Origin of the sequence: Streptomyces sp. NBC_01497 (assembly GCF_036250695.1) — a bacterium.
Lineage (GTDB): Bacteria > Actinomycetota > Actinomycetes > Streptomycetales > Streptomycetaceae > Streptomyces.
Genome location: NZ_CP109427.1, coordinates 8,459,056 through 8,552,978 on the forward strand (window position 1 = coordinate 8,459,056; position 93,923 = coordinate 8,552,978).

80 protein-coding genes and 7 pseudogenes (1 of these 87 running past the window's edge) are annotated in these 93,923 nt (G+C 68.9%); 54 read left to right on the top strand and 33 right to left on the bottom strand.

Annotated features, from left to right (window positions below; genetic code table 11):
- From OG310_RS35675 to OG310_RS35690, 4 genes are all read left to right on the top strand, one after another.
- Positions 1–101: the final stretch of an alpha/beta fold hydrolase gene (locus tag OG310_RS35675; RefSeq protein ID WP_329453853.1), read on the top strand. Its footprint begins 703 nt before the window's first position; the window shows 101 of its 804 coding nt (coding positions 704–804); its start codon lies off the left edge, out of view; it ends in the stop codon at positions 99–101.
- Positions 98–1,390, top strand: a complete 1,293-nt coding sequence (locus OG310_RS35680; RefSeq protein ID WP_443078510.1) for a PP2C family protein-serine/threonine phosphatase — start codon at positions 98–100, stop codon at positions 1,388–1,390. The genes OG310_RS35675 and OG310_RS35680 overlap by 4 nt, the downstream gene beginning before the upstream one ends.
- A gap of 1 nt (position 1,391) precedes the next feature.
- Complete coding sequence (locus tag OG310_RS35685; RefSeq protein ID WP_329453851.1) at positions 1,392–1,745, top strand: STAS domain-containing protein; 354 nt, start codon at positions 1,392–1,394, stop codon at positions 1,743–1,745.
- A gap of 536 nt (positions 1,746–2,281) precedes the next feature.
- A complete protein-coding gene (locus OG310_RS35690) occupies positions 2,282–2,455 on the top strand; it encodes a CsbD family protein (protein ID WP_329453850.1) in 174 nt (57 codons plus the stop codon).
- Positions 2,456–3,566: 1,111 nt separating this feature from the next.
- On the opposite strand, the gene OG310_RS35695 is transcribed toward OG310_RS35690, so the two are convergent.
- Positions 3,567–4,268 carry a TetR/AcrR family transcriptional regulator gene (locus tag OG310_RS35695; protein WP_329453849.1) on the bottom strand — a complete coding sequence of 234 codons (702 nt, stop codon included), beginning with the start codon at positions 4,266–4,268 and terminating at the stop codon, positions 3,567–3,569.
- Between the two features lie 201 nt (positions 4,269–4,469).
- On the opposite strand from OG310_RS35695, the gene OG310_RS35700 reads away from it, so the two are divergent.
- From OG310_RS35700 to OG310_RS35710, 3 genes are all read left to right on the top strand, one after another.
- Positions 4,470–5,537, top strand: a complete 1,068-nt coding sequence (locus OG310_RS35700) for a medium chain dehydrogenase/reductase family protein (protein ID WP_329453848.1) — start codon at positions 4,470–4,472, stop codon at positions 5,535–5,537.
- A 288-nt stretch (positions 5,538–5,825) separates the two neighbouring features.
- A complete protein-coding gene (locus tag OG310_RS35705; protein WP_329453847.1) occupies positions 5,826–6,590 on the top strand; it encodes a DUF998 domain-containing protein in 765 nt (254 codons plus the stop codon).
- A gap of 350 nt (positions 6,591–6,940) precedes the next feature.
- A complete protein-coding gene (locus OG310_RS35710) occupies positions 6,941–7,177 on the top strand; it encodes a hypothetical protein (protein WP_329453846.1) in 237 nt (78 codons plus the stop codon).
- A 451-nt stretch (positions 7,178–7,628) separates the two neighbouring features.
- Here OG310_RS35710 and OG310_RS35715 read toward each other — a convergent pair whose 3' ends face one another.
- Positions 7,629–7,874 carry a hypothetical protein gene (locus OG310_RS35715; RefSeq protein WP_329453845.1) on the bottom strand — a complete coding sequence of 82 codons (246 nt, stop codon included), beginning with the start codon at positions 7,872–7,874 and terminating at the stop codon, positions 7,629–7,631.
- Positions 7,875–7,958: 84 nt separating this feature from the next.
- On the opposite strand from OG310_RS35715, the gene OG310_RS35720 reads away from it, so the two are divergent.
- The 4 genes from OG310_RS35720 (at position 7,959) to OG310_RS35735 (ending at position 11,224) form a co-directional block, all read left to right on the top strand.
- Entirely contained in the window at positions 7,959–8,234 is a 276-nt protein-coding gene (locus tag OG310_RS35720; RefSeq protein WP_329453844.1) for a hypothetical protein, read from the top strand.
- Positions 8,235–8,761: 527 nt separating this feature from the next.
- Entirely contained in the window at positions 8,762–8,971 is a 210-nt protein-coding gene (locus tag OG310_RS35725) for a hypothetical protein (protein ID WP_329453843.1), read from the top strand.
- Entirely contained in the window at positions 8,958–10,364 is a 1,407-nt protein-coding gene (locus tag OG310_RS35730; RefSeq protein WP_329453842.1) for an amidase, read from the top strand. Before OG310_RS35725 ends, OG310_RS35730 begins: the two co-directional genes overlap by 14 nt.
- A gap of 593 nt (positions 10,365–10,957) precedes the next feature.
- On the top strand, positions 10,958–11,224 hold the full coding sequence (locus tag OG310_RS35735) for a DUF6000 family protein (protein WP_329453841.1): 267 nt from the start codon (positions 10,958–10,960) through the stop codon (positions 11,222–11,224).
- Positions 11,225–11,290: 66 nt separating this feature from the next.
- Here OG310_RS35735 and OG310_RS35740 read toward each other — a convergent pair.
- Both OG310_RS35740 and OG310_RS35745 read right to left on the bottom strand, forming a co-directional pair.
- A pseudogene (locus tag OG310_RS35740) lies at positions 11,291–11,581 on the bottom strand (transposase); the annotation flags it as partial.
- 824 nt (positions 11,582–12,405) lie between these two features.
- Positions 12,406–13,218 carry an alpha/beta fold hydrolase gene (locus OG310_RS35745; protein ID WP_329453840.1) on the bottom strand — a complete coding sequence of 271 codons (813 nt, stop codon included), beginning with the start codon at positions 13,216–13,218 and terminating at the stop codon, positions 12,406–12,408.
- 431 nt (positions 13,219–13,649) lie between these two features.
- Here OG310_RS35745 and OG310_RS35750 point away from each other — a divergent pair, with 431 nt between their 5' ends.
- From OG310_RS35750 to OG310_RS35765, 4 genes and pseudogenes are all read left to right on the top strand, one after another.
- A complete protein-coding gene (locus tag OG310_RS35750; RefSeq protein ID WP_443078509.1) occupies positions 13,650–14,354 on the top strand; it encodes a zinc-binding dehydrogenase in 705 nt (234 codons plus the stop codon).
- 917 nt (positions 14,355–15,271) lie between these two features.
- Positions 15,272–16,042: an IS5 family transposase gene (locus OG310_RS35755; protein ID WP_329453838.1), complete on the top strand. Its 771-nt coding sequence runs from the start codon at positions 15,272–15,274 to the stop codon at positions 16,040–16,042.
- Between the two features lie 127 nt (positions 16,043–16,169).
- Positions 16,170–16,865, top strand: a pseudogene (locus OG310_RS35760) (reverse transcriptase domain-containing protein); the annotation flags it as partial.
- A 160-nt stretch (positions 16,866–17,025) separates the two neighbouring features.
- Positions 17,026–17,262, top strand: a complete 237-nt coding sequence (locus OG310_RS35765; protein ID WP_329460528.1) for a group II intron maturase-specific domain-containing protein — start codon at positions 17,026–17,028, stop codon at positions 17,260–17,262.
- A 19-nt stretch (positions 17,263–17,281) separates the two neighbouring features.
- On the opposite strand, the gene OG310_RS35770 is transcribed toward OG310_RS35765, so the two are convergent.
- Positions 17,282–17,653 (bottom strand): hypothetical protein, encoded by a 372-nt coding sequence (locus OG310_RS35770; protein WP_329453837.1) that lies wholly within the window; start codon positions 17,651–17,653, stop codon positions 17,282–17,284.
- Between the two features lie 753 nt (positions 17,654–18,406).
- On the opposite strand from OG310_RS35770, the gene OG310_RS35775 reads away from it, so the two are divergent.
- Complete coding sequence (locus tag OG310_RS35775) at positions 18,407–18,754, top strand: VOC family protein (protein WP_329453836.1); 348 nt, start codon at positions 18,407–18,409, stop codon at positions 18,752–18,754.
- 336 nt (positions 18,755–19,090) lie between these two features.
- On the opposite strand, the gene OG310_RS35780 is transcribed toward OG310_RS35775, so the two are convergent.
- Positions 19,091–19,243 (bottom strand): hypothetical protein, encoded by a 153-nt coding sequence (locus tag OG310_RS35780; RefSeq protein WP_329453835.1) that lies wholly within the window; start codon positions 19,241–19,243, stop codon positions 19,091–19,093.
- A 369-nt stretch (positions 19,244–19,612) separates the two neighbouring features.
- On the opposite strand from OG310_RS35780, the pseudogene OG310_RS35785 reads away from it, so the two are divergent.
- The 6 genes and pseudogenes from OG310_RS35785 (at position 19,613) to OG310_RS35810 (ending at position 26,231) form a co-directional block, all read left to right on the top strand.
- A pseudogene (locus OG310_RS35785) lies at positions 19,613–20,693 on the top strand (hypothetical protein).
- 285 nt (positions 20,694–20,978) lie between these two features.
- On the top strand, positions 20,979–22,154 hold the full coding sequence (locus OG310_RS35790; RefSeq protein WP_329453834.1) for a glutathione-independent formaldehyde dehydrogenase: 1,176 nt from the start codon (positions 20,979–20,981) through the stop codon (positions 22,152–22,154).
- Between the two features lie 229 nt (positions 22,155–22,383).
- Positions 22,384–22,953, top strand: a complete 570-nt coding sequence (locus OG310_RS35795) for a type 1 glutamine amidotransferase domain-containing protein (protein ID WP_329453833.1) — start codon at positions 22,384–22,386, stop codon at positions 22,951–22,953.
- A gap of 603 nt (positions 22,954–23,556) precedes the next feature.
- Positions 23,557–24,084, top strand: coding sequence for a transposase (locus OG310_RS35800; RefSeq protein ID WP_329453832.1), 528 nt, complete (start codon positions 23,557–23,559; stop codon positions 24,082–24,084).
- Positions 24,085–24,257: 173 nt separating this feature from the next.
- Positions 24,258–24,749 (top strand): hypothetical protein, encoded by a 492-nt coding sequence (locus tag OG310_RS35805; RefSeq protein WP_329453831.1) that lies wholly within the window; start codon positions 24,258–24,260, stop codon positions 24,747–24,749.
- A gap of 459 nt (positions 24,750–25,208) precedes the next feature.
- Positions 25,209–26,231, top strand: a complete 1,023-nt coding sequence (locus OG310_RS35810; protein ID WP_329453830.1) for an IS630 family transposase — start codon at positions 25,209–25,211, stop codon at positions 26,229–26,231.
- 379 nt (positions 26,232–26,610) lie between these two features.
- Here the strand turns inward: OG310_RS35810 and OG310_RS35815 are convergent, their stop codons facing one another.
- The 3 genes from OG310_RS35815 to OG310_RS35825 form a co-directional block, all read right to left on the bottom strand.
- Positions 26,611–27,477, bottom strand: a complete 867-nt coding sequence (locus tag OG310_RS35815; protein ID WP_329453829.1) for an ISAs1 family transposase — start codon at positions 27,475–27,477, stop codon at positions 26,611–26,613.
- Positions 27,414–27,836, bottom strand: a complete 423-nt coding sequence (locus OG310_RS35820) for a transposase family protein (protein WP_329453828.1) — start codon at positions 27,834–27,836, stop codon at positions 27,414–27,416. The genes OG310_RS35815 and OG310_RS35820 overlap by 64 nt, the downstream gene beginning before the upstream one ends.
- Positions 27,837–28,195: 359 nt before the next feature.
- Positions 28,196–28,588: a VOC family protein gene (locus tag OG310_RS35825; protein ID WP_329453827.1), complete on the bottom strand. Its 393-nt coding sequence runs from the start codon at positions 28,586–28,588 to the stop codon at positions 28,196–28,198.
- Between the two features lie 193 nt (positions 28,589–28,781).
- On the opposite strand from OG310_RS35825, the gene OG310_RS35830 reads away from it, so the two are divergent.
- A complete protein-coding gene (locus OG310_RS35830) occupies positions 28,782–28,967 on the top strand; it encodes a hypothetical protein (RefSeq protein WP_329453826.1) in 186 nt (61 codons plus the stop codon).
- A gap of 81 nt (positions 28,968–29,048) precedes the next feature.
- Here OG310_RS35830 and OG310_RS35835 read toward each other — a convergent pair whose 3' ends face one another.
- On the bottom strand, positions 29,049–29,204 hold the full coding sequence (locus OG310_RS35835; protein WP_329453825.1) for a hypothetical protein: 156 nt from the start codon (positions 29,202–29,204) through the stop codon (positions 29,049–29,051).
- Positions 29,205–29,542: 338 nt separating this feature from the next.
- On the opposite strand from OG310_RS35835, the gene OG310_RS35840 reads away from it, so the two are divergent.
- Positions 29,543–29,776, top strand: coding sequence for a hypothetical protein (locus OG310_RS35840; RefSeq protein WP_329453824.1), 234 nt, complete (start codon positions 29,543–29,545; stop codon positions 29,774–29,776).
- Between the two features lie 307 nt (positions 29,777–30,083).
- Here OG310_RS35840 and OG310_RS35845 read toward each other — a convergent pair whose 3' ends face one another.
- The 3 genes from OG310_RS35845 to OG310_RS35855 all read right to left on the bottom strand — a co-directional run bounded on the left by OG310_RS35845 (position 30,084) and on the right by OG310_RS35855 (position 32,338).
- Positions 30,084–31,025, bottom strand: a complete 942-nt coding sequence (locus OG310_RS35845; protein ID WP_329453823.1) for an NADP-dependent oxidoreductase — start codon at positions 31,023–31,025, stop codon at positions 30,084–30,086.
- 373 nt (positions 31,026–31,398) lie between these two features.
- Positions 31,399–31,668 (bottom strand): pyridoxal-phosphate dependent enzyme, encoded by a 270-nt coding sequence (locus OG310_RS35850; protein ID WP_329453822.1) that lies wholly within the window; start codon positions 31,666–31,668, stop codon positions 31,399–31,401.
- A gap of 220 nt (positions 31,669–31,888) precedes the next feature.
- The gene (locus OG310_RS35855; RefSeq protein WP_329453821.1) at positions 31,889–32,338 is read right to left on the bottom strand and encodes an ATP-binding protein; all 450 of its coding nucleotides are present in this window, start codon (positions 32,336–32,338) and stop codon (positions 31,889–31,891) included.
- A 777-nt stretch (positions 32,339–33,115) separates the two neighbouring features.
- Between OG310_RS35855 and OG310_RS35860 the strand changes: the two genes are divergently transcribed.
- The 5 genes and pseudogenes from OG310_RS35860 (at position 33,116) to OG310_RS35880 (ending at position 35,564) form a co-directional block, all read left to right on the top strand.
- Positions 33,116–33,250 (top strand): hypothetical protein, encoded by a 135-nt coding sequence (locus OG310_RS35860; protein ID WP_329460530.1) that lies wholly within the window; start codon positions 33,116–33,118, stop codon positions 33,248–33,250.
- A 10-nt stretch (positions 33,251–33,260) separates the two neighbouring features.
- On the top strand, positions 33,261–33,365 hold the full coding sequence (locus OG310_RS35865; RefSeq protein WP_443078810.1) for a DUF5133 domain-containing protein: 105 nt from the start codon (positions 33,261–33,263) through the stop codon (positions 33,363–33,365).
- A 279-nt stretch (positions 33,366–33,644) separates the two neighbouring features.
- Positions 33,645–34,516: pseudogene (locus OG310_RS35870) on the top strand (RNA polymerase sigma factor SigF).
- A 653-nt stretch (positions 34,517–35,169) separates the two neighbouring features.
- Positions 35,170–35,415, top strand: coding sequence for a hypothetical protein (locus tag OG310_RS35875; protein WP_329453820.1), 246 nt, complete (start codon positions 35,170–35,172; stop codon positions 35,413–35,415).
- Between the two features lie 17 nt (positions 35,416–35,432).
- The gene (locus tag OG310_RS35880; protein ID WP_329453819.1) at positions 35,433–35,564 is read left to right on the top strand and encodes a hypothetical protein; all 132 of its coding nucleotides are present in this window, start codon (positions 35,433–35,435) and stop codon (positions 35,562–35,564) included.
- Between the two features lie 179 nt (positions 35,565–35,743).
- On the opposite strand, the gene OG310_RS38670 is transcribed toward OG310_RS35880, so the two are convergent.
- The 3 genes from OG310_RS38670 to OG310_RS35890 form a co-directional block, all read right to left on the bottom strand.
- The gene (locus OG310_RS38670) at positions 35,744–35,950 is read right to left on the bottom strand and encodes a DUF6233 domain-containing protein (RefSeq protein WP_443078508.1); all 207 of its coding nucleotides are present in this window, start codon (positions 35,948–35,950) and stop codon (positions 35,744–35,746) included.
- A gap of 425 nt (positions 35,951–36,375) precedes the next feature.
- Positions 36,376–36,600 carry a DUF5133 domain-containing protein gene (locus OG310_RS35885; protein ID WP_329453818.1) on the bottom strand — a complete coding sequence of 75 codons (225 nt, stop codon included), beginning with the start codon at positions 36,598–36,600 and terminating at the stop codon, positions 36,376–36,378.
- Between the two features lie 50 nt (positions 36,601–36,650).
- Positions 36,651–37,052 carry an STAS domain-containing protein gene (locus OG310_RS35890; protein WP_329453817.1) on the bottom strand — a complete coding sequence of 134 codons (402 nt, stop codon included), beginning with the start codon at positions 37,050–37,052 and terminating at the stop codon, positions 36,651–36,653.
- 100 nt (positions 37,053–37,152) lie between these two features.
- Here OG310_RS35890 and OG310_RS35895 point away from each other — a divergent pair, with 100 nt between their 5' ends.
- Positions 37,153–37,488, top strand: a complete 336-nt coding sequence (locus OG310_RS35895; protein WP_329453816.1) for a helix-turn-helix transcriptional regulator — start codon at positions 37,153–37,155, stop codon at positions 37,486–37,488.
- Between the two features lie 472 nt (positions 37,489–37,960).
- Here OG310_RS35895 and OG310_RS35900 read toward each other — a convergent pair whose 3' ends face one another.
- The gene (locus tag OG310_RS35900; protein ID WP_329453815.1) at positions 37,961–38,269 is read right to left on the bottom strand and encodes a WhiB family transcriptional regulator; all 309 of its coding nucleotides are present in this window, start codon (positions 38,267–38,269) and stop codon (positions 37,961–37,963) included.
- Positions 38,270–39,323: 1,054 nt separating this feature from the next.
- Between OG310_RS35900 and OG310_RS35905 the strand changes: the two are divergent.
- The 3 genes and pseudogenes from OG310_RS35905 to OG310_RS35915 form a co-directional block, all read left to right on the top strand.
- Positions 39,324–39,517 (top strand): annotated as a pseudogene (locus tag OG310_RS35905) (alpha/beta fold hydrolase); the annotation flags it as partial.
- A gap of 238 nt (positions 39,518–39,755) precedes the next feature.
- Positions 39,756–40,187: a hypothetical protein gene (locus OG310_RS35910; protein ID WP_329453814.1), complete on the top strand. Its 432-nt coding sequence runs from the start codon at positions 39,756–39,758 to the stop codon at positions 40,185–40,187.
- Positions 40,188–40,789: 602 nt separating this feature from the next.
- Positions 40,790–41,071 carry a hypothetical protein gene (locus OG310_RS35915; RefSeq protein ID WP_329459969.1) on the top strand — a complete coding sequence of 94 codons (282 nt, stop codon included), beginning with the start codon at positions 40,790–40,792 and terminating at the stop codon, positions 41,069–41,071.
- Between the two features lie 86 nt (positions 41,072–41,157).
- Here the strand turns inward: OG310_RS35915 and OG310_RS35920 are convergent.
- Together OG310_RS35920 and OG310_RS35925 are read right to left on the bottom strand one after the other, a co-directional pair.
- Positions 41,158–41,964: pseudogene (locus OG310_RS35920) on the bottom strand (DnaJ C-terminal domain-containing protein); the annotation flags it as partial.
- Positions 41,858–42,739, bottom strand: a complete 882-nt coding sequence (locus tag OG310_RS35925) for a hypothetical protein (RefSeq protein WP_329460529.1) — start codon at positions 42,737–42,739, stop codon at positions 41,858–41,860. The pseudogene OG310_RS35920 and the gene OG310_RS35925, both read right to left, overlap by 107 nt.
- Positions 42,740–43,672: 933 nt before the next feature.
- Here OG310_RS35925 and OG310_RS35930 point away from each other — a divergent pair.
- Both OG310_RS35930 and OG310_RS35935 read left to right on the top strand, forming a co-directional pair.
- Positions 43,673–44,068 (top strand): hypothetical protein, encoded by a 396-nt coding sequence (locus tag OG310_RS35930; RefSeq protein WP_329453813.1) that lies wholly within the window; start codon positions 43,673–43,675, stop codon positions 44,066–44,068.
- Positions 44,069–46,101: 2,033 nt separating this feature from the next.
- On the top strand, positions 46,102–50,247 hold the full coding sequence (locus OG310_RS35935; RefSeq protein ID WP_329453812.1) for an NACHT domain-containing protein: 4,146 nt from the start codon (positions 46,102–46,104) through the stop codon (positions 50,245–50,247).
- A gap of 153 nt (positions 50,248–50,400) precedes the next feature.
- Here OG310_RS35935 and OG310_RS35940 read toward each other — a convergent pair whose 3' ends face one another.
- Positions 50,401–51,588, bottom strand: coding sequence for a pentapeptide repeat-containing protein (locus OG310_RS35940; protein ID WP_329453811.1), 1,188 nt, complete (start codon positions 51,586–51,588; stop codon positions 50,401–50,403).
- 576 nt (positions 51,589–52,164) lie between these two features.
- Here OG310_RS35940 and OG310_RS35945 point away from each other — a divergent pair.
- From OG310_RS35945 to OG310_RS36030, 18 genes and pseudogenes are all read left to right on the top strand, one after another.
- Positions 52,165–52,530 (top strand): hypothetical protein, encoded by a 366-nt coding sequence (locus tag OG310_RS35945; RefSeq protein ID WP_329453810.1) that lies wholly within the window; start codon positions 52,165–52,167, stop codon positions 52,528–52,530.
- Positions 52,509–52,790 carry a sigma factor-like helix-turn-helix DNA-binding protein gene (locus OG310_RS35950; protein ID WP_329453809.1) on the top strand — a complete coding sequence of 94 codons (282 nt, stop codon included), beginning with the start codon at positions 52,509–52,511 and terminating at the stop codon, positions 52,788–52,790. The genes OG310_RS35945 and OG310_RS35950 overlap by 22 nt, the downstream gene beginning before the upstream one ends.
- Complete coding sequence (locus tag OG310_RS35955; RefSeq protein ID WP_329453808.1) at positions 52,787–53,461, top strand: hypothetical protein; 675 nt, start codon at positions 52,787–52,789, stop codon at positions 53,459–53,461. The genes OG310_RS35950 and OG310_RS35955 overlap by 4 nt, the downstream gene beginning before the upstream one ends.
- 444 nt (positions 53,462–53,905) lie before the next feature.
- Positions 53,906–54,220 (top strand): annotated as a pseudogene (locus tag OG310_RS35960) (Pycsar system effector family protein); the annotation flags it as partial.
- 454 nt (positions 54,221–54,674) lie between these two features.
- Positions 54,675–55,412, top strand: a complete 738-nt coding sequence (locus tag OG310_RS35965) for a hypothetical protein (protein ID WP_329453807.1) — start codon at positions 54,675–54,677, stop codon at positions 55,410–55,412.
- Positions 55,413–55,513: 101 nt separating this feature from the next.
- Positions 55,514–55,804, top strand: coding sequence for a hypothetical protein (locus tag OG310_RS35970; protein WP_329453806.1), 291 nt, complete (start codon positions 55,514–55,516; stop codon positions 55,802–55,804).
- A gap of 45 nt (positions 55,805–55,849) precedes the next feature.
- Positions 55,850–56,302 (top strand): hypothetical protein, encoded by a 453-nt coding sequence (locus OG310_RS35975; protein WP_329453805.1) that lies wholly within the window; start codon positions 55,850–55,852, stop codon positions 56,300–56,302.
- A 287-nt stretch (positions 56,303–56,589) separates the two neighbouring features.
- Entirely contained in the window at positions 56,590–57,558 is a 969-nt protein-coding gene (locus tag OG310_RS35980; protein WP_329453804.1) for a hypothetical protein, read from the top strand.
- A 225-nt stretch (positions 57,559–57,783) separates the two neighbouring features.
- Positions 57,784–60,000 carry a DUF262 domain-containing protein gene (locus tag OG310_RS35985; protein WP_329453803.1) on the top strand — a complete coding sequence of 739 codons (2,217 nt, stop codon included), beginning with the start codon at positions 57,784–57,786 and terminating at the stop codon, positions 59,998–60,000.
- A 574-nt stretch (positions 60,001–60,574) separates the two neighbouring features.
- Positions 60,575–61,627 (top strand): hypothetical protein, encoded by a 1,053-nt coding sequence (locus OG310_RS35990; RefSeq protein WP_329453802.1) that lies wholly within the window; start codon positions 60,575–60,577, stop codon positions 61,625–61,627.
- Positions 61,628–61,956: 329 nt separating this feature from the next.
- Entirely contained in the window at positions 61,957–62,139 is a 183-nt protein-coding gene (locus OG310_RS35995; RefSeq protein ID WP_329453801.1) for a hypothetical protein, read from the top strand.
- 109 nt (positions 62,140–62,248) lie between these two features.
- The gene (locus tag OG310_RS36000) at positions 62,249–63,718 is read left to right on the top strand and encodes an SAVED domain-containing protein (protein WP_329453800.1); all 1,470 of its coding nucleotides are present in this window, start codon (positions 62,249–62,251) and stop codon (positions 63,716–63,718) included.
- A 237-nt stretch (positions 63,719–63,955) separates the two neighbouring features.
- A complete protein-coding gene (locus tag OG310_RS36005) occupies positions 63,956–64,921 on the top strand; it encodes an SMODS domain-containing nucleotidyltransferase (RefSeq protein ID WP_329453799.1) in 966 nt (321 codons plus the stop codon).
- Entirely contained in the window at positions 64,918–65,514 is a 597-nt protein-coding gene (locus OG310_RS36010) for a hypothetical protein (RefSeq protein WP_329453798.1), read from the top strand. The genes OG310_RS36005 and OG310_RS36010 overlap by 4 nt, the downstream gene beginning before the upstream one ends.
- Positions 65,508–66,782 (top strand): HesA/MoeB/ThiF family protein, encoded by a 1,275-nt coding sequence (locus OG310_RS36015; protein ID WP_329453797.1) that lies wholly within the window; start codon positions 65,508–65,510, stop codon positions 66,780–66,782. The genes OG310_RS36010 and OG310_RS36015 overlap by 7 nt, the downstream gene beginning before the upstream one ends.
- Entirely contained in the window at positions 66,767–67,297 is a 531-nt protein-coding gene (locus OG310_RS36020; protein WP_329453796.1) for a Mov34/MPN/PAD-1 family protein, read from the top strand. The genes OG310_RS36015 and OG310_RS36020 overlap by 16 nt, the downstream gene beginning before the upstream one ends.
- A 34-nt stretch (positions 67,298–67,331) precedes the next feature.
- Positions 67,332–68,192 carry a nucleotidyltransferase domain-containing protein gene (locus OG310_RS36025; protein ID WP_329453795.1) on the top strand — a complete coding sequence of 287 codons (861 nt, stop codon included), beginning with the start codon at positions 67,332–67,334 and terminating at the stop codon, positions 68,190–68,192.
- Positions 68,193–68,496: 304 nt separating this feature from the next.
- Positions 68,497–70,035, top strand: a complete 1,539-nt coding sequence (locus OG310_RS36030) for an ISL3 family transposase (protein WP_443078506.1) — start codon at positions 68,497–68,499, stop codon at positions 70,033–70,035.
- Positions 70,036–70,204: 169 nt separating this feature from the next.
- On the opposite strand, the gene OG310_RS36035 is transcribed toward OG310_RS36030, so the two are convergent.
- From OG310_RS36035 to OG310_RS36095, 13 genes are all read right to left on the bottom strand, one after another.
- A complete protein-coding gene (locus OG310_RS36035; RefSeq protein WP_329453794.1) occupies positions 70,205–71,446 on the bottom strand; it encodes a Wadjet anti-phage system protein JetD domain-containing protein in 1,242 nt (413 codons plus the stop codon).
- A 1-nt stretch (position 71,447) separates the two neighbouring features.
- Entirely contained in the window at positions 71,448–74,867 is a 3,420-nt protein-coding gene (locus OG310_RS36040; protein WP_329453793.1) for an ATP-binding protein, read from the bottom strand.
- Positions 74,864–75,481 (bottom strand): DUF4194 domain-containing protein, encoded by a 618-nt coding sequence (locus OG310_RS36045; protein ID WP_329453792.1) that lies wholly within the window; start codon positions 75,479–75,481, stop codon positions 74,864–74,866. The genes OG310_RS36040 and OG310_RS36045 overlap by 4 nt, the downstream gene beginning before the upstream one ends.
- Positions 75,478–76,962, bottom strand: a complete 1,485-nt coding sequence (locus OG310_RS36050) for a DUF3375 domain-containing protein (RefSeq protein WP_329453791.1) — start codon at positions 76,960–76,962, stop codon at positions 75,478–75,480. Before OG310_RS36050 ends, OG310_RS36045 begins: the two co-directional genes overlap by 4 nt.
- 303 nt (positions 76,963–77,265) lie before the next feature.
- Complete coding sequence (locus OG310_RS36055; protein WP_329459967.1) at positions 77,266–78,390, bottom strand: ATP-binding protein; 1,125 nt, start codon at positions 78,388–78,390, stop codon at positions 77,266–77,268.
- A gap of 122 nt (positions 78,391–78,512) precedes the next feature.
- Positions 78,513–79,979: a hypothetical protein gene (locus OG310_RS36060; protein ID WP_329453790.1), complete on the bottom strand. Its 1,467-nt coding sequence runs from the start codon at positions 79,977–79,979 to the stop codon at positions 78,513–78,515.
- Positions 79,980–80,282: 303 nt separating this feature from the next.
- Positions 80,283–80,915, bottom strand: coding sequence for a hypothetical protein (locus tag OG310_RS36065; RefSeq protein ID WP_329453789.1), 633 nt, complete (start codon positions 80,913–80,915; stop codon positions 80,283–80,285).
- Positions 80,916–80,922: 7 nt separating this feature from the next.
- Positions 80,923–81,906, bottom strand: a complete 984-nt coding sequence (locus OG310_RS36070; protein WP_329459966.1) for an ATP-binding protein — start codon at positions 81,904–81,906, stop codon at positions 80,923–80,925.
- Positions 81,907–81,989: 83 nt separating this feature from the next.
- A complete protein-coding gene (locus OG310_RS36075) occupies positions 81,990–84,152 on the bottom strand; it encodes a Mu transposase C-terminal domain-containing protein (protein WP_329453788.1) in 2,163 nt (720 codons plus the stop codon).
- The gene (locus tag OG310_RS36080; protein WP_329453787.1) at positions 84,149–84,925 is read right to left on the bottom strand and encodes a TnsA-like heteromeric transposase endonuclease subunit; all 777 of its coding nucleotides are present in this window, start codon (positions 84,923–84,925) and stop codon (positions 84,149–84,151) included. Before OG310_RS36080 ends, OG310_RS36075 begins: the two co-directional genes overlap by 4 nt.
- A 178-nt stretch (positions 84,926–85,103) precedes the next feature.
- Positions 85,104–86,510, bottom strand: coding sequence for a DNA-binding protein (locus OG310_RS36085; RefSeq protein WP_329453786.1), 1,407 nt, complete (start codon positions 86,508–86,510; stop codon positions 85,104–85,106).
- Positions 86,511–86,750: 240 nt separating this feature from the next.
- Positions 86,751–90,026, bottom strand: a complete 3,276-nt coding sequence (locus tag OG310_RS36090; protein WP_329453785.1) for a Helicase associated domain protein — start codon at positions 90,024–90,026, stop codon at positions 86,751–86,753.
- Positions 90,027–90,119: 93 nt separating this feature from the next.
- Positions 90,120–92,771, bottom strand: a complete 2,652-nt coding sequence (locus tag OG310_RS36095) for a DEAD/DEAH box helicase (protein ID WP_329453784.1) — start codon at positions 92,769–92,771, stop codon at positions 90,120–90,122.
- Between the two features lie 120 nt (positions 92,772–92,891).
- On the opposite strand from OG310_RS36095, the gene OG310_RS36100 reads away from it, so the two are divergent.
- A complete protein-coding gene (locus OG310_RS36100; RefSeq protein WP_329453783.1) occupies positions 92,892–93,494 on the top strand; it encodes an ankyrin repeat domain-containing protein in 603 nt (200 codons plus the stop codon).
- The last annotated feature ends 429 nt before the right edge of the window (positions 93,495–93,923 follow it).

Genomic DNA, 93,923 nt, shown 5'->3' on the forward strand with positions numbered 1-93,923 from the left:
GCCGCCTGGTCACCCTGGAGGCGACAGGCCACTGCCCGCAACTGAGCGCACCGCAGGCCACCGCGGGGGCGATCACCGACTTCATCGGAGGTGTCCGATGATGTGCGGTACCGACCAGGCTCCGGAGCCGGGCGGGGAGCAGGACACCGACGCCACGGACGCGATGTTCACCTCGCTGCTGGAGGACAGTGCCGAGGAGCTGTACGAGCAGGCCCCCTGCGGCTACCTATCGACCCTGATGGACGGCACCATCGCCAAGATCAACACCACGTTGCTGGAATGGCTGGGCCTGGATCGGTCCCGGGTGGTGGGGCGGATGCGGTTCACCGATCTGCTCACCGTGGGCGGGAAGCTCTACCACGAGACGCACTTCGCGCCACTGTTGCAGATGAAGGGCGAGGTCAGCGGTATTGCCCTGGACATCAAGGGCGCCACCGGCGAGCGGATGCCGGTACTGGTCACCTCGAAGGTGAAGGTGAGTGAGGACAGCGAGCCGCTGCTGATCCGTACCACCGTCTTCGACGCCCGGGACCGCCGTGCCTACGAGGCCGAGTTGCTGCGCGCCCGTCGGGCGGCTGAGGAAGCGCGCCGGCAGGCGGAGACCGACCGTGAACGGCTCCAGGAGGCTCTCGCCGTCCTGCAGCAGAGCCTGCTGCCCGCCCAACTGCCCACCGTTCCGGGCCTGGAAGCCGCCTCGTACTACCACACAGCCTCCCCGGATCTGCTCGGCGGAGACTTCTACGATCTGTTCCCCCTGGACACCGGCCGGTGGGCGTTCTTCCTCGGCGACGTGTGCGGCAAGGGCCCCCAGGCCGCGGCCGTCACCTCGCTGACCCGGTACACGCTGCGCGCCGCGGCCCTGCACGACGCCGACCCCGTCACCGTGCTCAGTACGTTGAATACGGTCCTTCACGAGCGATACACCCGCGGCGATACCCGCTACTGCACCGCCATATTCGGTGTCTTGGAACCCGGCGGCGACCACGTCGGCGTGCACCTGGCCTCTGGCGGACACCCCTCGGCGCTGATCCAACGCGCGGACGGCACCGCCGACTATCTGCCGACCCCGGGCGGGATGCTCATCGGTGTCCTGCCCCAGGTCCAGTTCACCGCCGCCCGCACCCGGCTGTCGCCCGGCGACACCCTGCTCCTGTATACCGACGGCCTGACCGAGGCCCGCACGGGACCCGGGCGCGAGCTGTATGGCGACGATGCCCTGCGTGCCTTCACCGCCGGTCAGCCGCCGTCAGGTCCGCAGGCCCTGATCACCGCCCTGACCGGGCTGCTCGCTCGTTTCGGCGACGGCCTCGACGACGACACCGCGCTGCTCGCCTTCGGCGTACCGGCTCCGCTTGCGGTCGCTGTTCACACCCCCGTGAGTGAAACCTGAGATGACCCCCCTGACGATCACATCCCGCAACGCTGTCACCGGTCCCGTATTGGAGATCACCGGTGACCTCGACCACACGACGGCGCCGGAGCTCCGCAGGGCCGTGGACGGCCTCACCCTCGCCGCGGGGCAGCTGCTGGTCCTGGATCTGGCAGCCCTGGATTTCTGCGACTCCAGTGGCATCAGCGCCCTGCTGGCGGCCCGGAACCTGGCGAGGGAACAAGGCAGCGGCGTCGCTCTGGCCGCGGTCCCCGCCAACACCGCCCGCATCCTGCGCCTCGTCGGTCTGGACCGGGTTTTCACCATCCACCCGGACGCCTCAGCGGCCGGCGCACGCAACTACGCCGCGTCCTGATCCCGGCGCGTCGAGCGGTGACGCCCTGCCGGGCCCCGCGAAGCGGGGCGTGAGCCCGTGGCCCGCGGGCTCGTTCCCGGCCATCCTGCTGGGCTCCGCGCTCGCCGGACCACGGGTCGGCCGCCGGGTCGTCGACCAGCGCCCGCTCACCCTGTGACCATCGGCTCGGTTTCGCCGTGCTCAGCATCCCACTCGGCCGCCCGCCGCCTCCACCTTCCTTGTATGCGGACCGGTTGAGTCGGTGGCCGAGGGAGGGTCAGTGCCGCTTGGCCGACCGACGGCCCGAGGCGACGATATGGGGCGCGCGTGCGCCCGGCCGTCGCTGCTCCGCTCTGTGCTCCGGGTGGCCGCGTCCATCCCACGCGCCCCTGCAGTGGCGCAGCCCCCTGTAGCCGACGGATACGGGAAGGGGGCGGCGGCTCCTGCTGCTGTCGCGGTCGGCGAGCCGGCATGGGCAGGGGAATCAGGGGCACGAGGGGTTCAGGTTCCCTGCCAGTGGATGCGCAGGGTCAACGTGAGGCGGAAGAGGTAGCGGCATGAGCGCGGAAAACAAGGTCGAGAACACCGGGGACAAGGTCAAGGGCAAGGCCAAGGAAGCGGTCGGCCACGTCACTGGCAACGAGCGCCTCAAGGCCGAAGGCAAGGCCGACCAGGTCAAGGGCGACGCCAAGCAGGCCGTCGAGCATGCCAAGGACGCCCTCGACCACTGAAGACCCGAGTGCTGCCGTGGTCCCGCCCGCCTCTGTAGGCCGGCGGGACCACGCATGTTCGGGACGGTCGTTGCCGTAGACGGGCTTTCGCGGTTTGCAGATGCGCCGGGCGGGCGGTGGCTGTTCTGGCTCGCGGCATCTGGGGCGGGTCGGGAGGTTCATCAGCCTTGTGGCTACGGCGGGCCGGCGAGAGCGCTCGGTAGCGGCCACCCATCGGGTCCCTGCCGGCAGCGGTCTTCAGTGACAAGGGCGAGCTGCGCGGCACCGTGCTCGCTGTGGCGATACTGCTTCTCGTGGCGGTCGTCACGGCCCCGCCCGGTGGCCTCGACAGCACCCTGGACGGCAGCGCGGCGGGGGCTGTGGGAGTGGCTGGGGATGTCTCACCGGGCTGCCGCTGCGGCTACGGCTACGGGCCGCAGGTTCGTGCTGCCCACCGGCTCGCTGGTCGGGCGGTTCGGATCTCATCCGCGAACGGCAGGCCTGCTGGGCGTGAGCGCCCTGGGGCGGTCACGATCGGTCCCACTCGGGCGTGGTTCCGGCCCTTGGATGCACGCTCGGCTCGGCTGCGCGGCCTGAACAGTGAGGGTGAGGCGCTGACCTGGCTGACACAGGCGTCCCACGGCGGGCCTGCGGCCGTGGTTGCGGCAGTGCTCACCGCCTCCCCAAACCGCCGCCTACACGATACGGGCCCGCGTCATCGGACCTCGGAAAACGTCTGACTGATCCACGTCAGAGCGGGGTTCGTCGTCAGCGGGCGATGCCGCGGGTGAGTCGGAGTGGGCTTGGGCAGAGGCCGGCGCAGCCTCCTGGTGGTGGGTTCGAGTGGTGCGGGTGGCGAGGTTTTTGATGAAGGCCCAGCCGCTGAGGGGCTACGTCTGCGTTCCGGGGGTTTGCGCGGTGAGGATTTGTGCGGCGTGGGGTGCCCGCCTGGTCCTGCTCCTGCCGGGGGCTGCGAACCGTGCACGAGGGGTCTTCTTCCCCTGGGGGCTCGGGACTGGGGGAAGGGGTGCGGAGGACGGGGCGATGTGGACGAGGTGAGCTCCCGTCCTCCGCAGCGGGCGCGGCGAGCCCGGGCATGCGTAGTGAACCCAGGAGCACCTGAAACTGCCGTTCATGGGTTGGCCGGCCCCACCGATTGGATGGCGCCGTCGACCTCCAGATCGATCAGCCGCTGCGCTTCGAGCGGATGGCCGTCGAACATACCGGCCAGTTCAAGACTCACGATCCCGTGGACCCGCGACCAGATCAGTAGGGCCGCCCGGGCGACGCGCGGTGTGGTGCCCGGTCGTTCCTGCGAGCGAGCCCACAGCCGCAACTGCCCGTCGAGCGTTCGGTCGCCGCTGCTGCTGCGTTCCCGCGTGGTGTCTTCGACGATCACCAACAGGTCGATCAGCAGCGCCATCGCCTGGTCGAGCGGGGTCTGCGCGCCGACGTCGCCCGGCAGGTCCCCGGCCCGCTCGCCGAACAGCATCCCGTAGCGCCGCCGGTTCTGCAGCGCCCAGTCGCGGTACGCGGTGACCAGCAGCCGTACCCGCGCGTGCGGCCCTCGCCTGCTCCCTCCCGCGGCGTGGCCCATCGCCGACGCGAGTTGCTGGTAGGACAGCGTGACCAGGTGCGCCACCAGCGCGTCGCGCGACCGGAAGTAGCGGTAGAGGGCCGGTGCGGACATCGCCAGGCTCCGGGCCAGCGCTGCCATGGACAGGGCGTCCACGCCGTCAGCGTCAATGATCGCGAACGACGCCTCCTCGATCTCCCGGAGCGTCTGGACCCGCAGCCGCTCGCGCCTGCTCATGGTCGGCGGTGTGTTGGTCATCGTCGCATCGTAACGTGCCATAGGACTTCTACGGACGCGACGTTGCGCAACGGTACGTAACTGATTTGAGGTCACGTTCGACCGCAGCGCCGGGCCGCTGCAGGTTACGGATTGACGCAGGATGACAGGACGGTGCAGAGTTACGATCATTAACTGAGTGACGAACAGTCCCGGTCCTATGAAAGGTCGATCATGTCCGAAATGAAGGCAACTGCCGAGGCCACTGTGACCGCGACCGAGGTGGTGCTCCCGGGCAAGGTCGCGCCGTCCGGCCTGCGGTTGGTCCGGCGTGCGCTTCCCGCGCCCGCCGCGGGCCAGGCCCTTGTGCGCGTCGAGTCGACCGCCGTGTCCTTCGCCGAGAGTGCGATGCGCCGAGGCCGCTACTACGGCCAGCCCGCGTTCCCGTTCGTGCCTGGCTACGACCTCGTCGGCGTCGTCGAGGCCGTCGGCCCCCGAGTGGACCGCGCGATGGTCGGCCGGCGGGTCGCCGCGCTGACCAAGACCGGCGGCTGGACCACGGCCGCCCTGCTGACCGCCGCCGACCTGGTGGAAGTACCCGACGGGATTGGTCCCGACGAGGCGGAGACGCTGATCGTCAACGGACTGACCGCCTATCAGATGGTGCATCGCAGCGCGAAGGTACGGGCTGGGCAGACCGTGCTCATAACGGGCGCCGCCGGCGGCGTGGGCTCAGTCCTGGTACAACTCGCTCGGGACGCCGGAGCCCGCGTGATCGGCACGGCCGGCGCGCGCCATCACGAGGCGCTGCGTGCCCTGGGAGCGGAGCCGATCGACTACCGGGACCCCAAGCTGGCGGCCCGCGTCCGGGAACTGGCCCCCGACGGTGTGGACGCCGTGTTCGACCACCTCGGCGGCAAGAGCGTCACCCTCTCCTACCGACTGCTCAACCGCACCGGCACTCTGGTCTCGTACAGCATCGCGGCCGCGCTCGACGACACCCGCCCCGTGCTGCTCGACTTCCTGCCGCTGCTGGCCAAGCTGACCTTCTGGAACCACCTGCCCACAACACACAGGCACGCGAGCTTCTACGACGTCTGGGCCGGCGCCGGCAAGCCGGACTCGGCCAAGCGCGAGGCATTCCGGACCCGGATGCGCACCGACCTCACACACGTCTTCGACCTGCTTCGCGACGGCCGACTCACCGCGACGATTGCCGCCCGATTCCCGCTGAGCGAGGCGGCCGCGGCCATGGAACTGTCGGAGTCCTCCGGCCGCACCAACCTCGGCAAAATCATCCTCGCGCCGTGATCTTCGCACCACGGCGCCGCGATAGAGGGCGCTCCATTCGGCTGCTCTGCCGAGGTGGTCCCCAGGCCCCTTCGGGTCGAAGAAATCGTCGGTAATGCCGTCAGCGAGGCGTTCAAAAACAGTGTCTGACATACCTGGCCCTGGTGTCCTCTTCACAACCGCGGCGAAGCCCGGACCAGGACCACCGCGCGGCTCCGCCAAAGTTGTTCACGGGGACGAAGCGTGTCAGACCGCATCGTCCTTGATTGGCGAAAGGCCTCCGCAGGGCACTGTGCATCCTGCAACCGGATGGCCGACGTCGTGTTCACCGTAAAGATAGACAGGGAGATCAGCACAACCATGTCCGCCACCACGGCTACCCCGACGACCTCGTCCCGAGCCATTGCCCGTTGGACCGGCCCCGCCCTCATCGCCGCAGCCCTTGTCAGCCTGATCGCAGAAGCGATCGTCGCCGCCGCATGGGACCGGCGTCCCTACAGCTACATCGATGACTACGTCAATTTCCTCGGCAGCCCCTTCGCCGGAAAATTCCGCGGCGTCCTTATATCCTCTCCGCTGTGGTGGCTGATGAGCCTCGCGTGGGTCGTCGCCGGAACGCTCGTCGCCGCCGCGAGTATAGCCGTCAGCCACCGGCTCACCGGCTGGAAACAACGGACGGTCCGATCCCTCGGCGTGGCCCAGTGGACCGCCCTGATCCTGTTCGCGGTGTTCCCTCTCGACCCAGCGCGCTTCGACGACGGGACCCTCCCGCTCTATCTGATCGGAGCGTTCGTCTCGATCATCGCTGGGAACGCCCTCGCCATAGTCACCGGCCTCTCCCGCGAATCCCTCGGGCTCCCCCGGTGGTTCTCGACTGTCAGCATCAACCTGGGGGCCATCGGGCTGGTCAATATTCCTCTCACCTACGGATGGGTGCCCACCGGACTGGCCGAACGTATCTCCCTCTACAGCTACCTCCTCTGGGCTCTGATCACCGGTCTCGCCCTCATCCGGTCCGCCGCAGGCGAGCCCGCACCCACCAGTGCGCAGCCCCGTACGTCTGTTGACAAGTAGGGTCGGAGACCGGCCCAGGGCTGATGGGTTCTCAGCCGGTGACGTGAAGTGAAACGCCTGCGTAAGCGCCGCCGTGGTCGGTCCGCCGGGTTGGGCAACGGCCTCTGGACTGGTAAGCCCGCATGTTCAGGAGTCGTGGGCCGCGGACTGCCCAGTACTGATCTTCCCCGGGCGGTGCTGTCCGGCGGCGTGTCAGGCGGAGTTGTCCGCCGCGGGCCTTCTTCGGTGCGGCCACCGGCGCCAAGGCTCGCCGGGGGCCGGAGGATGTCGTGGGCTGGATTCTGAGGGCTCCGCTGGCCCGGAGCGCGTCCAGATCGGGGACCTCGCCGCTGTCGAAGCGATCGGACGCCATGAGGGGGGCCAGTACCTGGTCCCGCTGGGACAAGGACCGCACCACGAGCGGCGCCTGGCTGGCTTTCACGACCGACCCGATCCGCAGCGACCTCGTCTGGATCGTCGATAGCACCCCCACCACGGCCGGACTGTCCTCCTGGCCGAGAGGACGACGCCTCCTGCCGGCACAGCAACTGGTGGGGGCCCGGCTCCTGTTCCGGCAAGGCGGCTACGGGTGGGACGGCACCGTCTAGTGCCGGTCCGACCAGGTCCGAGACGCTCCCGAGCGAGCGCCACGAACACAGCCCCGTCGAAGCAGCCACACCGTCACGGCCGCCGAGGTCCTCGACGACAACGCTCACGCCGCCGGGCGGTTGCCTGCTGAAGGCCGCCAACTTCGACCTGGACGCTCCGCCCCCGGATCCGTGGAACGATCACCTGGCCCTCTGGGCCGGACCGCCGACCGAAGGACGCCCACCCGCTGACCGAGTGCGTGGTCAGACTCACCGCACCGGACCTGGCTGCGGATCAGCTCATCGGGGCGCCGGAGTGCAGCCGCCACCATGAAGTCCAGCGACTCCGACGTCTCCAGCGGCATCTCCGAACTGCGGCCATCAAGGTCACGGCACCTACGCCAAGTGCGACGCCACGCACAGCAACATCGGGGTGCCGCGGCGCCGACTACCGCCGACCGTTGCGGCCCCGTCAGCCGTCAGCCGTTGATGGTTGTCTCGGCGTTCGCCGTTCGAGTACGACAAGCCCACCTCGAACCAGCGCAGCAGCTGCCGGCCCCGTCGCGGGCGTCGGAGGAGCCGTCACTGATATGGCCGGTCCCTGATTGAGCAGGTCTTCGAAACGCCGGTCGTCGACCGCCAGCGCCTGCAACGGGCGGTAAACCTGCTCGTCCCCGAAGGAGGTGCGGACCAGCAGAACCACGTCGGTGGTGGGCATGGCAGGGAAGGACAAACGCCGTGCCTACGGCAGGATGGGGAAAGCAGCCCGGGCGCCGCCCCCCTGGTACAGACCGTAGGCGCCATGTCCTGTACCAGATCCCCGAGCGCACTCACCGTCCAGCAGATCGGCCAGGACCTTGCCGAGACGGGCTCTCGGGACCCGGATCCCGCGGCCGGGTATCGAGGTCCGGTCCACCAGTCAACGGGCCGTCCCCGCTGCTGCCACGGAGACGTCCGCCGGCACGAGGACCGGTGGGACGGGGCGGCCGTCGGGCAGGAGCCCAGGTGTGTTCCCGCCGCGCAGGCCGTCCCCTTCGGGATCCTCGACCATACGGAGTCGGACGCCGCCGTCTTCTAGGACGAGCACGTCGCCGTCCCGGCGGCCTCCGATCTCCTCGAGGCAGCTCCCCACCGGGCCTCGCCGTCCTCGTAGGACGTGCAGACCAACTGACCTTCTCCGGAGGCGGGCTGGGGGAGTTGCGGAGAAGAACGGCCCTCCTTCGAGGTCTCGGCACAGGGAGCCGAAAGCCGTCCCCCGAGCAAAGCGGCCGTACAAGAAAACCATGCGGCGGAGACCGGAGGACGCACCGCCGGAAGCCCTCCGGTCCGAGGCCGCCAGGGCCGGCGCCGAGGCCGGGGGCCGGGACGCGCCGGCCCGTGCGCGAGCGGAAAGCCGAACTCCCTCGCACCCGGCGCCGACCCGCCGGCGATGTAACCTGGCCCGGGTGCGCGACACGGGGCACACCACCCGCACGTCACACCCGCACCCGCGGGTCAACCGCGGTTCGGCGGCGGGATTTTGCCGGGCCGGAGCTCGTGGCCGGCCCCTCGTACCGCGGTAGGCGTCCTCCAAAACACGACGCCCAACGAGTGAGAGGGCCATCGATGACGACAGCCGGACCCGTCCCCGCGGAAGCCGACAGTACCGGTGCGACCGCGGGGCGGCCGCCGGCGCAGGACCTCCGCCTGCACGTGGCGGCGGTGGCCTCTGTGTTCAGCTCCGCGCTCGACGGGCTGCGTGGCCTCGACTTCGGGGAGACCCGGCCCGCCGCCTCGTACACGGCCGGAGAGGAGAGCACTGATGCAGCCGTTTGAGCTGACCCTCGCGGACGCGTCCGGCGCGATAGCCCGACGGGAGCTCTCCCCGGTCGAGTTGACCGAGTCGGTGCTCGAACGGCTCACCGCGGTCGACGACCGGTTGTGCGCCTACGTCGCCGTCGCGGGGGAGACGGCACTGAGGTCGGCCGCCCGGGCCGAGCGTGAGATCGCCGCCGGCCGCCGGCGCGGCCCGCTGCACGGCATCCCCATGACGCTCAAGGACATGATCGACGTCGAGGGCCTGCCGACGTCGGCGAGTTCCCAAGTACGGTCGGGACACGTCGCGAAACAGGACAGCGCCGTGGCGGCCCGGCTGGACGAGGCCGGGGCAGTGTTCCTCGGCAAGACCCACACCCACGAGTTCGCCTCCGGTCTGATCACGCCGCAGACGCACAACGCCTGGGACCAGGACCGGATCGCCGGCGGATCCAGCGGGGGATCGGCTGTGGCCGTCGCCGCGGGAGCGGCCACCTTCGCGCTGGGCACGGACACGGCCGGGTCGGTCCGTGTTCCGTCCGCCCTCAACGGCGTGGTGGGGCTCAAGCCCACGTACGGTCTGATCCCCCTGACCGGAGTGACCTCACTTTCCTGGTCGCTCGACCACGTCGGCCCGATCACCCGCACGGTGCGGGACGCGGCCCTCGTACTGGCCGCTGTCGCGGGACACGACCCGGGGGACCCGGCGAGCCGTGTCACCGTCCCGGCGCTCGCCGCGGCCGGTGACGAGGAGGCCCCGCAGGACCTGGCGGGCGTCAGGGTCGGGGTGCCGCGCACCTACTACTTCGACCACGTCACCGCCGAGGTGGAGACCATCGTCCGCGCGGCCGTGGAGCAACTCGCCCAGCTGGGCGCGGAGCTGGTCGAGGTCGAGATCCCGATGGCGCGTCACATGCTGGCCGTCGGGACCGGGCTGTTGGTTCCCGAGGCGAGCGCGTACCACGAGGAAATGCTGCGCGCGACGCCGGACCTCTACAGCCCCGAGCTCCGCCTCGTGCTGGAGGCCGGCGCGCTCGTTCCCGCGGTGGACTACCTGCGGGCCCAGCGTGCGCGGACGATGATGCGCGAGGCGTGGTCGGACCTGTTCCGCCGGGTCGACGTGATCGCCGCTCCCACCGTGCCCATGGCAGCCGTCCCGTCCGGGCAGCAGAGCATGGAATGGCCGGATGGCACCGTGGAGTCCGTCTCCGACGCATGTCTGCGCCTGTGCGCGCCCGCCAACATCACCGGAGTGCCCGCCCTGAGCCTGCCCGCCGGATACGACGGCGCCGGCATGCCCGTCGGCATGCAGCTCATCGGGCGCCCGCTGGACGAGGCGAAGGTGCTGCGCGTGGGGCGCGCCTATGAGGCGACCAACGAGTTCCGGGGCGGCCTCGCCCCGATCGGAGCGTAGGACGCCCCACAGGGCGAGTCGTGCCGCAACTTGACGCCGACTGTTGAAGGGGTGGTGGCCGCCCGTGACGGGGGCCACCACCCGGACGTTTCGGACGGGACGCGCGTTCAGCCGCGTGTCGCCGCAGGCATCCCGGACCCTCGGATCGTCCGTCGAAGTCGCCCCCTGCGACCGTCTCCCATGGGCGCCGCTGCCCGCTGCCCGCGCTTGTGGTGCGGTCGAGCGCCGTGACCTGTCGCGGTGGTTCGGCCGAGGCGCTGAACTGCTCGGACGGCCTTCGGCGGCCTCATGCTCGACGCTGGGTCGCGAAGACCCAACGGTAGCCCCCAGCGCCTCGTTCGGTGACGGTAGACCAGGGACCGCTGCTGCAGGGGCGATCGGCCGTGTTCCAGTCGACCGCGGACAGCTGTGGGTATGGCCGATCGGTGTGACGGCCGGCGGTGGCTGTGGGTGGGCAGCGTCTGGTCGATGTGTCGTCGCATCGTGGGTGGGGTGGTTCGGTAGGCAGCACCGAGCGGAAGATCGAGGAGGGGTTCGCGCAGCTTCAGCAGAGGTTGGTGCGCGCCGTGCCGAGGTGCTGACGCACGCCGAGGGTGATCACTTCGTCGTCGAGTACGTACCTGGATCGCTACCTGCGTCGGCCCGACCTCGCCTACGACCAGCCGACGGCCGTGGGCGCCCTGGCCTACACCGACTCCGCCCTGCACGGTGACCGGGCCGGCCGCCTCCTCCAGGAAGGCGGGCTGTGGCGGCAGTGGTTCCAGGATGCGCCCCACATGCACGGCGACGACGGTGTCTCCACCTACATGGGCGGCATCCGCCTCGCCTGCGCCGTCATCGACGAATGCTCCGCCACCTGATCCCTTTGGTTTGTTTTGTTCGAGTTCAGGACTCGGGCTCGTCGTTTGTGACGCGACGCACCTCGGTCATGCCAGCAGGACTCGCTTGCGGAGGAGTTCGAAGCCGACGCGGCCGAACGACTGGCGCTTGAGCACCTTGATGCGGTTGACGTGGCCTTCGACGACGCCTGAGTTCCAGGGGAGGGTGAGACCGGCAGTGGCGGTGTCACGATCGCGGTCGATGCCTGCTGCGAGGGTGTGGAGGCTGGGGAGGTCGTCTTGTCTTACGGCGGCGAGCCAGTCGGGCAGGAGTTCGCCCCGGCGCTCGGTGAGCATGGTCGCGAAAGACCGGACGTGCCTGGTGAGGGCGTCGATTTCGGGGCAGTTGGCCCGGACGTGCTTCAGGCGAAGCCGTTCGGCCGCGGCCAACGTCGACCCCGACGCGTCGATCCGCCCCGACTCGGCGCCCGTGCACGAGCGTGACGCTTCCGCGAACGCCTCCTTTCGGACAGCATCAGGCAGCAGACTCACCCTCACGGCCTTCGTCGTGGTCAGGTGGACCTTGGTCGGAGCACATGATCAGACGAAGGCAGCCACCACGTCCGGCGAATCCCCATGCGAGCAAATCCGTTCGAGACGCCATTCGAGATCGTGGCACCATGTACGGCGTGACGACCAACCGAAAGGTCCATGCCGCGTAGACGGCCAGGACAGATCCGTGCCGGCGCCCCCGGCAGCCACCTGACAACGGGTGCAAAGCCAGTCATCGACGGCCTGTCTTCGCGTGCACTGTCCGATATCAGCCGTCTCGAGCGCACCCGCAACTATCTGCAGCCAGGCGATGTCAGCACAGCTGTGGGCCTGTGGATGAACTACGTCCATCAGCCCGAGCGGGATCTGTGGCACGACTACGAGTGGGGCAACGTGCATTGGTACTGCTGCGGCAACCCCCTCGAATCCCGAGCCCTCTTCGGCACCGTGATGCAGGCCCTGTTACCCCGAAGTGTCCGCGAACTTCAGAAGGTTGTCAGCCGGTCAGACGCCGTCTGGAACCGTCAATCCCCGCCCTATGACGCGGACGGTAGATAAGAACAAGCTCAGTGCGTGTTTCTGATTCCTGATTCTGGGTGGCCTGGAATCCTACGCCGCCACCGGCTCGGCCCCTTCCCTGGCATCCACACTGCCGCAAAGGGGGGCGCAGTTCAGGACAGCGGGTGGCGGGAGACGAAGTCGGTGATGGTCCGGGCGACCAGGTCGGGGTCCTCCAACGGGAGGCTGTGGCTGACGCCGGGCAGGACCGCGCTCTCGGTGTCAGGGATGTACCGCGCAAGGTGCGCGGCCCGGGCGCGGTGCGGGGTGTTGCGCTGCTCGCCCACCGCCCCGACGGCAAGTAGCACGGGAACGCCGATCGCGCGCATTTCGTCTGGCCCGAAGGACCACGCCGCGAACGCCGGGCCCTCGGCCGCGAAGAAGTACGGGGTGTTGTCGACAGCTCGGTGCAGACCAGCCTCGCCCAGCTCGCGGGTGAAGACATCGCGGTAGCCCGGCCCAGACAGGCTGCTCATGAATTCGTCGAAGGCCCGCTCGTAGTTCCCTTCCTTCGCTGCGGCGATCGCGCGGGGCATGCCGGGCATCGCCGGTTCGTCAGGGGCGTACGGGAAGGCGGTCTCGAGCAGGGCCAGCGTGCCCACCAGCTCGGGATGGGCATTGGTCAACTGCAGGGCCACACCGCCACCGGCCGAGTGCCCGACCACGTGAGCCCTTTCGGTGCCGACGGCGCGCACCACCGCGGCCGCGTGGTCGGCATAGGCGACGACGCTCGCGCCGCCAGTCAGATCCTCGCTTTCCCCGTAGCCGGTCCGCTGCATCGTGACGACCTGGTATCCCGGCATGCGGGAGGCGACAGGCGTGAACCAGTCCGGCGAGAAGCCGCCGTGCAGGAGCAGCACCGTCTCGCCGTTCCCCGTGACGGTGAAGACGATGCGGGCGTCGGGCAGGTCCAGCTGCCTCTTCATCGTGCTCCATCCCACTGCGCTCTGTATGCACCGATACGGCACGAGGCATGCCGCAGGCTTTCTCACGGTCCGGCGAGGCCCGGGCCAGAGCCGCACAAAACATGATGATCAGGTATGAACCGGAGGATATCAGCGTGACCCATAGAGGGGGTCGGACACGCCCGTGGATACAGGAAGCGAGCGGTAAATATAAGGCACGAATAATCACATTACGCACGGTTTAGGCTCATACTGTTCGCCAACGAGCCGACGGGGGACCGACCGGGGCGCGGAACATCCAGGATCGGAAGGCCTCACTGTGAGTGACCAGAGGCGAGCCGTGCGGGTTGCCGGGCCCGAAGGGGAGTTGACCGTCACCACGACCAGTGCCTCGGGGCCCGCTCCGGGCCAGGTGCGGATCGCGGTGGGTGCGTGCGGGCTCTGTCACTCCGATGCTCCGGCTGGAGGTCGGGCAGCGCGTCGCGGCCGACCCTTTCACGGGGTCCTGCGGGCGCTGTGAAGCGTGCCGGTCCGGGGACAGCGACAATTGCCCTGAGGGCCGCATCCCGGGCGTCGCCTATCCCGGTGGATGCGCTGAGTCGGTCGTCGTCCCGGCCAACGGCGTGTCACGCGTCCCCGACGAGATCGACGACCGCGACACGTCCGTGCTCGCCTGCACGGGAGTCAGCGCCTTCAACGCCCTGCAGAAGAGCGGTCCCAGGCCGGGCGAGGTGGTGGCCGTCCTGGGCATCGGTGGTGTCGGGCACATGTCGATCCAGATGGCCGCACGAATGGGTTTCGTCACGGTGGCGGTCTCCCGCGGGCGGGACAAGGAGGATCTGGACCGACGGCTTGGCGCCGACCACTTCGTCGACGGCTCGGCCCAGGACCTCGACGAGGAACTACGCCGACTCGGCGGAGCGCAGCTCATCGTCTCCACGACCACGGAGGCCGCAGCCGTCTCCGGCGCGATCGAGGGCCTCAAGCGCCGAGGGGAGATGGTCATGATCGGCATCCCCCAGGAGAACCTGTCTCTCAACGCCCTGCAGCTCATCACGAACACACGCAGCATCACCGGTCTGATCTCCGGGACGCCCCTGGACCGGGAGCAGGCATTCGGTTTCGCGGTGGCGGAAGATATCCGCCCCATGTTCTAAAAGTTCCGCCTCGAACAGGCCAGCCAGGCGTACGAGAAGATGCTTGCCGGCCACCTGCGCTTCCGAGCGGTGCTGGTACCCAGTGGTTCAGCGCTACGTCCGGCAATGACGTAGAGCCCCTGACCTCGCTGCGGACAGTGCACCGCTGACATTAAGCGGGTGGGTAGTTGGTGCGGGGGAGGGGTGTGGGCTGGGGTGTTGGTGGTTGGGTGAGAAGGGTGGTGGGGTGGACCTTGGTGGTCTTGTGTCCTGAACATGAAAGGGAGTTGGTTGTAGGACCGCTTCTGGAAATGGTGCTGTGCGAAAGATGAAGGTATGGCCCTTCAGAGTCGCCCTGCGGGGGGAGGCTCTAAACCGCCTCATGCTGCGTTGGCTGAAGACCGTCGTGGTGAGCGATGAGGAGAAGGCGTCGTAAGAGGCGTCAGGTGGGGATCGGAAAGGCGAACGCAAGTGAATCGCTGCTGACGTGTCGAAAAAGATAAAGACGGCATCGAAACCGGGGTGTGACCACTATCCCGGGATGAGCCTGGCGGGTTCCCGTTTATTGGCCAGGTGGTGTCCGGCATGTAGGTGACGCGAGTCCGGTCTGCTGCTTTCGTACGGAACAGGAGAAGGCAGGTCCCGATACTGCCCGGTGGGTAGTGGGCGAGAGGAAGTACCCCGAGCAGCAGAAACTGTGAGGGGCAGAGTACCGACGCGGGGCCTGCTGGCGGACCGGTCCGTAGTAGTGATGAAGCCTCTTAACGGAGGTGGAGCGAAGGGGCCGGGTTGTTCGTGACTGAGTTGATCGCATCAACCAGACAGTGAGCCTTTGCCAACTTGCGCCCGGTAGCGGCTCAGTTGGTTCGACACATGAGTGAAGCCTCTGGTAGACGGGTTCACGACCAAGATCACCCGATACCCACCAGAGGCTTCACGTGCTTGTCTACCGGTGCGGGCTGGACGTGTCCAGTCGGTCCTTGACGTACCTCGCCACTCGTCTGCGCGAACACCGTCGCCGGATCGGAAGCCGCTGGCGCCGGCTATCGGTCAGCCGTCAAGCTCTGCTGGTGTTGGCGCATCTGCGCAACGGGACTACGTACGCCCAGCTCGCAGCGGGTTTCGAGATTGGGACGAGCACGGTCTACCGCTACATCAGCGAGGCCGTCGACCTCCTGGCCGCCCTCGCACCGACCCTCGACGAGGCTGTCCAAGCCGCATCGACGAAGGCTTACGTCCTGCTCGACGGGACTCTCCTGCCCATCGACCGGATCGCTGCCGACCGGCCCTACTACTCCGGCAAGCACAAGGGACACGGCATGAACGTGCAGGTCATCGCCGACCCGTTCGGCCGGCTGCTGTGGGCCTCGCCGGCACTGCCTGGGGCCGTCCACGACGTTCGCGCAGCCCGGGAACACGGCATCATCGATGCTCTTGACCAGGCCCACCTCCCCTGCTGGGCGGACAAGGGCTACCAAGGCGCCGGCGGCACGATCCGGGTCCCCTTCCGCGGCCGATGGGAGGCTCTCTCCGCCGGTCAGCAGGCCGTGAACCGATCTCAGGCCAAGATCCGAGCCCTCGTCGAGCAAGCCATGGCCACCCTCAAGTCCTGGCGACTACTCCGCAAACTTCGCTGCTCGACCACACGCATCACCGGCCTCGTCCAGGCCGTACTCACCCTGCATCACGCCAGCTCAACCGCAGGTTGAAAAAGCCTCAGTGTCTGGGAGGAGTTCGGTGAGCCAGTTGAAGTCTCAGATCAAGCCGTTTGATGTTTCTAAGTGGGAAGTCAAGGAGGCGTGGGAGGAAGTCAGAGCGAACAGAGGCGCGCCCGGCGTGGACGGCCAGAGTATCGACGCGTTCGAGAAATACCTGAAGAGTAATCTGTACAAGGTCTGGAACCGCATGTCATCGGGCTCCTACTTCCCGCCTCCGGTGCGTGCGGTTGCTATTCCCAAGTCGCACGGAAATGGAACGAGGATGCTCGGCATTCCCGCCGTCTCCGACCGTGTGGCTCAGACCGTTGTGGCACGGCATCTGATGCGGAGGGTGGAGCCTATTTTCCATCCAGACAGCTATGGATATCGGCCAGGTCGGTCCGCTTTGGACGCGGTAGGGAAGTGCCGGGAACGCTGCTGGAAGCGGGACTGGGTGATGGAGTTCGACATCACCAAGTTCTTCGACAGCGTGCCCTGGGACCTGCTGGTCAAGGCGGTGGATGCGCACACCGACGCCGTCTGGGTGAAACTATATGTCCGGCGTTGGCTCAAAGCCCCGCTGGCCATGCCCGATGGCACTCTGCTGCAACGGGAACGCGGAACCCCGCAAGGGGCTCCAGTTTCTCCTGTGTTGGCGAACCTGTTCCTGCACTACGCGTTCGACACCTGGATGGCACGGGAGTTCCCGAACATCTGGTTCGAGCGGTATGCGGACGATGCAGTCTTGCACTGCGTCACCGAGCGCCAGGCCCGGACGGTGCTGGCCGCGCTCGTGGACAGGATGGCTGAGGTCGGGCTGCACCTGCACCCGGACAAGACCCGGATTTTGCAGGGACGGACGACGCCAAAGAGCATTCGAGCATACGGCGTTCACCTTCCTCGGATACACGTTCCGAGCCAGACAGAACCAGGATCGATACGGCAAGTCATTCCAGTCGTTCGACCCCGCTGTCAGCAAAGACGCCCTGAAGAAGATGGGACGGGAAGTGCGGTCTTGGCGTTTGCACACCCGGTCCGATCTGTCCTTCCGAGAGCTTGCCCGAAGGACCAACCCTGTCGTGGCCGGCTGGATCAACTACTACGGACGGTTCAGACCGTGGGAGCTGAATCCCTTCTTGATGCGTATCAACTCCTATCTGGTGCGCTGGATCCGCCAGAAGTACAAACGGCTTGCGGCCGAACGGAAAGCTGAGCCGAGGCGCGATGATTGACACCAAGGCAGCCTTGGTGTCACTCCGCGTCGAAGCCTGGCTCTGCCGAGGACTTGGTTCTGGCAACGCCGGTGCACGCCAGTACTGCGGTAGCGGCGGCGTTGAGGAAGAGCATGAATGTCCAGGACGCGTCCGCAGTGTCGATGCGCCCGATACGGATGGGCTTTTCAGCTGCCTGGGAGAGGAGGTCGACGGTGGCGGAGAGGGCCAGCGTCGGCTGTCCGCGCTTTTGGGTGGAGCGGAGCCGGCCCCGGTAGATGCCTGCGAGCTCATTGGCGGGAACCAGGCCATCCCAGACGATGAAGGTCCCCCCGGTGATCAACGCGTCGCGCGCAGGGCCACATGCGGTCGTCTGCTCGCCGAGCATGTCGGTCAGGTCGTCGCGTATCACACCGCGGCCGGGTGGCAGGAGAGCCGCTGATGCAGAGTCTGTGACAAGTGGCCTGCCTTCCAGGTGACAACCAGGCTGCTTCGACCCGGTCTTTCGCCAGCGTAATCGGCTTTGCCGGTGACAACCATCGTGCTTCGGCAGAAAAGCCATCGCGAAAATGCTGGAGATCGCCCAGCGATACCCCCGCATGTTCGCGCACTGGCGCTGCACCGTCGCAGCTGTGATGACCTGACGATCAGAACGACAAGAGCCGTGTAACGGGAGACTGTTACGCACGGTTCTGTGAGAGCCGGGAGGTGAGATTCCTCCCGGCTACTCGGCAGTCCGTTTCGCGAGCGCCCCTGCGCCTGGCGAGCCACTGCGTGTGCGCGCCTGATCGCACAGTCGATCAGGGAGCAGGGCCGGCAGACGCCTGCTGGGTGAGCGGGCACGGCTGGCAGAGGCTGCCGGGTCGCCCCCGGACCTGGCGTCCCGGGTCGTCCCTCGGACGTGGAGTCCGGGGGGGGGAACCCCCGGTTCGGCGCGGTCCGGCCGGGAGGTGGCAAGTGTCGTAGCCCGCGACCGACCGGGTCGGCCGACGCCCCTGGCCGGCGGCATCCGGCCGCACCCGGTCCGTCGCGACCGGACGCCCCCGCGCCTGCCGCGAGGGACTCCTGGCGTGCGTGTGGGGTGTCCGGCGATGAGTTCTGGTGCCTACAAGCTGTCTGCACAACGGGAAGCGCTCCGATCACAACTCAGAGGCAGGTGGCATTTATGGACATCGCACGCGTACTGATGGTTGCGCCCGTGGGGAACATCGAGACCGCGGTGGTCTGGTACGGACGGCTGCTGGGACGCCCGGCGAACACCCGGCCGATGGCGTCGCTGGCCGACTGGCACCTCACGCCGGGCGGCTGGCTCCAGGTCTTCGAGGATCCCGAGCGTGCCGGATCGGCGCTTCTCAACCTGGAAGTGCCCGATCTGGACGAGGCGTTGGCGCGGATCGCGGAGCGCGGCTTGAGCGCGGGGCCGGTTCAAAGGGGTGGCGAGCGCACCCGGATCGCCGCACTGGAGGACCTGGACGGCAACCGGGTCACGCTGCTGGAGAACCCGGTCGCCTGACCCGCGCTCTTCGGTCCCCGACCGGGCCGGGACGGCGGCCCGATCAAGGGCGGGCGGAGCGCCGTTGTCGCACCAGGGGCGGCAACGGCGGTCGAAGGTGATGCGACTCCGGACTTGGCGGCGGGTGTGGTGCCTCCGAAGCCGTGACGAGATGTCGGCTCGCCATCGTCACACGAGGGCGGAGCCGACGAGGCGCGGTGGCAGGGGCTTGCATCCCGTCGGTCCCCGCCGCCGCGGCCTTTGACAGAGTCTCCTGAAAGGCGGTGCAGCCAGGTGACGGCGGGCTCCGCGGGGCCGGGAGCGTGATGGCGCCGGGCCCCGCCGGTGCTTGTGCGGTCAGGCCCATTCGATGCCGAACTCCCGGAGCGCGTGCGGCTGCTCGGGGGTGAGTTCGTCCCGCCGCGTTTTGGTGTTGCTGTGCCAGATGCCCAGCGCCAGGTCGTGCTCCTGGCCGGCGATAACGCTCCGTTCTCGGTGGGCTCGCTTCACCGACGGCGTCCCTTCGCGAGCGACGTATGCGTGAGGGCTACCGGGCCCCGCTGGAACCCCGCCTCAGCCTTCCCCCGGACCCTTGACCGCGTCGGCCGGCGCCGGGGGAAGCTCCGCCGGGTCGGGAGACGGGGCCGCGGCCCCGGCCAAGGGAACACACCCGTGAGGGTGGCCTCGCAGGCCCTGCGGTCGAGGTTGTGACGTTCCGTCACGCTCTTCGCGCGCCGAACTCGGTGCGCCCGTTGCAGGCGGGGGAGAGGTCTTCGTCTCGACGGGGGTGCCGACGTTATGTCGGGGACATTCTGGGCGCTTCTGAACGCCGGGTGGCTGACGAGCTGTCGTGGGTGAGTCGTCGCAAACTGTTCGGTCGTGGCGCTCCTGGCGGACCCGGACGCGCCGACAGAAGTCGCGCAGTGCGCAGCTCGGGACCTCCCCGCTCGCCTCGTGGACAGGATCGGTCGGCATCGGCGATCCCACATCAGGGTCGTGAGAGAGCCCTTCACCGCGGGGACCGAGGATCTGTCCACGTTGGCGGGCCGGATCCGGGCGCGCGGGCGTGGAGAGGATTGGGACGTCGTTGTAGCGCTCACCGACCTGCCGTTGCACGCGCAGGGGCGCAAGCTCGTCGTGGAGCTGAGCCATGAGCACGGCCTGGCGCTGCTGTCCCTCCCCTCGCTGGGGGGCCAGCGTTTCCAGGAGGGCCCGGCGGGCGGCTGAGGGGGTCGTGGTCAGCTTGGCCGGTGGTCAGGCTGCTGCGGCGGAACGGGCCCGCCGTCTGTCGGCGGGAGGTTTCACCGGTCGCCTTGGTTGGCGACGACGGGGCCGCGGATCTCCGGTATGTCGTCGGCGGGCCGCGCGGTTACCCGAGGGTGCTCGGCGGTATGGTCCGGGCCCAACCGGCCGTGGCGCCTGGTTCCGGGGCTCTCGAAGGCATTGGCGGCCGCGCTCGCCACGGGGGCGGTCGCCACCGTGAACTCCACACTCTGGAATCTGGCCGCATCCCTCGACATTCCACGTCTTGTGATTGCCACGGTCGGTTCCATCGCACTCATGGTCGGCTGGCTGATTGTGGACGCGCGCCTGTGGCATCGGTCGGTGGAGGACTCGCCGGAGGCGAGGAAGCGGGCGGCTCTCTACAACGCGTCCACGGTCGTGACGGTGGGCATCGGGGTGGTTGTCTGTTACGCGGGGCTACTGGTCATCAACTTCGTGTGGGCGCTCTTCATCCTCAACGGCCACGTTCGCCTCCATGACACGGACCCCGCTGCATGCCGCCCAGTACTGGACGCTGGCCTGGTTCGTTGCTTAGGTCGCCACGGTGTGCGGCGTCCTGGGGTAAGGGCTGGAGAGCGACGAGGCGGTGCGGGCGGTCGCCTACTCCAAGCGCGAGCAGGAACGTCGTGACATGCTCCGCGACACCGGCGGTGACCAGTCGGGGGCGGAGGGCTGAGTTTCGGACGCGTGGTCGGTCGGTGGCGCCCGCTTCGAGGATTCCGGCGGGTCGGTCCGTGCATGGCTGTTTCGCCACCGGGCCGGGGGACACCCGGACATTACGTCGCGGGGCGCCGTAATTCGACCGGCGAACCGGCGACGGGATCCCCGCCGCCAAGATCCTGGTGTGCGGGCCCGCACAGGCACCCGAGCATCGCTGTAGCGCCTCACGGGACTCAGGCTCACACGCAGTGTTCCTCATCGTCGCCGCTGCGGTCATGCCACGACAACCAGGGAAGTCATCATGAAAGCAGCGGTATACGAAGGTCCGCGGGACGTCACGGTGAAGGACGTACCGGACGCCAGGATCGAGCACCCCTGCGACATCATCGTCAAGATCACCACAACCAACATCTGCGGTTCGGACCTGCACATGTACGAGGGCCGCACCTCGTTCGAGACGGGCCGCACGCTCGGCCACGAGAACATGGGCCAGGTCGTGGAGGTCGGCTCGGCCGTCAGCAAGGTCCAGGTCGGCGAGTACGTGGTTCTGCCGTTCAACATCGCCTGCGGCTTCTGCAAGCAGTGCGAGAGGGGGCTGACGAACTACTGCCTGACCATGCAGCCGGAACCGGCCCTCGCCGGAGCCGCCTACGGATTCGCGGACATGGGGCCCTACCAGGGCGGCCAGGCGGAACTGCTGCGCGTGCCCTACGGCGACTTCAACGCGCTGCGTCTTGGTGAGGACGCCGCCGAGCGGCAGAGCGACTACGTGATGCTCGCCGACATCTTCCCCACCGGGTACCACGCCACCGAGATGGCCCACGTCAAGCCGGGCGACCAGACCATCGTGTACGGGGCCGGCCCCGTGGGGCTGATGGCCGCCTACTCCGCCCTCCTGAAGGGAGCCGGCCGCGTGTGGGTGGCCGACCACCAACCCGACCGGCTGCAGAAGGCGGAGGAGATGGGCGCCATCCCGATCAACACCGCCGAGCACGAGCCGGCGGAGGTCGTCAAGGATGCCACCCTCGGTCTGGGTGCCGACAACGGTTGTGAGTGCGTCGGCTACCAGGCGCACGACGCCGAGGGCAACGAGGACGCCAGCCTCACACTCAACGGACTGATCGACTCGGTCAGGTTCACCGGCGACATCGGCGTGGTAGGTGTGTTCATGCCCCAGGATCCCGGTGGCGAGCAGGCCCAGGGGAAGCTGGAGGCACGGGGAAAGGTTCCGATCGACTTCGGCCTCATGTGGTTCAAGGGCCAGCAGATGGGCACCGGACAGGCGCCGGTGAAGCGGTACAACCGGGCCCTGCGGGACCTGATCGCCGGCGGCAAGGCCAAACCGAGCTTCCTCGTCTCCCACGAACTGCCCCTGGACGAGGCATCCACCGCCTACCAGCACTTCGACGCCCGCGACGAGGGCTGGACCAAGGTGGTCCTGCACCCGGACGGACACGGAAACGGCCACAAGCGGTGACGACTGCCGCCGCCGTGCCGCCCGTCTCCTGGACCGGTCGGGGAGACGGGCGGCGATCGCCCCGGCTCCGCCGAGGTCGGACAGGCATGAGCCGCATGCGCTGCGGTCGATCTGAACCAGCTGCGATCGCGCGCGTCCAGCGGTCATGACGCACGATCCGCGTCCAGGGTCCGTCCTTGACTCCCCGGACAGCAGCCCTCACAAGCTCCCGACACAAGGAATGAGAACCATGGCAGACGAACTCCGCGGCCGTAAGGTTGCGATCCTGGCGACAGACGGCGTTGAGCGCGTCGAACTCGAACAGCCGCGTGGCGCACTCTACGGCGCCGGTGCGACGACAGAAGTCCTCTCCATCCACCCCGGAGAGATACAGGCCCGCCAGGGCGACCTGGACCCCGCGGGGACCTTCCCCGTCGACCAACTCGTCTCGGACGCCTCCGCCGACGACTACGACGCCCTGCTGCTGCCCGGTGGCACCATGAACCCCGACCAGCTGCGTACGAACAAGGACGCCATCGGCTTCGTCCAAGCCTTCATGAACGCGGGGAAGCCGGTAGCCACGATCTGCCACGGCCCGTGGACCCTGGCGGAGGCCGATGTCGTACGCGGACGCCGTCTCACCTCGTGGCCCAGCATCCGCACGGATCTGCGAAACGCCGGAGCCGAAGTCGTCGACGAAGAGGTCGTCATCGACCGCCAACTCACCTCGAGCCGTTCGCCCGCGGACCTGCCCGCTTTCTGCGCCGCCATCATCGAGCAGTTCGCCCGGACCGGCAGCCCGGTCTCCGCCGGCGCCTGACCCGGCCGTGACGCGCCCCAGGCGCCCGCAGGACGGGGCGCCTGGGGCATCGCCGGACAGCGGGCATCCCGCCTGCACTCCGGAAAGGCGGGGGCGTACCGGCCCTCTCGTCGGGGCGGGCGGCGCCGACGAGAGGGCATTCAGCGAGGCTGGCCCAGCGCCGCTGCGGGGCGCAGATCCTCTTCGACCCCTTCGTCCATGGCGCGCCGGCCAACGCCCGCCCGAGCCGAGGTGCCTGTTTGAAGAGGTTGTGCCCGGCGGCGAAGAAGATCCTGTCGGCTTCCCAGACCGCCATGCTGTCCTCGCTCCACGGCAGGCTTGTCATCCAGCAGTTGAGGTACTCGACGGGCTCGGGGACGAGACCCGGCAACGCGTGGGAGACGTACGCGCGGGCTCGGTCGCCGAGTGCCGCCAGTTCTCCGGGGTCCGCGAACCTGCCATCCTCCCGCACCTCGACCGTTTGGCTCAGGCCCACCGCATAGCGGCTGTTGCCCGGGTAGGGAGCCGGGTAGACACCCACCTCTCCGAAGTCGCCGCTACTGTCCTGCAGGCAGGCGACCCGTTTCGGGGGCGATCCCTTGACCCGGAAGGTATGGCGCGGATGTGGGCCGCCGGCTGCACGGGCAGCGAAAGCCCCACGTTGCGCGCCAGCCGCGCGATGCCCAGGCTCGCGCACATCACGGCCGTCGCGTACTCTTCGCGGCCGGCGGTACTGAGTACCTCCACCGTGCCGCGGCCCGTCGGGCGCAGCGAGATGACTTCTTCGGTGACCAGCGAGTCACCCAGCGCCTCGGACAGGCTCTCGACCGCGACCGGTTTTATCTCGTGGTCATGAAGAACTACCCGCCACAGTTCAAGGCGGACGGGGTCGCGCTGTACGAGTCGCGGCCCGATGCGACGATCAGGTCGGTCGCCGCCGATCTGGGGATCAATGCGGAGACCCTACGGAACTGGGGGCGAGCTGCGGGAGTAAACCGTCCAAGGGGACGTCGGACGCAGGAAGCGGCCCAGCCGCCGACCCTGCTGGAGGCGGAGAACGCGGCTCTTCGGAAGAAGGTTCGCGAGCTCGAGGAGGAACGCGAGATCCTGCGGAAGGCGGCGAAGTATTTCGCCGGGGAGACGCGCTGGTGAACCGCTTCCAGTGTGTCGCCGACCTCCAGCGCCGTTACGGCGTGAAGCGGGAGCGGTTGAGCGGCGAGCCCCACACCCTGCACCTGAAAATCCGGCCAAGTGGGATTGGGAAGGCAACGCCCCGTAACTCGCCCTCCACCTGCCCGTACTTCGTTTGCCCTATCGTTTCGTCTGTGACGAAACCAGTGGGTGTCGGGCAGCTGAGTGGCGGCGATGAGCCGCAGGAGCGGCGCACTATGCGCGAGCGGCTGGTGGAGCGTACATGCGCCTGGTGCGGTCAGTCCGTCCCATACGCGGGGACCGGGCGCCGCCCGAAGTACTGCAGCGCCGCTCACCGCACGCGCGCGTACGAGCTGCGTACCGCGCAGGCCCGCGCGGGCCTGTCGCCTGCCGAGGGTGGCCGCTCGCCGGACCCGGTGACGCAGATCGTCGAGCGCACCGAGACGGTGGTGCGCACAGAGCCGGGCGGGGTCCGGCAGGTGCCGGCGGCCCGGTTGAGTGGCGAGCCCTACACGCTGCCGGAGGACGCGGTGGAGTGGGTCCAGGCCCTCGCTCACCTGCGCCAGGTCATAGCGCGGGGCGGCCTGCCGGAGATGGCCCGGGAGCCACTCGCGCGTGCCTGCGAGGCGGCCGCTCGCGAACTGCGCGGCCCGACGCCGTCGTGAAGGTCGTGTGGGGCTGCCGCTGACGCGGGACGCCGCAGACCACGCCGCTGGGGAACACCTGGGCCAGTGCGGGTGTTGGAGCGAGCGTGGCCGTGGAGGGGACAGTGTCCCCGGGCTCCACATATTGCCCGTGGGGAAGATCGTTCGGCTGAAGTCCCACGGAGCCTTTCGCCGCGAGGCGACCGCCCTCCGCGACCACCCTCTTCTCGGCCCGAGTCCCTCGGCTTGCCGGGCGGTTTCATGTCCAGGCGCAGTGGCTCGGGGCCCCGGTACGGCGGGTCAGCTGGGCTCGGTGCGGGTCTGGACGTAGCTGCCTTTTCCGTGGGTCGTGACCCGCCCGGGGAGTCCTAGTGTCCTGAGTCGTTAGTTCGGTTGCGGTTGTAGGGTGGGGCGGTGCCTGGTCCGAAGCCGTTGCCGCTGGAAGTGTCCGATCACGAACGTCGGGTTCTGCGGGGCTAGTTGCGTAAGCAGACCGCCCCTCAGGCGCTGGTGCTGCGGTCGAGGATCGTGCTGGCGTGTGCGGATGGTGTGTCGAACGCGCGGGTCGCGGATGACCTCGGTGTGTCGAGGGAGACGGTGCGCAAGTGGCGGTCCCGGTTCGCCGCGGACCGGCTGGAGGGCCTGGCAGACCGGCCGCGGTCGGGGCCGCCGCGGAAGATTACGGACGAGCAGGTCGAGGCCCTGGTCGCCAGGACACTCGACCAGGCGCCACCGACGGGCGACTCCCACTGGTCGACGCGTTCGATGGCCCAGGCGGCGGGGATGTCGCAGTCGGCTGTCTCGCGGATCTGGCGGGCGTTCGGCCTCAAGCCGCACATCGTGGAGACGTGGAAGCTGTCGACCGACCCACAGTTCGTGACCAAGGTCCGCGACGTGGTCGGCATCTACCTCGCCCCGCCGGAAAATGCCCTGGTCCTGGCGGTGGACGAAAAGTCGCAGATACAAGCCCTGGACCGCACCCAGCCCGTGCTGCCGATGGCGCCGGCCACACCGGCGAAGATGACCCACGACTACGTCCGGCACGGCACGACCAGCCTGTTCGCCGCCCTGGACATCGCCTCCGGCTCGGTCATAGCCCAGCACTACCGCCGCCACCGCCACCAAGAGTTCCTCCGCTTCCTGAAGGTCATCGACGCCGCCGTCCCCCAGCACCTCGAACTCCACCTGGTCCTGGACAACTACGCCACCCACAAGACCGAACCGGTCAAGAAGTGGCTGCTCCGACACCCCCGCTTCCACCTGCACTTCACCCCCACCTCCGCGTCATGGCTCAACCTCGTCGAGCGCTGGTTCGCCGAGCTGACCTGCCGCAAACTCCGCCGCTCTGCCCACCGCAGCGTCATCGAACTCGAACGCGACATCCGCCACTGGATCAACGAGTGGAACAAGAACCCCAAGCCGTTCGTCTGGACGAAGACCGCCGACGACATCCTCGACACCCTCGCCGCATACTGCACACGAATTAACGACTCAGGACACTAGCGCCTCACACGGCAACGTCACCGACTCCGCGGCGACGCCTCGGCGACGGCAGCGGTGGCCTTCAGGAAGCGCCACTCGGCATCGCTGACTGACGCCCTCAGGACGCAAAGGGCCCTCAGTGCCAGGCAGTGCACACAGTTGTGGCGCTCGGGCGGCCCTGGGCAGGCCCGCGTGGAACCGCGATGAGCAGCTGCTGAACGGCCGCATTTACGGCTCGGAGTACGACGACCCCCACCCCGGCCCGGTCCCACATCGGAACTATGCCGAGCTGGTCGGCGGGCCGCTGGACGGCCTGCTGCTGGACGTCCACGAGTGGCACTCTGAAAACGGTCAGTGCGATTCCCGGATGTGACTCACCGGGCCACCCCCCAGGGCTTGATCAAGTTCCCTCGGTTCCCGTCTTGTTGGTGATGCCCAGGAATGGGAGTGCTCGTTCGGGTTGGTCACGGATCGCGCGGGTGGTCTTGGCGATGTTGTCGGCTCCGAGGGTCTTGAGCAGGCCGATGGCGAGGTTGCGGAGGGTGGCCATGGCGCGGGGTGCGGTGCCGTTGTGGACGGTGGATGCGTCCTCGGCGAAGGTCACGTCTCTGACGTGGTGCAGGGCTTCGATTGTCCAGTGGCCGCGGCCCGCGGCGGCGAGTTCGACCGGGCGGGCCTCGTGGGCGTCGAGGCTGGTGACGGCGTAGACCGTCTCGCGACTCTCGCGGCGGCCGGTCTGCTTGCGGCGGCGGTGGACCCGGATGGCCAGGCGGCCATGGGGGAAGGCGATCCCGGCGAGCTCGTCCGCGATGCCGCAGGTCTTGATCGAGCGGGATTCGCGGCGACCGTGGCCGGTGGAGGAGGAGGTGTGCTGGACGGCGATGTCCCGCCAGGGCAGGGCGGCGAGCTGCCGGTGTGCGGTCGGCTGTTTTGCCTTGATCACCGCGACGTAGTGGGCCTTCTTGGTCTCGACCAGCCAAGTGACGTTCGCCCGGACCGAGTGCAGGGCGTCGAAGGTGACGAGGGCTCCGGCCAGGTCCAGCGGCTCGAGCAGGGGCCGGAAGTACGCGGTCTCGTTCGTCTTCGTGCCGACCTCCGCCTGGGCAAGGGTCACCGCGCGGTGGTGGGTGACCGCGGAGAGCAGGTGCCTGCGGGTGGCGGTGAGACGGACGGAGCCCTTCAGTGCCTTGGCGTCGACGGCGATCACGCGCCGCCCGGACGCGGTCCCCGCGGCAACGGCATGGCGGCCGGCGAGGTAAGCGCCCATGCCCGGTCCAGGGCGTCACCGTCAACAGTCCCCAGTACCCGCCCGATCGTGGTCCGCGAGGGAGCCCGCCGCCACCGCAACGGATGACGGCGGACACCAACCGCCGCCAGCAGTGCGTCCGAGGCGCGTTGCGCCCACTCGGCGATCTCGTCAACGCTTCTCGCTCCCGAGACGGCCGCGCACGCGCACACCAGCAGAATAGCGGTCAGCGAGTACCAGCGGCCCCGCCGCCCACGAGGATCGGGCACCAGGTCCAGGTAAGGGCGCAGGTCAGCGACCCGGTCCGCGTCCAGCGGGCCCAGCTTCACCAGCACCGCGGGAATAGGGGAAGATACAGCGGCAGGCACGGGCCACCTCATGATCGTTGAGCTTCGACACCCCAATGATCACGGACCCCGTGCCTGCTCTGCTATGCACCCCAACCTGTCACTGCCTGACCCACCGACACGACTCCGGAACTTGATCAAGCCCTGAGCCTGACCACCACACCAAAGGTGTCCGTCAAAGCGGAACAAGCTCAAACCATGGGCGAATTGCGCCGACCCGGCCCGACCCCTCAACGGCGCCATTGGCGGAGCCAGCCCTGCGGCGGCCGACGCTCCGACGTCACCTTCTTACCGAAGTCATCACCTCGATCGTCCATGAGGGATCGACGAGCTGCTCATGCATGTCGTGGCGCCCGTGGTGGGTGGTGTGGCGCACCGGCCGACGGTTAAGGTCAGATGCCCGGCCGGTAGCGCATCGGGTGGTCTTCCGGTACTTCGACCACGCAGATGTTCACCCCGTCCGGATCGGCGGTCCACATCTCGATCAGCCCCCAGGGTTCTTTTGCGGGCGGCCGCTGGATCGGGACACCCAGGCGGGCGAGTTGCTCGTACGCCGCCTGGGCGTCCCCTACCTGCAGCCAGAGCTCGAGGCCGGCGGACGGCGGGCTGTCGGAGCGGCCCGAGACCTCGAGGAAGCCTCCCCCGAGGAAGTAGACGGTGCCGCGCTCGGGTCCGGTGCCGAACTCACGGAAGACTTCCAGGCCGAGCTTCTCACGGTAGAAGGATCGCGAGCGTTCGGGATCGGTGGGCCGGAGCAGGATCCTGCTGCTCAGTACGTGCATCATGCCCTAACTGTCCTCCGGGCCGCGGGTGTGCGGCTCGTCCGACTCGCCGCGTCAGCGGTCTGTCGCGGCACAACCGGGTCGTGGTGAAGGCGTCGATGCGCTGCGCGGTCGGCTTGCTCGTCGCCGAGGTTCGGACGTGCGTCCGCGAGGAGACTGCCTTCCTCAGCCGTGCTGCAGTACAGGGGAGGAGCCGATGTGGAGCTCTTGGGCTGCGGGTTGCCACCTGACCCTCAAGATCGCCGGTGAGCCGCGAGTCGGACCGGCGTCGGCTGAAAACCTCACCCAGGTGGTCACCGAGATGGTCGCCCACAAACCGGACGGCTTCGTCTACGCGGGCACCCCCGCCCGCGCCGCGGCCGTCGCACACACCCTCGCATAGACGGACTTCAACGGGCCCCGGGGCCCTGGTGGAGCTCCACGTCCGGCGCCAGGCCGGGCACGACCACGTGCTCGGCGCGGCCTACATCCCCGAGCGCGGGTCGGTGTGGCTGGAGATCCGCCACGGCGGGCGGGGCAGCCCCGTCGGCAGGTACAACGTGCGCCCCAGGTCGACCATGGAGCTCCTGGTCGGACAGGCGATCTTGGTCGTGAACCCGTCTACCAGGAGCTTTCTCACGTGCCGACACCGCCGCACACCTCAACCATCCGCCCTCAGCCAGGTTGAAAAAGGTTCATGGAGTCCCTTTTTTCAGTGACGGGTGACCAGGTGTCCAGCGCCATTCACCGCCGGCCGCCGCGTACCCGGTCGCGTGAGCGTGGGAGCGACGGCTGGCTCTGTTGATGACGAGGAGCAGCGTCTTTCGAGCAGTTCGAAAGGCGGTTCCCGCGTCGAACCTAGATGGCTTCAGACAGCAGCTCGCTCGAGCGGCAAGAGGCCGTCTCCCGCTCCCCCTCGACCTGCCGCCTGCGGGGCCCCCGCGCGAGGTCTGGGCCCGGAAGGTGCAGGCTGGGGGTATGGCGGGCGTTCCGATTGTGGTGCACCGGCTGTCCGGGACGGGTGGCCGGCGGGTCGTGGTGCGCGGGGAGATCGTCGGACTCGCGCACTCGGACCATGACCTGGACGTGTTCCTCGAACGGGTCGGCCTGCCGGACGCGGACCTGTCCGGTCTGTTGGATGATCCGCGGTGGGTGGAGTGGCGGGGAGATCCGCCGCACGAGTGGGACAGCGGCAACGCCGCCGGGTCCTGACCGCGCCCCGGGGAGGAGGCTGGCGTGCTGACGCCTCCGATCGAGCCGATGCTCGCCCGTCCGCTTCTCGCCCTGCCTCCCACCGGACGGACGCCCGCGCTGTACCAGCCGAAATTATGGACAGAGGGCTGATCTGTCCGCTGTCCATTCTCAGGTGCTTGACCCGTGGGACCTGGCGACTCTGGCATCGAGGGGGCGCTCTCGTCGTCGCTTGCCACCCGGCGCGGGAGTTGCGCACCGCGCGCGTGCAGTGTGCGCACCGTTGGCGATTCGGGCCGCAGGCACGTGCAGATGCGTGAGCGCTGCTTCACCGGACGCGGATGATCGTCTTTCCGTTGATCTTCTGGGTCGGGTTGAAGGCAGCGACAGCATCGTCGAGGCTCGCGACCTGGCCGATATGCGTCCGCAAACGTCCGTCCTGCACTCGCCGAGCGATCTCGCCCAGTTGGGCGCGGTCGGAGACAACAACGAAGTCGACCGCCAGGCCGTTGGCCGGCCGCGCCTCCGGCGGGCCGGTGACCGTCACGAAGGTTCCTCCAGCTCGCACCAGCCGGGCCGATCGTGCGCCGATGTCGCCGCCGAATACGTCGAACACGAAGTCGACTCCGCCGACGTCTTCCAGCGTGTCGTTGTCGAGGTCGACGAACTCGTACGCGCCGAAGTCGAGTGCGCCCTTGCGATGGGCGGCGCGTCCGGTGCCGATGACGTACGCACCGGCCTCGCGTGCGAGCTGCGCCGCCATCGAACCGACCGCGCCTGCGGCGCCGTGCACGAGCACGCTCTGCCCCGCCGAGAGGTGACCGTGCTCGAACAGCCCCTGCCAGGCGGTCAGGCCCGTCATCGCGACGCTCGCGCCGACCGTGAAGTCGACGTCACCGGGCAGCGGCGCGAGGTTGCGCGCCTCGACGACGACGTACTGCGCGAGGGTGCCGTCGCGGGTCCAGTCCGTGATGCCGAACACACGCTGTCCGACCGACAGCCCCGCCGTTCCAAAGCTGAGCGAGGTGACCACTCCGGCCACCTCGTGACCGGGGATCGACGGCGTCCGGTCCCGGCCGAGGCGATCGACCCAGGTCGAGGGCCACTCCAGCTCGTTCCCGGTGAAACCCGACGCATGAACTTCCACGACGACATCACCGTAGTTCGCGCCGTCAAGACTGGCGAGCCGCGCCGCGTCCGGATCGGGCCGCTCAGCCAGCGTCATCCCTGCGGTTCCGGCAGCCGGGTCCGTGACCACGATCGCTTTCATCTGCCTGCCTCTTTCTACGCTGGTCTTTGTTCGTCCCCGTCACGACGTGACGGGATATGGGTGGTATCTCCGCTCCCTACGGGCGGATCTGGCTGATCGTCATTCGCTTGGCCGGAGAACGCCGCAACCGCATCATCGAGGGTTGCGACGTTGCCGGTGACTGTCCGCAGGCGTGCGCTGGGCAAGATCGCCCAGTTGGGCGCGGTCGGAGTAGACACCGAAGTCGATCGCCGGGCCGTTGGCCAGCACCTACCGCCGATCACGTCGAAGACCAGCGCCGAGGCCGGTGCGTACGTCTTCGCCTGCGACTGCTTAGCCAGGCCGGGGGCTGCGCCGGAAGCTCGACGGCGGGCGCGGCTGGCAGACTGCGGGCTCAGTCGGCGATGGGGCCGACGACTTGGGGGATTTCGAACAGGTTGCCGGTGTCTCCGGTGTGCAGGAATGCGACGTTGCTGTCGCCGGGGATCCGTCCGCTGCGGGCGTGGTCGAGCATTCCGGCGAGTCCCTTGCCGGTGTAGACGGGGCCGACGAAGACGCCTTCAGCTCGGGCCAGCTCGCGGATGGCCTCTGTGCTTTCGGGGGACGCGACGGCGTATTCCTCGCCGATGGAACGCTGGTCGGAGGACTCGGGCGCCACCGACACCCCGTGCGCTTCCTGCGGCTGCGCACCGACGTGGCGGCGGACAGCCTGTGAGCGTCGGCGACGACCCACCGGTGATATCGCGGCGCTCCCTCGCAGCCCACTCCTAGGCGGTGCACGGAGCGGCCCCCGGTAGTCGCCTCCCGCCAGTATGAGGCGGCCCGAACGTCAGGCGCCGAGCACCGCCGACTGGGCCAGCAAGTACGCCAACCGGTTCGGGTGCTTACGGCCGTCGTTGTCTCCGTGACCATCTGCGCGGGGCAGGAACAACTGAGTGCAGGACGCTGGCGCGGGGGCATAGCGTCTGGCGGCCGGCGGCATGGCCGCCGGGGTCGTCTGCGAGTCGGATGGCTGCTGTGATCCGTTTGCCTACGGGTTCTCGGCGGATACGGAAGGTCTGACACACGGCCATCACGATTTCCAGTCCGTGCTCCATGAGGCACGGGCCGGGCGCGTACCTGCGGGCATTGGTTACCAGTTCACTCACCACCAGCTGCACCGTGTCCATCGCCCGCTGCGACACCGGTAGCCCGTGTTCGGTTTGCACGATGGTGAGGAAGTCCCGGGCCGTTTCACGGGCCTGCGCGATTTCCGCGCTGTCCTCGAGCACGAGGGACGCGAGGAGGGGACGGTCGACGAGCGGCTCGCCCTCGTTGTGCGAAACAGTCTCCATGGGCCCCCCTTAGTCTCGAAGGACCGTACATCTTTCTCATCATCTGCCCCTGACAGGCTCCAATATCCGCACACCGGCAAGGCATAGACCCCAACTGCGCCAAAGGCCGGGCGAAGGGCTGAACACCCGCAAAGCAGCCCCGCCGGACGGGCGAGAACGACGAGGCCGCGCAAGACGGTCCCACAGTCAGGAGGTCTGCAGCGGGTTTTCTGGACGACGCCTTGCAGCAGCGCGCCCGCTACCGCCGCCCCCGCGCTGCGGCGGCCGCCACCACTGCGCCGGCGCATCTGGTCGTCTTCGACGCCTTAGAACACCGCGGCCGCGCCCTCCTGGGCGAGTCGCTGGGGAGCGATGGGACCTGCTGGTGGACGTCTTCGAGCGGCGCTCCCTCCACGCGCCCTGGACTCTGGTGCCGTGCACGCGCGATCGGACGGTGGCGCTCGGCTGGTTCGATCCGGCGTGGGTGAGGCGGGTATCGAGGGCGTGGTGGTGAAGCCGGTTGCCGGCACCTACCGGCCGGGCGAGCGGGTGAGCTGGTCCAAGGTCCGTCGCGTACAGCACGGCTGAGGGACTGGTTGCCGGAGTGACCGGCCGTCCGGGCGCGCCGGCGACGCTGCTGCTGGGCCGCCACGACGCGGTGGGCGGTCTGCGCTTGGTGGCGCGCACGACGCCGCTGTCCCGAGAGGCTCGCGCGGAGGTGGGCGCCCTGCTCACTCCGGCAGGCGTGGGCATCCCTGGTACGGGGGCCTCTTCTCCGCTGGGTGGGGTAGCCGCGAGATGCTCGAGGTCGAGCCGGTGGAACCCGTCGTCGTGGTGGAGTTCCGCGTGGACAGCGCGCTCGACCACGGCCGCCACCGCCACCCCGTGCGTTACTTGCGCATCCGTCCGGACCTGGAACACGGAGACCTCTGACCCCTACACGCTGTGCGTCTCTACCGGCACCCGGGATGTCGGGGCGGCACTGGAGGTCGCACGGCAGCGGCTGGCGGAAGCCGCCCAGGTGACACGCGACGCCGTCGCTGCCTGACCGTCCGGCGCGTCCCGTCCGCAACACCCAGGCTGGGGAGCAGGGTTGACGTGGCCGCGGCGTAATCTCGGCGAAGGGGACTGTCGGCACCTTGAGTGTGGCAGTCCCCTTCTGCGTCTCCTTGCCGGGCGCCGTATGCGGCGCCCTGGCCCCCAGGACGTACGAGAGCCGCGGCAGGGCGGCGGCGTGGGATGAGGGCGGGGCGGAATCGACAGGTTTACTGCTCCGATCGGGGGATAGCGGGCAACTGCCCACCACGGCACGGAGGAGGTTTCCCGCATGTCTGTCAGCACCGTACTCACCGCTCCAGCTCCCATATCCGCGCCTCGTGAAGAAGTGTCGGGTGGCTTGCCGTTGGTGGAGGATCCGCAGGCGGTGGCCCCTGCGGTGCGCGGGCGGTGTCGAGGGTGTTCTTCGACCGGCTGCAGAGCTTGGAGGAGGGAACCCGCGAGTACGCGTATGCGCGTAACACGCTGATCGAGATGAACATGTCGCTGGTCCACTTCGCGGCCCGCCGCTTCAACGGCAGGACCGAGATGGAGGATGTGATCCAGGTCGGCATGGTCGGCTTGATCAAGGCCATCGACCGTTTCGACCTCTCGCGCGAGACGGAGTTCACGACCTTCGCCGTCCCCTACATTGTCGGGGAGATCAAGCGGTTCTTCCGTGACACCAGCTGGGGCGTGCACGTCCCCCGCCGGCTGCAGGAGCTGCGTGTGGAGCTGGCCAAGGCCCGTGACGTCCTGCACACCCGCCTGGACCGTGACCCCACCGTCGCCGAGCTCGCCGCGTATCTCGGCCGGCCGCAGGAGGAGGTCGCGGAGGGCATCATCGCCGCCAACGGCTACAACACTGACTCCCTCGACATGCCCTACGACCATGGTGACGGCGCCCGCGCCCGCAACGTGAGCCTCTCCGAGTTCACCGGCGCCCTCGACCCCGGCATGGAACTTGTTGAAGACCTCACCTCCCTCGCCCCGCTCGTCGCCAAGCTAGGCGAACGCGACCGGCGCATCCTGCACATGCGCTTCGTCGAAGAGAAGACCCAGTCGCAGATCGGCGAAGAACTCGGCTACTCCCAGATGCACGTCTCCCGCCTCCTCGCACGAGCCCTCAAGACCCTGCGCAGTGGCCTGCTCACCGAGAAATAAGTTCCCAGCATGCGGCCTGTGAGGGCGCTCACACATTCGTTTGCTGCGGGGGGCGCCGGGTAGCGGAGTTTTTGCTGGCGTGGCCTGGGGAGGTCCGCCGTCATACAGCGGTGGGGCCCATCGATTCGATGGGCCCCACCGCTGTATGACGGCCGCGCGAGGCCGCGTTCCGTGTCGCTCACCACCGACCGGGCGGCGGTGGCGAGGTAGGGCCGCGGCTTGTGCCCGCCGGGTGCCGGCCGGGCTGTTGAACGAGGACGATGGGTCTGCTCGTTCGCGGACGGAGAGGGCTCTTGTGGGATTCTTCGTCACTGCACCGCGTCAACTCCCCTCGCGATGGTCTTGCTCCTGCCGTCCACGGCCCCGGATACATGGTCGGCGGCGGTCGGCCGCGCCGCGCAGCTGCTCGCTTCGGCATGGGGCGCCAGTCGCGGCCGCAGAGCTGAGGGATGGGCTCGCGGGCTTTGGCGTGAGGTGCGCGACCAGGTTTGCTCGCGCCCGGTGCAGCAGGCGAACGGTCGGTGGTGTGGGCATCGCCTGGGACTTCACAGCCCGGCAGGGGTGGGGCGACTTCGCAGAGCCCGATCTGTCGGTGGTCGAGCGGGTGGCGCCGCGTTGCGCAGCGCCTCCTGGACGTCGGCGTTACTGTGCCGGTGCCGATGGTCGCGGCGGGCCGGCTGGTGGTAGCGGTGCCCGTCGCATCGGTGGTGAGCGCCATCAGCGTGATGGCGCTCGGCTGCCGCTGCGAACGGCCCGGCAACGTGCACCTGGTCGTGGACGGCCTGCGGGTCGAGGCGAGTGCCAGCTCATCACGGACGGCCGCCTGGCCGCAGGCCACATCCGCCGTGCCCTGGGCGCGCACGGGTTCACGCCGTGGACGCGGGGCCGGAACCGAGTGAACGCCAGCATCCTGCACGTGGCTGCCGCGAGCATGGACGAGGACTTCGACCCGCAGAACAACGTGATCCTCGCTGCGGGTCGCCAGCCGCTTGTAGGCCGCGAGCTGGAGTTCGCCGCGCTGGACAGCCTCGCGGCTGACGCCCAGTAGGGCGCCGCTCCAGGTCGCGCTCCCGGTCGCGTCTGGGAGTCATGGCGCGCACCGCCGAAAAGATGCTCTGACCTGCTGGACAAGGGGCCGGTTGGGGTGGCTGCGCCACGCTGGCTACTTCCCTGTGCTGTGTCTTGCGCGCGTGGTTGCGTCGGGGAACTGCTGGTTGGAGCTGTCGGCTACTGAGTGTCCAGTTCGCCGTCGGGTCGGCAGCCGGGGCAGGATTCCGCGCCGTGGGCGAGGGCGTCCAGGGCCTGTTGTTGGGTGCAGGCGTGTCCGTCGTCGTGGCGGGAGATGAGGAAGCAGCCCATTGTGTGGAGTCGTATGGGTCGTCCGTCTTCGTGGTGGATCCGCCACGGTCGCTCGGCCGCACGCTGGGCGATCATCGTATGCCGGGTCTGCTTCGCCGATGGGCTGGCGTACGCGAGAAGGGAATCGGCCGGCGGTTCCGCCGGTCGGCCTTATCCCTTGCACTGCGGCCCGTGCCGGGTCACCGAGACGGCGACGGTCGGGATACGGCGGTTGCGGAGGCCAGACCACGAGCGGGCGTTATGGCCGTCACCTCAGGGAAGTTGAGGGGCCGTTCAGCCGTCGCGGGGAGGGAACGAAGCCGCGCGGGTCTCGCCGAGTGCGGCGAGGTGGCCGGCGGACATGCCGAGGACGGAAGCCGACCAAGGCGAGAGCGACCTTTGCCAGAGACGATCGCAGCCTCTCGGTGCGCTGGTCGTGTCGTCGCGTCAGTCCGGTTATCGCTGCTGCAGTCCTCGCGTGGGCGACGGCTGTGCCTGCTGTCGCGTGGGTGGTCGCGGGGTCAGGCGGCGATGGCGGGTGGCTGGGGAGCCGAGTCCGTCAGTCTCTGTCGAGCGGCGCGCAGGGCGGTGTCGATGCTGCGTGTGCCGGTGGATATGCACAGTGTGTAGGAAACGTCCTCCAGGCGCTGCCGGGCCTCGGCGGAGCCTTCCTCGGCATGCAGGGTGTGGAGCGTCTCGTACTGCTCGACAAGTTCCTGCAGCACGGCGGGGTGGGCCATCAGCATGGCGGCTCTCCTCATGGGGATCGGGCGAACGTGCTCCGGTATCGCGGCGGTCACGTCCGCGTCGGGGCGGTGAAAAGGTCGGTCGTGCCGGTGAGGTCGAGGACGCGACGCACGATGGGGCTGGCCGTGAGCAGAGTCAGGGACTTCCCCTCCGCGACGGCATGCTGCCGGGCTTCGAGCAGGGCGCCCAGGGCCGAGCAGTCCCAGAAGCTGACAGCGTCGAGGCGGAGGTCGACTCCCCGATGTGAAGCGCGCAGGGCCTGAACCAGGTGATCGCGGACCAGGTACCGGGCCTCATGGTCGACCTCTCCCCGTATCGCGACCGAGATCCGCGCATGGTCCGGTGCGCTGGTGATGGTCGTCAGACAGCGTGGACCCGCTGTGCGCGTCCGGCCCGCGGCCCGTGCGGGGGTAGGGGAGGCGCTCGGCGCAGTGCCTACTTTCCCGGACATGGCCAGCCCCTTACACAAGCACGTCGGACGTCTTCAGATACCGGAAATATAGTTCACGTGTCAGGGTGACGCAATCAGCCTGTTGGCCTAGCATGGGCGGATGGATACAGTGCCGGAGACCCGCATCGGATGGACGTTCCTCACCAACCATGCGCGCGTGCTGACGGCCATTGCGGACAACCCCTCTGTTCGCATCCGGGACATCGCTGCGCACTGCCGGCTGACCGAGCGAGCCGTTCAGAAGATCATCACGGACCTGGAAGAGGACGGATACCTCTCCCACATCCGTGAAGGGCGCGCGAACACGTACCGGATCGTTCCGGGCAAAGTGCTGCGCCACCCCGCGGAAGCGGGCCTCACCGTGGGCTCGCTCCTATCCCTGCTCGTTCAGGACGAGTCCGAACGCTCGCCGCAGTACGCCCACGTCAAACAGTGACAGCCCGCTTCCATCACCTCCTCGGTACGGGACGCGGCAAGCGTGCCGAGGCGCGCAGTCGACGCGTCTGAAGGCGGATGGCGGTGGGCCCGAGGTGCTGCGGCGGCTGGGCCAGCCCGGCGGGCAGCCTCGCTGTGAGCCTTCGCCACGAAGGCGCGGGTGAATTCGGTGAGGTGGTAACAGGCGGGTGCTGCCTGGCCGCTGACGAAGGGGAGGCCCCACAGCGACGTGAACGCATCGACTGCCCTGTGGGGACGCGGGTAGATGTCCGCATCGAGTTGCAGGGGGCAGGGCGCAGGCGCGGGGGGACATCCCGAACGCTGCGCCGGGCCGGACCTCGCGAGCCTCCGCCTGGCTGAACCCTCCAGGAGGCGCCTCGTTCAGGCAGGAATGCTGACAATCAACGCTCGGCGATCGGGAGCTCCTGCCCCTGAGGAGGCTCGCAACGGCAAATCCGATGTCCCGCCGCGCCTCATAGGGCCGTTCCGTGTCGACGACATGAAGCCCTGCCGGCTTCGTCGCGGGCGGCTTCAAGCAGTTCACGCCAGGAGGCAACCGTGGGGCGCCGCTTCAGGACGGCTCGGCGCTCCCGTTCTGTCATCCCTCCCCATATGCCGAACTCGATGCGTTCGTCCAAGGCGTAGGCGAGACACTCGGTACGCACCGTGCAGCCATGACAGACGGCCTTGGCGCGGCTTTGCGCTGCCCCCTGCACGAAGAGGTCATCCGGGTCGGAGACACGGCAGGCGGATCGGATTCGCCAGTCATAGTCCCAGGTCATGCGGCACACCGCCACAGTTGAATGACAGTCATGCAAACACCATAGAAAGTGAGGGCTCGCCAGGGACAGCACAAGTTGAACGGTCACCCAATCGGGTGGTTGATGTGATGTACATCTAGCTTCGAGTGCAGCGGCGATGGAAGGCTCGACCAGATGCCCCTGCGGGCCGCTGCGTCGAGTCGTCGTCCTCAAAGCCCGGTCTCGACCTGGGCCCAGCCGGCGCACGAGCGGCATGCCGAGACGTCGTTCCCAGCAGACCGCGAGGCGCTTGACGAACCTGCTCACGACTGCGACATGGATACGGCCGCAGTGACCGCATCGCGAACGCATCCAGAGTTCAACTTCATTCAGCACTCGGTCATTTGTAGTCATTCATTGTGATCATTGGACTATCGGTTTGACCCTCGGTGATGAGCGGGTCGGGTCCACGTCACGGACGCCCGCCGACGCCTCGTCCCCGCTGTCCCACAGCCCAGTCCTGCAGAGCCACGGCGCGGGCAAGCATTCGCCTGACCGAGTCACCCGGCTCCAAGACCCGCCGCCGCCGGCGGCAGGGCAGCCCTCCACAGGGCTGCCCTGCCCGATCGCCCACGACGGTCCTTGCTTCACCGCTGCCACGCCGCGCTCGCTCTTGGCAGGAGGAGCATCGGCCTCGGTACTGGCACGTGATCCGATAGGGTCCAGCTATGTCCTACATCTTCGTCCGTGTTCGGACTGCCTAAGACGCATGCCGCCGAGTCGTTCATCGACCGGCGCCAGTTGAGGAACCCGCAGGAGACCACCGCGGTCTCACGGCACTGCCCTGCAGGTATCGCTCGACCTTGACCGTCGACGCGCACCGTCGCTGGTGAGCGCTTCCACGCTATGTGCTGCCCGTGAGGGGAAGGCACACGCTGGTTCGTCGCTTTCACCGGCCTGTGCGCCCGGCCACTGAACCGCGACGCGCCTGGTGACAGGTGCGCCCGTTTCTCCTTCAGCTTCGGCGGATCACCGCGCCGGCATCGCCCCTCAGGTATGCCTGCCGCGCCGCCCACCGGACATTGGACTGACCCGTATGACATCCGTCTCCAGCAACTCCCCCCGCCCGCTGCCCGCTCGCCATGCGAGTACCACCTTCGTTCTCGTGCACGGCTCTGGCTCCAGCTCGTTCATGTGGGCCCCATCCAGCGCGAACTGGCACTGCTCGGCCATCGCAGCTTCGCCGTCGACCTGCCCGGGCACGGCTTCGACGCCCAGTACCCAGCCGCCTCATCAGATTCGATCACAGAGGGCCCTTGGCCGGGCCTGTGACGGCCTGATTGCTGCCTCGTGATGGGTTGGGAGCTGCGGGCCATGGGCGACTGAGACGACCAGGGGCGCCACTGACGTCGGAGGACAGGGTAGATTTCAGCCAGGTTAAGAGCATTAACGAGCCACTTTATTCGAACGACATTCGTTCGGCTCGCCGAGCTTGCCAAGCTGACCCCCAAAATCACGGGGAGGAACCATGTCAGCACCCTTCTTCCGTCGAATCATGACGGCGATAGCAACCACAATCCTTGCCCTCGGCGCCGCCTTCGCCGCAACGAGTCCGGCGCAGGCCGCATCAGGAAACGGTCCCGGCGGAGGCGACGACTACCAAACCATCACGTGGTACGCGAGCGCAGGGGGTCGCTGTGAGGGAGAGGTCCGCTATCTGAATCAGTACGCCTACGGTTTGTACATCAACGCACAGGTTGCCGTCGGTTGTACTTTCTGGATTGAGCGCTCCAGTGACGACGGCTACACATGGCCCGGCGTCTTCTATCAGCGTTCCCTCTCCACTACCAGCTCCGACTACTCGTCCCCCGGAGTGCTGGACAGTTCGGCCTACCTGGCTCGGGTGTGCTTTCACTTCAACGTCAGTGGTGCGGCACGCCACTGCAGCAATCCGATCTGATTGCTGAGCTGATCTGTCACAAGGTGTGAATCGTCAACCGCTGCGGTTGCGCCTGATGTGCTGTGAGCGGCGGCAGCAGTGGGGGCCGCAACCAAGTCGGTCGCCCGTGCAGGCGGTCCTCCTGCCGCGGGGGCACCGGGCGACACGCTGGTTGCGGCTGCCCAGCCGCCTGTGCCGTGCGGGCACGCGGCCGCGGAGGCTTCCGCGCGGGCGCGTGCTTGCTGACCGCGCCCGAGGGCGAGGTGTGCTTCGGCCTGGTGGAGGGCGAGTTCACCTTCATCGAAGCCGAAGCGTCCGGGCGCAGCGCCGTCCGGGTCGGCTTCGAGTTCGTGCAGCGCGGTGTGCAGGGCGTCGTCGGGGCGCTGGAGGCGGGCGAGGGCCGGCAGGAGTGCCCACGCATTGAGCTGGGCCCGGGGCAGGCCTGCGGGGGCGAGATGGGTGCCGCGTTCGGCGTAGGCGAGGGCGGTGTCGTAGCGTTGGGTGGTGCGGGCGACCATGCTGTGCGCGCCCCACGCCCAGGCGGTCAAGCGGTTGTCGCCGGTGCGTTCGCCCCATGCCGCCGCGGCGGACAGGTGGGTGCGGGCACCGGTGAGGTCGTCCAGATGGAAGGCCAGATTGCCCAGGAGCGCGGAGAGCCAGCCGATCTGACGCTGCCGGACTCGGACCCGGGCCGCGGGCCGCGGCCCGGGCACGCGGCCCGGGAGCTGGTTGGCGGCCCGTTGGACGGCCTCCTGGTCGACGTGACCGGCTGGGACACCGAAGCCCTCGTGGAGGGCGCGGCGCTGGTCACTGAGATCGGCACCTACGGCCCGGGCGGCCGGGCCATGTATGGCCCCCGCAATGGCGAGCCGGGCAAGTGGGACTGGGAAGGCGACACCCCCTGAGTCACGTTGGTGCCCCGGGGCAAGCTGAAGTGTCGAGCAGGAGGCTTCCCATCCCTCCTGGCTGGTCTGCCGATGGGGCAGGGGGGTCAGCCTGTGAACGCGTCCTTCAGCCGGGAGACCAGGCCTTGCTGGCCTGGCTGGAAGTGGCCCGGCGGGCGTTCTTCGCCACCCCGTAGGCCTCCCAGGTCCCGCAGGAGACGCTCCTGGACTGGGCTGAGGTCGGTGGGCGTGCGCACCTCGACGTGGAGGAACAGATCGCCGCGTTCGCCCCTGCGGAAGTGGGTCACGCCTCGGTTGTTGAGGGTGATCTTGTCGCCGGATTGCGTGCCGGGAGGGATGTCGATGTCTTCGAGGCCGTCCAGGGTTTCCAGCGGCACCTCGGTGCCGAGTGCGGCGGCCACCATCGGGATGGTGACCGTGCAGTGGAGGTCGTCGCCCCGGCGTTGGAAGATGGGGTGCGGTTGCTCGCGGACTTCCAGGTACAGGTCGCCGCCTGGGCCGCGTTCGCCTTCACCGGCGAATTGGATTCGGGTGCCGTTGTCGACGCCGGGTGGGATTTTCACGCTGAGCGTGCGGCGGATGCGGACGCGCCCGTCGCCGGCGCATTCCGCGCACGGGTGTGGGAGCAGGGTGCCGAAGCCCTCGCACTTGGGGCACGGCTGCGGAGATCCTTCCGAGTTGCCGGAGGACGGCCCCGCGAAGACGCGACCTTGTCCGAGGCAGTCGGGGCACACCGGCGCGGTGGTGCCTGGCGCGGTCATCTTGCCCTCGCAGACCTGGCAGACGTCAGCTGTCTCCACCTGAACGTCCCGGATGATGCCGAAGGCGATCTCTTTGAGGTCCAGCTCCACGGGGATCATGGCGTCCTGCCCGCGGCGTACTCGCGGCAGGGGGAAGTGAGGAGTCTCCCAGGCGGCACCCGCCGGGGGCCGCATCCTTGCTCTGGCTGTCCGCGGCGTCGTTCGCAGACCTGGCTTCGTTGGCTGCGTCCGTGATGGCCTGCTCACGTATGCGAGCAGCATCGGCGGCGGCCTGTTCCCGTTCCTGGCGGGCTTCTTCGAGCTCCCCGGCGATCCGGGTGTGCTGCCGTGCCTTCTCGGCGGCGGCCTGGTCGCGGTCTGCCTGGGCCTCGGCCAGGATTTCCTCAGCCCGCGCGAGCGCCACCGCCTCGATGGCCTCCGCCTTGCGGTGGGCGTCGGCCAACACGGATGCCGTCGCTTCTTCGGCAGCCGGGTCTTTCGGGTTCGTCGGCTCGCCCTCAGGCGCAAGAACTAATGCGGGCCGCCCGCGCGCAGCTCGGCCGCGGACGGAGCTCTCGCGCATGAGGTCCAGCTCGCTCCACCGGTGGCGCCAGAGCTTCAACTCGTGTGCTTGGTAGGAGGGAGGATCACATGGCCGGCCGTCTTCTCCGTGAGCGAGCAGGGTGCGGACGAGCGCGACCAGCGTGGGCAGCTGCGGGAGCCTGTTGCCGTTGAAGATGCCGCTGACCGTGCCCTGGGGGAGGGGACGCGCGGAGTCGATCTGCTCGGCGCGGCGGGTGATGTCCCGGTAGGAGGGCTTGCCCCGGTCCCTGCACAGCTGCTTCAGGTCCTGCGCGAATGCGGCAAGTCCCCTGTCGAAGTCGCCTTCGTGTGGTCTGTCGCCGTCGTTGATGTCGTCCACCTGCATCCCCCCGCACCCTGCGTGAGCCCAGCGTAGGACCGGGAGAACGGAACGGTGCGGAACTCCGCTGAACGCGGTGGAACGCCTCCTTTCGTTCGATGGCGTTCCTCGGTGCTCGGCCTTCTGCCGTTCCGTTCCACAGGTGCAGGTCAGAGCCGTGTGAGGCGCTTTCGTAGAGGTACGACGTACTCGGCTGACGGCCCGTGCACAACGGGGTCGTCGGCCGGCGTCTCCTCTTCAAGGGAAACGCGAGGGCCGCGCCCGCCTGGGGCAACGGCTTGTCCCAGGAAGGGGTGTCGGGCCCGTGGTGGGCTCGGCAGGTTGGGGCCTGCCTGGCAGATGTCGAGTCCAGACAGGCAGGCCCCTGGACCCGAGAGGCCCACTGTGAACGTAACGCTGAACCTTCCCATCGTCCTGGTGGCGGTCATCGCGATCGTCGCCGGGGCGATCGTCTACCGATCCCTTCCCGCCCACGGACTGGGCGCTGCGGGCACCCCCTCGCGGGGTGAGCGACTGGCCGCGGCCGTCGTGACGACCGCCGGCGTGATCACCATCGGGGCCTTCCTGCTGACCGGTGTTCGCCAAGGCGGAGCAGAAGGAGTGTCCGGACCGGCCCCTGCAGCGGCCACACCGGTATCGACTCCGTCGGCCGGCGGGGGCGCCCCTCGATGACTGTGTGCGGGCGCGGGCATGCGTGCCCCTTCCGCGCGGCCGCCGGCGACTACGTCCCCGGCGGCCGCGCCATGTAGGAGCCCCGCAACGACGTCCGGCGAAGTGGGACTGGGAAGACGACACCCCCTGAGTAGCGCCTGTTCAAGGGCCCGCGACTGAGCTGTATTTCGCGTTCCGTATCGTTTCGTCAGTGACGAAAGAGCCGGTGAGTGACGAGCAGGAGCGGCGGTCGGTGCGCGAGCAGCTGGTCGCGCGCACGTGCGCGTGGTGCGGGAAGCCGATGCCCTACAAGGGCACGGGGCGCCCGCCGAAGTACTGCGGGCCCGCTCACCGCACGCGGGCCTACGAGCTGCGTACGGCGCAGGCCGTGCCCGGCGCCCGCCGGACGAGGGCGGCCTCACGCGGGAGCCGGCGACGCGGGTGGTGGAGCGCACGGAGACGATCGTGCGCACGCTCGTGCGCCGGAGGCCGGGCGAGGTACGGGAAGTCCCGGCGGCCCGGCTGAGCGGCGAGCCGTACACCCTGCCCGAGGACGCGGTGGAGTGGGCGCAGGCCCTCGCGCAGCTGCGTCGAATCGCGATGGCCGGCGGCGTGCCGGGTGTGGCGCGTGAGCCGCTGGCGCGAGCTTGCGAGGCGGCGGCCCGAGCCCTACGGGCCGCGTGAGCGACGAAGGGCGAGATGCGCCGAGCCGACCGCTTCATCCCGCAGGCGGGTGCGGGCGCGGGAGCGCCAGTCGCGGCCTCCACTGATGTGCCGGCCACCGGCCTCACCGGTGTTCCGCCGTACGCGCCGAGGCGTAGCCGCGTTCTGCCGGTGCGGCCGGCTGCGGCGTGGTGCTTCTGGTGGCCCGCTGGTTTGCCCATCGTGGTGAGGCGGGAGACGTCTGGTGCCCGGGCGGGCGGTGCCGGCCGGGTGGAGACGAACGCGGCTGCCGACCGGGCCCCGGCCGGCAAACCATTCACCAGGGCGGCTGCGAGCAGCCCGGCCGCAGTGGCCTTGGTGACGATCCTGGCGCGCATGGCGTTCACTGTGCCGCCCGGATCCGCGGTGCCGGCGTCGGCGCATGGCCGGGACACTGCAACGGGTGACCATGGCGGCCGCGGGTGGATGACGCTCGGACGGCATGGCCCGGCCGGGCGCCTGCATCTGGTCGCCCGCACGGCACCGCTATCTGCGGCCGACCGCGCCCAGCTCGGTCCGCTGCTCACCCCCGCCGGGCCCGGGCACCCTGGCAGGGCGTCACCTTCAGCGCGTCGTGGGGATCACGCGAGCCCCTGGAGTTCACGCCTGTCCAGCCCATGCTCGCGGTCGAATTCCGCACAGACAGTGCTGTCGACCCAGTGCGGACGGACGACCGGGGCGCCACTGACAGCCGGTCCGCTTCCTACGGCCGCGCACCGACACGGCAGCGGACAGCCTGTGAGCGCTGCCACCGGTAAGCCTCGCGTCGGCGACTCCGTCCGCGTGCGAGCCGGTCAACTACTCAAAGGCTCCACCTCTCGTGGGTGATCACCAGACATGCCTCGTGACGGAACCATGCCAGGCGTCGACTGCCCCGACGTACGAGCACTCCGAGCGGCGTGGTGAGAGCACCTTCCGCGCCGGCCCCGCCCTGATGGGCACGCAGGCCCAAGCCCAAGCCCGGGAGCGGGGGTTGGGCCGCCTACGATGACTCAGTGACCGACCGCCGCACGCTTGGCTCCGGCCCTCAGGACTCCGCCCACAGCATCCGCGGCTCCCAGGACGACCTCCTCAACGACCTGCCCGGGACCCGCATCCCCGACCTTGACGCCCTGCGAGCCCGGGGAGTCCTCGGGGCGCGCACGCGACGTCTCCGACTCCGCGGCGACGCCTCGGCGCCGGCAGTGGTGGCCTTCGGGAAGCGCCGGCCGGCATCGCTGACTGACGCCCTCAAGGCGGAAGGGTCTCTCAGTGCCAGGCGGTGCACACGGTTGTTGCGCTCGGGGACGATCCGCAGGTGCGCGCCGCGTAGCCGGGGCCGTCATAGCGCCAACCGCCCGTGGTCTGCTGAAGGCTCTGCGCATGCGGGTCATCCGTGGACCCGGCCCGGACTGTGTAGGTGCCCACCCGCCGGGTGCGGCCGCCGTGACGCGCAGCGGGCTGGGATCCTCGACGTCGCCTGGTCGGTAGGGACCGGGCCGATGCGGCACGCGAGCCAAGATGCAAGGTCCGGTGCGGCCGGCGGGTGTGCGGCGAGCGAGCGCAGGGGGATCCCGGACCCTGCTTCGGGGCGGCCGCGGCCGCGAGCGTGGCACCCGCAGAGGTGGTGCCGGTCGGGTCCGGGGGCCGGCGTCCCCTGCCTATGTCAGCCACGTTCTGGATGCCTGCGGCTTCCCGCCCACATGATCCGGTGCACTCGCCTGCTCGACCTGCTCAACACTCTGGATCCCAAACTCGTCGCAGCCGCATTCGGTATGGGGAGGCTCCGCACCATGACTACCGCCTGGAGCAGGGGGCTCCCTTGCTGTTGTGTCCTCACCACCGCGGTGAGGACACTGACCGGGCGTGTGCACCGTGCCCGAGTTGCGGAACAGCTCCATGTGGGTGTCGGATCACCGAAGCAGCACGCGCGCGGGTCGCAGTTCGTGGCTCGAGAGCAATGAGTGCCGGGGGCGGGGCGTATGACGGGGTGGACGGAGTTTTCGTGGCGGCGCCGGGTGATCCCGGTGGGGGAGATGCCCGGACTGGACCGCTACGGGTGGCCGCTGCTGACTGAACGCCGGGGTCGTTCTGTGGCCGGCACACTGGCAGACCAGCGGCACGTGCCGGTTCTGGTCCTGCACGGTGAGCGGGGGCTGGGCAAATCCATGGCCTTGAAGCAGGAGCAGGCGGCGCTTGCCCACGACGGTGCCTGTGCCGCCTGGGTCGATCTGGGGGCCTGCACCGACGCCGGAGAAGCGGACAGGCAGTTCGACCGGGCTTTCCTGCGCCCGCCAGGAACCCAGGGCTCGTGGTACGTCCTGCTGGACGGCCTGGATGAGGGGCTCAACGAGTTTCCGGCGCTGGACCGGAAGTTGGCCACGCACCTGGAGGGACTCGGTGCTGTCGACCGTGCGAATCTGCGGCTGCGGATCTCCTGTCGCACCGCCCGCTGGCCGGTACGCCTGGAGGACAGGCTGCGCCGCCTGTGGCCAGCTGACCAGACATCGGTCATGAGCCTTGCCCCGCTCAGCCGTGAAGACGTGGTGATGGCCAGTGAGGCCACGGGCGTGAGCGACACCGAGGAGTTCACCACCGCCCTGCGGCACCGCGGGCTCATCGCACTGGCGACCAGCCCGATCACCCTGCGGCAACTCCTGCACGGCTACACCGACACCGGCGCGCTGCCGCAGACTGTCGGCCAGGCCTATCGCGATGCGTGCCTGCACCTGTGTGCGGAGACACGCCGTCCCAACTCGGCGCAGCAGCTTCATGCCCAGGCGGCACCGGAGCACCTGCTCACAGTCGCCTCGCGCGTTGCGGCCGTGCTGCACTTCGGCCCGTACGCCGCGTTGTCCGACCAACCGGACCGGTCCGGGGCACCGGCCGGCGACCTGCACCTGTCGTCGCTGATCGGCGCCGAGCCTGGGCCTTTGGGCGGCACCATCGCGTGCACGACCAGCGAACTGCGGCAGATCACCGAGTCCGGGCTCCTCGCCCCAATAGGGGAGCTGCGGTGGACGTTCGCCCATCGCAGCTATCAGGAGTACCTGGCCGCACTCTTCCTGCGGACCCGGGCGCTGGCCCCGCCAGTTCTGCGCGAGTTGCTGTGGATCGGGAGCGGGAAGAGCAGGCATGTCCTGGAAGCACATCAGGAAGTCGCGGCCTGGCTGGCCACGGACGACGACACGGTGTTCGAGGACCTCCTGCGCGATGATCCGCTGGCGCTGCTCCAGGCCGACTTGTCCGCGCGCGGCCCCTCAGACCGCGCCCGAGCCGCCGAGGCCCTGCTCGCCCTGCTGGCGCAAGACGACACCCTGCGACTCGACCACGCTCAGTTGCACCGCCTGGACCATCCCGCTCTGCCGGACCAGCTTCGCCCCTACCTGTCGCCGACCACCGCACCTCATCTGGTTTACGCGGCGGTGAGCATCGCCCAGGCATGCCGCCTCGACCAGCTCAACGACGCCCTCCTCAACGTGGCCGAGGTCGCGGAAGATCGCCCTGCCGAAATACGCCGCGCCGCTGTCGAGACCGTCACCGCCCCCGCCGCGCCGCAACTGCTCCGCCTTCGGAAACTGGCCGAGACCCCCTCTCCGGAAGTGGTTGCGGCAGCCCTCGAACACCTCTATCCGGCACATCTGAGCGTGACAGAGCGCCTGGCCCTGTTCCGCGATCCGGATCCGGCACACATCGGAGCGGCCTACCTGCACCGCCAGGCTGTTCCCGAGGGCCTGGACCCAGCGACGATCATGGAAGCGGTGACGTGGGCCGGTGCGGTCCTGGGCGATCCCGACACCAGGGCCAGCCGTGCCCTGGCCCTGGGCGTCCTGGCTCGCGCGGTCACTCTGGCCGAAGACGCCTCCATTCCCGCAGACGAGATCCTGCCACTGCTCGGTGATGCCTTTCTCGGTATGGCCGCGTGCGAGGACGACCTTTACCATTACCGGCTCCAAGACCACCTCAGGGCGCTGGACACCACCCTGGCGTCGGCCGTGTGCACCAGGCGCCGCCTGACCCTACACCTGCTCGCCACCGCCGGGCCCGGGCAATGGTTCGTCCTTCTCGGAGTCTTCGGGGCAGGGCTCCTGCCTGCGGACGACGTCCTGTACTGGATGGAGCACTGGGACCTGCTGGAAGGACTTCCCTCGCAAATGGTCCGCACGGTGGTGCGGTTCGGACCGCCGGAAGACGCCCTGGAACGACAGCGGGCAGAAACCGCTCGGGCCGCACACCCGTCCCTCGCAGAGTTCACCGCCTGGTGGGACGCGCCACCTGCCGAAACCCCCAGGCACACGCGCATCGCGGAAGAGCGCGAACACCGACGCCGAGGCAACACCTACGACGAGTCAGACCTGCGCGGCGCCCTGCACGCCGCACGCACCGCTGACAGCACTGAGGTCCGCGCGGCGTGGGCCAGGGTGCTGAACCAGCTGCAGCGCACGCCGGACGGCGCCCAGCCCCGCTCCTTCGAGCCACTGCTCACCCTGGCGGACCTGGCGCCTTCCCGCCCACTAGCAGGCAGCGACCTCGCTGGTCTGCTCGCCGAGACTGCTCTGCACGTACTGCGCACGGCCCCTGTGGTGACTGTCGATGATCTCGTGGCAGACGGGGCGGACGTTTGGCGGGTCCCCGAGCTCGCAGCCTTCGCCGTTGCCGGCGATCCCTCGCAGATCTCCTGCGATCCGGACAGGTGGGGCGGCTGGGCTCTGGCCCTGGCAACCGTCCACACCCATGACCAGGCATCGCAGGACCTGAAGCGCGATCTCCTTCGGCGGTGCCCGCAGACTGCCGAGGACGGGCTCCGGAAACTTCTGCCGACGATTCTGGATGCCGTCACTGAACACACCGTCCGCAGTGTCGCGCGCTCCCTCGCCCACTTCCCCGACTGCAGGCCCGCGTTGTTGTCCTGGGCCCGGAATGCCGACGTCGACCCGGAACGCTGGCATGCCGTCCTGGCCGAGCTGTCCGCCGTAGGCGACCGTGACGCCACCGACCAGCTGGCAGTCGCCTTGCGGGACGATCCCGCAGACCACAAGCCGGGCACCCCCGCCAGACGGCACTGGACGCTGGCCTGCCAGACCCTCCTGCACGACAAGAACCTCGCGGTGTTCTGGTCGGATATCAGCTGCCGCCTCACCGATCCCGTCATTCTCACGGACTTCCTCCATGTAACCGCCGGGAATCCGGAGGCGGTATACGGATGGCCGTCGGGGCTTGGCCAATTGTCAGAGGACGACCTGGCCGGCCTCTACCGGCTGATCTGCGAACAGGACGACCTCGCCGCATTGCGCATCTGGCCGTGGCGTACAGGTTTCGTCGGAGGCGACGAGCGGGTCGCCGAACTCATCCAGGCTCTGCCCGAGCTCATCGCCAGGAAGGAATCCACCCAGGCGGCCGCTGTCCTGGATGACCTCGCCAGCAGCTACAGCGACGTGCCGGCCCTGCGAAGGCTCGCGCGCATCACCGGCCGCATCGCAGCCGCCTCCCTGGCCACTCCCGTCGCGGCCAAGGAACTCATCACCCTGGCCGACAACCACAGGCTCCGCCTGGTACGCGACGAACACCAACTGCTCGAGGTCGTCCTGGAATCCCTCCAAGCCCTACAAGACGACGTTCAGGGCGACAACGGAACGTCCGTCAACCTATGGAACAGGGACACGGACCGTTTCACGGCCAGCACCAAGTGCTGGCCGTGCTGGGAAGACGATCTATGCGACGCCGTCACGGCCTTCCTCCGCCGCGACATCGGCACCCGCGGCATCATCATCAACCGCGAAGTGGAGATCAGGCGCTCGGGCCTGCCCGGGCAGCGCACCGACATCCACATCGACGCTCCCGTCTCCGACGGCAGCGACCGGCCTGCCCTGAGCTTGATCATCGAATGCAAAGGCTGCTGGAACAACGAGCTGAAGCACGCCATCCCACGCCAGCTTGCCGCCTACCTAACCCGGCCCTGGACAGCCGGCCTCCTCCTGGTCGGCTACTTCGACTGCACCCGCTGGAACCACCAGCGACGCAGCTGCCCTGTAACCGACCACAGCCTCCAGAACGTCACCGACACCCAGAAATCCCAGGCGGCCCGGCTCAAAGACCAGTTGTCGCTACCGGTCGACGCCTTCATCCTCGACTGCCGACTCCCCGGACCAGAAAGCGACTGGCGCAAAAGTACAGCGACCTGACCGTCCAAGGGGCGCCCCACGGGGATCATGCGTGCATGAGCGCCTCGGCCCGCCCCTCGCCCCCCACCGTCCGTCGGCCCGGTCCTACCGAGCGGGTGGGGTTGTTTCCGCGGCAGGCCGAGGGCGTGCAAAAGGCGGCGCGTCAGACGCCCGTCACGACGTCGGCATGTGCATATGCCAGGCCAGAGGTAGCAAGAGCCCCCCTGGTACGGGTTGCCCGGTGGGAGGCACCAGGCCGACAGGCGGAATAGAGCCCGTTGCTTGCGAGAATCGGACCGTGCTACCTGAAAACCGCGCACCGGTGAAGTCAACCGTGCTGCGGGAGAAGTCAGCCATGACGAAGGCGATAGTGCCGCCAGAGAACCATGCGCCGGTAAATGTGACGGTGCTACCGGAGAAACGTGCGTGGGTGAAGTCGACGGTGCCGCCGGAGAACCGCGCTACGGTGAAGATGAGCGTTCCTCCGGAAATCTCCGCAGTGGCGAAGGTGACGGTGCCGGCGGAGAACCGAGCGGCGGTGAAATCGATAATGCCGCCGGAGAACCGAGCGTCGGAGAAATCGACGGTGCTACCGGTGAACCGTGCGTGGGTGAAGTCGACGGTGCCGCCGGAGAACCGCGCGCCGAACTGAACGGTGCCGCCGGAGAACTCCGCGGCGAAGCCGACGGTGCCGCTGGAGAACTCCGCGTCGGTAAAGGTGACCGTACCGTCGGCGAAGCGCGCCCCGGTGAAGACGACCCTGCCGCCGGAGAAGACGGCTCCATCGAAGCTGCCGCCGTCGAAATGGCACCCCGTGAAGTCGAGGTCGTGGCCCTGCCAGGAGTGAACGTGCTCGCACGAGAGGCGAAGGTGGTCGCGGATGAGGCGGATGACCGTGTGCCGTACTTCTCGCACCGCCAGGTATGCATGCCGAGCATTCTGGTCGGCGGGGTCCAGGGCGGCCTCCGCCGTATAGGGGAGCCGGAGGTAGGCGCACAGGACGTCGATGCAGGTCTGGCGCAGTTCGCGGGTGGGGGCGTCGTCGGCGAGGCCGGCCAGGGCGTGGACGCCGCCGAGCTGTACCGCGGGCGAGGCGTCGCCGAGCTGGGAGACGGCGGTGGTGAAGCGCTCGTTGTGCAGGCGGGTGGCGTCTCGCAGCGCGCCGTCCTCGTCGACGCGCTGCCGCCGGTATGCCACGACGAGGGCGACGAGCGCGCCGGCGCCGGCCACGACGCCGAAGGACAGTTTCACCAGGTCGAACAGCGTTTTGGAGTCGATGCGGTGCTCGGGCTTGAGGCCGTGCGCGTCGAGCAGGTCCCAGCCGGCGAAGAAGACTGCGCCGGCCACGACGATGGCCGTCACGAACGTCAGGGTCAGGACAGGTCCGACGGGCCATAAGCGCAGTCCGCGCTGTTCGCTGCGGCGCCTCGGCAGATTCACATTCACACAGCAGCAGACCCGTCACACGGCCCGGCGGTTGCACCGGTCTCGCTACGCACCGGCCGCGGGCAGACGCGTGGGCCGGCCGCGCTGCCCCGGGCGGCCGTGAAGCCTTGGGGCGAGCCGGGCGTGCGCCGCGCGTGGGAGGGGGCGGGGTGGGCGAAACGTGCCTGGTCTACGTCAGGTTCGGAAGCAGGGCGGTCAACTGCGGAGTGACGTCGGTCACTTGCTGCAAGTGCAGATGCACTTTCCCTTTCGGGTGCGTGGAGTTGTGCCTGCTCAGAGGGTGGTTTGCGTGCATTTATTGAATATGGAACTACCTAGTGTGTGCATCTGATCATCTGTGAGTGATTTTTTTGGGTTCCGGGTTGAGTGTTTCGGGCGTCTTCTCGACATCGTGAGGGGTGTGGAGCTCTCGCTCCGCCGGCGCATGCTTCTTGCTGTGCTGCCCTAAACGAAGAGGACCTGTTTGATGGAGACAGCACGCTGGAGGCTCGCGTGAACGACGACGACGCCTTCGAGGGCACCTCGCCGGAGTCCGGGCAGCGGCCCGTGGGCGAGCTCCGGCAGCTGCCGCTGGACTTCGAAGCCCTCTACCTCGGGCATCAGGAGTTCTTCCACGCGTTCGCCGAGATCCACCTCGGTGGCCGCCGCACCGCCGAGGAGGTCGTGCATCGCGTCTTCCAGGACATCCTGGCCACCTGGGGCCAGCTGCTCAGGAAGGGCGACCTGGAACAGCAGACCCTCGCGGTCCTCACCCGCCACGTCCAGGCCCGCCTCGTCTACGACCGGCGCGACCCCGCCTACCTGTTCGACGGCCCGATCCACGAGGCCGCGCGGGCGTGCGCGAGCAGTTGGAGCTGACGGAGAGTGCCACCGGCCTCTACGACGCGATACACGCCCTGCCCGGCCGCCAGTTCAACGCGATCGTCATCCGCTACGTCCTGGGCTACTCGACCAAGCAGGTCGCCCGGTTCATGGGCCTGGACGAGCGGACCGCCGGCTACCACCTGCGCGAGGCGAAGAAGCGCCTCGCCACCCAGCTGCGCGTCGACCTGCGGCCGACCCGCAAGTCCAAGAACACCAAGAGCACCCAGTCCAAGGGGAAGGGGACAGCCGAATGACCGTCACGATCGAAGATCTCCTGGAAGGCGCGGCGCTCCCGACCACGGCGCCGGAGCGGACCGGCTTCGACGTCGGGGTCGGGCTGCGCCGCCTGGCGGCCGAGCCGGTCGCGCCGGCCGACGACGTCGCCCGGGCCACCGCGGCGAGTCAGCGGCTGTCGGTGGTGTGCCGGTGGATCATCAACGCGCCGGACGCCGGGGCCCAGGTCGACCGCCTCGCTGACCGCGCGGACGAGGAGCGCCAGGAGGTGGCGCCCGTCGACGGGGAGCTCGTCTTCGCGTGCCTGCTCTTTCTGGCCGGGCACCCGGAGTCGGCGAAGTTCTGGTGGCAGCTCGCGGCCGGCGCCGGCGACCGCGTGGCCGCCTACTGCCTCCACCAGCACCACCTGGCCCTCGGCGAGGACCGCGAGGCGCGGCACTGGCGCCACCAGCTGGCCGAGGCCCTCGCCGAGGACCGCGGGACGGAGGTCGTCGACGACGTCTTCCTCGACAGCATGGGCCTGGTCGCCCAGTGGGTGCGCCGCAACGGCTCGAAGGCCCACCCGCCCACCGGCGACCTGGAGATGGAGGTCGACCGCCTGGCCGACGAGGACGAGCAGACCTGCGGCATCGTCCACCTGCCCGACCACCGCCTGGCCCGGCGCATGATCCGCGAGTTCACCCGCCCCTGACCGGGCAACCGGCCGCGGCCGGTACATGCGAAAGGGAGCCCTCGTCCCGGCACCGGTTTGCGAGGCCAACAGCCGGGGGGCTCCCTGCGCGGCATCCGCCCCACCTCAACGAAAAAGGAGGAACACCCTGTGAGCGAGACTAACAAGGCCGGCCCCCGGGCGGACTGGCTTGAGCAAAACGAGCGCGCCGCCTCAGGCCGGCGACGGCTCGCCGCCCGCCGACGCGACGCGCAGGTCTACGTCGTGCGCGGGGCGGCGTACGGGATCGGCAGCGGAGCGATTGGTCTGCTGTCTGGTGGGCCCAGCACCACCTCTGATCCGTGTGCATGAGCGCGCGACGTTCCCCGACCCGCGCTCAGAAGAGGGGCCCGGGAGCTACGCTCCGGGCCCCTCTTCCGTTTCCGTCTCAAGCCCACCTGCGCAGCGGCCTGTCCGAGGACGGCGGCCGCCGCGTGGCCGGGCGCGCTCGGGGCCCTGGCCCTCATCGCCTCGGTGACACTGTCCCTCCTGCTCATCCGCCCCCGCCTGCGCGGCAACGGCTTACAGGACCGCGGCTCCTTCGCCTTCTTCGCCACCGCGTCTGAGGCCGCCCTGACCGAGGACCTGACGACGGATTGCCGCCGCGTCCGCCTCCAGGTCCTCAGCGCCCTGGCCCTGCGCAAGATGCGGGCCCTGACCCCTCGCGTGCGACGCCTGCCTCGCGGCGGTCGTCACCATCGCGGCCGCGATCTGACAAATCCGTTAGTGATCACTAGATGAGTGATGTGCTGGCCTGGGTATCTAGTGATCGTTTCAGGATTTTTTGCTGTGGTGTGGTGCGTCTCTGAGCTGGGGTTTTCGTGGAGGTGCGGAAGCCGGAGGGGCTCTGGAGTGCAGATTCAGTGATCGTCTTGGAATGTAGTGATCGGCGTGGGATTTCTCTATCGCTGCGTGGTTCAGGTGGATTGGTCTGTGCTGGTCAGGGGGCTGGCGGGCCGTGTCTGAGTGGCGGCAGGGTCAGCGCCTGGCTTTCCGGAGCGCTGGCCAGGGCTGACCGAGCTGTGTCGGCCCGCGACGAGGAAGCCGTTCTTCGACGTACTGATGACGCGGGTCGATCCCGGTCAAGGGGCGGGGCTGCGAAGGTGCTCAGTCCAGTTGGGGCCAATCCGCGTCCGTGGTCTCGTTCGTGCCGTTTCCCGGTGGGATGTCAGTGCCCGCTCCTAGTCTTTCCGTCATGACATCAGCGATGCCCAAACGGCCGGTCAGTGAACTCCCGGGCGATCCCGCCCGTCTTCACCTCCGCTACGGCCACGGACATCCCGCAGTGCCGTACGACTCCGAGGACACCCTGGAACCCTGGCACGTCGCGGTCACTTACGGGACGGCGGGCGACGAGGAGTGGGAAGACGATGAAGAAGGGGGCGGCCACGCTCCGGCCGCGGGCTCCGAGATCGGGCACCTCATCCTGTGGAGGCTGCGTGACTACACTGGCGACAACCGGTGGGAGGCGGCAGACGCCGAATCCGGCGATCTTGAGGTAGTTGTCTCCGCCGTTCTTGGCCGTTCCGGACGCACGGGCTACAGCGCCGCGTTCGAGAAAGTGGTCACACATCCTGTCGGCGATCTGCTGATCCTCGACCGCGTCAGCCTGGACAAGGCGTGGAGGGGTTTCGGACTCGGCCCGGCGCTGGCCGTCGAGGCGATCCGCCGTCTGTCCGGGGGCTGTTGCGCGGTAGCGGTGTTTCCCGGCATGGGCGAGTACCCCGAAGACCGCGAGCAGGTCACCGAGGCCTATCGGCTCCAGGCGAAGAAGAAGATCGCCGCATTGTGGGAGAGCATCGGCTTCCAGCCGTTCCGCCGCGGGGTATGGCTCCTGGACACTGCCTTGCGCCGACCGGAGGAACTCATGCAGGCCCGGCGCGCTCAACTGCGCGCGCTCGGCACGGCCTTCCAACAGCCCGGGTCCGTCTGAGAGCGGCCCCGGCGGACGCCACGGCTGGCACAGACGGCACCGGCGCGTGCCGGCGAGACCGCGTACGATCCGGCTTTTCCTGCGGGCGCCGCATCGCGCGGATGACACGAACAGCGACGAAACAGACAGAGGGGGAGCGGGGCATCGTGGGGGAGCGGCAGTCGGTGGACGAGGACATCCAGGATGCGCTGGACTGGGCACGGCAGCGCCTCAAGGAGATGGGCGTCTTCGAGGCGGAGGACGGACTGCGGTGGGCGGCGGCCCAGGGGCTCGTCCTGTCCGTGTGGCGCAATGGTCCGATTGAGGACGCGCACGCCTCCCGGCCGACCAGCCGGCGCAAGGCATTGCATGACGGGACGATGTTCGCCCGCAACACCTGGCTCACCCGGTAGGCGTTCGACGTCCTGGGCTCCGACGACCAGTTCCGTCTCTATGAGTTGGAGGACCTGGTCCTGGACCGGGACATGGTCTGGCCGGGCTGTGAGGGGACCCTGACGGACTTCGGCTGGGGGTTCCTCGGAGAGATCAAGAAGCAGGTGAAACAGCGCATCGACATGTTCAGGCACTTCGAGAAGAGCCTGCCGCCGGACGACTTCCTCGTCTTCGCCGGTGCTCCACGGATCGGGACCCACGACGACCACTACGGGATGCCGAAATGGCCTGCCTGCGTGGAAGCGGCGGTGCGCCGGCTGCGCGGCGAGGACGAGGAGTTCTGGCGCGTACGGGGCGACTTGATGACCCGCATCGGCTCTGCTCCGGCTGCCGTCACCGCGGACCTTGAGGCAACCCGGAAACGGTTGCTGGAGTCGCCGTGGGAACTCGGCGCCGAGAACCTGGGCTGGTTCTCCTGGAACCCGATCCTGCAGCCACCGGACAGGACGACACTCTAGATGCGCCGTGGCCGGCGACCGATGAGTTGTCGAACCTCGGCGCATCGACGAATTGCCCCACCGACGTCGCCGTTTCGGCGGAGACTCCGCTACTGCCGCCCCGGCCTGCCTTCGGTCGGCCGGGGCGCGTCCTGCTGGACCTTGGGTGCCACAAACCGGTCGCAAGCCCACCCGGTTGCGACTCTTCGTGAACGAAGCGGCACCGGCCTTGTCGCTGCATCGGCCAGACCATGAACCAACGCAGTCTTCCCCTCACCCGCGACTGCCCCGCGGCCTAGCCTGGCCAGGTGCAGAGCGCCTTGGCAGATTCTATTCCCGTCGGGCTGATGAGCCGCTACAACATCCCCGTCGACCGGTTCTACGGCCGGCAGATGGATGTGGTCACGCGGCCGGACCGCACCCACGTACACAGCGATCGCAGATGCGGTGCCCGGCCAAGCGCCCGCCCACGGGAAGCACGTCGTGCTCGCTTCGACGCGGACATCGCATCCCGCATGTGCGGATGCTGCCGGGTGGAAACCGTTACCGCTGACAACTCTCTGTCGGATGTCCTCGTCGACCTTGTTTCACTCTGTGAGCTTCTCGCCGAAGAGGCCGAGGAAGCAGAGAGCCGGGAAGAACCCGCCTACGTACCGGACTTCCTGGGGCCGAACTTCAACTGGGATCACTGGCGGACCCTGCAGACTGAGCTGTCGCAGACTGCACACGGCCTGCAGGCGCACCCCTGGCTGCACGACTGGGCCCGCTCCACGCTGGAACGCGCCGTCGCCTGCGTGGAACGCCGGTGTAGAGAACAACAGAGCATCATCGAAACGGCCCTACTCCACCAGGCCACCGTCGAGCTGCAGCAGGTTGGAGCCACCACGCAGTCGGCACGAATCTGGCAGGAGTGGCGGCAGCGGCAGGACTCGACCGACAGCACCAGCCCGGACTATGCCGCCTACGCCCTCAGCGCCCGGCTTCAGCTCTCCGACAGAGACACCGCCCACGCTGGCGCGGAGAGCGTGGAGGTCAGCGTGCGGCTTCCTCCCCTTGGAAGCGACCCAGACGCATGCACCGCGGTGGAACCCCTGTCGCTTTGGGAGACCACCGCGATCGTGGCCTACACGACATCCGCCGACTGGATCCGGGGCATCGTCACCCTGGCCGCGCCGCCCATCATCGCGCAGGAGCTGCTGAACCCGGCCAGGGCACTCGACATCTTCCACCACCCGTCCGGTGCAGGCCGCAAGCCACCACCGTCCCCGGCCCAATGACCCGGTCGGCCCGTCCAGAAGGCAATCCGCGGAGCAGCAGCCGTCGTGCGGTCGCCGGCGGCTGCATGGGCAGCAGCATCGCCCGGCCCTGACGGGCTGGGGACGACATAGTCGCCTGCGCCGATGTTTCTGCACGCTGCCGACCAGACTCCCGCGCCGTCTGTACGCCGCGGCGCCGGATTGGGAGCATGACGGGATATGCCTGGCAGGTGGAGGGGTGGTTGCGTGGGGGCGGACGAGATCAGGTCTCAGGGATTCAACCTGAATGAGCTGTTCCGTGACGTGACGTACGAGATCGACTACTACCAGCGTGACTACACCTGGGGTGACGAAGAAGTCCGCACCCTGCTGCGGGACTTGTGCGATTCGTTCAAGCACTGGTTGGGCGACTCCGCGTACCGGCGCCGCCCCCACACCGCGCCGCAGTACTTCCTCGGCCCCTTCGTCTACCACGAGCCGTCGGAAAAGCGCCGCTTCCTCGTCGACGGTCAGCAGCGCTTCGTCACTTTGCACCTGCTCTTTTTGCAGCTGAGACTGTCGGCCCAGGAAGCCGGTGATACCCACACGGTCGACCAACTCAACCGTGTCATCACGACCGACGGGAAGCACTTCAGCGTCGCCATCACCGACCACGACCCCGTCTTGCAAGCCGTCAGCGAGGGCCGCAAATACGAGGCCGGCGCGGGGGACTCCCTCTCCCGCCGCAACCTGTGGGCACGCGGCCAGCAGATCGAATCCCAGCTCGCCGAGGAACTCGACGCCGAGAAACTCCACCCCTTCACCGAATGGCTCCTGACACGCGTGGTCCTGGTGGGCATCCGCGCGGCAGGCCCCGACCACGGCTACCGCATGTTCGAGACGATGAATGACCGCGGCGCCCGCCTCACCACCGTCGACCTCCTCAAGAGCCATCTGCTGTCCAACGTCGGCTCCGCTGAAGATCAGCTGAATACCCAGTGGCAGGAGATGCTGCGGGAACTCTCCACCGACCGCGATGACCCCCAGGCGGCATCCCGCTTCCTCAAGGCATACCTCCTTGCCCGCTGCGCGCGCGAGGACTGCGACGAGGACCGCCGCCAGATCACCACCAACCTCAACGTGTGGGTACGCCACAACGCGGAGTACCTCGGCCTGACCCCGGGACGCCCCGATCACTTCCTCAACTTCGTGCAGAATCTGCTGAGGACGGCCCGTCTGTACAGGCCCGTCCTCGCCGCCACCCGCACCCTGAAGATGGACGGCGACCGCCTGGAGACGGTGCTGTTCAACGAGCGCAACGGCCTCGGCGTCCAGTCCGTCGCCGTGCTCGCTGCCATCGCCCCCGACGACCGGCCCACCGACGCCAAGGACAAGGGCCGCCTTGTCGCCTCCTACATCGACCGCTGGTACGCCCTGCGGATCCTGCAGGATCTGCCCGTCCAGTCCGCCGACGCCGACGCCCTGGTCCACACCGAGCTCGTCCCCCTCCTGCGCGGCTGCCGCACCGTCGCCGACGTCGCCTCCACACTGGGCGACCTCGCCCAGCAAAACGGGAACCCGGTGCGCGAAGCAATCACCCTGGGCCTGCGAGGCAACAACGCCCATCAGATCCGCTATCTCCTCGCCCGCGCCACCGCTTACGCCGACGAGGCCTGCAAAAAGCCCTTCGACATCCTCGCCTACCTCGACCGCGACCAGTTCCACATAGAACACCTGTGGGCCAACCACCACCATCGCGTCGCCGGTGACATCCCTGACCCGGTCGTCTTCCGCAGCCGCCGCAACCAACTCGGTGGCCTCGGCCTGCTGAGGGGCCGAGAGAACTCCAGTATCAATGACCTCCCCTTCGGCGACAAGAACCGCCTCTACGCCCGCAACAACGTCCTCCTGGGCGTCATGGCCCCTGAATACGATCACCGCAACCCTGAGCTGCGGGACTTCATCAAGGCACACCAACTCGACAAGCACATGCGGGCCTTCGGGCCGAGAGAGACCATGACCACGGTCATCGAGACCCGGCAGGAGCTGTATCTGCGCCTGTTCGAATGCATCTGGAAACCCGAACGCCTGGGGTTGCCCGTCTCTGCTGCCGTTGCACCTCCGCAACGCGACGCCAGCCAGCCGGTCGCCCGTCCGCGCCAGGCCCCTCCACGGCGCAGAGCGGCTTCTGGCCGACGCACCGACGTGGCCAGGATGATCGACGCCCAAGTTCTGACAGCCGACACCCGGATCGTGCTCACCTACCGCGCCACCGAGCACTGGGCCACCATCGACGCGAACGGCGGCATCATCCTCGCTGCGACCGGAGGCACGCCCTACGGCCGGGTCGACGAGGCCGGGGCCGTCGCCCGTGGCACCAAGACCTGCCAGGGCATGAACGAATGGCACATCGAAGACGAGAACGGAGTACGCGTCAGCCTGCGAACCATCCGTGACCGCGCGGCGGCGGCCGGCGCGCTGTAGCCGGTCAGGCAGGTCTGTCGACGGCTACCCCGATCCCGGTCAGCGAAATGAGCGAGGGATCGCTTCGGCAGAGTATGTCCTGGAATGGCGAGCAAGACGGTCGAGGCTGTGCTGTTTCCGGGGATCGATGTGCGAGTGGAGCGCGTCAGCGACTCCTCCGACGTCCTTGTGGTGGACGCGGTGTCCACCGCGCGCCCGGGCCGGTGCCCGGACTGCCGGAAACAGGTGAGGCGCAGACACAGCACGTACCAACATGCCCTAGAAGAAAGGCTGTTGGGGTCTCGCCGGGTCATAGTCCGGCTGCGGGTCCGCCGGTACTTCTGTGACCGGAAGAGCTGTTCCCGCAAGACGTTCGTCGAGTAGGTGCCGGGACTGTCCGAGCGGCACCGCCGCTCCAGCACCGGCAACGTCTTCGTTCGCGGGCCCGGCTGGGGGAGTAGAGGGGTTACACGAGTGGCCCGGCCTTCAGGCCAGGCCTGCTCGCGTACGCGGTTATGAGCTTGGCTGCCAGAGCGGACCGGTGCCGGACCGAAAATCCTGCCCGCATGTCAGTGGGGCTGGCGACACTTGGTCCATGATGCTCGACCGTGCCGACTTGGCACCGCCACTGCTGGTCTCCTCCGGATCGGCGTTCAACCCCATGGTGCTAGACCGGCCGACGCTGCTGCCCATCCTCGATGCCAATGCGCTGCTGGTCGAAGCCTGCTCTCTGGCCAGGCACGGCGGCCGGCAGGACCGGGTCACCGCGCTGGCCGGCACCGGCCACGCCACCCCGTACACCGCCGCGCACGTCCCCGGCGAAGTCGACGAACACCTGGCCAAGATGGCCGACCACTTCGAGGTAGCGGAGCGTCAGGCACGCCGCGTGCTCGATCAGCAGATATGGCCCGCCCTTCGGGTGGTCGACCTGGAGATCCGTGATCACCTGTCCTGGCGGACCCGTCACATCCTGCGGGTCGACCGGGAGATGCCGCTGAAGTACCGGGGCGACCCGGACGACGCGCCCACGATGGCGCTCGCAGAGTTCCTGGGGCCGTGCGTCATCGTCTCCCAGTACAGTGTCTTCGCCCGCTTCGGGTTCGCCGTCATCGAGTGGATCCCCGTCGCCCAGAGCGTGCTGCGCCTGGCCGGCCTGGAGGCCACCGCCGCGAACGGCCTGGTACTCATCGAGCTGGTACTCCGGCTGTTCGGCGAGGGCACCCACCGCCTGGTGGCCCTTGTCGCGCGCAACCCGCTGGCCGCGACGGCCGCCGTGGGCGGCCTGCTGTGGTGGTGCTACCACCGCGGCTACCTGACCCGCGACAACTGGCGGCGGGGCCTCTCGCGGATGGGGGATGCAGCTATGCCGCTGCTGGAGCTGGCCGAAGCCGGGATGATGGAGCACCAGACGCTCAGTGACTCACTTCTGGTGGTAGAGCCCCCGGTCTACCCGACCAGCGAGCAGTTGGCCGCCCGCTACCTCGCGCGCTGCGGCCGGCCCCTGATGCCCGGCGAACTGCGTGACGCGCTCGCCCGACGCGGCCACACGGTCTCCGCCGCGCAGTTGAAGAGGGACATGCTCGCCCACGGCGCGTTCATCCGCGCCCCAGGCGACCTGTGGACCGTCGGCCGCCCGGTGCAGCGATAGCACGATCGCGCTCAGAAATCCGAGTCAGAGGGCCAGGACGTCCCGCAACTTCCGTACGGCGCACTCGTGATGGCGCTCGGTGGGGGATCGCCTCGTACGGGTCCAGGGCGCAGCGGTGGACCAGGCGGGTGCGGTAGTCGGCCAGCAGCGTGGCCAGGGTGGCAGTCGTACGGCGGCAGGCCTGTTCGCTGTCGCCGTCGTGGTGGGCACAGGCGGCCGGCGTCGATGTGCAGCAGGGCGCGCGTCACGGTGCTGGCCGACGCCGACAGCTCCGGCGCCCGCTGCTGGCTCTCGCGGGCGCGGGCCGTGTCTGCGAGCGTGGTGTAGGCGTGGCTGAGGTGGACGCGGTGCTTCTTCTCGCCGTACGCCAACCAGGTGTCCGCCCCTTCTCTCTCGGGGAGCCGTTTCATGAGAGCGCCGGCATCCGCGAGCGCGGCGCGGGCCTGCTCACCCACGACCAGGTCCAGCAGTACGCTCTGCCCGCGGCCGCGGGCAAGCGCGACGACCCGTGATGGCCGGCCTTCGCCCGCCGCTACGGCTTCGATACGACCATCCCGTGCAATGGGAAGTCGAAGCCCTCGAACAGCTGCAGCTCACCCCCAAGATCACGGAGCGGACCTCATGCCTGAACTTCCGGCCCCCGGTCCCACCGGCGTGCGGATTGCCGGCGATAAATACCAGTGGCTCTGGGCCTGGCAGGGCTGCGTCACAGCACTGCGGGACGCCGCTACCCGCGCACCCAACCCGGTTGTCTGCGTCGGTGTCGAGGCCGACCAGGTGGGCAATCTGGACGACGTTGTCCTGTACCGGGCCAGCCCTCCGCACACCTACGCCCAGGTGAAGTACACCGCTGACGCCGCCACCCCCGTCAACGAGACGTACCTGTTCACTCCCAGCGCCTCCGGCGGCCCCTCGCTCCTGAAGAAGATCACCCAGAGCTGGCAACGTCTGACCGTCGACGGGGTGCCGGTCGACGTGGCACTGATCAGCAACCGGGCGCCCGACCCCGCTGACTCGCTCGTCTCGCTGCGTGATCCACGTACCCAGACCCTCATGCCCAAGGCCGGTCAGCAAGGACCCCGATCCGCGAAAGGCCAAGCCCGCGGGCGCTGGGCGGCGAACGCCGGGACAGACGAAGAGCAGCTTCTCGACCTGCTGCGCGTGCTGCGTTTCGACATCGCCCGCGACCCCTTGCACCTCCACGAACACCTGCAGCTGCTGATGTTCGCTGCGGGCCTTCGCCCCGACACGGCTGCGGTGCAGGCCGGCGCGGACTGGGTGGCCCGCCAGGTGATCAACGGTCAGCGCACGCTGTCCCTGGCCCAGATCACCGATGCCGTCCAGACGCTCGCGCTCACGGCCGGTCCCAACCGCGCCGTCGTGTCGATCGCCACCCTCAAGCCCGACCCGATGGCCGACGACGCCGACTACGCTGTCGACTGGGCCGACCGCTTCGAGGGAGACACCGCCTACTCCAAGTACCGCCCCAAGGCCCCCGCTACCTGGGTGCAGCTCCAGGAGGAGATCGAGGCGGCGCCCCACCGGCTTCCCCCCGGAACAGCCGCCGTGGCGGTAACCGGCAGCCTGCGCCTTGCGCCCGCCTTCCTCACCGGCAGCGCCTTCCGCATGGTCACCGGCGCCGACTTGGCAGTACTCCAGCGCGGCCAACTCTGGTCCTCCACCGAGCCCTACGACACGGCGCTCGCCCCCGCCCAGGAGACCCACGCGATCGGCCGGGGCCAGGACCTGGCCGTGGCCATCGCGGTGGCCACCGACCCCACCGCCGACGTCCTGGAGTTCCTGCGATACCGGCAACTACCGGTATCGCGCCTCCTGGTCCTGCGCCCGCCCACCGGCGCCAAGGACAACTCGATCCCCGACGCCGCCACCGCCAACGCCCTGGCCGTCGGTATCCGTGACGCTCTTCGTACGGCCAGCCGCGGCGCATCCCGGATCCACCTCTTCCAGGCATGCCCCATGGGCCTGGCCCTGCTGCTCGGCCACCGCTGGAACCGGCTGCGCCCCACCGTGGTGTACGAGCACGTGGCAACGCAGGACGTCTACGAGGCGGCCTTCACCGTGGACGCCTGAACCACACCCGCCTCAGCCTCAAGAAGCAGGCGCTACGGACCCCACCACACATCTGAACGCCCCGGCACCACCCCGCCCCGCAGGCGGCGGCTGACGACGCCGGGGCGTTGTCAGTGGCGGGTCCTAGGCTTGTCGGAAGGAACAGCTGTCGGTGCTGCCAGCTCGCCCGCCGACCGTCTCCTGACGGCCGGCGGCGGCGCGCACTCGGGCTGAACGACGAGCCTGAGGAGGCACGTGATGGGGATCAACGACGCGTTCGATCAGCTCCAGGGAGAGGTCAACGCCGATATCGACCAGGTCAAGCTGGCGCGCGAGCGCCGGGACACCTTCAAGAAGGCCCTGCTCGGCGAGGAGGACGTCCTGGAGACGTTCGGCTCGGGATCCCTGAGCCGAAGCACCCAGCTCAAGCCCATCCACGACGTGGACATAGTCGTGGTCTACGACGCGGCCGCGCACCCGGGCTGGGGCGCACCGGGCGACAGCGCGGGCGATGCCCTGGAGCACGCCAGCGGTCAGATCCACCGGCTGGGCCAGACCTACGGCACCGTCGCCCAGGAAGTCCGTCGGGCCGCTCCGCGCAACCATGCGGTCAAATGCTTCCTGGACGACAAGGACGAGGAGGAGGCGTTCACGGTCGACGTCATGCCGGCACTGCGCCAGAGCGACGGCACCCTGCTGATCCCGGAGAAGCTCAACCGCCGCTGGGTCCCGGCAGACCCGGAGTACCTGATCCGCAAGGTCGCCGAGCACCAGGGCGAGTGGGAGCACTTCCGCCCGCTGGTGCGGGTACTCAAAGACTGGCGCCACAGTGCGCCGGTCCAGGGCCGCGTCAAGTCCCTGGTCGTGGAGGTCCTCGCACTGAAGTGCATGCCGAAAGAGGGCAGCCGCGCGGAAGGACTGAAGACGTTCTTCACCGCCGCCGCGGTCAGGGTCAACGAAGGAGTCTCGGATCCCGCGGGCCTGTGCGGGGAGGTGCAGCCCGACCTGGACTACGCCGGACTCTCCGACGCGTTCGCCGATGCCGCGGACCTCGCTGAGCGGGCCTGCGCCGCTGCTGCTGCCGGGGACACCGACGGTGCGCTGCGACTGTGGCAGGACATCTTCGGCGACGGTTTTCCCGCACCCGCCAAGCCCACGTCGAAGATCACGGGCACACCCGCCCTGATCGCACCTCGGCCGATCAAGGACGCACCCCAGGGATGACGGCCATGGTCAGGCCCGAACCTGAACCGATCACATGGTGGAAAGCCGAACCCCGGCGTCTTGAAAGGGACCAGGCCGAGATCACCGCCCGGTTCAGCGCCCTGGTGTGGAACAGTGACGGCGCCGGCACCTGGACCGGCGTCCTGCCGCGCTGGCCGTTCGACCGTCCAGAACCGCCGAACCTCAGTGCCTGGGTGGGGGAGCAGGGGCTGCGCCTGACCGTTGCCTACAACCAGGCCTACCCCATGGTGGAGCCCTCTCTGCAGCCCCTGGACCCCGTACCGCTGCCCCAGGAGTGGACCCAGACCCGCTGGCACGTCAACGGAGACGGCACCCTGTGCCTGCTGCGGGAACACGCCTGGTGGACCGGACGGGACTCGCTCATCGACCTGCTGCTCAAAGCGGCTGGATGGCGGCTGGAGTACGCGCTGATGAAACACGGCGTCATCCAGGAGATGTCCCACTGCGGCATCGTCAGCGACAACCGCCACGATCACCTCTTCTCCCAGCCGCCGCCCGCAGTCGGTGAAACCGATACCGCACCCGCAACCGGCCAAGCGGACACCGGCCCGAAGGCAGAGGCGCCGTGCTGATTCTCTTTCCGCACCTGGCTGCCGCCACGATCCGCCAGGCCGGCACATGGGGCTACCTGACCCTGCGTGTCAGCGCCCCGGACGAACTGGCCGTGGTGTGCGCCCTGTCGGACGGCGACAACCCCAGAGTCCCGGTCGACCCCGAGCCCGCCGAACGGCTCCTTGCGAACTGCGACCCCGCTCCGATCAGCCTGTGGTATCGGGTCGACCCCGCCTTGCACCTGGCCTGGGCGCACTGCCACGCCCGCCAGGACACGGTCATTCCCCGAACAGCATTCCGGGACGCCGTACGCGGCGGCTACCGGACCTTCGGAACGCCCTACCTTGCCGTGACCTACGCGCCCGGCGTGGCAGAGGCCTTCCCCGGCGCCGCACTGCCCGACCTGGTCGCCTGGCAAGTCACCCCAGAAGGCGCCCTCCCGCTCGACATCCTCATCCAGCCCGCCGTCACCGGCATCGCCCAACTGGAGCCGCACTGGCCGGCAGCGCACCTGCAGAAGACCCACGCTCTCCTGGTCGGGGCCGGCAGCATCGGCAGCGCCACTGCCCACGCACTGGCCGGCTACGGCATCGGACAGCTGACCCTGATGGATCCCGACCGCCTGTCCTGGCACAACCTGGTGCGCCACACCAGCGCCAGCCGCTACATCGGCCGCCACAAAGTCACAGCCCTGGCCGAAGAGCTCACCCGGCTGCGCCCGGACACCCAGGTTCAACCGCTGCCCTGGGACGTGATCGCCCAAGCAGACCGTGTACGGGCGCTGCTTCCCACCGTCGACATCGTGGTGTGCACCGCCGACGGCGTCGCGGCCCGCAGAACCATCGGCCACCTCGCACGTCGTGCCGGCGTCACCGCCGTCCTGGCATGCGTCCTGCAGGACGGCGCCATCGGCGAGGTACTCAGGCTCCAGCCCTGGCCCCGCCACGGCTGCCTGACCTGCCGCCGTCAAACGCTGGTGAACAACGGGGGCATGGACCCCGAGCCCGCCCTGGACGCCGGCTACGGCACCGGCACACGCCACCGACCGATGACCGCAGTCGGCCCCGATCTGCACCTGGTCGCCCACCTCGCGGCCAAAACAGCCGTAGCCACCGTCTTGGAACGCGCCGGGCACCCCGACCAGCGGCTGCCCGGCGAACACGCGCTCCTGGCACTGCGCCGCCAGCCCGACTGCTCCCCGCCGTTCGACCTGAACCGCACCGGCGAACTGCGCTGGCTGCCCGCACCGCCCCCCGAACCGCGCTGCCCCACATGCGAAGCACCATGACCGTCCAACAGCCGGTCACCCGGGTACGCATGACCGCCCGAGCGGTCCGCAGCATCACGACAGAGCTGGCCACCAACGACCACGACACCGAAACCGGTGGCATCCTTCTGGGCCGCCACGATCGCGACACCGTCGTCGTTCGCCACGCCGGCACCCCCGGCCCCGCCGCCGTACGGACACCGACATCCTTCCTGCGCGACCTGGCACATGCTCAAGCCTTCGCGGACCAGGCGTTCGCCGCCGACGGCAGCGTCTGGATCGGCGAATGGCACACCCATCCCACGGGCGCCACGACGACCCCCAGCCCGCGCGATGCAAGCACCTACCGCCGGCTCCTGGATGACCCGGAATTGGCCTTCCATACCCTCATCGCCGTCATCCTCGCCCCTCACCAGGGCAACTGGGCAGTCGAGGCATGGGCCTGCCGCCACCACAGGATCACGGCCACGCAACTGCAGCTCCCCATACGCCTCACGTCCTCGACAGACCACCGTGACCATGGAGGCTCGTCATGACCACCCCGGCCGGACCCCGATGGAGGTCTCTTCCGTGAAGCGCGCTCGTGCCACGTTGCTGCTGACCGAGATGCTCGACCGCCTGGAAGGAGGCGAATGGCCGCTGGACCTGGTCGACCAGATCCTGGTGTTCGGCTCCTACGCCCGCGGCGCGCTGGAGCCGCACGACGTCGACGTCGTGGTGGAGCACCGCACCGACAACCGGCTGACGTCCGAGTTCGTCCATGCCCTGTCCTACGGCGGCGATCCGTCCGGATCGATGAAACGCGCCTTGAAAGGCCGCAGCCGCGGCCTGCAGCTCCACTTGCGCGAGCGCAGCACCCTGGAGGAGGACGGCTTCCCCTTGACCGTGCTGTGGACCCGCCCCGAACCCGTCGCCACCGCCCGCGCCCGCCTGGCCGCCCTCACCCCCGACCCCACCGCCGGCCGGGCCCCGCGCGACCACATGATCGAGGCATTCGAGGGCCTGGACCGGTGGATACCACGACCAGTCCGCATCGAACTCGTCGACCTGGTCTCCCGGGGAGCCATCCGCATCGACCGCCTGGACCTGCCCGACGCGGTACCGCAGCATCCAGCAGCGCTCGAAGCACTGCACCGCTGGACCGAGACCAGCCCGCTGCGCCGCGCCGCCGCCGGGGCACTGGCCCATCTGGAGAGCACCGAGCACACCGTGGACCACGTGCTACTCCACGGTGAACCCTTGACAGGTAGCCACTACAGCGCTCCCTCGCCCACGGTGGGGATCGGACTCGGCTGGCGCGGCTTCGGTTACCTGTCCCGATTGCTGGAAGATGTGAGCGATTGGTTCGAGGTGATCCGCCCGACCCGGACCCAGCCCCTGCATACCCTGCACCTGACCGTCCTTGACCACACTGCCGTGAGGGCGCGCTGACCGCGCCGGCGCGGATCCACTCCAACGGCTCCCTGCCTTCCTCGCTACCCGCACCACACCCGACTTTCCCTGCCCGGCCCCCCTTCCGGTCCGGACTCGAAAGCGGACCGGGGGAGGAGTATTGATCGCACCGTCCTCAATAGACGGAGCGACAACCGCCAACCCATCGGCCGTGACGCTATGGAGCTTCCGTCCTACGGCCCCGTTCACTGCGCACGGTGTGCGGCGCGCACGGGTCTGTAAAGCGAGCGGCTCTGTTCCGTAGTCGGTGGTGACGTTGAGTCGTCGCATGCCATCATGAGACATGACTGACATCAACTCCCTTGTAGGTGTGGTGTTTTCCGGGTTGTCGGCGCTGGTCATCGAGGATGTGGAGGACGGTGGCGAGGTGATCCGGGTGACTGCCCGGACCCGGGATGTTCCCGTGCCCTGTCCGGTGTGCGGGGTGGTGACGGGGAAGGTGCACGGGTATCACGGCCGGACGGTGGCGGATGTGCCGGTGGACGGCCGCCGGGTCGTGGTCCATGTCCGGGTGCGGCGTCTGGTCTGCCCGGTCCTGGGCTGCCGGCGGCAGACCTTCCGCGAGCAGGTGCCCGGGCTGCTGGAGCGCCTCCAGCGCCGCACCACGCGTCTGACCGGCCAGATCTCCGGGGTGGTCAAGGAGTTATGCGGCCGGGCGACCTCCCGCCTCACCCGCATCCTGGTCACGCCCGTTTCCTACGCCACCGCCCTGCGCCTGCTGCGGCGCATCCCCACCCCGACGGTGCGCGTTCCACGGGTTGTCGGGGTCGACGACTTCGCCCTGCGCCGCCGGCACCGCTACGCCACGATCATCATCAACGCCGAGACCGGGGAACGCATCGACGTACTCCCCGACCGCGAGGCCGCCATCCTGGAGGCATGGCTGCGCGGGAGGACCGGGATCGAGGCCGTATGCCGCGACGGCTCGGCCACCTACGCCGAGGCGATCCGCCGGGCGCTGCCCGGCACGGCGCAGGTCAGCGACCGCTGGCACCTGTGGAGCAACCTGTGCGACAAGACCCTGGCCGAAGTCCGCGCCCACGCCCCCTGCTGGGCCACCGTCAACCCGCCCCGTCCCGGCGGGGTGCGCGAGCAGACCACCCGCGAGCGCTGGCACAAGGTCCACGACCTCCTCGACAAAGGCGTTGGCCTGCTGGACTGCGCTCGCCGCCTGGACCTGTCCCTGAACACGGTCAAGCGCTATGCACGCACCCCCGAGCCGCCCACCGAGCGCATCGCCCCACGCTATCGGCCCACCCTGGTCGACCCCTACCGCGAGCACCTGCGCACGCGTCGCGCAGCCGAGCCCGGCGTGCCCGTCACGCACCTCCTGCACGAGATCAGGGAACTCGGCTACACCGGCAGTGCCAACCTGCTGGTCCGCTACCTCAACCAGGGCCGCGCCGAAGGCGACCGCCCCGTCACCACCCCCCGCCGCCTCGCCCGGCTCCTGCTCACCCACCCCGACCACCTGCGGACCAAGGACACCGACCTGCTCAGCCTCCTCACCGCGACCTGCCCCGAGATGACCCAGCTCACCGCCCTCATCCGCGACTTCGCCGCCCTGCTGACACCCGCCAGCGGCAACGACTCCAAGCTCACCGAGTGGATCACCCAGGCCCGCGGCGCAGACCTGCCCCACCTGCACACCTTCTGCAACGGCCTGGAACTCGACCGCGCCGCCGTCAACGCCGGCCTGACCCTCCCCTGGAGCAACGGCCGCACCGAAGGCGTCAACACCCACACCAAGAAGATCATGCGGCAGATGCACGGCCGAGCCGGATTCGAGCTCCTCCGCCACCGCATCCTACTCAGCACATAGACACCCAACGTCACCACCGACTACGGAACAGAGCCGGTGAGCGTACAGACCCCTTCGCGCTCGCCGACCCGCGGCGAATGGATCTTCAGCGGACTGAGCGCCGCCCTCGTCGGCATTCTCGGATGAAGGGGAAGAAAAGGGTCGGCGCCTGAGGAAGTGATGTCTCACCTCATTCCTGCGGGGATCTGGGCCGTCCCTCGTCGTGGGGTAGCTGCGAGGGGTGGCTGTGAAGGCTGGCCAGTGCTGTCTGGACGGCGGAGAAGCGTATCCGTTCTTGTTCCAGTCGTATGCCGTGCCCGAAGTCGTCGTCCACGAGACTCTGGTAGAGGTCGGTTTCCTCGCCGGTCAGTGACTGCAGGTGTTCCTGGGTGGGCTTGGGCTCCTTCACCCACTGGCCCCGGTGGGCCGTCAGGGTGGAGCGGTCCATCAGGATCGACTCCGTGTGGGGGAAGACGCGGCGCAGTCGGTCGAGGATCGCGAAACCGTGGGTGTCCAGGTCGCCCCAGTACACGAGTCGCTTGTCGTGGAGCCAGTGCAGTTCGGCGAGCCGGGTGACGGCGTATCCGCTGCCGAGGATCACCATGCTCGCGGGCTGGGGCGGGAAGGCGAGGTAGGTGGTCTCGTTCTCGACGATGAAGATGGTTGTGATGTCGGGCGGGGATGCGGTGAACTCATCGACGCGCACGGTCAGTTCGTTGAATCCGGCGATAGAGGTGTCGCTGAGGAGACGGAATCTGGCGTAGGCGGGCTTGCCCCGGAAGCGGAAGCGGGCGGTGAAGCTGGTGCGCGGCGCTTCGGTGTCGATCCGGTCGGCGGGCAGGCAGTGCTCCAGCAGAGTGGTCAGGATGGCGCGGTGGCTCTCGATGAACTTGGTGTCCACGCCCGGTACGTCGATCTGCCGTAGATAGAGCGGCGGACCCTGGTAGTCCAGGATCCAGCGGACGGTCTGGTGCAGGCGCTCCCAATCCGTTTCGAGGTCCAGGACTTTCATGGGATAGGCGGTCATCCAGGCCGCAAGCTCAGGGGTGGCCTTTCGGGCGGAGGCCAGCAGCGTTTGGAAGCGGTGGACGGCGCTGGTGACGCCGAGGAGGTCCCACAGCTGTTCGCGGCGGTCGATCCATGCCTGGTGAGGGAGGTCGTTGGCGCCGACGACGCGTCCTCCGACTCGCCGGTGCTCGATGCGCGAGAACTGCTGCCGGGCGGAGTCCCAGGTGTGGACCCAGGTGCGGACGGCGTCGAAGTCGCGGGTCAGCTCGGAGGGTTTGGGGCCGCCCAGCGGGATGCAGAGCGGTTCGAAGGGATGTTGCTCGGCGAGCGCGGTGAGGAAGTCACCGCGCATCCAGCGTCTGCGCAGGCGGTCTGTGACGTCTGCGGGTGTGGTCCATGCCCGGCGGTCGGTCGGCGCCACCATGTCAGTGCCCCCGGCCGGTGCCGGCGCCCTGCAGCGCGGACAGGGTGTGGGCGAGGCGCTCCTGGCGGTACTGCGTGATGGTCAGGGTCCGCAAGCGTGAGTCGTGGCCGTCGGGGTTGTCGACGAAGCCGACGGCGGACACGTACGGCTCGATGACGTGGATCTTTTGGAGGGGTGTGACGATGAGGAGTTGCAGGCCGAGCCGTTTGAAGAGGTCGAGGGCGAATCGGGCGGAGTCCTCGGAGCCGCGGCCGAAGGCTTCGTCGATGACGACGAATCGGAAGGTCTTGGATCGGGCCGAGTTCCAGTCGAGTTTGAACTGGTAGGCGAGGGAGGCGGCAAGGATGGTGTAGGCGAGTTTCTCTTTCTGTCCGCCGGACTTGCCGCCGGAGTCGGAGTAGACCTCATACTCGGTGTCGTCCTCCCGCCGCCGCTCACTGGCGCTGAAGACGAACCAGTAGCGCACGTCCGTGACGCGGCGGGTCCACGCACGGTCAGCCTCGGTGTGCCCTTCGCGGCCCTTGAAGCGTTCGATGAGACGGCGGACCTGGTGGAACTTCTCTTCGGAATAGGTGTCCGAGTGGTCGTCGGCCAGGGCGTCGTCCGTGCAGGCACGCAGTTCGGTGATGAAGTCGCGGATCTCGACGTTGGGCGTGCGATCGGTCTTCAGCGTGATGTAGCGGCCGGGGTTGTAGTCGATGCCGGCGAGTGAGTCGTTGATGATGGCGACGCGTTCGCCGATCTGGTCGGCCTGGCTGGTCAGCTGCGCGTGGAAGCCCGCGATGTCACGGATGACGTTTGTCTTCAGGTAGCTCTTGAACTGCTCCTGGAAGCGGGGCAGATCATCGGCGACCAGGCGCTGGTGCAGTTCGCGGTAGCCGCGGGCGGAGTTCACCGAGTCGTCCAGTTCGCCTGTCTCCACCGGGTACTCGCGGCGGAAGGCGCCCATCTTGGAGGCGATCGCCTGGCCGATGCGGTTCTGCTGGATGCTGAAGCGGTCCTTGGCCGAGGCCAGCTCGCCGTGCACACGGCTTTCCGCGGCAGTGCACTCGCTCACCGTCCGGCAGGCCAGCCGTGTCTGGGCCAGGCGCTGCTCGATGGCGGGAAAGTGTGCGCGGGCGGCTGCGCAGTCAGGCTCGTCCAGCAGGGCCCGGGCGGCGTCGTGCTCACGCGTCGCGGTCTTGAGGGCCTCGTTCAGGCCGCCGATGGCCAGGCCTGCCTGTTCACGGTCGTCTTCCGCCTGGGCGATCTCCTTCGCGAGCACCTCCAGGCGGCGGGTGATCTGGTCCAGGTCCTCGGAGGACTCCTCAAGGCGCCGCTTCTCCTCGGCCAGCGCCGTGATGCGGCTGACGGCCGAGGCCCAGTCGATCTCGCTGTAGTCGCGGGTGGTTGCGAGCTGGGCGAGGATCTGGCCGCGAGTGATGCTGTTGGTATGGGCGGTCTCGATGCTGATTTTCCTCTTATTGAGGTCTTTTTGTTCCTTTTGCGTGCCGCGGGCCTGGTCGAGGAGAGCGTCGATCTTCAGCTGGTTGGTCCAGCCCAGAACGTAGGAGCTGCGGTCGTCGATGCGGGTGGTGTCGTTCTTCTCGTGACGGCCCCGCGCCCCCTTGACCAAACCCTGCGGGGTGATCGCCAGGTCGGCCCGCTTGAAGTCCGCCATCGTCTCGGCGCAGATGTGTCCGGCGCGGCGGTCCAGCTCGCTGGCCAGCCAGTGGGCGAACGGGGACTCTGCCTTGACCTCCAGTTTGGAGGCCAGGACAGGGGCTTCGGTGTGCTGCGGGCGCCGCACCGGGACTGTTTCGGGGACGCGGAAGTAGACGAGCCGGGCACCGAGGTGGTGCGCGTTGATCCACTCCGACACGGGAGAGTACAGGTCGTGCGGGACCAGCAGCGAGAGCGCGAAACCCCGCAGCAGCCGTTCTGCGGCGCCGACCCATGCCTGCTCGTCGGCCCGGACCTGGATCAGTTCGCCGGCGAACGGCAGCGCACTCTCCTCGATCCCGAGCTCATGGCACAGGCGGGCGCGCAGATCCAGCTGCTTCTTGGGAATGTTGCTGCGCCGGGAGCGGAGGCTGACCAGCTCCTCGCCCAGTTCCGTCGCCTGCTGGCGCAGGCGGTTGGCATCGACCGCGAGGGCGCTCAGGGCTTCCCGGGTCTCCTGCTGCACCGTGGTGGCGGCTTGTTGGGAGTCGGCGATCTCCTGGAGGCGTTCGGTGAACTGTTCTGCGCTGCTGACAGGGCTGAGCTCCACCTGACCCAGCAGAGCGGCGTGGTCCCTTGCCCTGCGCTGACGGTCATCGCGGGCGCGCGACTCCCGTTCGATCTCCCTTTCCAGTTCGCCGAGGCGAGCGCCGCCCATTCCCGCGCGCTGCAGCTCCAACCGGCTGTGCTGCCCGTGAAGATCCTTGAGCCGGTCCTTCGCGGCCCCCCGGTCGTTCTCGTGGCGGCTCAGATCACGCTTCAGCGTGAGACGGTCCGCCTCCAGCAGGGCGGACTTGCGCTGGGCGAAGAAGAACCGCAGGGCGCTTTGCTGCGCGACGGCCTCGTCGATACTCCTGGCGAGGACGTCGTGCTGGTCGCACTCTTGAAGCAGTGGCGTGAGGGCGTCGATCTGGGCGCGTGCGCGCTGCACCGACTCATACGTGGTGGTCAGGGCGTCGAAGTGCGCCACGATCGTCTCGGTCATCATGGCTGCGTCGAAGGGTTCCAGCATGTGGCTGCGGACGAAGTCGTCGAGGCTGCCGACGGACTTCATGGACACCGTCTGGTGGAAGAGTTCCAGGGCCTGCTCGGACTCGATGCCCATGCGGCGGCGGAAGTCCTTGCTGTAGGCGGCGAACGACGGGTGCACCCGTACGCCGCTGCCGGTCAGCCGCTTCTTGAGGGACCTGACGTCGGTACCGAAGTCGGAGAAGTCGTCCGTGACGGACAGGGCCCGGTCCGCGGTGAGGAACAGGCGCTCCGGCTGGGTGGCGTTGCCGTCGGCCATCCAGAAAACCTGCGCGAGAGTGACCGTCGCGTCGTAGCCGCGGTTGGTGAACACCCCCAGGATCACCGAGTAGTTGCCCGGCTGGCGCAGGGCGACCGGACGGGTCGTGCCGGTGGCCTCGTTGCGTTCGGACTTGTAGTGGCCCAGGACGTAGGAGCGCAGGCTGCGTTCGCGGCTCTCCGCGCCGGCGGCCCGGTTGTAGGCGATGCGGTTCGCGGGCATGAACAACGTGGTGACCGCGTCGACCAGGGTGGACTTTCCCGAGCCGATGTCGCCGGTCAGCAGGGCGTTGGCGCCGCCGACTCCCAAGGACCACACGCGCTGGTGAAAAGTGCCCCAGTTGTACACCTCCAGCCGCTCCAGCCGGAACCCGGCCAGGTCGAGATCGGGGGAGGCGTCGGTGACGAACGGGCCGGACTGAGCGGGGATCACTGCTGTCCTTCCGGGGTGGTGGGGGCCGCGTACCGGGCCAGGTTCGTTTCGAAGTCGGCAAGCCACTGCCCGTCGACATAGGCCTTGATGATCCGCTGCACCTCGTACAACTGCTCCTGGTGCTTGGCGCGGCGCAGGAACTGCAGCTCCACGGCCTTGGTGATGTACGTGTCGATCTGGTCGACCAGACGCGCCTCGTTGCTGCCGGTGGGCAGGAACATGCGGATCATTTCCACGATCTCGTCGCGGGTGATCATCAGCCGGGTCTCGCCGGACCCGGCGTCGAATTCCGCCAGCCGCTTGCGCAGCAGCACGATCAGCAGACTGACCGGGTACGACAGGGACCGGCGGGGCATCAGGCGCGGCGCAGCCAAGCGCGGATCTGCGTTCTCCTCCTCGGGCTGGGAGCGCAGGAACGCATAGCCCTCGGCTTCGTCGATCACCACGGTCAGGCCCATGACGTCGACGTAGTCCTGGACGCGGGCGCGCAGTTGGAGCAGCGCTTCCCAGGCCCGCTCATGCTGGTCACGGAAGAGGGGCCCCTTGAGCAGCTGGTTGACCGGCAGGGACAGGCTGCGGGTCTGCTGTGGCATGGGTGGCACAGGCGTGGTCATGACTGCTCCTCCTTGCCCGAGGCCCAGGTGGCGCCGGAGATGGTGCGGGCGAACGCCGCCACGGGGGCTTGGACGACGTGCTGGACGCCGTCCGCGCCGGCCCAGGTGATCTCTTCGCGGCGGCTGTCGTCGAAGACCACCGTGAAACCGTCCCCGGACAGCGCGAGGTACGCGACCAATTCAGCGAGCCCCTGCTCCAGCGGGTGCTGGCGCACGAGGTCCGCCAGGGACACCTGAGCCTGCAGATCCAGTGCGCGCCGGACGGCCTCGACGAGCCGGGCCGGGTCCACATAGACCGCTTCGAACAACGCGTCGGCCGCGAACTCCTCATCCCCCACACGGATGTCGGCGCTGTCGATCGGCGTCCGGGTCACGGGCGCGTACAGCGGTCGTTCCATCGGCAGAGTGATGGTTGGGGCGGCGGCGTCGATCTCCACGATCAGGTCCATGCCGGGCGTATCACGCAGTGCGATCGCGCGGGCCTCAATGCCGCTCATCAGTTCCATGACCCGGCGGTCCTCGGACCAGGCCCGGTCGTCGAGGAAACGCCGCAGCTGCTCGGAGAGCTGGCGGACGGTCGCCTGGGTGCGCTCGGCGGCGTCCAGCCAGTCCCGGGGGATGCGCCGCATGCGGGGGTCGGGTTCGCCGATGGCGTCCATGGCTTCGACCGCGGCCAGGAGTTTCTTGAACTCGTCCTGGCGGCGGTGGGAGAGCAGGAAGCCGTAGAACGCCTGGAAGCTCCTGCCCTGGTCCGATTCGGCGATGCTCTCCCGGCTGGTGAGGATCTCGTCCAAGAGCTCGCCCTTGCTGCCGTCCCACACGGCGATCTTCCGGCGCAGTTCCCGGTCCAGGTCGCGGAAATTGGCCTCGACCTCACGGAAATCGGCGAGCAGGTCGTGTGCGGTGGCGGTCAGCTGTTGGTAGCGGTCCCGCAGACCGGAACTGTCGAGTACGTCCACGTCGCCGGCCTCGGCCCGGGCGATCTCTTCGTCGATCTCCAGACGCCGACGCTGCAGTTCCTCGAGCCGCGCCTCGGGATCGGTCTCGGCCCCGAACGTCATCTGCCTCAGCAGGTCGAAGATGGTGTTGAGACGTGACTCGGTACCGATGAAGGACCGGACCTGAAGTGACCGGATCCAGGCGATTGCCTTCTCCACCGCCGGAGTCGCGTCATAGTGCGGCTCGTCCGAGTCCGCCGGATAGTACTTGCGCAACCAGCCCGACTGCGGCCCCGACCAGTCGTCCAGATACGCCTTCGCGGACTTCGGGAACGCCCCCTGGCCAAGTCGCTCATTGAGTGCGAACAACTCGTCGTCCAGACGATCGGCCAGCTCCACACCGGCGATCGAACGGGTGCCATGCTCGACGAAGACCTTGTTGAAGAAGCTCAGCATCAGTGCCGCGTTGTCCGCCCGCAGCAGCTTCCAGGCGGAATGGTGTCTGCGCAGCGCGACCAGTTCGTCGTAGTCCAAGCTTCCCACCCCAGATTCCCGCTCACGCCGTGTGCGGGCAGTGCTCGCGTGCAGCGGCGTACCTCCCTCTGTCATGCGTCACCGCACGCTGATGCCGACATGTGCGTAAAAGCTTCGATACCCACGCCTGCACCGTAAAGCCCACCACTGACAACGGCGCTGCGTCGTGGGCGGTGGCCCCTACCGTGCTCACCGGTGCGATGCTTGCCCGCTGCGGTTGAATGTGCGGTGCCTGCCTGGTGAGCGCTCTGCACGAACGCGCTGGCTCGTCCGGCTGTCGGCATCAGCCGATCGAGCTGGGGCGGTAGCGGTTCAGCTGAGCTGGGCTGTTGCGGCGTCGATCTCTTTCATGGTGATGTTCTCGCTGCCGGTGCGGATCGCGATGACGGCGGCGGTGGAGATGACGTAGGTGAGGGCTTTGAAGTAGCCGCCGGTGCGCCGGTGCAGTTCGGCGGCGTGTTTGCTCAGGGCGTTTCCCTCGAGCCGGTACAGGCTCAAGTCGGCCTCGAAGCCCGCCAGTACGCGCCGGAACATCTCCTGTTCCTTGGCCTTGGTGCCCAGGGGCAGGGGGTGCAGCCAGGTCACCGGCAGCAGCGCGGCGGGGGAGGGCGAGACGGGCTCAGCCGGTTGTCCCGCCTGCTCGAGCCGTACCCGGTTCTCCTCGCTGACCCGGGTCAGGTCCTGGGCCAGGATGCGGGCCTGGTGCAGGAGGTGGCTGGCGCCGGTGCCGCAGAAGATGAGCGAGATGCCCAGCTTGTCGCGCAGGTAGTCGAAGTAGGGCAGTACGTTCGCCAGTTGCGGCGGCGAGGCCCGGTTGATGTCGTCGATGAGCAGCAGACGGGTCTGTGCCGTTTCCAGGACGTAGTTGACCGGCAGGGTCACGTCCTGGTGCCGGCGCATCTCCAAGACTTCCGCGAGGCTCTTCGGCTCGGGGTTGAGACCCAGGTAGGATCCGATCTCCCAGACCCAGTTCACCCTCAGCTCCGGGTCCGCGGGGGTGGTGATGTGCACCACCGGGATCGTGTTTGGCTGCCTGCCGTTCGTGGCGGCCTCGACCTCCTGCTGGGCGGTGCGCCCGATCGCACGCAACAGGCAGGTCTTGCCGGTGCCTGCGGGCCCGTCGATGACATGGTCCATCAGGCCCTCACGGCACCCGCTGTTGCGGTGGACCGCCTCGACGACCGTCTCTTGCATGTGCGTCATCGCGTCGGTGGGCACCATCCGCAGGTGCCGGTGGTAGGCGATGGCCTGCTCGTCCGACTTCCTGTCCTCGGCGGGACTGCTGCCCGCCGCCAGAACGGGCGGGTTCACCTCCTCGTCGACGAAGTGGGTCCAACCGGTGAGCTGGAACAGCGGAAGAGGCCGCATCGGAGTGTCCCTCAGCTGCTGACGCAGACGGGCTTCACGCTTGTTACGCAGTTCGACGGACGCCTTCATCACGCTTCTTCCTCATCACGGTTCCTGCCTCACACCTCCAGATCTAGCCCCGGCCCCGGAGGATGCGTCCGCCCCCGGGGCCGTCCCACGGCCGCGTCGTCCACGGCCCCTGCGCCGGCCGCCTACATCTCCCATACGTCGTCCTCGGCACCGTCATCACCGTCCGGATCGAGGTCGTCGAGGAGTTCCGCTTCGACGACCTCGTAGGCAACTGCCGGTGTTTCGGCCGTGGGGGCGTCCGGCGGGCTGCTGTCGCCGTTGTCGGGGAAGAGCGCTGCCAGTGGATGCGGGGCCTGCCCGTTGTCCGACGGCTGGTCCGCGCTGCCCGGGCCTGCGGGCAGCGCGGGGGAGACGGGTGCGGGCGGGGGAGCCAGAGGAGAGATGGGCAGCGCTGGGTAGGGACGCAGCGTCGACAGGTCGAACTCTTCCAGGTCCGCGTAGGGGTCGTGGGAGGGCTGTTCGGTCTCCAACGCCAGCCCCTGGAAGGGTGGTTCGGCTCCGGTGCGCTTGGGCGGCGGCCTGCGGCTGCGCCGCCTGCGTTCGCGCTGCGCCAGGGCCAGGGCGATCGCCTCCTCGTCCTGCTCGCTGCCGCCTGCCGCACGGTGCTGCTCGGCATGTTCCTGCCACATGTCTGCGGTCCACGGATCGTGCAGCAGGTGCCGGAGCCGGAAATCGCAGGTCACCCAGGTGTTGGCCGTGTGGTCGTAGAGCCACACCCGCTCGGGGCGGTAGGGGTTGAAGCGGCATTCCCACTTGCCCCCTGCGCCGGGCAGCTTCGAGCCGCCGCGCAGGAGGACCTCGCGGTAGTGTGCGGCGTCCTGAGCGACGGGCTGATAGGTCCGATAGTCGATCATGAAGCCGCCCTTGCCGGGGGTGACCCACTGCGACAGCAGGAAGAAGCGGTTCTGGGTGGGGGAGAGCGGCACGGCCCGGTAGCCGCTGCGGGCCACCTGGACGGCGTACATGTCGTTGGGTGACAGCACGATGTGGGGGCGGAACGGGTCGCGCAGCCCCGCATCGGGGGTCTGCTGGTACTCCAGTGCCACCCATTCCTGGGCCATCTGCTGGAGCTCGGCGATCGTGTACAGCGGCATCCGCTCGATGCCGCGGCCGCGCTTCTTGTGGCTGCGGCCCTGCCAGCCGTGCCGCACGTGCTGGCTGAAGCGGTGCGCGAGGGTGATGAAGAAGTGCTCGACGAGCGGCTTGTCGGGCGCGGTTCTCTTGCGCGCCGGGCGGCGGGCGATGCGCAGCCGGTCGCAGACCTCGGTGAAGTGCTCGCTGACGTAGGGGCTGCCCTGGTCGTAGATGATCAGTTCGGGGCGGATGACCGGGCGGGCGGCGGTGGCCTCGGTGAACCGTTCATCCGCAGCGCGAAGCGCGCCGAACGGCAGGCTGGAGGCGGCGGCCGCGCTGAGCGGGTCCCAGCCGGGCATCACCGGCCAGGGCGCGAGAGCCTGGGCCAGCATCAGGGTCAGGTCGATCGCCCGGGTCGCCCGGCCTGCGTGTCCGTTCTCGGCGTCCCGGGGGCGACTGGGCGTGATCATCAGCGCGCACATGCTGTGGGTGGCCACGTCGATCAGTGAGGACATCTCGGTGGCGGTGGGCCGGCCGTCGTCGCCGCGGGCCAGGATCCGCAGCGGCGTGGTTGTGATTCCGAGGTTCGTAGCTGGTGTGGCGAGGGCTGCTTGAGCTGGGGTGTTGGTGATTCCCTGATAAGGAGTCCGGCGCTTACGGGGAGCTGGAGACAGTGGTGATGGGGCGTCTGGCCTGTGGTTGTTCGGGGTTCGTTGATAACGGCGGTGTGGTGTTGGTGATGGGCTCCGGTATCTAAAGGGTCGGTGCGGGTTTGTGCTGGTCAGCGGCTTGCTGCATGGTCGGGGTCTGCTGGTGGGCTATGCCGTTGCTGTCGGGTGGGGGTTGCCGCCGGTCCAGTACAGGGCGGTGTCGATGTCGCGTGCGGTCCAGCCGGCGGCGTGTGCTCCGCCGTGGTGGAGGAGGTCGTCGAGGAGCTGGAGGTAGCGGCCGTAGCGTCCCGGTGTGGGGGTGAGGGGGAGGCGGAGGGTGTCGAGGGCGTGTTGGACGCGGCGGTCGTAGACGGCCATCCGCTGGGGTGCTGCTGCGGTGAGGATGGCTGAGGCGAGGGCGTCGCCGGTGCGGAAGCCGGGCAGTTCCCAGATGATGCCGCGCCCCGTGCGGGCGGCCTCCCCGCGCGAGATGGTGGTGTCGCGGACGGCGGTGACGACTCGCTCGGTGACGGCTCGGACCTGGGTGTCGGGCAGGGACATCAGTTCTGTCACCCAGCGGGTTTGTGCGGAGAGCCGTTTCCAGACGACGAGGGCTGCGATGTCCGTCTTGCCGAGGCTGCCGGTGTGCTCGGTTCGCTGCGCGACGTCGTGGAGGACCTCGTCGTAGTGGGGTGAGACGCCTGCCAGGTAGTCGGCGCGGGCGGGGATCAGGGTGTCCCAGGCCTGCCGGCAGAGGGCAGCGAACTCGTCGCCGCCTGGCGTTTCGGTGGTCGTCTTCATGTCCGCATCATGCCGTTCTGGCGGGTTGGCGGGTTCGGGGGCGGCTTGCTTCTTCGGCGAGGTGGTCGAGCTGGATAGCTTCGAGCGCCTTTTTGGTGATGCGTTCGGTGCCGTCGCAGATGGCGGTGATCGCTGCTTGGCGGATGAGGCGGGCGAGGCTTCCGATGCGGCCGGCGGTGCGCTGGTGGAGGTAGGAGGCGTGGCGGGGGAGTGTGCCGGGTGTGTGCTGGGTGAGGTCGAGGGCGTTCTCCATGTCGGTGATGAGATCGGTGAAGGGGCGGGTGTTTCCGTGGCGGGCGGGGAGGGGGCCGCAGGTGATGAGGCTGGCGCGGCCGGCGAGTTGGGCGCCGCGTACTCCGGAGAACAGCGTGGTTGAGGCGACGTCGATGCCGGTGTAGACGAAGGTTGCTCTGATGCGTTCGGTGAGGTCTTTGAGCAGGTCGGCGGCTTCGGCGCCGGTGGTCGTGCGCGGGTTGAGGCGGTGGATCTCGTCGATGAGGACCAGGCGGACGCCAGCGGCGGTGTAGGTGTGGCAGACGGCCTCGGTGATCTGGGTCTGGGTCATGCGGGTGGTGACGGGGATGCCGAGGTAGCGGGCGAATTCGGTGGCCAGGGTTTTCGCGGTGGCGCCGGCCGGCACCAGCAGGTACGCGACCGGTGTCTGCTGGTGGGTGCGTCCGGGCGGGGCGGGGTGTTTTCGGGTGTGGGCGAGGTGGCAGGTGCGTCCGACTTCGAGGAGGGCGGTCGTTTTCCCGGCCGCGGCGGGGCCGGTGACGATCAGTGAGGGCCGGGCGGTGGTCTGCTGGTGGCGGCCGAGGAGCATCAGGGTGCGGACCTGGGTGGCGAGGGTGTTGATGGCGGGGGTGCGGACGGTGACGAACGCGGAGTGGTAGGCGAGGCGTTCTTCCGTGCTGCGTGGGGTGTCGCCGGGCTGGGGCGGGGTGAGGGGCGGGGTGGTGGCGAAGCGTTGCCAGCCCTGCCAGGTGGTGATCGGCCATTCCGGCTCGACTGCCTGCGTGCCAGGCGGCGGTGCCTCGGTGTTGGCGGGGGCGTGGTGGTTGCGTGCGGGGCTGGTCACCAGTTGAGGGCTTCCTGAGCGGGGTCGTAGAGGCCGAGTCCGGTGTACGGGACGGGCACGTCGCTGGTGTCGCCGGGTCCGAGTTCGTCTTCGCTGTCGGCCTGTTCTGGTTCGTCGGGCTGGTCGTCGAGGTCGTCGAGGTCGTCGATGCTGTCGTCGTCCCAGGCGTCGTCCCAGGCGTCGGCCTGCGGGGCCGGATCGTAGGGAGGGCGGGTGCCGGCTGCGGGCGGGGGTGTTTTCAGTGGTGCGGCGCGGGTGATCAGGCGCTGTTCGCCGGGGGTAGCGGTGCCGGCGTGGGCGCGGCGCATGAGCTGGTCGAGGGCGTCGGCGAGGTCGGCTTCGTGGGTGTCGCGGTCGCTGTGGCGGGTGGTGATCGTTTTGATGTGCTGCCAGGTGGCGCTGTTGAACGGCTGGTGAATGTGGTCGCGGTGGATCCACGGGATCTCTGTCAGGTGTCCGTCGGGCAGGCGGATCCAGACCTGGCGGGCGTCGTGGGGGTTGGTGTGGACTTCCCATTTGCCGCCGCGTGCGGTGACGGGGGAGGGCTGACCGCGGTAGGGGGCGAGGACATCGTGGTCGTAGGTGCGGTGGTCGACGCGGATGCCGCGTTCGGTGATGGCCTGCCAGCGCACCGGCAGCAGTTCGAGGTAGTCGCTGCCGCTCAAGGGGAGGGGCACGTAGCCGGTCACGGCGATAAGCGCGGCCCACATCTGGTTCGGGGTGAGAGCCTTCTTCGGCAGGGTGGGGTGGCGCAGGCCTTCGTGGGGGCGGTGGTGGTAGTGGATCAGCCATTCGTCCAGAAGGTCCTGCATCTGGGCGACGCTGAAGCAGGCCTCGCCTTCGGCGTCCGGTCCGCGGCGGGTGACGTCGGAGCCGGTGTAGCCGGGCAGGTGCTGGCACAGCAGGGCGTTGACCGTGCCGAAGGTGCGTTCGACGATGCCTTTGGCGGCGGGGGCGTGGGGCGGGGTGGGCTGGACGCTGATGCCGAGGGTTTCGCAGGCGGCGGTGAACGCCGTGGACAGGTAGACCTTGCCCCGGTCCACGACGATCGTCTCGGGCACCACCACCGGCCGGGCAGCCGCGCCCTCGAGCCGTTCGTCCAGGTCCATCAGCCGCTGTAGCTGGGGGAGTTGGGTGTGGGCGAGGCACAGTGCGTCGGGCCAGGAGGGACGGGCCGCGTGCGGGACGGCCATCTCGGCGAGCAGCAGGGCCGCGTCGACTGCCTTGGTGCCGGCGGGCCGCAGGACCGCGGCGAGGATGGCGCGGGTGGCGACGTCGACGGCGATCGTGAGTTCGGGCCGGCCGGTGGTGCCGTCGTCGAAGACGGCCAGGACGTCCAGCCGTGTGGTGTCGACCTGCACCTGCTCGCCCGGCCGCAGCGCCACGGTCGGGGTGAACGCCTGTCCGCCGGTGGGGGAGGGGAGAGTACGGGCGGGGCGGTGGGGGTGTTCGGCAGGGTCGGCGAGCTGGTGGACGAGCCGGTAGAAGGTGGCCTGGGAGGGGGCGGGCACTGTGCCGCGGCCGTGCCGGTCGGTAAGGATCTGTGTGACCAGGGGCATCAAGCCCTTGACGGTGCCCTTGGAACGGCCGCGCTGGCGGCGCAGCGCTTCCTCGATGGCGGCGATGACGCGTTCGTCGGTGCGCCCGGTAGGCACGGGCCGACGGGTGGTGCGGTGGTCAACCAGCCCCCACAGTCCCTGCTTGCGGTAGGCCAGGCGCATGCGCTGCACCGTGGTCCGGGAGACAGGGCCGAAGCCGATCGCGGTCAGCTCCGTGGCCTTGGCCTCCTCGCGCTGTGCGAGGGTGAACCGGTCGGGGTCGTACTCGGCCCGGGGCGCCCCGTCGCTGTCCGTCCCGCCGGGCAGGCCGGTCTCCACCTCGCGGATGTGCCGCTGCCAGGCCAGTGCCTTGCGCCGCGCGTCCTCGGGCGCGGTTTCGAACAGACCCCACTGCGTTGCGGCCTGGGGCATTTCGGCGCCCACGATGGTGAAGGACGGGTCGGCGAACAGGTGTCCGGCCACGACCGTCTCGTCTTCGCCTGTTTCACCGGCGAGGTGGACCTGCTGCCCCGCCATCGCGATGACCTGCCAGGTGCGGTCACGGAAGCGGACGTGCGCTCCGACCTGCAGCACCGGCCGGCCGCCACGCCGCACGCTCACTGCCCCTCCCCGCTGCCCGGGCCGCCGTGGCCGTTCGCACCGCCGGCGCCGGTGCTGACGAGGACCCGCTCGTTAAGCGGTACGTCCAGGGGCGCGGTGAGGTGTCCGTGCCACAGGGCGTGGAAGACGGCGGGCAGGACTTCGATCGGGTCGCCCACCGCTTCGACGCCCTCGATCAGCGGCTGCGGCTGTGCGAACACCTCACGCAGGGCGGCCGCGAGACGGGGATGGCCGGCGTTGCGGGGGTGGCGGTACCCGGCCAGCCATTTCAGGTTTGCCGAAAGCGTCTTCTCCAGCGGCTCAAGGCGCCGGTAGCTCCAGCCGGCCTGCGCGCACGCCGCCTCAAGGACCGTCGCAGCACGCTGCGCCCGCTCGCCGCCGGCCTCCAGGTGGTTGGGGCAGTCGGCCAGCAGGGCGGTGCCGTCGCGGTGGCGGGCGAAGAGCTGCGGCACCCACGAGCGGACCTGGCCGCGCGCGTCCCGCCACAGCAGACGCACCGGCCGCCCGGCCAGGCCGACCACCTCGGGGTCGCGGTCCAGCACCGTCAGCTGCGCCCGCATCGCGGCCGACCCGCACGCCACATGCCGGCCGGTCGTGGCCGACCACCACTGCCCAGGACCCCACCGCCGCCTCGGCACCACCGGGAACGCCGACACCGGCTCCAACTCCTCGAAGGCCACCGCGAGAACCGCGTCCGCCCACCGCTGCTGCACCACCTGCCCGAGAGGATCGACGAAGACCGCCTCCCACTCGGATCCGGTATCCGTCTGCATGCGCTGTGAGCGGCCACCTGCTGCGGCCGCTGCGTCCTTGCTGCCCACGCGCCCCAGTCAAGCCCGTCCTGCCAGTGCGGCGGGCCGCTTCACGGATTTTGATCACGAGTGCCGGGCCATGAGGTAGTGCCCTGCGGATCGTGGTCCCTGCAGAGCCTGCCTGCCTCCTGACACTTACTCACCGCTCCTTTCCCGGCCGCTCGTTGCGCTGGTCCGCGAGTGCCTCGGCCAGGACATCGGCCGGCAGACGGGCCCAGCGCGCCAGGTCCTCCAGCGCCATCCCGGCCGCGAAGGCTGCTGCTGCGCTCTCCCGGACGGCCTGCTCGATCAGTGTGGCGGCATGGCCGAGGTTGCCCAGCAACTGCTGCGCGGCGTCGGCGGTCTTGCCGTACTGGGCGCCGCGCAGCTGGGTCAGCTGCTCTTCGGCGTCGTTGACCAGGCTGCTGATCAGCGCCCGCTGCTCGGCCGGCACCGCAGAGCGCCACGTGGTGCCCGAGCCGGGCGCGCTACGTTCCTTGGACAGGACGCGCAACTGTCCGGCCATGGTCGCGGGCTGGTGTTCCTGGCGCAGCCACCACGGATCGTTGTCGTAGCCGGGCGGGCCGCCGGCGCCACGACGGATGCGGATGACGGCGCCCATCCACGAGGTCAGCGGGCCGCCGTAGTCGGTTGCCGCCAGCGGCCCCAGCCACCCCCGCCCGACGCGCTCACCGAGTCGGCGGCAGAACGCCCCGTCGGAGGGCAGCGCCCGCGGCCGCCCGGCACCGCTGTCCCTCCACACCAGCTCGGCCATCGCCGGGTCCAGCAGCGCGTCGGCCACGGCCACCACCTCGGGGAAGACGACCGCGTCCCGGCCCACGATCCGCCACCGCTCCAGCTCTGTACCGGCGTTGCCGCCCGCGACCTGGTGCAGCCGCTGAGGCCACAGCGTCTCCCGCTCCCAGTGCAGAGCCTGCTCCCACCACCGGGCCACCACCGCATAAGCCAGAGCGAACACCCTCTCCGGCTCCGCTCCAGCCCGTACCGCCCGCCGCGTCACACCAGTCCACCGCCGCTGCGCCGCGGCCACTTCCGGCACACCCCGTACGTCCAGATACTCAAGAGGCTGGTCGGCGTCGGCGTCCAGGAGCCACCGCCCGTGCCGGACACACACCCGCTCCCATCGCGGCGCGTACCGCACCACCCGCACGGCCGTCCCCGCGCGCCGGGCCGCGCACAGACGGCAGCCGAAGGCGACCGGCCCGGCGACCGCACCCCCGGTCCGCCACGCGGCCGCCGGCACGCTGTTCTTTCTGGCCGACAGCTTGGCGTCCTGCTGTCCCCAGGACGGCAACGCCCGCGCCAGCACGTCTTCCTCGACGCCGCACATGCCTGCCAGTAGCTGTCGTCCGGGCGGGTTCAGCAGCACCTCGGCGTCGGCCCGCGTGCCCCCGCCGTCGTGCCCCGGCGGGTAGTTGCGCCACTGCCAGCACGACCGCAACACCTTCGCTTCCATCCCGTAACGGCCCGCGATGCGGCAGATCAGCGACGAGGTCGTCTCCCCCTGAAGGGGAACTGTCCGCAGCAGGCCGGGGTGATGGGTCACTTCACCACGGTCTCGTGTCCGCCGTCCCGGCGGGCGCTTTTGCAGCGGATGCCCAGGCGCCCCGTCCTCCTGGGGCCGTCACTTCTACTCGACGGAGCCACCTTCAGACCGTTTTTCCTGCCACCTCCTGCTACCCCTGTGACCTGCGAAGGCGATGCGACAGGCCGGGAGACAGGGGGAGTTGGGAAAAGATCTTGGCCATCGGCACGCCCTACGTGATCACTCTCGGAAGTCTCACCGTCACGCTTCACGCAAGGTGCCTTGCCGACTCGAAGCCTCAGGGCGGATACCGATGGTGCTCAGCAGGGCCTGTTGGTGGGGGTGGAGTTGGTGCCAGAGGACGGTTTGTTTACGGGCCCAGCGCTGAAGCTCGGGCGGGAGGGGCTGGCCTGTGGTGCGGAGGGTGCGGTGCTGGTGGTACTTGCGTTGCCAGGCGAAGGGCCAGGGCGGGTTCCACCAGGGGTCGAGGACGGTGAGTTCTTGCAGGGTGAGGGCGGACAGGAGGCCAGCGCGGGCTTTGCGCCGTTGCTGGATGAGCCAGTGCCCCAAGGCGAAGCCGTGGTGCTGGGTGTGTTTGAACACGGCTAGGTGGCCGTGGGCGGCGGCGTAGGCACGGGCGTGGGGGAGGCCTTCGCCTGCGGGATAGCGGTGCGCGGTTGTAGGAGCCGGTACGGGTTCGGTGGCGGGCGTGGCGCCGAGGTTGGCCAGGAGCTCTTGCTGGGTGGGATGGAGGCTGTCCCACAGCCTTGTCTGGGTGGTGGCCCAGCGTCGCTGGGCCACGGTCAGGTTGCCGCTGGCAGGGGCGGCGTGTGCCCGGTGGTAGGCGCGCTGCCACGCCAGGGGCCAGGGCGGGTTCCAGTGCGGGTCAAGGGCGTTCAGCGCGGCGATCCGGGCCGGATCGGTGCGCCCGTCAGCCACGCGGTGTCGCTGGCGTAGGAGCCAGGTACCGAGGGGATAGCCGTTGTGGCGGGTCCGTTCGGCCACGGCCAGATGCCCGTGTTCGGCGGCATAGCTACGTGCGTGGGCGAGCCCTGTGTCTACGCGGGCGGGGCTTCGATCGGCTTCGGTCACTGCGCGGGCGACGGCAGAGGAGATGCCGATGTCCGCGAGGAGACTCTGCTGATCGAGTTGCAGAACGTCGTGCTGGACGCACTGACGGTGCAGCCACACTGTCACCTCGTCCTCGTCCCTGCCGCGATGCGGGCCAAGCACGTTCAGCTGGCCTTTCCGCCATCGCTTACGGGCCCGCTGGTAACTCCGCTGCCAGGGAAAGGGCCAGGGCGGGTTCCACCAGGGATCCAGTTCGGCCAGCAGCCGGCCACGCAGCCACACGCCTTCGGTGGCTTGAGCGTGCCGACGGTCCTGGCGGCGCTGCTCCACCAGCCAGCGGCCCAGGGCAAACCCGTCGTGCACGTACTCGGAGGCAACCGCAAGGTGCCCGTTTACCGCGGCGAAGGAACGAGCACTGGCCATGCCGTCCAAAGCCCACAGACCGGCAGCAGCAATCTGCTCGTTCACGGCCTGGGATGCCCCGGACCCGCCCTGCACTTTCGCGGCTTCCTCGGCTGTGATGCCGATGTCTGCCAGCAGGCGCTGCTGATCGGGGTCCAGACGCCGATACGCGGCGCACTGCCGCGACAACCACAGGGCAAGATCTGCTTCGACTCCTGGAAAGCCGCCCCCCACATCGAGCCCGCCCCGGCTCTCCACCAGCCGCCGGGCCTGTGCGTAGGAGCGCTGCCATGTCAGCACCCAGGGCGGATTCCACCAGGGGTCGACGGCGTCGAGGGCACGGGAGTGCTCCGTAGGTTCCCGGTTCTCGCGGGCCCTGCGGCGCTGGTGCACGAGCCACGACCTCAGCGGATACCCCTGGTACATCGCGTCCTTGCCCGAGACGGCCAGGTGACCCTGCTCGGCGACGTAGGACCTGGCGTGCGTCAGCCCCGTTTCGAAGCCGGCCTGGATGGGGATCCGCCGCGGCAGAGCGGTGCGGGCCGCCTCGGCCGTGATCCCGATGTCCGCCAGCAGACGCTGCTGCTCAGGATGGAGAGTGCTGTAGTGGGTGCACTGCAGATACAGCCACTCGCCGTTGAGGATCTGGGTGCCGGGGAATCCCGCGGCCGCATCGGGCGGGCCGGCGACTGCGGCGTGATCGCGCGCCCGGTAGTACGAGCGCTGCCACTGCACCGACCAGGGGACGTTCCACCACGGGTCCAAAACCGCGAGAGCCTGTGCACGGTCCGGCCCTATTGCCCACGCTCTGGTCTGGACGTTGCTCAGCCATTCCCCAAGCCGATAGGAATCGATCACGGTGTCCTGCGGGACTGCGAGATTGCCGTGTTCGCGCACGTAGCGGCTGGCATGCACCAGGCCGGCCGCGAAGGCTTCGTCCGCCTGCCGGCTGTGTCCGCGCCGCCGTTTGCCTTCCGCGCTACGGCCGCCGGACCCCACATGCGCCCGTACCGCGAGTTCGTCCACCAGAGGGAGCTGACGGTGCGCCGGAGCCACCGCCCACATCGCCTGTTCCGCAGCCCTTGTCCCACCCTGTGCCCGCACGCACTGATAAGCCCACGCAAAGAGAGGACCTGACGTCTCCTGCGCCAGCTGCTCCACGTACCAAGGCCTCCGCACACAGCCCGCAACAGCAGTTAAAAGCGACGGCAGATCAGCCAGGCGAAAAGGAAGATGGCCCTGTGCATCGGCCACCACGCGGCGCCGGAAGCCGTCACTGGCAAGCAGAGTGGCCAGAGCAACGGTCTCCGGATAGATCACCAGTTCCCGAGCCACAACCCGCCACACATCCTGGTCCAAGCCGTCACTGTCCAGGCTCCGCAGCCGCGCCGACCACAAATGCTCCTGCGGCCACGTCTGCCACCACCACGACGACGCCACCGCCCGCGCCACCTCAAAAGCATCCGACGCCAGCGCGGAACGACGCAGCAGCCTCACGTGACGGCGCTGGGCGTCCAGCACCTGCCCGCACCCGGCCAGGTCCATCACTCGGCCCGCCGTGCCCGGGATATGCATCAGCCACCGGCGATGAGACGGGCACACCCGCTGCTGCGGCCCCAGATACAGGCGAGCGGTCTCCCTCCTTCCGGTACGCCGCGCCGTGCATTCAGGGCAAGCCGGCCCCCAGCACCGAACCTTCTCCGCGGTGTGGTGAAACTGCGCTGCCGGCCCTATAGCGAACCGTCGACGGGGCTCCTCCTGCGCCCAGGCAGGCAGCGCCCGCAGCAGACGATCCTCCGGGACGCGACACAGCTGCGCTACCCGGTTCCGGGCCTCCTGGTTCAGGTAGATCTCGCTGTCCAGCTGCGCCCTGCCCATCGCGTTCGGCAGCCCGTCCACATCGACGACCGCCGCCAGCAGGTCCCTGAACGCCATGCCGTAGCGCGCCGCCAGCCGCGTCAGGAACGACTGCGTCATCTCGCCCTGCAGCGGTCCCACGCGCAGCACACCGCTCGGCAGCGCGAGCCCCTCAACTGCTGCCGGTGCCTTACTCTCGCCGCTCATGCCACCCCACTCCGTCGGCCCCGCTTCTCGTAACCACCTGCGAGCCACACCCAGTTACGGAACGGAGGGGTCTGCGCACCGATCAAGCAGCATTCATGCCCACTCGACTCCCAGCTCCGCGAGGGCAGCGCGCTGCTCCTGCGCGAGCTTGTCGCGGCGGGTCTTGGTGTTGGAGACCCACACGCCCAGCTTCACGGTCACCGGTTCAGCCTCGCCGCCGACCGTGATCCGCTCTGCATGAGCCCTGGGGACGCGGTCGTGGCCTTCGCGGGCGATGTACTGAGCGAGAGCCGCAAGGCCCCGCTGGAAGGCCATCGACGCCTTCCCGGAGCCCTTGGTCGTGGTGGCCGGGACGGGCCGTTCGGCAGGCTTCACGCCCAGCCCGGACAGGCGCTGTTGCTGCTCCTTCGGCAGCTCCGTCCAGGAGCTGACTTGCCGCTGGAGCCATCGGCCAAGGTCATCACCTTCGAAGAGCACGCCCGGCTCAATCTGCGGCAGCATGCCGTCGGCGTCGACGAGGTCGGCGAGGATGCGGTAGTGGCGTTGCCAGTCCAGCGGCCACGGGCAGTCCCAGTCCTCATCGATGGCGGTCAGGTGCGCGGCCCGTACCGCGGCGCGCTCGGGGTCCTTCCCGAGGCCGCCCTTGCGGCGCAGATTGGCCATGTGCTGCCCGATGGGCACCATGCCCTTGGCCTCGCTCTCGCCCCACACGGCGTCCTGACGGGGTGCGAGGTGCCCGGTGGCCCGCCTGTACGAGCGCAGCGCGGCGAGCTTGGTCTCCCAGGCTTCCTCACCCGGCTCCCACACCATCCCGGCCTCTTCGGCGTCCAGCAGCTCCTTGCGCCGCTCCTCCAGCTCCCCGGCCCGCAGCGCCTTCCGCTGCTTGTGGACCCAGCGCCCAAGGGGAAAATCTTTCGTCACCCCGACCTGGGTCTCTGTGTCGTAGGGAACGGCGTAGAGGCCGGTGATCTCGTTCTCCGCCCGCCAGCGGAGCAGGGCCTGGTAGCCCTCCAGCCAGACGAGGCTGTCCGGCCGGTAGACGCGGGTACGCAGGAACGCGGCGATCGTGGCGGCGTCCCGGGGAGTGCTGAAGTGGAGCAGAGCGGATTCGGCGGCGGCCTGGGTGTCGTCGTGCTCCTGGTCCTCGCCGTCGCCCGCGCCGTCGGCGCCGATGATCTGGCCGTTCTCGTCTCGCTGGATGTGGACCTTGCGCTTGCCGCTGGTGAGGGCGCGGGAGGCGAGCTGCTCAACGAGTCGTTCATCATGACTGCGGAGCCCTTGCAAAACGGCTACAAGGGGGCGGAACGAGGCGGAGGCGACCATGTCGTTCGGGTCCTCGTTCGGCTCCAGGAAGATCGGCACGATGATCCTGGCCACCTTGGTGGAGCCGTCGCGGTTCAACCTCAGCGCGCGGCCGATGTTCTGCACGATCTCCACCTGGGAGCCGCGGGTGTCCGCGAAGCAGATCGAGTCGACTCCCCGCTCGCCGGTGATGTCCACGCCCTCACCGAGAACGCGAACGCTGGCGAGGAATGCCCGGTGCACCCGGCGCCCGGCCGCGTCGATGCCATTGGCGAACTGCCGCAGCGCCTCCCGCCGCTCGGCTACGAGGTGGTCACCGCACAGCCACGCCGACCACACCCGGTCCGGCGGGACGTGGCGGCCGGCCTCCAGCTCGTAGAACTCCGCGTCGATCGAGGACGCGGGGAGCTTGTCGGCGGCGGCCAGATCGGCGTCGGAGGCGTCGTTCAGGAACAGCGCGGCAGCCGTCTCGGGCAGCTTGTCCGCGAACGCACGGGCCTCTTCGACCTTCTGGTGGAACGTCATGACCGTACGCAGGTTGTACGCGGCGGCGTGCTCCAGGAGCGCGGTCTGCAACAGCGCCAGGCGCCTGCCGCGCCGCGCCTCCTCCGACTCCCCGAGGACAGGCGAGGGGTCGCGGATCTCCAGCACGTCGATCTCGAACCCGGCAAGGATTTCGCGCTCGATGGCCTCGCTCAGACCGAGCTCTGCGAGCCACGCGCCGTACGTGCCCTCCGGGTCGTCCGACATGGTCGCGATCTCCGCCTCCTGGCCGTCCGCGCCCTTCTGCGGGCGGGCCGCGGCGAGGATACGCGGGGTGGCGGTGAGGTAGAGCCGGAAGTCCGCCGGGATACGGGCGTTGTCGTGGATCGCCGCCCACGGACGCCCAAGATCACCAGCGGTTCCATGTGCCTCATCCACGATGGCGAGGTCGAAGCCGTCCATGCGCTGCCCGTAGAGCCGCTCCCCGCCCGCCAGAGCGGCCTCCAGCGGCCCGCGAACCCTCCGCTGGCCCTCGGGCGCGTCGATGTCCTCCCGGTCCACGAGAGAGGCGTACGTGGCGAACACGACCACGGGCCCGTGCCCGGCCCACAGAGCGAGCTGGATCGGGTTCGTGGTGGTGCGCACCCCGAGCGAGCCCAGGACCGCGTCGTTCTCCAGCGAGCACACGGCGACCATCGGCGCCCGGTGGCCCACCGCCCGCCACGCCTGGGCGGTCTGCGCGAGCAGGTCCAGGGTCGGCACCGTGATGAGGATCCGGCCGTCCGCGAACGACTCCAGCGCGCACGCAGCAGCGGTGATCGTTTTGCCGGATCCGGTCGCGGAGACGATCGTGCCCCGGGCACCCTGCGGGGGCGGAGATGATCTTGCAGTAAATTCTACCCATCTGCGGAAACTCGTTTTCTGGTCCAGTTGGTGTTTCCGAAGCTGTACGTGCGGCATGGAGAACTTTCTTTCAGTGAGGTCTACGGTTCGTTGTCCGACAATGAAGCCGAGGTGATTGCGGTGTACTGGCGGTGATGGACGTAGCTCTGGTTGGGATGTTGGGGGACGATGCGGGAGATGGATGGGGCAGCGAAGTTGGTAGAGGCGGCGGGTTGTGGCGATCTGGAGCTGATGACAAGTCTGCTGGGCAAGGGCACACCGGTCGACGGCAGAGATCGAGAGGGCCGTACTCCTCTGGATCGTGCTCTGTGGGCGGGGCGGCACGGAGCTGTCTGTCTGCTCCTGGCTGCGGGCACGAACACTGAACAGCCCATCGGGCAGTACGCCGAGACGCTGCCACTGCGCTTCACCGCTGAGCGTGGAATGCAGACCATGGCCCGCATTCTGCTGGAGGCCGGGGCAGAGCCTGATGGCCGACTGTGTGAGGGGCGGGCAACCGCCTTGATGGTGGCGGCCACCGAAGGACAGGAGGGCATCGCTGAGATGCTGCTGGACCACGGAGCATGCCTGGAGTCGGTGGGACGGGGCCGGACACCGCTGGAATGGGCGGCGTCCGGGGGCAGGCCGGCAGTCGTCCGGCTGTTGCTGGACCACGGCGCCACCCGGATAGCCGAGGCACTGGCCCAAGCTGGCCGTGGCGCCAACCGCTGGAAACACACTCCTGAGCGCCAAGCAGAGTACACGGAGACAATCTCCATGCTCCTGGCCGCAAGCAACTGACCCTGAACCGCCGTTCCTCTCTCAGAATTCCGGAAAGGTTCCCGGATGGCTGGGGGTATCCCGCCTTTCCGCCAACAATACATGGTGCATCAACCGTGATGCACACGGTCCACTAGAACCCACACGAACGAGCCCCCCACCCCTCGCAGCCAGCCCGGCCCGCGCCAGCGGGCCCCAACGGGCCTGGAGGCGCAGCCGGAAGGACCGTCAGGCGGGGGAGCGCAGCGGACCCGCCCCGGGCCGAAGCGAAGCGAAAGCCCCCAGCGAAGGCGCAACCTTCACCCCGTTCCGGGAGCGCAGCGAACGGAACCTCACCCCACGGGCGCAGCCCGTGGGGTGAGTGGCCGCGCAGCGGGCCACCAGCGCTCCCGCGGAGCGGAGCGCAACCACCTGCGCAGCAAGGTGGTTCGCTTGCATTGCGCGCAGCGC

What these genes read in the sequence shown, in the direction of transcription:
- OG310_RS35680 (WP_443078510.1), top strand. Translation starts at nt 98, where the DNA reads ATGATGTGCGGTACCGACCAGGCTCCGGAGCCGGGCGGGGAGCAGGAC.
- OG310_RS35685 (WP_329453851.1), top strand. Translation starts at nt 1,392, where the DNA reads ATGACCCCCCTGACGATCACATCCCGCAACGCTGTCACCGGTCCCGTA.
- OG310_RS35690 (WP_329453850.1), top strand. Translation starts at nt 2,282, where the DNA reads ATGAGCGCGGAAAACAAGGTCGAGAACACCGGGGACAAGGTCAAGGGC.
- OG310_RS35695 (WP_329453849.1), bottom strand. Translation starts at nt 4,268, where the DNA reads ATGACCAACACACCGCCGACCATGAGCAGGCGCGAGCGGCTGCGGGTC.
- OG310_RS35700 (WP_329453848.1), top strand. Translation starts at nt 4,470, where the DNA reads ATGAAGGCAACTGCCGAGGCCACTGTGACCGCGACCGAGGTGGTGCTC.
- OG310_RS35705 (WP_329453847.1), top strand. Translation starts at nt 5,826, where the DNA reads ATGGCCGACGTCGTGTTCACCGTAAAGATAGACAGGGAGATCAGCACA.
- OG310_RS35710 (WP_329453846.1), top strand. Translation starts at nt 6,941, where the DNA reads ATGAGGGGGGCCAGTACCTGGTCCCGCTGGGACAAGGACCGCACCACG.
- OG310_RS35715 (WP_329453845.1), bottom strand. Translation starts at nt 7,874, where the DNA reads ATGCCCACCACCGACGTGGTTCTGCTGGTCCGCACCTCCTTCGGGGAC.
- OG310_RS35720 (WP_329453844.1), top strand. Translation starts at nt 7,959, where the DNA reads ATGTCCTGTACCAGATCCCCGAGCGCACTCACCGTCCAGCAGATCGGC.
- OG310_RS35725 (WP_329453843.1), top strand. Translation starts at nt 8,762, where the DNA reads ATGACGACAGCCGGACCCGTCCCCGCGGAAGCCGACAGTACCGGTGCG.
- OG310_RS35730 (WP_329453842.1), top strand. Translation starts at nt 8,958, where the DNA reads ATGCAGCCGTTTGAGCTGACCCTCGCGGACGCGTCCGGCGCGATAGCC.
- OG310_RS35745 (WP_329453840.1), bottom strand. Translation starts at nt 13,218, where the DNA reads ATGAAGAGGCAGCTGGACCTGCCCGACGCCCGCATCGTCTTCACCGTC.
- OG310_RS35750 (WP_443078509.1), top strand. Translation starts at nt 13,650, where the DNA reads ATGCTCCGGCTGGAGGTCGGGCAGCGCGTCGCGGCCGACCCTTTCACG.
- OG310_RS35765 (WP_329460528.1), top strand. Translation starts at nt 17,026, where the DNA reads ATGGGACGGGAAGTGCGGTCTTGGCGTTTGCACACCCGGTCCGATCTG.
- OG310_RS35775 (WP_329453836.1), top strand. Translation starts at nt 18,407, where the DNA reads ATGGACATCGCACGCGTACTGATGGTTGCGCCCGTGGGGAACATCGAG.
- OG310_RS35790 (WP_329453834.1), top strand. Translation starts at nt 20,979, where the DNA reads ATGAAAGCAGCGGTATACGAAGGTCCGCGGGACGTCACGGTGAAGGAC.
- OG310_RS35795 (WP_329453833.1), top strand. Translation starts at nt 22,384, where the DNA reads ATGGCAGACGAACTCCGCGGCCGTAAGGTTGCGATCCTGGCGACAGAC.
- OG310_RS35815 (WP_329453829.1), bottom strand. Translation starts at nt 27,477, where the DNA reads ATGGGCGCTTACCTCGCCGGCCGCCATGCCGTTGCCGCGGGGACCGCG.
- OG310_RS35820 (WP_329453828.1), bottom strand. Translation starts at nt 27,836, where the DNA reads ATGAGGTGGCCCGTGCCTGCCGCTGTATCTTCCCCTATTCCCGCGGTG.
- OG310_RS35825 (WP_329453827.1), bottom strand. Translation starts at nt 28,588, where the DNA reads ATGATGCACGTACTGAGCAGCAGGATCCTGCTCCGGCCCACCGATCCC.
- OG310_RS35830 (WP_329453826.1), top strand. Translation starts at nt 28,782, where the DNA reads ATGTGGAGCTCTTGGGCTGCGGGTTGCCACCTGACCCTCAAGATCGCC.
- OG310_RS35840 (WP_329453824.1), top strand. Translation starts at nt 29,543, where the DNA reads ATGGCGGGCGTTCCGATTGTGGTGCACCGGCTGTCCGGGACGGGTGGC.
- OG310_RS35845 (WP_329453823.1), bottom strand. Translation starts at nt 31,025, where the DNA reads ATGAAAGCGATCGTGGTCACGGACCCGGCTGCCGGAACCGCAGGGATG.
- OG310_RS35855 (WP_329453821.1), bottom strand. Translation starts at nt 32,338, where the DNA reads ATGGAGACTGTTTCGCACAACGAGGGCGAGCCGCTCGTCGACCGTCCC.
- OG310_RS35860 (WP_329460530.1), top strand. Translation starts at nt 33,116, where the DNA reads ATGCTCGAGGTCGAGCCGGTGGAACCCGTCGTCGTGGTGGAGTTCCGC.
- OG310_RS38670 (WP_443078508.1), bottom strand. Translation starts at nt 35,950, where the DNA reads ATGATCGCCCAGCGTGCGGCCGAGCGACCGTGGCGGATCCACCACGAA.
- OG310_RS35885 (WP_329453818.1), bottom strand. Translation starts at nt 36,600, where the DNA reads ATGCTGATGGCCCACCCCGCCGTGCTGCAGGAACTTGTCGAGCAGTAC.
- OG310_RS35890 (WP_329453817.1), bottom strand. Translation starts at nt 37,052, where the DNA reads ATGTCCGGGAAAGTAGGCACTGCGCCGAGCGCCTCCCCTACCCCCGCA.
- OG310_RS35895 (WP_329453816.1), top strand. Translation starts at nt 37,153, where the DNA reads ATGGATACAGTGCCGGAGACCCGCATCGGATGGACGTTCCTCACCAAC.
- OG310_RS35900 (WP_329453815.1), bottom strand. Translation starts at nt 38,269, where the DNA reads ATGACCTGGGACTATGACTGGCGAATCCGATCCGCCTGCCGTGTCTCC.
- OG310_RS35910 (WP_329453814.1), top strand. Translation starts at nt 39,756, where the DNA reads ATGTCAGCACCCTTCTTCCGTCGAATCATGACGGCGATAGCAACCACA.
- OG310_RS35915 (WP_329459969.1), top strand. Translation starts at nt 40,790, where the DNA reads ATGGAAGGCCAGATTGCCCAGGAGCGCGGAGAGCCAGCCGATCTGACG.
- OG310_RS35925 (WP_329460529.1), bottom strand. Translation starts at nt 42,739, where the DNA reads ATGCAGGTGGACGACATCAACGACGGCGACAGACCACACGAAGGCGAC.
- OG310_RS35935 (WP_329453812.1), top strand. Translation starts at nt 46,102, where the DNA reads ATGCCCGGACTGGACCGCTACGGGTGGCCGCTGCTGACTGAACGCCGG.
- OG310_RS35955 (WP_329453808.1), top strand. Translation starts at nt 52,787, where the DNA reads ATGACCGTCACGATCGAAGATCTCCTGGAAGGCGCGGCGCTCCCGACC.
- OG310_RS35965 (WP_329453807.1), top strand. Translation starts at nt 54,675, where the DNA reads ATGACATCAGCGATGCCCAAACGGCCGGTCAGTGAACTCCCGGGCGAT.
- OG310_RS35970 (WP_329453806.1), top strand. Translation starts at nt 55,514, where the DNA reads ATGACACGAACAGCGACGAAACAGACAGAGGGGGAGCGGGGCATCGTG.
- OG310_RS35990 (WP_329453802.1), top strand. Translation starts at nt 60,575, where the DNA reads ATGATGCTCGACCGTGCCGACTTGGCACCGCCACTGCTGGTCTCCTCC.
- OG310_RS36000 (WP_329453800.1), top strand. Translation starts at nt 62,249, where the DNA reads ATGCCTGAACTTCCGGCCCCCGGTCCCACCGGCGTGCGGATTGCCGGC.
- OG310_RS36005 (WP_329453799.1), top strand. Translation starts at nt 63,956, where the DNA reads ATGGGGATCAACGACGCGTTCGATCAGCTCCAGGGAGAGGTCAACGCC.
- OG310_RS36010 (WP_329453798.1), top strand. Translation starts at nt 64,918, where the DNA reads ATGACGGCCATGGTCAGGCCCGAACCTGAACCGATCACATGGTGGAAA.
- OG310_RS36020 (WP_329453796.1), top strand. Translation starts at nt 66,767, where the DNA reads ATGCGAAGCACCATGACCGTCCAACAGCCGGTCACCCGGGTACGCATG.
- OG310_RS36030 (WP_443078506.1), top strand. Translation starts at nt 68,497, where the DNA reads ATGACTGACATCAACTCCCTTGTAGGTGTGGTGTTTTCCGGGTTGTCG.
- OG310_RS36035 (WP_329453794.1), bottom strand. Translation starts at nt 71,446, where the DNA reads ATGGTGGCGCCGACCGACCGCCGGGCATGGACCACACCCGCAGACGTC.
- OG310_RS36045 (WP_329453792.1), bottom strand. Translation starts at nt 75,481, where the DNA reads ATGACCACGCCTGTGCCACCCATGCCACAGCAGACCCGCAGCCTGTCC.
- OG310_RS36055 (WP_329459967.1), bottom strand. Translation starts at nt 78,390, where the DNA reads ATGAAGGCGTCCGTCGAACTGCGTAACAAGCGTGAAGCCCGTCTGCGT.
- OG310_RS36060 (WP_329453790.1), bottom strand. Translation starts at nt 79,979, where the DNA reads ATGTCCTCACTGATCGACGTGGCCACCCACAGCATGTGCGCGCTGATG.
- OG310_RS36065 (WP_329453789.1), bottom strand. Translation starts at nt 80,915, where the DNA reads ATGAAGACGACCACCGAAACGCCAGGCGGCGACGAGTTCGCTGCCCTC.
- OG310_RS36080 (WP_329453787.1), bottom strand. Translation starts at nt 84,925, where the DNA reads ATGCAGACGGATACCGGATCCGAGTGGGAGGCGGTCTTCGTCGATCCT.
- OG310_RS36090 (WP_329453785.1), bottom strand. Translation starts at nt 90,026, where the DNA reads ATGAGCGGCGAGAGTAAGGCACCGGCAGCAGTTGAGGGGCTCGCGCTG.
- OG310_RS36095 (WP_329453784.1), bottom strand. Translation starts at nt 92,771, where the DNA reads ATGCCGCACGTACAGCTTCGGAAACACCAACTGGACCAGAAAACGAGT.
- OG310_RS36100 (WP_329453783.1), top strand. Translation starts at nt 92,892, where the DNA reads ATGGATGGGGCAGCGAAGTTGGTAGAGGCGGCGGGTTGTGGCGATCTG.